Origin of the sequence: Flavobacterium humi, assembly GCF_004745595.1 — a bacterium.
Taxonomy (GTDB): domain Bacteria; phylum Bacteroidota; class Bacteroidia; order Flavobacteriales; family Flavobacteriaceae; genus Flavobacterium; species Flavobacterium humi.
On sequence record NZ_SRLH01000006.1, the window covers coordinates 1 to 115343 of the forward strand.

Consider the following 115343-nt stretch of genomic DNA (forward strand, 5'->3'; position numbering starts at 1 on the left):
AGGATGGGATGGAACCTTCAACAACTTACCTTTACCGGCAACAGATTACTGGTTTATCGTGTATTATACCGAAGAGAACCAAGATAAAGAGTTTAAATCCCATTTCGCTTTAAAAAGATAAATAATGAATTTTAAAAAATTATTGTTACTAAGTGTGCTTTTTGTATCACATTTGTCATTTTCGCAAGAAGGAATTGCAGTATATTCTGATTACCTGTCAGACAATTATTATTTGCTTCACCCATCCATGGCAGGAGCTTCAAGCTGTAATAAAGTTAGATTAACCGCCAGACAGCAATGGTTTGGGAACGACGATGCGCCGGCATTACAGACCTTGAGTTATAACGGAACCATCGGTGAGAGCGGAAAATCAGGAATCGGGATAATCCTTTTCAATGATAAGAACGGTTACCATTCTCAAAAAGGGGCAAAAATAACCTACGCGCACCACATCATGTTTTCCAGAAGTACGACTGATTTGAATCAATTGTCTTTCGGATTAAGCGCAGGACTGGTTCAGAACCAATTGGATGAAACAAGTTTCGACCTGAATGATTTTGATCCTATTATTGCCGGAATCCTTCAAAAAGCATCTTATATCAACGTGGATTTTGGAGCTTCTTATAACCTTCTTGATTTTTACACGCATGTAACGGTTAAGAATGCCCTTTTTCAAAGTAGGGACTTATATACGGATTACGAATCGGATAATTTAAGGAAATATTTGGTGAGCTTCGGATATGTTTTTGGTAATCCGAAGAAATTACTTTGGGAACCGTCTCTTTTATTCCAATTGACAGACAGAACCAAAGAAAAAGCACTTGATGTTAACATGAAAGCCTATAAAACTATGGATTTCGGGAAATTATGGGCCGGTTTGTCTTACAGAAGAAGTTTCGATGGGGCGCAGTACATTGACGGTGTGGCTTTGAAAGACCAGAAATTACAATACATTACGCCGATTTTAGGGGTTAATTATAAAAAGTTCATGTTTGCTTACACGTATTCAAATGTGATGGGAGACATCAAGTTCGATACGGGTGGTTTCCACCAGATCACACTTGGAATTGATTTCGGATGTAAAAAAGAGAGATACGATTGTAATTGCCCTGCGATTAACAATTAATTATAAAATTTGTCCCGATTCTTTCGGGACTATTTTTTTGATATATATATGGTTATTAAAGAAGTAAACGGGAAATTCCCGCAAATTCCTGAGGATTGTTTTGTTGCGGAAAATGCAACAATAGTTGGGGATGTTGTTTTTGGCGCCTCTTGCAGTGTTTGGTTCAATGCGGTAATTCGCGGAGACGTACATTTTATCAAAATAGGGAATAAGGTCAATATCCAGGATGGTGCTATAATCCATTGTACTTATCAGAAACATCCCACGATCATTGGGAATAATGTTTCCATAGGGCATAACGCAATTGTGCATGGCTGTACTGTGCACGATAATGTCCTGATAGGCATGGGCGCAATTGTTATGGATAACTGTGTAATTGAAAGCAATGCTATTGTGGCCGCCGGATCTGTGGTTACGCAAAACACGGTGGTTGAATCCGGGACGATATATGCCGGCATTCCAGCCAGGAAAGTCAAAGATATCAATGCCAGTGATTTTGCTGGGGAAATCGAGCGTATTTCGAATAATTACGTGATGTATTCCAGCTGGTTCAAGTAATATAGTTTGCCTTTAGCCCCGATAGAGCCGGTATCCCTTGTTGCAAACAAGGATTAAGGCGATAGCGGGAACATGGATGGCAGACAATGCCCGGACCTTTACGCTTCCGTTAAAACTCCTTTTCAAATACATTTTCCGAAAAGCCCAAAATACCCTTTAGGACTGCCGGATCGCTATTGGCGTAGAATATTTGGCTGCCTTTGGCTGTAGTATTGTTCAGTAAGTTATTTTTCTCTAAAACGGCTTTGGTTTGCCTGGCTACGGCTTCGCCTGAATCAATGATTTTAACATGCTCCGGGATGATTTTCTTAATGGCGGGAATCAGGTAAGGGTAATGGCTGCAACCCAGGACAAGATAGTCGATATTGGTGTCAATCATAGGTTGGAGGTAGCTTTTGAGCAAGGCGGTCATTTCTTCGGATTCGATCTGGCCGGCTTCTATAAGTTCCACAAGCCCGTGGCCCACCTGTTCTATTATTTTGGTAGTTTGGTAACTTTCCACCTGACGGTTGAATAATTCGCTATTAAGCGTTCCCTGTGTGGCCAAAATGCCTATGGTTTGTGTTTCGGATAAATGGGCGGCAGGTTTTATCGCAGGTTCTATCCCTATAAAAGGCACATCGTATTTAGCGCGGAGTTCCTTGATGGCATTTGTTGTTGCGGTATTGCAGGCCACAACTATGATTTTACAGTTTTGTTCCAAAAGGAAATCGACATTCTTGCAGGATAGATCAATTATTTCCTGTTTGGGACGTTTTCCGTAAGGGGCATTTTTGCTGTCAGCCAGGTATATGGTGTTTTCGTGTGGAAGTAATTGGTGGATTTCTTTCCAGATGGAGGTCCCCCCTACTCCGGAATCAAAAAGGCCTATTGGATTTGTGCTGCTCATAAAACAAATGTAAAAAAAAACTGTCTCGCTTTTTAGAACGAGACAGTTTTTAATTTATTTTGGAAAGATTAGAATTTTAATTCTTTCTTAACATCTTCCATTAAGTTTGGCCCGTCAGCAAGGATTAAACTAGCAGAATCAACCACATATTGGTATCCTTTCGCTTTTCCTACTTTGATGATCGCTGCTTTGGCTTTATCCATGATAGGCTTAACGATTTCCATTTCTTTATCCTGCAATTGTTTTTGAGCAGTATCCCTGAATTGTTGGATACGTTGTCCCATATCTTGCATTTCTTTAGCACGGGTTTCATTTACAGCTTCTGTTTGAGTAGAAGCTTCCCCTTCGTATTTTTTCATTTTCGTTTGGTATTCAGTAACCATGGTAGAATAATCAGCATCGAAAGTTTTGCTTAATTTTTCCAATTGTGCTTTCGCAGAAGTCATTTCAGGCATTTTAGCTAATAACTCATTTACATCGATATGTGCGGTTTTAGTTTGCGCATTCATTTGAGTTGCACCGAAAAATAGTACTGCTGCAATAAATAAATTTTTAATCTGTTTCATCGTTTTTGTATTAGTGTAATTTAATTTTAATTTTTGTTCTCGTTAATTTTTGTTTTTCTCTTCTTTCGCTTTCTTGGCAGCTTCTCTGTCAGCGGCTATTTTCTTCTTTCTTTCCTCGAGTGCTTTTTTGCGGTCCTCGAGTGCTTTTTTGTTATTTTCAATCGCTTTTAAGCGTGCTTCTTCTTTGCTTGCTTTGATAGAATCCAAGGCAGCTTTTTTATCTTCCGCTTTATTGAAGTTTTCCGCTGCTGTCTTATTCGCTGCCGAAGTTGTATCAGTGGCAACGGCAGTGCCGGATTTTTTCGCTTTTTGCTCTTCAATTAGTTTTTTGCGCCTTGCTTCGTAATCTTTCCTTTTTTGTTCTGCAGCCAGTCTTTTTTCTTCTATTGATTTTTCGCGGGCTGCTTTTTTCTCATCCAAAATCCTTTGCCTTTCGGCCAAAGCCGGATTGTCATCTATTTTGTTTTCCTTGTTTTCTTTTTCTTCCTGGGCCTTTAACTGCTTCCTGCTCATTTCCTCTCTTTTTTCAGATCGGGTGATGGTACGCACTACCTGGTCGCTGATGTCAAATTTTTTGGCAGAGAAAAGCATCGTCATATCTGAGGATTTGTCAAAGATAAAATCATAACCTTTGGCTTCCGCAATATCCTGGACAGCTGTGAAAACCTGGTCCTGTACCGGTTTGGTAATAGATGTTTTCTGGACGGAAAGGTCTCCATTAGGGCCGAACCGTTTTTGCTGGTAATCCAGTAATTCATTTTCAAGGAACTTGATTTCCGCTTCACGTTCGTCTATAAGCTCTTTGGTTAGCAAAGCTCTTTCAGACTTAAGGAGGTCTTTCATTTTGGTGATATCGTTTTTCTTAACTTCGATATCCTGTTTCCATTTTTGTGCTTTTTGTTCCAATTGCATGGAAGCTTCTTTATAATCCGGTACATTTTCAAGGATGTAATCCATATCGATATACCCGATTTTCACTCCAATTTTAGACTGAGCATTAGCTAAGGCAGATACAAAAACGATAAGCAATAAAAAACTTTTTCTCATAAGCTTGAAATATTAAGTTCAACTATCATGCCAAATATAGTTAAAATTGTTGACCTATTATAAAATGTGTTTCCCAACCATTTTTAGGGCCGTTCGGAGTAATAGAATCAAAACCATGTCCGAAATCAATTCCCAACAATCCGAATGCCGGCATAAAGATACGCAAACCAACACCTGCAGAACGTTTTAAGGCAAATGGGTTATATTCCTGGAAATCTTTATAGGCCGCTCCTGCTTCCACAAAAGTCAGGGCATAAATCGATGCCGCCTGCTTCAATGTTATTGGATAACGTAATTCCAGTGAGAATTTATTGTATACGGTAGCCCCAATTTGTTCTCCGGCTCTTGAACCTTCAGTAACGATAGGGGTTAAGGAGTTGTTCGGATAACCTCTTAATTGGATGGTTTCCCTTCCGTCCATGGAATAGTTTGCCAATCCGTCCCCGCCAAGATAGAATCTTTCGAAAGGAACAATACCTCTTTCGCTGTTGTAAGCGCCCATGAAACCGAATTCCCCTAAAGAACGCAAAACCAACTGATCCCAGATTTTAGTATACCATTCGGCTTTGAATTTGATTTTGTAATATTCCAGCCAGTTGAATTTCTTCTGGTCCACCTTGCTTTGGTCCGCATCGGCATCTTGGTAGTTGTCTACCTGCATGTAACCGGTCTGGTTGTTGTTATTCGTCCCGAAGGTAAGGTAATCTCCTTCCTGAGCGGTGTACCCGCTGTTGTTAGGAATTGGGGAAATACCTGAATTAGATGTAAATTTCCTTTTGTATTCCTGTTGGTTTGCTAAATTTCCGTAATCTACCCCATTGAATAAAGAGTATGGCAAAGTCATTTTCGCAGAAACGCTGAACTCTGATCCATACATTGGGAAAATAGGGTTTGTTCCTTTATTGTTTCGGCTCAAGCCAATAGTATAAGCTAAGTTTCGTGAAGTACCGTCTCCAAAAGTAAACAATCCCACGTTGTAATTGTTTAAGTCATAATGCTGGTAACTTACGGCATGTGAAAGCACGAAATAGTTGTCCGGAACCTGTAATCTTTTGGCAAGGCCGACAGAAGCCGTAAAAATATTGAAGCTTTTTGAACGGTCTACCTTATTGTTTATGTAATTGTTCGAATATTGTTTACTGTAGGATATCGAGCTTGAAAACTGTATAGGTTTTTTACCTCCGAACCATGGCTCTGAAAAAGAGAAACTATACGTCTGGAAATAAGTGCTTCCCTGCAAACGAAGCGATAATTTCTGGCCGTCACCCATCGGGAGCGGTTTGTAAGAATCTTTTTTGAAGATATTGGCAATGGAGAAATTGTTGAAAGACAATCCAAGGGTTCCGATGAAGCCTCCGCCTCCGTAACCTCCCTGAAGTTCTATCTGGCTGGCTCCTTTTTCAACCAAGTTGTATTTGATGTCTACGGTTCCGGCTGCCGGGTCTACGTTTTCGAAATCCGGTTTGATCGCTTCGGCATCAAAAAAGCCTAACTGACCAATTTCACGGATGGTTCTCACTAACGTCTCTTTACTGTACACATCTCCCGGTTTGGTATGAAGCTCCCTGTAAATTACCTTGTCGTTTGTTTTGTCGTTCCCAACTACGGAAATTTTATTGAAGTAAGCCAAAGGTCCTTCCGTTACACGGATTTCCATGTCGATAGTGTCGTTTACCGTAGAAACTTCAACAGGATTTATGCTCGAGAACAGGTAACCGTTGTTTTGGTATAAGTTCGTCAGGTCTTCACCGTCCGGTTTAGAATTGTCGGCAATTCTTTTCTGAAGCAAAACACCATTGTAGACATCTCCTTTTTTGATGCCCAGGATTTTGCCTAACAGCTGGTCGTTATAAACTGTATTTCCAAGGAATTTAATATCACCGAAATAGTATTTGTCACCTTCTTCGATATTTAATTTTATGACCAAAGCGTTTTTGTCTTTGTTGAAGGAAACCGAATCAGAAGTGACACGGGCATCACGGTAACCGTTTTCTTTGTATTTGTCTACAATGGAAACCAGATCTTCCTTGTATTTTTCCTTGATGTATTTTGAGGCTTTGAAAATGTGCAAAGGGCTTCTTTGCTTGGTGTTTTTCATGGCACGCCTTATTTTCCCATCGGTCATCTGGGTATTGCCTTCGATGATGATTTTCGCGATTTTGACTTTGTCTCCTTTGTCAACATTTACCACCATATTCACATGGTTGGGTTCTGTTGCATCTTCAGAAGTGATAATATTTACTTTCGTATTGAAATAACCGTCTTTTTTGTATTTGTTTTCGATGTAGTATTTGGTAGTCGTAATAAGGTTTTCGTTTACGATCTTTTCGGCGGTAAGCCCATTATCCTTGATAAGTGTCTCAACAGCTGATTTTTTAACGCCTACGAATTTAACTTCCTTAAGCTTAGGAAGTTCGTTGATGTTTAATTCCAATGAAATACTGTCTCCTTCAATGGCGTCCACGTAAAAATTCACGTCATTGAAAAGCCCTAATTTCCAAAGTTTTTTGATGGAATTACTGATTTCTTCACCCGGAACGGTAATTTTCTGGCCTTTTTCCAATCCGGCAAACGTTGTTACGGTTTGCTCGTTATAGCTGATTTTACCAGTTACGCTAACTTTTTTTAAGATGTAGATTTTGCCTTGGTCAAAGGGAAGGCGGTCTTGTGCGATACTCTGTATTGTACTACCTAAAAATAAAAATAACAGTACTAACTTAATACTGTTTGAGATGTTAAATAAATTATTTAATCTGTTCACTTGTTTTTCCAAATCTACGTTCTCTTTTTTGATAGCTAATAATGGCTTCATATAAATTTTCTTCACTAAAATCGGGCCACAAAACATCTATGAAATAAAATTCTGCGTAGGCAATCTGCCATAGGAGAAAATTACTGATGCGGTGTTCGCCACTGGTTCTTATCACTAAATCTACATCGGGTAAATTATGCGTGTAAAGATGATTATTTATTATGGATTCATCAATAGAATCGATTGAAATTATATTATTTTTAACTTTAGTTGTTATTTTTTTAACAGCATTTATGATTTCTTCCCTGGAACCGTAGCTTAAGGCCAGCGTAAGGGTCATGCGTGTGTTGTTTTTGGTCCTTTCTATTACCTCAGAAAGTTCTTTTTGAACCGATTTGGGAAGGCTTTCGAAATTCCCGATTGAATTTAGCCGGATGTTGTTTTTAATCAATGTTTCCAGTTCCTTTTTCAGGGAGTTGATGAGCAGTTTCATCAGCGTATCTACTTCTAATTTGGGCCTGTTCCAGTTTTCCGTTGAAAAAGCATAAAGCGTCAGGTTTTCAATACCCAACTTGGCGCAGGCTTCTACCGTTGTTTTTACGGATTTGGTCCCGTTTTCATGCCCGAAAGCACGCAACATGCCCTGCTGTTTCGCCCAACGGCCGTTCCCGTCCATGATGATGGCCAGGTGTCTGGGTAAATTATCGGTATTTATGGCAGAAAGTAAACTCATGGAAATTATTCTTTACAATAACAAGGTTTGTTGCCAAAAGTATAGGTTAAGGTCACACCGGTAAATACATACCAGTCGTTACTGTTGATATTACCAAATTTTAAACTGTCAAAGTTACCATTTTTAGGCAAACTTCCGTCAATATCATCTGTAAAAGTATACCTGGCGCCAGCTTCAAGCCCTAAAACGAAGTTGTCTGCGATTTTCATCTTCAACCCGCCGATGATAGGAAGTGCCAAATGGCCGCCTTTGCCTTCATTGTAATACTTGCCGCCGATTACGTATAATTTATCGGACGTAAAATAACTTAATCCCGTGTAAATGTATGGAGTGGAGAAAAATCCCGGTTCGTGCAGGTTGAAATCAAAAAAATTGAATTCGAAACCACCTGAAAATTCCGTGATGGTATTCCCGAAACCTAAAGCCCTTTCCTTTCTTGAAATCAAATCGGATTGGGAATCAAAAGCTTTTACTTTAGACATCATGGCCGAAAAACGCCACGAATACCGCGGATTCCTGTTCCATTTGTATAAAATTCCAAAAGCAGGCTGGTTGGGAGCTATATAATTGGTCTTACCTACATCTCCTATGAAATTACTTCCGCCGGCAAAAATACCAAACTCGTGAATTTGGGCATTAGCCATCTGAAACAGAAAGAATAAGGTTAAAATGTACGTTGTTTTTTTCATCAATTTTAAATAGGGTGCAAATATAATAATTCTGGCCACTTTACAAAGTGAAATATTACATCCGGGGTTAATTTATTTTTAAAACGGAAAATAAAGTATTGTAGTATTGGAGCGGGAAATTAATTCCGTTTGTCTTCTCCCCAAAGCAGTTTGTTGCGTAGTGTTTTTAAGAAGGTTTCTTCAGGGATTTCGACCATGTTGATTTTGTAGGGTGTTTTTTTGATGGTCAGTATGGCTTCATTTTTTATGGAAGCTGTCCTGGAATCTAACGAAACAAGGTAATTTTCTTCCCGTCCGGTTACTTTAAGCTTTATCGTGGTGTTGTCAGGGATGACCAATGGCCTCGCGTTCAGGTTATGCGGAGCGATGGGTGTCAGTACCAAACTATGGACATCAGGCGTCAGAATCGGGCCACCACAACTCATTGAATATCCGGTGGAGCCTGTCGGTGTGGAAATAATCAGCCCGTCCGCCCAATAAGAATTGAGGTATTCCCCGTTTAGATAGGTTTCAATGGTAATCATCGAAGTGGTATCTTTCCGGCTGACCGTTATTTCATTCATGGCAAAATTAAGTTCACTCAGGGAATCAACCTTTGGGGAACAGCTAACGCTTAACAAAGTACGTTTGGAGATCGTGTATTTTTTTTCGAGGACCAGTTGCATGAATGTTTCAATGTTGTTTTGCTGTACCGTGGCCAGAAAACCCAACCGCCCGGCATTAATCCCTAAAATGGGAATTCCGGAATTCCGGACTACCGTTGCCGCTCGCAAAAAAGTCCCGTCTCCGCCAACGCTGATCAGCATGTCAAAGCTTTTGTCCAGGTCCTTGTGGCTGCTGAATTTAGGGTAGGTGTCCTGTATCAACCCATTTTCAACCAAAATAGCGGAAAATTTTTCTTCCATTACCGTTTCAATGCCGTGTTCTTTCAAGAAAGAAAACAGGCGTTCGATGATTGGCGAAGTTGTATTTTGATAGAATTGTCCAAAAACAGCTACTTTCATACGCTATATGTTAAGGTATTTGTCCAGGTAATCGGAACGCTCCTGGAGTATTTTCAAATAACTGTCTTCCTGGTGCTCGGAGATAATTTCGTATTCGTACCTGCGGAAAGTCTGGATGATTTCATTCATTCCGCCCACGGCAATTTTTATGGTAATCTGCACGGTTTCATTGGTGATGTCGGAAATAAAAAGGCCTAATAGCCGCCCGTCGTTGCCTTCAATAATCTGCGAAATCTGGCTGAAGGAGTATTCATTCGTGTTTTTTTCGATAATAAGGATGTTTCCGGGCTCTTTCAAAAAAGGGGTTTCATTGAAAAAACGGATGATGTCGTCAATTTCGTAATAACCCAAATAACTATTGTTTTCGTCCAGGACCGGCAAAATATTCGATTGGTTGTGTGCGAATACTTCTAAAACATCAAGCCAGATGGCGTTGTTTTTTGTGAAAAAGCCTTCCAGGGTATATTTGTAATCGCTGATTTTTTTATCAAAATCAAAGGTTTCCACATCTTCACTTGATAAATTTCCAACAAATACACCTTCTTCCAGGACCGGGAAATGTGAAAACGGCACTTCTACGAAAAAATCCTGCACGGCGGCAACACTTTCCTGGACATCAAGCGGTTTGTAATCCTGATTGATATAATCTGATAAAATATTCATAAGCAAAAGGAGTAATTCACTGCAAAATAATTAAAAAATAAGATATTACCCTTATTTAAGTTCGTATTTTTGTGTTTTAGAAATACAAATTTAAGGTTATAATGACTCAAAACCATTGCAAGTTAAGTGTAAATATCAACAAGATTGCCACTTTGCGGAATTCCCGTGGCGGAAATGTCCCTGATTTATTGAAAGTTGCCGCAGATGTCCAGAAATTCGGGGCGCAGGGAATTACCATCCATCCGCGGCCAGATGAAAGGCATATCCGGTATCAGGATGCAAGGGATTTAAAATCGATCGTTTACACAGAATATAATATTGAAGGCAATCCGGAGAAGGATTTTGTAGACTTGGTGCTTGACGTAAAACCTACGCAAGTGACCCTGGTCCCGGATGCTGTAGATGCGCTGACGTCTAATGCGGGTTGGGATACTGTTGCGCACCAGGATTTTTTAAAAGAAGTGATCCAGGAATTCCATCGCAACGGTATCAGGACATCTATTTTTGTTGATCCGGTACTGGCTATGATCGAAGGAGCGAAAGCTACCGGCACCGACAGGATCGAATTGTATACCGAAGCGTTTGCCCACGAATATGGCTTGGGGAACAGGAACGGGATCTTGCCTTATACGGCTTCGGCGGTTTTGGCTAACGAACTTGGCTTGGGGATTAATGCCGGCCATGATTTGAGTTTGGATAATATCCAGTTTTTCAACCAGAATATCCCAAACCTGAAAGAAGTGTCCATCGGGCATGCGCTAATTTCCGAATCATTGTACCTCGGATTGGAAAACGTGGTCAACATGTATCTGCAAAAATTAAAATAATATGCTTTTTTCAAAAATAGAAGGGCAAGGCCAGCCGCTTTTGATTATTCACGGTTTTCTGGGGATGTCGGACAATTGGAAAACCTTGTCCATGCAATATGCCGCCCAGGGTTTTCAGGTACATGCAGTGGACTTGAGGAACCACGGGAAAAGTTTCCATTCGGACGAATTCAGTTACGGTATAATGGTTCAGGATGTTGTTGAATATTGCCAATTTCATCAATTGACGTCTGTTGATGTTATTGGGCATTCCATGGGAGGGAAAGTTGCGATGCTGCTGGCGACCACTTATCCGGAATTGGTCCGTAAACTGATTGTGGCCGATATAGGCCCCAAATATTATGCGCCGCACCATGATACGATCCTTGCATCACTCAACGCGGTTGATTTTTCTAAAAAGCCATCCCGAAGTGAAGCGGAAGAAATTGTTTCGGAGTATATCCATGATTTAGGGACTAGGCAGTTTTTGCTGAAGAATTTATACTGGGCAGCACCGGGGCAATTAGATTTTCGGTTCAATCTGAAAGTATTTAATGAAAAGAAAGAGGTGATAGGAGAGGCTTTGCCTTTTGAAAATCATTTTGATGCGCCTGTTTTGTTTTTGAGGGGCGATCGCTCGGATTATATTTTGGATTCCGATTTTGAAACGATCCTCCATCATTTCCCGAATGCGGAAATCGAGACGGTTTCAGGTGCCGGGCATTGGCTCCATGCCGAAAACCCCAAAGAATTTTTCGAAAAGACAATCTCTTTCCTAAAATAGATTTTGGATAAGGATTAAGATATAGCAAAATAAAAAAGCCCTTTTCATAGTGAAAAGGGCTTTTTTTGTTATGATGGCTAAATAAATTAGTCTCTTACAATTCTTATTGTTTGAACACCTCCGTTATTAGCAGTGGCTTTTAAGAAATATACTCCTGTGTTAAGAGAAGATAAATCTACTTCTACTTCATTGTTTAAAGCAGAAAACGCTTTTGTGAAAACTTGTTTCCCTAATACATCATAAACAGCTACGTTGCTTACAGTGTTTAAAGAAGAAGATAGTTTTACAAGACCGCTTGTTGGGTTTGGATATACGTTAAATTCAGAAGTAGTATTGAAATCAGCAACTCCTAAAGAAGTACCAGTGTATTTGTAAATCCCGCCAACAAAAGAACTTGTAGTAAATCCTCCTGCCCATCCGGTAGTCCCGTTTAGGAAAGAAACGCTGGTTCTTTGAGTTCCGGTATCAATTTGTGTCCAGGTTGTCCCATTGTCATAGCTCACTCCTGAATATTGTATTGTAGCCGGTCCTGTTCCTGTAGATCCTGTTCCTACCAATGTGTTTGTTCCAGGGATGTATGATACAGATCTGTAAGCTGCAGTGTAAGTAGCTCCAGCATCCCATGTAGTACCTCCGTTTGTGGTTTTCCACAATTTGTAAGTAGCGCCAGAATCAAGGGTTCCGATAATGATTCCGTTGTTATTGTTGCTGAAATAAGGCTTTCCATTGATAGCGGCACTTCCAAAATCGTTTAATCCAACCGGGCCGTTAAGTTTTGTCCAGGTAACACCCATGTCTGTTGTGCGGTATAATTTTCCTTTGTTTGTGGTAAACCATAATGTGTTTCCGGCAGCAACAACACCTCCATTGTATCCGTATTCGCCTGCAGCAGGATTTGGGATTGAGGCAGCGGCAGGGGCAGACCATGTAGCTCCTCCGTCTGTTGTTCTGTATACTTCAAATTCGGTTCCTGCAGGGTCACCCATTGTGATTCCGTTATTGGCATTGAAGAAATGAACCATATTGAACCATGAAGAACCGGCTGTAGTATAAGCTGTAGCATTTTGCTGTGTCCAGGTTACACCGCCATCCGTTGTTTTCCATACTCCTCCAAGGCCGTCTGCCTCGTCAAACGCTCCTGCCCATGCAGTTGTGGCGCTTACCGCAGAAATGTTCGTAATTCTCAATATAGGGTTTCCAACATCGATGGCTCCCGGTGTCCAGCTAGTACCACCATTAGTTGTCCGTGTAAACAATTGGTAGTTATCGCCGGCGGCTGAACCATCATAAGCTTTGGCCCATACTGTATTTGCGTCAATGATATCAATCTCATCCACTCCGGTACTGGCTGATGTAAAGCCAGTGGCCTGCTGTGTCCATTGTGAGTATATAGCTCCGTTAGCAGCCAGGAAAATTGATAAGAGTAAAAGTTTTTTCATAATTAGTTTTTTAAGGTTATTTCTACGAAAATAGAAAATATTTTAATTACTTTGCGTATTAACTGCCTACATTGATGAAAAATTAACTATTTTTTAAGTGTTTGGCTCAATTTGATTTTATGAAATTACTTCAAAGATTATTAATTACGATTGTTATTGTACTGGCATTGACCTATTTTATGGGTGGTGTGACCATGACCGCGGAGACTACATTGGGGGCCTTGAAAATTGCCCTGATCGTGTCTGTTGTGCTAGGATTGCTCAATACCTTCTTAAAGCCCATCCTGGTCTTTTTTACTTTTCCAGTGACTGTCTTCACCCTGGGTTTGTTCCTTTTGGTCATCAATGCGGCTATGGTGCTTTTGTGTGCCGAATTAGTAGACGGTTTTAATGTGGCTTCCTTTTGGACGGCATTACTGTTCAGCATCTTGCTTTCCATTTCACAATCAATATTATATCGATTAATCAAAGACTAAAAATAAAGCATTAGGATTCAGTAAAATAAAATTTGTTGGGTGGCGGAAATTATGTAATTTTGCCACCCAATTTTAGTATGTAAATAAAATATCAAAATGAATATTACAAAAACAAACATTGATGCATTAAATGCAGTAATAAAAGTAGAAGTTGCGAAGAAAGACTATTCAGATAATTTAGAAAAAATATTGGTAAACTACCGAAAAACTGCTACCGTTCCTGGATTCAGAAAAGGAGAAGTGCCAATGTCCTTAATCAAGAAACAATACGGTAAAGCCGTTTTGCTGGAAGAAGTGAACAAAACGTTGCAGGCCAATTTGAATAAATTCATTGCCGCTGAGAAACTGGATATTTTAGGGAACCCGCTGCCTAAACCGGCAGAAGAGTTCAATTGGGATGCCGAAGATTTTATTTTCGAATTCGAAATCGGGCTTGCGCCTCAGTTTGACGTAAACCTTGACGCTAAAAGCGACCTTACGTTATACAAAATCATCGCAGACGACAAAATGCTTGACGATCAGGTGAAACGCATCCAAAAGCAGTTCGGTAAAATGATCGCTAAAAACGAAGTAGAAGAAAATGACGATATCAGAGGTGTTTTCACCAATGAGGAAAAAGGGATCAATGCGCCGGCGCAAATTACTTTGGATATTTTCAAAGACAAAGCGGCCGCTAAAAAATTTATCGGTAAAAAAGTCGGGGATGTTGTTACGGTAGGGACTAAAGGCCTTTTTGACGATGACCACAAATTAATGGATTACCTTCAGGTAGGCCATGACGATGTACACGGTTTGGATATCAATGTTGATTTCAAGATCGAAGAAGTTACCACAAGCGAGCCTGCGGAATTGAACCAGGAATTGTTTGATAAATTATTCGGGGAAGGAAACGTTTCTTCTGTAGAAGAAGTGAAAGCCAAAATCAAGGAAGATGCTGAAAAACAATTTGAGCAGCAGGCAGACCAAAAATTCCTAAATGATGCCTCTTCTTTCCTAATCGAGAACAACCAGATCGAATTGCCTTCCGCTTTCCTTAAGAAATGGATCCAGACTGTTGGTGAGAGCCCGCTTTCTCCAGAACAGGCCGAAGTGGAATACGCAAGATCCGAAAACGGGTTGCGTTACCAACTAATCGAAGGGAAAATCATAGCAGACAACAAACTGCAGATTACCTTTGAGGACCTAAAAGCATATGCTTCGGATATCATCAAAAAACAAATGGCACAATTCGGGCAATTGAACCCAACCGCTGAAGAAGTGGAAGGAATCGTGGCAAGGGTTTTGTCTAACCAGGATGAAGTAAAAAGATTGTCAGAGCAGGTAATGAGCGAAAAAATGCTGAACCTGTTCAAGGAAAAAATCAAAGCAAAAACAAAAGAGGTAACATACCAAGATTTTGTTAAAGAAATGTACGGAGAATAAATCTTCCAAAAATTCCTTATATTTGAGCGTCAAATGATTACTTTGGCGCTTTTTTATTAGGAGTTATTCCCCGTTACCTGTTGCAATCTTTTGTTTTTTTAAAGGAAAAGAACAAAAGGATTTCCGCTGTAAACACCTGTGTTTACTGGACATAATCAAATTGCAGTTTTGTGAGGTAATCGGGACTAATTCATAATTTATAATTCAAACTCATAATTTATAAAAGATGAACTACGGTAAAGAATTTAAAAAATTTGCAACAAAAAAACACGGTGTGAACAGCATGTATTACGACAAGATCGTAAGCAGTATGACACCTTATATTATAGAAGAACGTCAGTTAAACATATCACAACTCGATGTATTCTCCCGTTTGATGATGGACAGGATCATCTTTCTGGGAACAGGAGTAGACGATCATGTGGCAAACATTATCCAGGCACAATTGTTATTCCTGGAAAGTGTTGACGCTTCAAAAGACATCCAGATTTATATCAATTCTCCGGGCGGTAGCGTGTATGCCGGCTTGGGGATTTACGATACAATGCAGTATATCAAACCGGACGTAGCGACGATTTGTACCGGAATGGCAGCTTCCATGGGTGCTGTTTTATTATGTGCCGGTGCCGATGGGAAACGTTCCGCACTGCCACATTCAAGGGTAATGATCCACCAGCCGTCGGGAGGAGCACAAGGTGTTGCAACCGATATGGAGATCAACCTGAAAGAAATGCTGAAACTGAAAGATGAATTATACCAGATCATCGCCAAACATTCAAAACAGCCTTTCGACAAAGTATTCAGGGACAGTGAGCGCGATTATTGGATGATTGCCGACGAAGCCAAGGAATATGGAATGATTGATGAAGTTTTAAGAAGATAATTTTACAGATGGGTGTCAGGGGAGAGAGAAATCAGGCCCTGAAATCGGAAAGCGAGAAAAGATGGCAAAAGAAATATTAGAATGTTCTTTCTGCGGAAGGAAAAAACCCGAAACCAATTTACTGATTGCAGGAATCAATTCGCATATTTGCGATAAATGTATTGAGCAGGCGCACGGCATTGTCCTGGAAGAGCTCAAAGCCAGCGGCGGTGTCCGTCAGGTTTCTGATTTGGTACTGCAAAAACCCAAACAGATCAGGGCTTTTCTGGATCAATATGTAATTGGCCAGGACCAAACCAAAAAAGTCATGTCGGTTGCGGTGTACAATCATTACAAACGATTGATGCAGTTGCAGCAGGATGATGAAGTGGAAATCGAAAAAAGCAACATCATTATGGTCGGGCAAACCGGAACGGGGAAAACCCTGGTTGCCAAAACTATTGCCAAGATGCTTGATGTGCCTTTAGCGATTGTCGATGCGACGGTTTTGACTGAAGCGGGTTATGTGGGAGAAGACGTGGAGAGTATTTTGACGCGTTTGTTGCAAGCTGCCGATTATGATGTGACCAAAGCGGAGAGAGGTATTGTTTTTATTGATGAAATAGACAAAATCGCCCGTAAGAGCGACAATCCATCCATTACCCGTGATGTTTCGGGTGAAGGTGTCCAGCAAGCTTTGCTTAAATTGCTTGAAGGAACAGTTGTGAATGTACCGCCAAAAGGAGGAAGGAAACATCCGGACCAGAAGTTCGTTGAAGTAAACACCCAGGATATCCTGTTTATAGCAGGTGGTGCCTTTGACGGGATAGAGCGTATTATCTCTAAGCGATTGAACCGTCAGGCTGTTGGGTACAGTACTTCGAAAAACGCTGAAAATATAGACAAAGACAATTTATTGCAGTACATCATCCCGAAAGACATTAAAGATTTTGGCCTGATCCCGGAAATTATCGGGCGTCTGCCGGTGCTGACACACATGGATCCTTTAGACAGGGATACGTTGCGTTCTATTTTGACAGAGCCTAAAAATGCGCTGATCAAACAGTACAAAAAACTATTTTTAATGGATGAGGTCGATTTTTCAATTACCGGAGAAGCCCTCAATTATATTGTGGACAAAGCTTTGGAATACAAATTGGGAGCCCGAGGATTGCGTTCCTTATGCGAAGCCATCCTGACCGATGCCATGTACGATTTGCCAAGTTCCGAAGACAAAGAACTGCACATAGACAAACATTATGTAGAAGAAGCCTTGACCAAAAACCTGCTCAAGCGTCTCGAAATCGCTTCATAGGTGTAGGCCCGAATATAAAAAAGCCCTGTCTGATCTGATCAACAGGGCTTTTTCTATGGGTAACTTTAGCGCCTTCAATACAAAGGATATAAAAAAAATCCTGATAACTGTATCAGGATTTTTTCATCAACATGAATTAATAATATAAGCTTTGTAAAGTATGTGTCGGATTTCCACTAAAACCCTCAAGGATTTTTAATGATAACGCAGATTCGGGTTTTATATTGGCCTTTCAGCATCAAATAAAAGGCTTTGAAAATGATTCTGCTTTATAATCCTAACGCACCTTTTTGAGTTTTGTCTGGCGTAAAAGTATTGTAATCAAATAATTATGGGTTTATTTTGCGGATGAACTACTGAAATACTCGATAAAGTGCATGATTTGTTTCTAAAATAGAAAAGGAAACTGAGCAAAGAGCCCGGAATGTCTTTTAGGCTTTCTGCAAAAGCAATAACTGCTCCAAATAATCACGGGTATTCGACAGGCGTGGGATTTTGTGCTGCCCTCCTAATTTGTCCTGGTTTTTTAACCAATCGTAAAACAAATTCTCCCGTGCCACATTGATGGTCAGCGGGTTTAAAGTCATATTGTTATAGCGTTTGGCTTCGTAATCAGAATTCAAGGATTGGATGTTCTGGTCTAATAAAGTCTTGAATTCTTCTATGTTTTCAGGATGTTTCCGAAATTCGATCATCCATTCGTGGGCGCCTTTTTCTTTTCCGGTCATAAAAACCGGGGCAACCGTATAATCGATGACTTCAGTGCCGGTCAACCTGCAGGTTTTTGACAGGGCAAGATCGGTATTCTCGACCATCAATTCTTCTCCAAAAACATTAATATGGTGCTTGGTCCTTCCGGTAACCCTTATCCTGTATGGGTTTAGTGATGTAAAACGCACGGTGTCGCCAATCAGGTAACGCCAAAGCCCGGCATTGGTCGTAATGACAACGGCGTAGTTTTTATTCAATTCCACTTCCGCAAGACGGACCGCTTTTTCATTGGGCGTGCCAAAAACATCCATCGGAATAAATTCATAGAAAATGCCGTAATCGAGCATCAGCAATAAATCATTGGAATGGTTCAGGTCCTGGATGGCAAAAAAACCTTCCGAAGCATTGTAGATTTCGTAATATTTAAAATCATTTTTGGGCAGGATCTTTTTGTATTGGTCCCGGTACGGATTGAAGCTTACGCCTCCATGGAAATACACTTCCAGGTTGGGCCAGATGTCAAACAGGTTGTCTTTCCCGGTTTCCTCCAGCAGTTTGTTAAGGAGCACCATCATCCAGGAAGGCACGCCTGCAAAACTGGTTACGTTTTCTATCCGGGTTTCGTTTACAATGGCCAAAAGCTTGGTTTCCCATTCGCTCATCAGGGATGTTTTGTTGCTTGGTGTACTACTGAATTCTGCCCAAAAAGGCATATTGTCTATCAAAATCGCAGATAAATCGCCAAAAAAAGTATTGTTGTCTTCATACAATTGCTTGCTTCCGCCCAAACGCAGGCTTTTTCCGGTAAACAATTGCGAATTCTCATTATTGTTCAGGTACAGGCAAAGTAAATCCTTACTTCCTTTATAATGGCAGTTTTCAAGTGCTTCATTGCTTACAGGGATAAATTTGCTTTTGGCATTGGTCGTCCCGCTAGATTTGGCAAACCATTTGATGGGTTCGTTCCAGAAAACCTGCTGTTCCCCTTTGCGGGTCCTTTCAATAAACGGTTCCAAGTCTTCGTAAGTGGAAATCGGCACGCGTTCCTGGAAAAGGTGGTATGATTTTATGGATTCGAAATCGTATTGCTTTCCAATTATCGTATTTTCAGATGATTTGATAAGGGTCATCAGCAATTCTTCCTGTACTTCATTAGGGTATTTTAAAAACAGCTCAATCTGATGGATGCGCTGTTTCAAAACCCATGAAGCGATAGAATTTATAATTGGTAAAGGCATTTTTAATTTAGGATTTATAACTTTACCAAAAATAATATAATTTTTCAAGAATCCTAAATTCCTTAATCCTAATTCAAGAATGACATACGAAGGCGTGCTTACCAAAATGCAAACAGAAAACGGGAACCCAATCCAGTATTACCTGGTTTTTGAGCATAGTTTTTTAAATATGAACCAATTGCTGGGGAAGAAGTTCGAGATTGTTTTCCAGGGGTACCAATGTTTGAACTGCAATAAGAAAAAAAAGATTTTCCGTCAGGGGTTTTGTTACGATTGTTTTATGAGCAGTGCTGCTGTCGGGGATTGGATCATGAACCCGGAATTAAGCACGGCGCACCTGGATATCGAAGACCGTGACCTGGAATATGAAAAACGCGTACAATTGCAGCCGCATATCGTATACCTGGCTTTGTCCAGTGAAATAAAAGTTGGGGTAACCAGGAAAACGCAAGTGCCCACCCGCTGGATCGATCAAGGCGCCGTAAAAGCCATTCCTATTGTTGAGGTACCGAACCGTTATCTGGCCGGAATTACCGAAGTTGCCCTTAAAAATCATTTTGCCGATAAAACCAACTGGCAGAAAATGCTTAAAAACGAAGTGCCCGAGGAAGACATCGTCAAAGTGCGCCAAAGTTTAAAAGACCTGATTCCTGAAGCTGTCCATGAATTTTATGACCTGGATAAAAACGACCTATTCGAACTGCAATACCCCGTGCTGCAATACCCTAAAAAAGTCAGTAGCCTCAATTTGGATAAATCACCGGATTATACCGGGAAACTGATGGGCATAAAAGGCCAATACCTGATTTTTGAAGACGGTACTGTTTTCAATATCAGGACGTTTGAAGGCTATGTGGTGAAAATCTCTTTACTGTAAAATCCATAAAAAACCCGATATGCTTATAGAAGTACATCGGGTTTTGTTTTTAATCTGATATGTTTTCCGGGTTTATTCTTTCGGTTTTGTCAGGTAATAAACAGGGATTCCGGCGAGCATAATCAAAACACCCCAGCCGCAAGTACTGGTCCTGTCAATTAACAAGGCCACACAGATCGCTGTAGCTACAATGATATATAAAGCAGGAAGGAAAGGATACGCAAATGCTTTATAAGGGCGTTCTGCATCCGGCATTTTCTTTCTCAGGATGAAGATTCCATAAATGGTCAGGATGTAGAAAATAATAACAATGATCATCACAAAATCCAATAAATCACCATATTTTCCCGTCAGGCATAACGCCGAAGCCCAAATGCACTGTATCCACAAACCCCAACCCGGAACACTTGCCTTATTCAGATTAGCGGCTTTTTTAAAGAACAAGCCGTCTTTTGCCATGGTATAATATACTCGGGAACCGGCCATAATCAAACCATTGTTACAGCCAAAAGTCGAAATCATAATCATAACAGCAATAATAATAGTACCCGTAGACCCGAAAATATGCTCGGAAGCCACAACTGCAACCCTGTCGGAAGGGGCAAAAGCGATCTCGTGCAACGGCAAGACAGCCAGGTACATCACATTGGCCAGCACATAGATGATACTTACAATCAGAGTTCCAAGGAACAAACTCAATCCTACATTACGTTCCGGATTTTTGATTTCACCGGAAATGAAAGTCACGCCATTCCAGGCATCACTCGAGAATAATGAACCTACCATCGAAGCTGCAATAGCCGAAAGCAAGGCAAATCCGCCAATTTCGGACCATGTATTGGTGTCTTTGCTGAAAGATTGCGCGGTCCAGGCATTTGTCCAGTTGGCGTCCCAAATATCGCTTTTGGCCGCCAGGATGAATCCGAAAATGATCAATCCGAACAGAGACGCTATTTTAGTAACGGTAAATATTTTTTGGATGATTTTGCCGTTTTTAACCCCGCGGCTGTTGATATACGTCAAGATAATGATTGTAACGATGGAAACCAATTGTGCGGCACTCAATTTGAAAGACCCGGCTTCCAGCAAAAAATTATTTTCACTGAACGCTGGGATAAGATACGCCGCGAACTTTGAAAACGCCACGCCAACCGCTGCAATTGTCCCGGTCTGGATAACGGCAAAAAAACTCCAGCCGTATAAAAAAGCAATCAGCTTGTTGTACGCTTCCTTCAAATAGATATATTGCCCGCCGGCTTGGGGAAACATCGAGCTCAATTCGCCATAACTCACGGCGGCGGTCATGGTTATCAAAGCTGAAACAATCCAAATGGCAATCAGCCATCCGGCACTTCCTACGTTTCTGGTAATATCGGCACTGACAATAAAAATCCCTGAACCTATCATCGAGCCCACCACAAGCATCGTAGCGTCAAATAACCCAAGTTCCCGTTTGAAATTCTGTTTTTCTTCTTGCATAATTTTTTGGTTAGTTTTGATAAAGATATAAAAACATAATTTACACCCAATTTTTTTGTACTTTTAGTCAAAGTAAAACCTAATATTATGGATAAAGCAAGAGAATATTCAAATGGCGAGGTAACTATCGTATGGAAGCAGGACCTGTGCATCCATTCCGGTAACTGTGCCAGAGGTTTGGCAGGCGTTTTCAAACCCAAAGAGAAACCTTGGATCCATCCCGAAGGCGCGACTTCAGAAGAAATCGTAAACCAGGTAAAGAAATGTCCGTCAGGAGCCCTTTCGGTGTATTATAATAAAACAGGAAAAAATGAGTAATAGCTTGGAAAGCAAATTGGTCCTTAACGAAGAAAAAAAACGTTTCGAACTCGAAGTGGAAGGGAAAACCGCATTTATAGAATTCATATTGTCAAACGAAAACATCATGTTCCTGACCCATACCGAAGTCCCGGGGAACCTGGAAGGAAAAGGAGTCGGTTCGGCCATTGTTTCAAAAACACTGGAATACCTCAAGGAAAAAGGGTATACTCTAGCACCGCTTTGCCCTTTTGTGGCGGCTTATGTAAAACGCCATCCGCAATGGAAGGAAATTTTGGCAAAAGGCTACAATGTGTAGCGAGGCACTTTTAGAAACTGCCGGCTTAACACTGCAAACTGAGTACTTTCTTTTATCTTTGCCACATGAATGAACATTTAGACCCGACCAATCGAAATTATAATGCCGAGGAACTTGATTTGGAAAAAAAATTAAGGCCTCTCGCTTTTGATGATTTTACGGGGCAAGACCAGGTTTTGGAAAACCTTAAAATATTTGTGCAGGCCGCCAACCTTAGAGGAGAAGCGCTAGACCATACCTTGTTCCATGGCCCGCCAGGATTAGGGAAAACAACACTGGCTAATATTTTGGCCAACGAATTGGGCGTGGGGATTAAGATCACATCCGGCCCTGTGCTTGACAAACCGGGAGATTTAGCCGGCCTGCTAACCAATCTGGACGAAAGGGATGTCCTATTTATAGATGAAATCCACAGGCTAAGTCCTATTGTAGAAGAATACCTGTATTCCGCCATGGAAGATTTCAAGATCGATATCATGATCGAATCCGGTCCCAATGCCAGGACAGTACAAATCAACCTGAGCCCTTTCACATTGGTCGGAGCCACAACACGTTCGGGATTGTTAACCGCGCCAATGCGGGCTCGTTTCGGGATCCAAAGCAGGCTGCAATATTACAATACGGAACTGCTGACCACCATTGTACAAAGAAGTTCCTCGATCCTAAAAATGCCCATTACCATGGAAGCGGCTATCGAGATCGCGGGAAGAAGCCGGGGAACTCCGCGTATTGCCAATGCGATGCTGCGGCGCGTGAGGGATTTCGCCCAAATAAAAGGAAACGGAAAAATCGATATCGAAATAGCGAAATTCGCCCTAAACGCTTTGAATGTAGATGCCCACGGATTGGATGAAATGGACAATAAAATCCTGACAACCATCATTGATAAATTCAAGGGCGGCCCGGTTGGGCTCTCTACGTTGGCTACCGCCGTTTCGGAAAGCAGCGAAACCATTGAGGAAGTTTACGAGCCGTTCCTGATCCAGGAAGGTTTCATCATGCGCACACCACGCGGGCGCGAAGTAACCGAAAAAGCCTATAAACATCTTGGAAAGGTCCAGACAAATATCCAGGGAGGTTTGTTTTAGGGCATTTCCCTTCGGGCAGTCGGCTCCGCCTCGTGTCCCTTTGGGCCGGGTTTTCCGCTTTATCTTTTTTCGTTCCTCAAAAAGGATGCCGCTCCAACCCCTAATGCAGTATCGTGATCGATAACAAATCAAAATATACAAACCTTATAAAGTCCGAAGCCAAGCGCCTCGGGTTTTTGTCCTGTGGCATATCGCCGGCGGGTTTTCTGGAAGAAGAAGCGCCCCGTTTGGAAAACTGGCTCAACAACCGGATGCACGGCCAGATGTCTTACATGGAAAATCATTTTGATAAGCGCCTAAACCCAACGCTATTGGTGGATGATGCCAAAAGTGTCATTTCATTATTACTGAATTATTATCCGTCGGAAATTCAAAATCCGGAAAGTTATAAGATTTCAAAATATGCCTATGGACAGGATTATCACTTTGTCATCAAGGAAAAACTGAAAGCATTGCTGGATTTTATCCAAACACAAATCGGGGAAGTTTCCGGGCGTGCTTTTGTCGATTCGGCACCCGTCCTGGACAAGGCATGGGCGGCTAAAAGCGGTTTGGGCTGGATTGGGAAAAACAGCAACCTGCTCACCAAGCAAACCGGGTCGTTTTATTTTATTGCCGAATTGATTGTAGACCTCGATCTGGAATATGACCATGCCACCACAGACCATTGCGGAAGCTGTACTGCCTGCCTCGATGCTTGCCCTACAGAGGCAATTGTCGCTCCTTATATTGTAGACGGCAGCAAATGCATTTCTTATTTTACCATCGAACTCAAAGAGAATATCCCTTTGGAAATGCAGGGGAAGTTTGACGACTGGGCTTTTGGGTGCGATGTCTGCCAGGACGTCTGCCCCTGGAATAAATTCTCCAAACCGCACAACGAACCGCTTTTCAATCCTAATCCGGAACTCCTTTCGTTCTCCAGGAAAGATTGGGAAGACATAACAGATGAAACCTTCAGGAAAGTATTTAAAAATTCGGCTGTAAAAAGGACAAAACTCGAAGGATTGAAAAGGAATATCGGGTTCCTGAAAAAATAAAATCAGGCTGTTGAAAAAACAGCCTGATTTTTAGCAGATGACATGCAAAACGATTTTTATTTGTCCAATTGGGTCCCGATTGGCAAAGAAGGTTCGGCAGGAAGGCGGGAACATACTTTTTTGCGGTACGTAACACTTATTACCATTCTGTAAGGACCGTAAGCCGTAACCATAAATCCGTTGATTCTCTGATAACCCGTGATTACATAATCGGATCCAGGCCTCATGCTTACTGCCATTTGTTTCCAACCGTCTATTTGGGTATTTAAAGAACCTGCACTAAAACAACAGTTGCTCAAATCAGCATTGAAAAGCTTGGTTTGGGTTGTGCTGGTCCAGCTGCATCCCGGAGACAAGCTCTCAATCCTGCAGCTGTTTAATAAAGAGACCATTGTAAATTGGTTTTGCAAATCTGTCCCGGTACCGGAAGTGAAGTTGCATCCGTCATTCACAAGGGTTTCAGGGCAGCTTTGCATTGTGAGGGCGCTTCCCGGTGGCTGGAAGTTCAGCTCGCCCGGCGCTTTGGCTGTAATGTTTTCATTCTCGGATGGAACCGCTTCTTCTTTGTTGCAGGAAGCAAAAAATACAACACTGGCGAACAATGCTACAGCGAAGCTTTTCATTACGTTAGTTTTTTTAAATGTTTTCATAATATGTTTTTTAATTTGCCTACTCTTTCCGGGATTTTCGGCTTTCTCCCCGTTGATTGTTTTATGTAAATACGCCGGTTGGGATTTTTGTTACCCTATTTTGTATATTTTATCTTACTTTTTTCAAACCATCAACAGGAGCAAACTTTATGAAAGATTAATCACTAAAAATTTCGTTGTTCCAATGCATATTTTAACTTTGTAAATTCATAGTAATTTTAAAATATGTCAAAAGATAATAAAAGGAGAGAAGCATTACTATACCACGCTAAACCTGCACCAGGCAAAATCCAGGTGGTCCCAACTAAAAAATACGCTACACAGCGTGATTTGTCACTGGCTTATTCGCCGGGAGTGGCTGAACCTTGCCTTGAAATCGCGAAAGATGTCAATAATGTTTATAAATATACTGCCAAAGGAAACCTGGTTGCCGTAATTACCAATGGAACCGCTGTTTTAGGATTAGGCGATATCGGGCCGGAAGCCTCAAAACCGGTAATGGAAGGAAAGGCATTATTGTTTAAGATTTTTTCAGATATTGATGTTTTTGATATTGAAGTCGATGCGACCGATATCGATAAATTTGTAGAAACCGTCAAGGCCATCGCGCCTACTTTCGGGGGAATCAACCTGGAAGATATCAAAGCTCCCGAATCGTTTGAAATTGAAAGGCGTTTGGTAGAAGAATTGGATATCCCGGTCATGCATGACGACCAGCATGGTACGGCCATCATTTCATCGGCAGCTTTGCTAAATGCTTTGGAACTGGCCGGCAAAAAAATTGAAAATGTAAAACTGGTGGTGTCCGGGGCCGGATCTGCGGCTTTGGCCTGTGCTAATTTATATGTACTTTTAGGGGTCAATCCTGAAAATATCATCATGTTCGATAAAGACGGGGTGCTTTCTTCCGAAAGGACAGATCTGTCCGACCTGCAAAAAAGATATTCCAAAGCAAAACCGAATACAAATTTACAACAGGCATTAGTTGGTGCCGATGTGTTTTTAGGGCTTTCCGCCGGGAATATACTTTCGCCTGAAATGCTGTTGGGCATGGCTGATAATCCTATCGTTTTCGCCATGGCAAACCCGATACCGGAAATCGATTACAACCTCGCTGTTTCCACCCGTAAAGACATTATTATGGCAACCGGGCGATCGGATTACCCGAACCAGGTAAACAACGTGTTGGGCTTTCCTTATATTTTCAGAGGAGCGCTCGATGTCCGTGCTACAAAAATAAACGAAGCCATGAAGATGGCTGCTGTAAAGGCATTGGCCTGCCTGGCAAAACAATCGGTTCCGGAACAAGTGAACATTGCCTATGGCGAAACAAAACTATATTTCGGAAAGGATTACATTATCCCAAAACCATTCGATCCGAGGCTAATCGCCGAAGTGGCACCGGCTGTAGCCAAAGCTGCTATGGAAAGCGGTGTCGCCCAAATAGAAATCACAGACTGGGAACGGTACAAAGACGAACTTTTAGAGCGTTTAGGCTCCGATAATAAAATGGTTCGGTTATTGGCCAACAGAGCCAAAACAGATCCAAAAAGAATTGTTTTTGCCGAAGCAGACCATCTCGATGTGCTGAAAGCTGCGCAGATAGTACACGAGGAAGGAATAGGATTCCCAATCTTATTAGGAAACAAAGAAATCATCCTCGAACTCAAAGAAGAATTAGGATTTGACGCCGAAGTGCCTATTTTTGATCCAAAAACCAAGGAGGAAGATGCCAGAAGGCTGCGCTTTGCCGAAATTTACTGGAAAGCCCGCCGCCGCAGGGGAATTACACTCCTTGATGCCCAAAAATGGATGCGCGAACGGAATTATTTCGCCGCCATGATGGTCAATGAAGGAGAAGCTGATGCTTTGGTGACAGGATATTCGAGAAGTTACCCGTCTGTGGTAAAACCAATGATGGAATTGGTAGGGAAAGCACCAGGGGTAACCAGGATGGCGACAGCAAATATGATGATGACGCCACGTGGCCCGATGTTTTTGTCCGATACGGCCATTAATACCAACCCAAGTGCACAGGACCTGGCAAGAATTGCTCTTATGACAGCCAAAACAGTCAAAATGTTCGGTATGCAACCGGTGGTAGCCATGGTGTCGTTTTCGAATTTCGGTTCGTCAAACAATGAAAGTGCGGCCAAAGTACGTGAAGCAGTAGCCTATCTGCATGAAGAACATCCTGACCTGATTGTCGATGGGGAAATCCAGACGGATTTCGCTTTAAACCCGGACATGCTCAAGAGCAAATTCCCTTTTTCAAAACTGGCAGGGCAAAAAGTAAATACATTGGTTTTTCCTAATCTGGAATCCGCCAATATCACCTATAAAATGCTGAAGGAATTATACAAAGTTGATTCTATCGGGCCTATCATGCTGGGTATGGACAAGCCGGTGCATATTTTCCAATTGGGAGCGAGCGTGGAAGAAATGGTAAACATGGCAGCGGTTGCTGTTGTGGATGCCCAGGAGAAAGAAAGACGGAATAAATCGGCCCAAAAATAACAGAATGGTTATTTAATCAATTAATCAGGCAGTTAGACCGAAAAAAGAAGGAAAATTAAAGAAAATTAGTATATTTGGGGGTTTACGGATTCATTTATGATAACACAGATTCAGGGAAAATTAGTTGAAAAATCACCTACGGAAGTTGTAATTGATTGTAATGGAGTGGGTTATCAAATCAATATTTCCCTGCATACTTTCAGTATATTGCCTAATACAGATTTTGTAAAACTGTTCACGCATTTATTGGTTAAGGAAGACAGTCATTCGTTATATGGATTTGTTGAAAAATCGGAGAGGGAAATATTCAAATTGCTGATTTCCGTTTCCGGGATTGGAGCGAACATTGCAAGGACAATGCTTTCATCGTTGGAACCCAAACAAATCATACATGCGATTGCTTCGGGAGATGTGGGCGTCATTCAATCTATAAAAGGGATCGGAGCCAAAACGGCACAGCGGGCTATCCTTGATTTGAAGGATAAAGTGTTAAAAATCTATGATTTGGATGAAGTTTCGATTTCGCAAAGCAATACAAATAAAGATGAAGCGTTATCTGCTTTAGAGGTTTTGGGATTTGTCCGGAAATCATCTGAAAAAGTGGTTGAGAAAATCGTTGCCGCTATGCCTGACGCTACTGTAGAAACAATTATTAAACAAGCCTTAAAAAACTTATAATCGTTGAAGCACTATACTCGTTACAGATCAAGTTCGGTTGTTAAATTCAGTATTTCAGTACTGCTTTTTTTCATTTCCCTTGCTATGGATGCCCAGGTTGTCCCTACGGCCCAGGATACCGTTAAAGGATACAATACTAACAATTTGGAACTTCCTAACCCTAACAGTATTCTTGAAGCGTATACGTATGATCCCGTTACGGACAGGTACATTTATACCAAAACCTTTGAAGGCTTCAATATCGATTACCCGATTGTCCTGACACCGGACGAATACCAGAAACTGATACAAAAGGAATCCATCCGGAATTATTTCCAAAAAAAATCAGACGCGATTGACGGCAAAAAAGAAGCCAGCAAGGATGCCAAAAAGGACCTTTTGCCGCGGTATTATATCAATTCCAGCTTTTTTGAATCCATTTTCGGGAGCAATACCATTGATGTAAAACCGACCGGAACCGTTGAAGTCGATTTAGGGGCGAGGTATTCCAAACAGGATAACCCGGCTTTTTCCCCGCGTAACAGATCGAGTACAACCTTCGATTTCGACCAGCGTATCAGCTTGAGTTTACTCGGGAAAGTAGGGACAAAACTGAAGGTAAATGCCAATTATGATACGGAATCTACTTTTGCTTTCCAAAACCTGATCAAATTAGAATACACACCTACTGAGGATGATATCCTTCAAAAAATTGAAGTCGGGAATGTAAGCATGCCTTTAAACAGTACCCTGATCCGTGGTGCCCAGAGTTTATTTGGTGTGAAGGCCCAGTTCCAGTTTGGTAAAGTGACAGTTACGGGTGTTTTTTCCGAACAGAAATCACAAACGAAAACAGTTACGGCCCAGGGAGGAGGAGCCATCCAGGAATTTAATCTTTTTGGGTTGGATTATGATGCAGACAGGCATTTCTTTATTGCCCAATACTTCAGGAACAAATACAACGAAGCACTGCTTCAATACCCGATTATCGATTCCAGGGTACAGATTACCCGAATGGAAGTTTGGATTACCAACAGGCAAAATAGGGTCACAACAGGACAAGACGGGAATAATCTACGAAACGTTATTGCCATTCAGGATTTAGGGGAAGCGGCCAGTACGGACCCGGAGCATCCTAATTCCGAAATTATAGGCATCAACCCGCCGGCGACATTTTTTAATGCTGTCGATGCGCCGGTAAATAACTCCAATAATAATTTCGACCCGACAAAAATCGGTATCGGGAACAGTAACCTGACTGCCGCTATCAGGGAAATAGCAACTTCCGGACAAGGTTTTACGGGAATTACGCCAGCTCCTTCCGAAGGGACGGATTATGCGAAGCTGGAAAACGCCCGGAAATTAACACCAAACGAATATACCTACCATCCGCAATTAGGGTACATTTCCCTAAACCAGCGATTGACAAATGATGAGGTGCTTGCCGTAGCGTATCAGTATACCATTGGCGACCAGGTGTTCCAGGTGGGGGAATTCGGAACCGATGGGGTAGATGCCACTCAGGTAAATGCAGGTGTGCCAACAACCCAAAGTTTGATCCTTAAAATGCTTAAAGGGAATTTGGCAAGTGTCGATAAACCGGCCTGGAAATTAATGATGAAAAACATCTACCAGATTCCGGGTGCGTATCAATTGGATCCTGCAGATTTCAAATTCAATATCTTATATACTGATCCGTCTCCATTAAACTACATAACGCCAACCACGTTGCCACTTCCGGCAGGTGTTGCGGAAACCCCGTTGTTGAAGGTTTTCAATTTGGATAAATTGAACTTCAATAATGACCCGCAAAATGGCGGTGACGGTTTCTTCGATTTTATTCCCGGAATGACAGTCGATACACAAAACGGGCGCATTATCTTTACCACAACAGAACCTTTCGGAAAACTTTTGTTTGATAAATTGAGCGCAGGCCCGGGAGAAGATTACAACAATATCAATACCTATAACGATAACCAGAAGAAATATGTTTTCAGGAACCTGTACTACAAAACACAGGCCATAGCGTTGCAGGACAGTGATAAGAATAAATTCCAGTTGAAAGGGAAATTCAAATCCAGCGGCGGGGACGGAATCTCCCTGGGAGCGGCGAATGTACCAAGAGGTTCGGTAGTCGTTACAGCCGGAGGAAGGGTTTTGCAGGAAGGAGTGGATTATAGCGTAAACTACCAGGCCGGGCGTGTGCAAATTTTAGATCCGTCGTTAAGGGCATCCGGCATCCCGATTGAAGTTTCCGTAGAAAACAATGCGGTTTTCGGGCAACAGACCAGACGATTTATAGGAGTAAACGTAGACTATAAAATCTCGGATAAATTCCAGGTAGGCGCTACTTTGCTTAAAATGACGGAAAGGCCGTTTACCCAAAAAACAAATTACGGCCAGGAGTCCATCAACAATATGATTTACGGATTTAACGGTAATTTCTCTACCGAAGTCCCGTTTTTCACACGATTGGTAAACAAACTGCCTAATATAGATACTGATGTGCCTTCGAATCTTTCGGTAAGGGGTGAAGTTGCCTTTTTAAAGCCCGGAACCCCAAAAATGGATAAATTTGAAGGAGAAGCCACCGTATATGTTGATGACTTTGAAGGTTCGCAATCTACTATTGATATGAAAGCGCCTTTGGCATGGACATTGTCCAGTGTCCCAAAAGGTTTCGACAATGGAGCTGCGGAAGATGATTTGAGTTATGGTGACAAACGTGCTAAACTTTCCTGGTATTCCATTGATCCTACTTTCTATACCGGGGACAGGCCTGCAGATGTAAACGACAACGAAATTTCCAGTAACAACACCAGGAGGATTTACAGTAAAGAACTTTACCCGAATACGGATATTGCTGCCGGGGAAACCACGGTTGTTACCACGCTGGACATGACCTATTATCCAACCGAAAGAGGACCGTACAATTTCAATCCGCTGTCCGTAAACAATATCCTGCCTAATCCGCAAAGTAATTTTGGAGGGATAATGCGGTCGATAAATGCTACCAATTTTGAGCAGGCCAATGTGGAATATATTCAGTTTTGGATGCTTGATCCTTACTATGGAACGGCAAGTGATACGAATCCGGCCAATATAGGGAAACTGACATTCAACCTTGGGGAAGTTTCCGAAGACGTCTTGAAAGACGGACGTAAATTATATGAAAACGGACTGCCGGCCGGCGGGACAAACCAGAACGTGATCAATACCAACTGGGGTAAGGTTCCTGCCGCACAATCATTAATTTATGCTTTTGATACCAATGAAGGCAACAGGGCGCAACAGGACGTTGGTTTGAACGGTTTGTCTGATGCTGAAGAAAATATAAAATACCCTGCTTTTGCCGGAAATGACCCTGCTCAGGATAACTACCAGTACTTCCTTAGCGTTTCCGGGCCAATTTTGGAAAGATACCGTAATTACAACGGTTTGGAAGGCAACTCACCGGTGAATGTTTCGGATACCAACAGAGGTTCCACAACGACTCCGGATGTGGAAGATATCAACAGGGACAATACCATGAATACCATTGATGCGTATTATAAATTTTCTGTTGAAGTCAAACCGGGTATGGAAGTTGGTGATGAATATGTTTCGGATGTCAGGAAAACAGAAGTTACATTAGCCAATGGAAGTACTACTGAGGCAAGATGGATACAGTTCAAAATTCCGATATTGGAAGCAACGGCCGCGAATATTGAAGGAGGGATTTCAGATTTCAAATCGATTCGTTTCATGCGTATGTTCATGTCCGGGTTCAGCGATAAAGTAACGATTCGTTTGGGTTCCCTGGATTTGGTACGTGGTGAGTGGAGAAGATTCAATGCCTCTTTGCAATTGCCGGCAGGAAACCTTCCTGTGAATGACGATCCTGCGGATGACCCGACAGGTTTTGATGTCCAGGCTGTAAATATCGAAGAGAACGGTAACAAGGAGCCGGTGCGCTACGTAACACCTCCTGGTGTGGAAAGAGAGCAGATGTACAACAACAATTCGGTAATCAATCAAAACGAGCAATCGCTTTTGCTGAAGGTATATGATAAGGCAGATCCTCAAAACGGTACCAAAGGTTTGGAGCAGGGTGATGCGAGAGCAGCGTTCAAGAATGTTGATGTGGACATGCGCCAGTACAACAAGCTTAAAATGTTCCTTCATGCCGAAGCTCTTAATAATGACTACGGTGATATCACTAGAGAATTAAAGAATGATGAGATGCGGGCGTTTATCCGATTCGGTAACGACTTCACTGAAAACTTCTACCAAGTTGAAATCCCTTTAAAAGTAACCCCCAAAGGAGCCGGCAATGCTTCGGATGTTTGGCCGGAAGCGAACGAAATCGATTTGAAGACGAAGTTGCTTACCGCTCTTAAGATCCTCAAATTGCAAGGATCCTTAACACCGGATGCCAATGGTATTTCCTTTTTGGATGAAGACGATCCCCGTTTAGATCCGTCAGCATCCAGTAAATCCAATAAATTGACACTAGGGATCAAAGGAAACCCGAACTTTGGTTTTGTGAGGACTTTAATGGTCGGAGTCAAAAATACGAGAACGGGCCAGGACCAATTTATAAGAGGTGAAGTTTGGTTCAACGAATTGCGTTTGGCCGATGTGGACAACCAAGGCGGTATGGCTGCAATTGCCAGCGTAGATACAAATCTTGCAGATTTTATGACACTTTCCGCAACGGGAAGAATGAATACGATTGGCTTCGGTGCCCTGGAACAAAGCCCTAATGAACGCAGCCGGGAAGATGCGCACCAGTATGATATTGTTACCAACATGAGTTTAGGGAAATTGCTTCCTAAAAAATGGGGAGTAGCGGTGCCGTTCAATTATGCAATAGGGGAAGAGATTATTACTCCTGAATACGATCCGTTTAACCAGGATATCAAGCTGAAGCAATTGATTGATGTGACTTCTGATCCGCAAGAGAAAAAGAACATTAAAAACCGTGCTATTGATTTTACCAAAAGAAAAAGTATCAATTTTATAGGAGTAAAGAAAGAAAGGGCTCCAGAGCAGAAAGAACATTTCTACGATCCTGAAAACCTGACACTGGCCTATTCCTATAACGAAGTGGAGCACCATGATTTTGAAGTGGAAAACCTGTTAGACCAGCAAGTGAGGACTTCGGCGGATTATGCATTTGCATTCAAGCCAAAACCGGTTGAGCCGTTCAAGAATAATAAATTGATGAAAAAAAGCACGTATTGGAAACTTTTGAGTGATTTCAATTTCAATTACCTGCCAACCACCGTCAATTTCAGCTCGACTATCCTGCGTCAATTTAACAAGCAGCAGTTCAGGCAGGTTGAAGTGCAGGGAATCGGCATCGATCCTTTGTACAAGCGTAATTTTATGTTTAATTACAACTATGGATTCAATTACAACCTGACCAAAGCCTTACGATTCAATTACACCGCGACGACAGCTAACCTGGTGCGGAATTACCTGGATGAGAACAACGATCCTATTGATGATTTCACCATTTGGAACGATTACTGGAACATCGGGACGCCAAATCAGCACGCGCAGCAATTGACCCTTAATTATGATTTGCCAATCAATAAGATCCCGGTTTTTGCTTTTATAAAATCGGATTATACCTATACCGGCGACTACAGCTGGCAAAAGGCTTCTTTATTGGCACAGGAATTCAAAGGATATAATTTAGGGAATACCATTCAGAATGCCAATTCACACAAATTGAATACGGCATTTAATATGGAAACATTCTATAAATATATTGGTTTAACCAAAAGGGGAACCAAGAAACCGGCTTCAAAACCTGTAACGGCCCCAAAACCGGGAGAGAAAATCGTGGCCAAGCCAAAAGTTAAAGACGACAAACCAAATATTTGGTTGGACGGCTTGATTGGAGTGGCAACCAGTATTAAAAATATCCAGATTAATTATACCGAGACTAACGGAACGATGCTTCCGGGCTATTTGCCTTCCATAGGGTTTTTGGGTTCATCCAAGCCTTCGCTGGGATTTGTTTTCGGCCTGCAGGACGATGTTCGTTTTGAAGCGGCCAAAAACGGCTGGTTGACCGATTATCCGGAATTCAACCAGAATTTCACACAAGTGAAAAACAAGCAGGTTACGGCAAATGCCAATTTGGAAATATTCCCTGACCTGAAAGTTGACCTGATCGCAGACCGTATGCACGCAGAAAATTTCTCTGAACAGTTTGACGCTGTAGGAGATACTTACAATTCGCACTCGCCTTATAATTTTGGTAATTTCTCCATTTCGACCAATATGATCGGGACGGCATTTTTAAGAAGTGACGAAATAACATCAAATGCGTTCCAGCAATTTAGGGATAACAGGATTATTATCGCCAGAAGGTTGGCCGTTGCCAGAGGGATTGATTTGAATAATGCAGCGAACCTTGATGCTGAAGGGTATCCGATAGGTTTCGGTAAGAATAACCAGGCTGTTTTATTGCCGGCTTTCTTAGCGGCTTATACTTCCGATTTCCGCAATGCGCCGGATGTTCCCCTGAGTTCATTCAGAAGTTTCCCTATTCCTAACTGGACAGTGAAATATACCGGATTGATGCGTTACAAATTCTTTAAGGACAAATTCAAAAGGTTCTCATTGCAGCATAGCTATAAAGCGGCCTATACTATGAATTCCTTCCGTTCTAACTTTGAATATGATAAGGATCCGGAATCGAAAGATGCCAACGGGAATTACCAAAACAAGATCATCATCTCAAATGTGAACCTGACCGAGCAGTTCAGCCCGCTGATGCGATTGGATTTCGAGATGAAGAATTCGATCAAGATTTTGGCCGAGATGAAAAAGGACAGAACGCTTTCATTAAGCTTGGATAATAATTTGCTTACCGAACTTAAAGGTGTGGAATACATCATAGGTCTTGGTTACCGTATTAAGGACGTCCAGATCCGATCCAGGCTGGCAGACAATGCCATGGGGATGATCAAGAGCGATATCAACCTAAGAGGAGACATTTCCTTTAGGAACAACAAGACAATTGTGCGTAACCTGGATTATGACAACAACCAGTTGGCGGGCGGACAGAACATCGTTTCGGCTAAATTGACCGGAGATTATTCTTTCAGTAAAAACCTGACCACATTGTTCTTTTTCGATTATTCGTTCTCGAAAGCGGTGATCTCTACGGCGTATCCGCTGACCAATATCAGGGCTGGTTTTACATTGCGGTACAACTTTGGAAATTAATTTTCAAAAACCCTGATTTTTAAGTTGAATAATTTTACTTTTGCTTGAATTTAATTAATAAAAAAATGAACATACCAACTAACTTAAAGTACACGAAGGACCACGAATGGGTAAGTATAGAAGGCGATATCGCTACAATAGGAATCACTGATTTCGCTCAGAAGGAATTAGGGGATATCGTTTATGTAGAAGTGGAAACCCTGGACCAGACATTAAAGCAAGACGACGTTTTTGGAACGGTTGAAGCGGTAAAGACGGTATCGGATTTATTCCTGCCGCTTTCGGGTGAAATCATCGAGTTCAACGAGCAGCTGGAAGTAACTCCTGAGGTTGTAAACGAAGATCCATATGGAAAGGCCTGGATGATTAAAGTGAAAATTTCCGATGCTTCTGAAATTGAAAACTTACTTTCAAGCGATGACTATAAAAACCTTATTGGCGCCTAATAAAAATGCGATTTGGATTGCGGTATGCTGGACTTTTTTAATTCTTTATTTGAGTTTTAAAAACCCTTCTTCAGAAGAGGAAATGTTTTTCTTTCCCAATGCAGACAAGCTGGTCCATTTTACGTTTTATTTTGTGCTGGTCATTTCCTGGTTCCGATACCTTGCTTTTAAAAGGAAAAATGACCGGAAGATGAAAATCATATTGGTTTCTGCAGCGGTTTTTTTAGGGATCTGTGTCGAAATAGGACAGAGTTGCCTTACCGAAACCCGGCAGGGAGATGCCCTGGATGCTTTGGCCAATTCAGTTGGTGCTATCGTTGGCATCTTGATTTGTTCGAGTTTTTTGGAACCTGAAAAGTAATTACATACTTGTATAGATAAAAGCGGCATTTGCCGCTTTTATTGTTTATGGCTTCCCTTTGTAGCGTTTTTTAGTAATTCTGGTGTGAAAAATGACAGTACAAGAAAAGAAATGGCAAGCTTTTTTATTGAAATGGGGAATTTTCGTATTATTGTCAAGCCATTAAAACGAACGTTATGAGTCATTCTACTCTTTGTCTTAACTGTAACCATCTTGCCTCGGATAAGTTTTGTTCCCACTGCGGGCAAAAAACCGATACGCACCGCATTACCTTAAAGCATTTCCTTTTCCATGATATATTGCATGGCATATGGCATTTTGAAAAAGGAATCTTGTTTACGGTCAAGGAAGCTTTGGTACGTCCCGGAAAAGCAGCCCTGGATTATATAGCAGGCAAACGCATCCGCTATTACAATGTGTTTTACCTGGTGCTTATCCTGATTGGGCTTACTCTTTTTATGTCCCATTATCATGACAGCCTTTCGGAGGTTTATATCGCATCGGAAACAAAAGCGGAAAACAACGCGACAGGGAACAAGATTGCCTCTTTCATGAGCAGTTATGCCAAAGTTATCCTCTTCTCTTTTATTCCCTTGTTTGCCTGTAACAGCCTCATGCTTTTCAGGAGGAAGAAACTCAATATCAGTGAGCATTTTATTGTGGCCGGAATGGTTTTTTTGGGCGTAATGCTGATTACGGTTTTTGGACAGGCCCTGAGTTTCCTTGATTTCACCTATCTTGATGTCGTGTCTGTATTTTTGGACTTTATGACGCCTGTTGCTATTTTGGCGTATACGGTGTATAGTTATTTTTCAGCGTTTAGAAGTGACTATCCGGTTTGGTCTTTTGGCTGGCGGATGGTATTGTTTATAGTACTTATAGGCATCGAATTGATAATTTTTTTCGTTCTTCTGGTAGGTTTTGTAACCCATTGGAAATACGGATCGATCAGTTATCACGGGTAATAGCCGTGACGATATTACATAAAAAAAACCTAATGCCATTTCGGGAATTAGGTTTTTCTTTTTATACTTTGGATTTATATCTTCTTTCGCATCCGGGCTACGGGAATATCCAGGAGCTCACGGTATTTGGCTACGGTCCTGCGGGCAATTGGGTATCCTTTTTCCTTTAGAAGATCGGCGAGCTGGTCGTCTGGATACGGTTTGTTTTTGTCTTCTTCGGCAATGAGGCGCTCGAGTATGTTCTTGATTTCTATGGTGGATACTTCTTCTCCCTGGTCATTTGTCATGGCTTCGGAGAAAAAATCCTTAATCAGTTTCGTGCCGTACGGCGTATCGACATATTTACTGTTGGCCACACGGGAAATAGTCGAAATATCCAATCCGATCATATCAGCGATATCTTTTAGGATCATCGGCTTAAGCTTGCTTTCGTCCCCGTCCAGGAAGTATTCCTGCTGAAAATGCATAATGGCATTCATTGTTACAAAAAGTGTTTCCTGACGTTGTTTTATCGCATCGATGAACCATTTGGCGGAATCCAGTTTCTGCTTGATAAATTGCACAGCGTCTTTCTGCGCAGCCGATTTGTCTTTAGAGGCCTTATAGGACATCATCATGTCCTGGTAATCTTTGGATACATGCAATTCCGGTGCGTTACGGCCGTTCAAAGTTAGTTCCAGCTCATCATCCACAATGCGGATGGCAAAATCAGGCACAACATGTTCTGTTATTTTACTGCTTCCGGTATAAGCGCCGCCCGGTTTTGGATTGAGTTTTTCGATTTCTTCGATGGCTTTCCGAAGCTGTTCTTTGGAAACTAAAAATTTGGCCAGTAATTTCTCGTAATGTTTTTTGGTGAAAGATTCAAACTGCTCTTCAATAATGGCTATGGCCAATGCAACCGATTCTGTTGGTGTTTTGTGTTTCAGCTGAAGCAAAAGGCATTCCTGCAAATCGCGTGCGCCTACACCTGAAGGTTCCATTTCCTGAACAATGCAAAGTACTTTTTCTACGGTTTTCTCATCGGTATAGATGCCTTGGGTAAACGCCATATCGTCTACAATATCCTGAACGCTGCGGCGGATATAGCCCATGTCATCAATGCTGCCTACCAAAAATTCGGCAATATCGCGTTGTTCGTCCGTAAGGATGAAAGTATTGAGCTGGTTGACCAGGTCCTGATGGAAGCTGACCGGAGCCGCCAACGGAGATTCCCGGTCTTCATCATCATCACTGTAATTGCTGGACTGCGTTTTGTAATCCGGAGTTTCGTCGTTGCTTAAGTATTCGTCAATATTAATATCCCCGGAATCAATGCTGTCGTTATCTTCGTATTCGTCATACTGGTCGTTATTGTCAAACTCGTCTTTTTCGTAGATTTCTTCTTCATTACCACCTTCCAAAGCGGGATTTTCGTTCATTTCTTCCAATAGCCGCTGTTCAAAAGCCTGCGTAGGCATTTGGATTAACTTCATCAACTGTATTTGTTGCGGAGATAATTTCTGGGATAATTTAAGATTTAGGAACTGCTTTAACATCTCTGTTTAATCGGTTATTTGTTTATTGAGCGAATCGAAAGCTGTGTCTATTAGAATTCGGCGTTCATCGGTGTTCTTGGGAAAGGAATCACGTCGCGGATATTGGTCATACCCGTTACGAACAATACCAGCCTTTCAAACCCAAGCCCGAAACCTGAGTGGACTGCGCTACCAAAACGGCGGGTATCCAGGTACCACCATAATTCTTCCTCATCAATGCCTAAGGCTTTCATTTTTTCAACCAGTACATCATAACGCTCTTCCCTTTGGGAACCACCCACGATTTCTCCAATTCCAGGGAAAAGGATATCCATGGCGCGGACTGTTTTTCCATCTTCATTCAATCGCATGTAAAACGCCTTGATATTGGCCGGGTAATCAAATAAGATCACCGGGCATTTGAAATGTTTCTCCACTAAATAACGTTCGTGCTCAGACTGCAAGTCAGCGCCCCATTCGTTAATGATATATTGGAATTTCTTCTTTTTGTTTGGAGTCGAATCCCTTAAGATGTCGATAGCTTCGGTATACGAAACACGTTTGAAATTGTTTTCCAGGACGAAATTCAGTTTTTCAAGCAAACTCATTTCACTGCGTTCTGCCTGCGGTTTCGATTTTTCTTCTTCCAACAGCCTTCCTTCCAGGAATTTTAGGTCGTCCTGGCATTTGTCCATCGTGTATTTGATCACGTATTGGATAAAATCCTCAGCCAAATCCATATTGTCATCCAGGTTGTTGAAAGCCACTTCCGGCTCGATCATCCAAAACTCTGCCAGGTGGCGTGATGTATTGGAGTTTTCAGCTCGGAATGTTGGCCCGAAAGTATAGATCTGGCCTAATGCCATAGCAAATGTCTCGCCTTCCAATTGCCCGGAAACGGTTAAGTTTGTATGTTTTCCGAAGAAATCTTTCGAATAGTCAATAGTGCCTTCTTCGTTTTTCGGCAAATTATCCAATGGCAATGAAGTAACCTGGAACATTTCTCCTGCACCTTCTGCATCGGCACCCGTAATTACAGGCGTATTCACATACACAAAACCTCTCTCCTGGAAATAGTTGTGCACTGCAAAAGACAATACCGAGCGCACTCTCATAATGGCACCGAATGCATTTGTCCTTACTCGTAAATGCGCATTGGCACGTAAAAATTCAAGGGAGTGCTTTTTGGGCTGCATCGGGAATTTTTCCGCATCGGAATCACCAAGGATTTCCAATTTCTTCACCTGGATTTCGAATTTCTGCCCGGCGCCTTTGCTTTCCACCAATTCGCCTGTTACCGAAACGGCAGCTCCGGTGGTAATTCTTTTCAACGTTTCTTCCGGCGTGTTTTCAAAATCGACCACGCACTGGATATTATGGATTGTCGAACCATCGTTCAACGCTATGAATTGATTGTTTCTAAAAGTCCTGACCCAGCCTTTTGCATTTACTTCATGAAGTGTTTTGGTACTGTTTAGTAAGTCTTTAACCTTTGTATGTTTCATCTTGATAGGTAATTATTATAATTGCAAATATAATTGATTTGTATAATTTTTTGAAGCTATTTCCTGCTATTCGCTTTAATCTTTTTTGTTTTTAAAGGAAAAGCAAAAAAGGATTTCCGCTGCTATCAGGGCTATTTCTTAATGGTTCATCCCATTTTGTATTTCAGGATTAAAAATAACAATAATTTGAAAGACAGTAATCCCAGCAGGCATCAATACTTGAGACATAAATGTACTTATGCTGCTAAAAGTGCCATAAGCGTCACTTTCATATAAATCCGGATTGCTTTTTTTTATCCTTAAATCCATAATAAACCTGTTCAGTTGTGCCATGTACTTCATTATTATTATAGACAGGCTGAATATAAATAACAAGAAAAAGGCCTTATTGGGCAACATTCCTTCTACTGTGAAAATGCAATGGAAAAGAACCAAAAAAAGTAAACAGGAGCCAACTACGGCCAGCTGCTTTTTGTTTTTTGCAAATCCGATTTTTAAAGAAGCATAAATAGTATAGTTCAAATACAGAAAGAAAAGGATATAGGCTATTGTTAAAATCATGGATTTGTTTTTTTTCGTTCCACTTGATCGACTTCTTCGTCAGACGGTTCAAGGATGTCAATGATAGGTTCCACATATTCCTGTTTGCCCACCAGCGTTTTGTTCAGCGAAAGCACCAAAGAAGGCAGCAGTACTAAATTGGACAGCATCCCGAAGAATAAAGTCAGTGCCACCAGTCCGCCTAAAGCCACTGTTCCCCCAAAACTGGAGAGCATGAACACCGAAAACCCGAAAAACAATACGATCGAAGTATAGAACATGCTAATCCCGGCATCATCAAAAGTGGCAAATACCGATTTTTTGATCTTCCATTCATTGCGGCTCAATTCCAGGCGGTATTGGGCCAAAAACCGTAAAGTATCATCTACGGACATCCCGAAAGCGATCCCGAAAACCAAAATCGTAGAAGGTTTCAGCGGAATGCCTAAAAAGCCCATCAAGCCGGCCGTTAACAGCAGTGGCAATAAATTAGGGATAATCGAAACCAAAACCATTTTGAAAGAACGGAACATAATGGCCACCAAACCTCCGGTCAGGGCAAAGGCAAACAATAAGGAAGACAGTAAGTTATCCAGTAAATATTTGGTACCCTTTTGGAACACGGATGCTTTTCCGGTAATAATCACATTGTATCGTGACGCTGGGAACACTTTATTCGCCTTAGCACGCAACTGGGCTTCTATGGCATCCATTTTTTCGCCGTTCTCATCTTTGATAAAGGTCGTAATCCGGGCAAATTGGCCTGTAGAATCCACATAGCTTTTCAAAAGGTTTTCTTTCGAATTTTGCGAGGCGTTCTTGGCATAGGACAAGATAAAAGCCTGTTCCTGTGCAGTCGGCAATTCGTAATATTCAGGATTTCCGTTGTAATAGGCCTGTTTCGAATATTTTACCAGATTGACTATAGAAAGGGGTTTCGATAATTCCGGGATTTCCAGGATTGTTTCTTCGAGTTCTTCCATCCGCTTCAGCGTTACCAGTTTCATGACCCCTTTTTTGTGTTTGGTATCAATCATGATCTCAAGCGGCATAACGCCGTCAAATTCTTTTTCGAAGAAACGGATATCGTCAAAAAAAGTTGTTTTTTTCGGCATGTCTTCAATGATACTACCGGAAATCTTAATTTCATAAATCCCGATAATCCCGATAACAAGCAGTATGACCGAGCTGATATATACTCCAATACGGTTGTATTTTACAGTGCGTACGATCCAATTCATGAACGACGTCAGGTATTCGCGCTCCAAATGCCCCAAATGCCTTGGGATCGGAGGCGGAATATAACTGAAGAAAATAGGGATTATCAATAAAGACAATACATACAATGCGATAATATTGATGGAAGTGACCACGCCGAATTCTGTCAGCAGGACATTATTGGTCGCGATAAAGGTGGCAAAACCAACGGCTGTGGTAATGTTGGTCATTAAGGTTGCCGTCCCGGTTTTAGTGATGACCCTCTGCAATGCTTTGGCTTTGTTGGCATGCACCTGGTATTCCTGGTGGTATTTGTTGATGAAGAAAATGCAGTTCGGTATACCGATCACAATCACCAATGCCGGAACAAGAGCGGTCAATACCGTAATTTCGTAGCCTAATAACCCCAGTAATCCGAAAGACCACATCACACCTATAATCACGATGACAAGCGAAATCATAGTAGCCCTGAACGATCTGAAGAAAAAGAAAAAGATCAAGCCCGTAATTAGCAATGCCGCACCAATAAACAAACCGATTTCATCGATAATTGTTTTGGCGTTCAGCGTCCTGATATAAGGCATCCCGGAAGTATGGAGGTCTATGCCGGTTTTGTTTTCAAAGGTTTCAATGGCCGGGATCAGTTTTTTCAGGATGAATTCTTTCCTGGCTTTGGTATTGATGATTTTTTTGTCCAGGTACACCGCAGAGCGGATAGCGCCCGATTTTTTATTGAAAAGCAACCCTTGGTAAAAAGGCAGTTTGTTGATCAATTCGGATTTTACCTGGTTTAGATATTCCTGGCTTTTGGTTTTTTTAGGATTGACCAAAGGTGTCAATTCAAAGGTTTCCAGGGAATCGTTCTTGGTCAGTTTTTTCAGGTTCGTGATCGAAATGACCAAATCGACTTCTTTGTTTGACTGGATGCTGGTCATCAGCTCGTCCCAGGCTTTATAGGCTCCGGGTGTAAATAATTTAGGATCTTTGGTGGCGATAACCACAAGGTTTCCTTCTTCTCCAAAATTTTTCAGGAAAGAATTATAATCCAGGTTTATCTTGTCATCGGCAGGAATCAGGTTGGCTTCGGTTTGGGTAAACTTGATGTTTTTCCATTGGAGCGCCAGCAGAATCGTAATGGAAACAACTCCGGCTAAAATAATTATTCTATTTCTCAGGATTACTCGGGCGATAAATTCCCAAAACCCTATGCTTAGCATCTTTTTCATATAACTAGAAATGGGACGCAAAGGTAAGTAAAACCTATAATATTAAGTTGTTTAAACCAAAACTTTTAGCAGTAAAACTTAAGTGGGTTTAAATTTATGTGATTAATTTCCGGAATGTTTTTATTTGAATAGTTATTTCGTCATCTTTGTAAGTGAATTGGTCTATTTTCTTATGAAAAAAATAAAAAACGCATTGTTTTATTTTACCGTTACCGGAGGTTTTACGGCTTTAATGTATTGGATTGTCGGACAAGGGAAAAACCTGGAAATAGGCAGGAAAATAGTCAGCCCTTCGACAAAGCACACACAGTGGAACCAGTTCCTGGAATCCCTTTTTCATAACCTGGAACATCCTCTGGCCATTTTGCTGGCCCAGATCATCACCATCATTATCGTGGCCCGTTTTTTCGGATGGATTTTTAAAAAAATAGGACAACCTTCTGTAATCGGCGAAATCATTGCCGGTATTTTCCTTGGCCCTTCCCTGGTGGGGATGTATTTCCCCGAATTTTCATCGGCACTATTCCCGGTGGAATCATTAGGGAACCTGCAATTCTTAAGCCAGATCGGATTGATCCTCTTTATGTTCATCATCGGCATGGAACTGGACCTGAAGGTGCTCAAAAACAAAGCCAATGAAGCCGTTGTAATAAGCCATGCCAGTATTGTTTTCCCGTTTACTTTAGGGATCATCCTGGCGTATTACGTATACCATAAATTCGCGCCGGAAGGAGTTGAATTCCTGTCTTTCAGTTTGTTTATGGGGATTGCGATGAGTATCACCGCTTTTCCGGTCCTGGCAAGGATAGTGCAGGAAAGGGGCATCCATAAAACAAGATTGGGTACTATTGTCATTACTTGTGCCGCTGCAGATGATATTACTGCGTGGTGCTTGCTGGCGGCGGTTATCGCTATCGTAAAAGCAGGTTCGTTTGTGAGTTCCCTTTACATTATCGGTTTGGCAGCTTTGTATGTTGCAGCGATGTTGTATTTGGTAAAACCGTTCCTCAAACGCATCGGGGATTTGTATTCCAACAATGACAACCTGAGCAAACCGGTTGCGGCTATTTTCTTCCTGATGCTGATCATGTCGTCCTATGCAACTGAAATCATTGGTATCCATGCGCTTTTTGGTGCTTTTATGGCGGGTGCGATTATGCCGGACATTACAAAATTCAGGAATGTTTTTATCGAAAAAGTAGAAGACGTATCGGTTATCTTATTGCTTCCGCTCTTTTTCGTATTTACAGGACTACGTACCGAAATTGGCCTGATCAACGATCCTTACCTCTGGAAGATAACAGGATGTATCATTCTTGTGGCCGTAGTCGGAAAGTTTGTCGGGAGTGCGCTGGCTGCAAAATTTGTAGGCCAAAGCTGGAAAGACAGCTTGACCATCGGTGCTTTAATGAACACACGCGGGCTGATGGAGCTGGTAGTGCTGAATATCGGGTATGACTTAGGCGTCCTGACCTCGGAGGTTTTCACTATGATGGTTATTATGGCGCTGATTACTACTTTTATGACTGGCCCGGCCATCGACCTGATCAATCATGTCTTTCATTCCAAGGCGACGTTTTTGCCGGAAGATATCGAATCGGCCCCGAAATACAAGATCCTTATTTCGTTCGGGAATTATGAGAAAGGGAAATCCCTGCTTCGCCTGGCCAATAGTTTAGTCAAGAAACAAAAGGACGTTTCGAGCATCACCGCCATGCATTTGTCGGTTAGTGATGAAATGCACGCCTATAATCTCGAAGAATATGAGAAAGAGACTTTTATCCCGATCATTGAAGAATCCGAAATACTGAACCAGGAAATTAAAACGATTTTCAAGGCTACGGTTGATATAGAAAACGATATTGCAGAAGTAGCCAATCAGGGAGAATATGATTTGCTATTGGTTGGTTTGGGGAAATCCATATTTGAAGGGACGCTGCTGGGCAAGGTTTTAGGGTTCACCACCAGGATCATCAATCCGGACAGGCTTCTGGATAAGATAACCGGTAAGGAAGGCCTGTTCGTCAATTCTATTTTTGATGAAAGGACCCGCCAGATCATTGCTAAAAACAAAACACCGCTTGGTATCCTGGTAGATAACGACCTGCACAATACCGATAAGGTTTTTGTTCCTTTTTTTACGGCCGAAGATGCTTTCCTGGTTGATTATATTCAAAAATTCGTGTTCAACAATAATTCGAAAATCAATATCATCGATGTAAACCATCACTTTGAAGGCAACTTCCTGATCAAAAACGCGATCCATGCCCTGCAGAAGGAGTATCCGGACAACATCACGCTGGTTCATGAAAATACGGTTCAAAAATCGTTCCTGATCAAACAGGACCTGATGGTTGTCAGTTTGGACAGCTGGAAAAAACTGGTCGATTCGCAAAGTGTCTGGCTGAGCAACCTGCCTTCGGTACTAATCATTAAGCCGTAACCTGGATTTTTTAGTTGTTAAAACCTAAATCTATCTTGACACTGAGTTTTAGCGCGATGTTGTCTTCAAAATGAGGCATATGGTTCGGTCCGTACCGGTAAAAAGCGACAAATCCTAGCCCTTTGTAGATTTGGTTCAGCTCAAATCCGGATTCCATATAGCCTTTTTCAAGGGTTTTAAATGCGATGCTCTTGTGTTGGGAAGCATTGTCCAACGCTCCAATCCCATATTTGGTCGCTAGCGAAAATACCGGTTTTATTTTCTGGCTGATGATCCATTTCGGGAATTGATGCTCTAATTCGAGAAAAGCATATTTGTTCGAGAAAAACTCGTTGAAGTACATGGTTTCGAAACTGTCTTTCCCCGCAAAAGTAATCCGCTGCAGGATTTTATCCTTGGTCAGGTTGTTGGGCGAATGGTTGTAAACGTGTGTAATCGGGATATCGCCAAAGGCATAACCGCCTTCAAAAAGGAACGATAATTTATGGTTGGAATTGAATTTCTTCTGATAATCGAAACGAACATCCACCTTTCCAAAATCAAAGCTGTTTTTCCAGAGCGCCGGTAGGGTTTTTGAAAATTGGAACGTAAATTTCGGGAATTTTTTATCAATTTCGATTTTCCCGTTCGGAGTCTGCATGTACTGGCTGAAAGGGTTCCATTGCAATGAAGCCGTCACGATAGTAGCCCTGAAATCGGTATACAATTGGCCTTGATGCTCAAACTGGTAATTGAATTTCGGGATGATATTACTTTGGGTGATCTGCCAGATGCTTTCGGTTTTGGGAATGATTTTGGTTTCCACAAAACCCCGCCAGGTAACATGGTTGTAAAAAGTGCTGATGTTGAAAGGCCTTGGGTCATAAATCTTAAAAGACCGTTTGTCAATCTCAAAGTTGGCATTTGCAATTTCGGCCACATCATCGCGGTAGGAAACGCCAAGCCATGTTTCCGTATGGTTGTTAAGCCGCAGCGCGTTGGAGATATAGCCTTTAAAAATACCGTCTTTTGTCCCATAGGCGTAATACCCTTCCATCTTGAAAATTTTGGAAAGTTTGTCATTCGTAATCCCGCCAAGGCCCAGCCTGAAACCTTCATAATTGTTGTACCGCAGCAGGTACCGCAGGTCTACATCAAAAAAACCGATAGGGTAGTAGCCTTTTATAACCTTTCGGCCAATGCGGATTTTGTTTTCTATCTTTCTTTTTTCCACCAGGCTGTCCAGGGAAACATACGTCGGGTTGCTTCTTACGTCTGTAGAATCGTTAAAATATGTGTACCAAAGATTCTCTTTCTTGGCAATGGCCGTTTCGTTTATTTCTATGGCAATGTCCGGGTGTTTTAGTTTGAAATACGAATTGAACCTTGGCTCGTAATATTTCGAATCCGATTGTATTTCGATAAAATCGGAGGCGAATTTTTTACCCTCGGGGTTCAGTTTTGGGTTTGTGCCTTCAAAAGTGATGGTTTCGCCAAAAATTTTAATTGGTGTGGTGCTGTTCCCTTTTTTAATCAGTAAACTGGCCTGGGAAGGGAACCAGTTTTTCAGGATAGGATCGAATTTGAAATCATGGTTGGATTTGATCCGCAATAAGCCGTTGACTTTCAATTCAGCCTTTGCGATGCTCAGTTTTTCGGAATCGAGATATAAAATACCTTCCAATTTACCGGTTTTGGTTTTCTTTTTTGGCGCAAATGTGATTTTGTGCACCAGGCGGTTTTCCAGCCAAACCGTTCCCGCATACGTATAGTTGTACTGCCGGTACCCCTTTTGCGAAATAGGGCTGGGATATTCTTTTTCAACTAATGAATACGTGTCGTCATATAAGGAAAAAGGCTGTAACTGCAGTGAGAAATATTCAAAGATCGGTTCCTTGAATCCTGCCATCCGGGTAGCGAGAATGGTTTCTTTGAGGATTTGTCCGGAATGCCGGAATTTTGAGATTTTTTCCGTTACGTACAAATGCTGTTTGGAAATGATTTTTTTGAAAACGCAATCGGACGAATCGATTCTTGAAAATATTTTCCTGCTCCTTTTGGTCACAAAGACAGAATCGATGTTTCCTTCGATCAGGTCCGGATCTGCGGTTATGATAAGTTTGTTATAGGCGGTAAATTCAAAAGCCGGAGGATTGTTTACGGTTTTGTTGTAAATCGTCCTTCTGATGATGCTGTCTGTGGAAATGGTTTGCACCTGCGCTATGGCATGGGTTGCTATGAGCGAAAAAATGAATAAGGGCAGAAAGAATAGTTTTTTTAAAACCATTGGTTAGCAATCTGTTTGGAAAAGAATACTACAAATATAGACGTATTCAACAAAAAATCCGCCAAGTTTTGCGAACAAGGCGGATTTTAATATTTTTTTATGATAATGGTGCTACACTTTCATAATTTCAGCTTCTTTTACAGCCAAGTGGTCTTCAATTTTTTTGATGTAACTATCCGTTAATTTCTGTACGCTCTCTTCAGCTGTTTTGCAGATGTCTTCCGAAGTCCCTTCTTTTTCCAGCTTTTTAATTTCGGTATTGGCATCTTTACGGGAATTCCTGATTCCGATTTTAGCATCTTCCGCTTCCGATTTAGCTTGTTTTACCAGGTCTTTCCTGCGTTCTTCCGTCAATGGCGGAACACTGATGATGATTAAATCGCCATTGTTCATTGGGTTAAACCCGATATTGGCAATCATAATCGCTTTTTCTATAGGCTGCAACATGCTTTTTTCGTACGGCTGGATGGTAATGGTCCTCGCGTCCGGAACGTTTACGTTAGCTACTTGCGATATAGGGGTTTGCGAGCCGTAATAATCTACAAAAACACCACCAATCATTTGAGGCGATGCTTTTCCGGCACGGATATTTAAAAATTCTTTTTCTAAATGGGCAATAGAACCGTCCATAGATTCTTTTGTGCTGTCCAATATAAAATTAATTTCTTCAGTCATTGTTTACATTGTTAGAGTTTAGATGTCCAGGCTTTACGAGGCTATCGCCAAAGGCCCGAAGTTCTAAAATTATATATTAACTACTGTTCCTACGTTTTCTCCTTTGCAAATCTTAAGCAGGTTTCCTTCCTTGTTCATGTCGAAAACAATGATAGGCAATTTGTTTTCCTGGCTTAAGGTAAAAGCGGTGGTGTCCATGACGTTTAAGCCTTTTCTTAAAACATCTTCAAACGAAATATAATCAAATTTTACCGCATCCTTGTTTTTTTCCGGATCGGCATTGTAGATACCGTCAACGCGGGTGCCTTTTAGGATTACGTCGGCATTCACTTCAACTCCTCTCAAAACAGCTGCTGTGTCGGTTGTAAAATAAGGATTTCCGGTTCCGGCTCCAAAAATTACAATCCTGTTTTTTTCCAAATGCCTTACGGCTCTTCGTTTAATGTAAGGTTCTGCAATGGCTTCGATTTTCAAGGCGGTCTGCAGCCTGGTTAACATTCCTTTTTCTTCCAAAGCTCCTTGCAATGCCATACCGTTGATTACAGTTGCCAGCATTCCCATATAATCGCCCTGTACTCGGTCCATCCCGTTACTGGCACCGGCAACACCTCTGAAAATGTTCCCGCCTCCGATAACAATGGCGATCTCAACACCTAATTCGTGAATTTGTTTTATTTCCTCTGCATATTCGCCTAACCTTTTTGGGTCGATACCATATTGACGGTCACCCATTAGCGCTTCACCACTTAATTTTAAAAGAATTCTTTTGTACTTCATTAGGAGTTTTGTTGTTTTTTTGCACTGCAAATATAGAGATATTCTCCGATTATTGAAAAGAGCAATTTTAATTTTCTAAAATTTCAATTTCGTAAAATCCCATCTCAGCGTATTGAAAACAACCAGTTCGTTTTCCAAAGAAGGCAATCCTATAATAAGCTTCAGTGTTTCATGGCCCATCATGGTTCCGATAATCCCGGGGAGTGTTCCCAGCACACCGTTCAGGCTACAGTTAGGGACATCTTCCGGATTGGGCGGCTCGGGAAATAGAGCACGCAGGTTTTTGGAACCATTATGGTTGAAAACAGCCATTTGACCTTCAAATGTAAGGATGCTCCCATACACAAGGGTTTTTTGCAAGGCGAGGCAGGTATCGTTTACTAAATAACGGGTGGCAAAATTATCGGAACCATCAATAATGATATCGAAATCCTGCAGGATGTGGTTTGCATTTTCAGGAGTTAGTTTTTCTTCAAAAGCAAGGCAGTTGATCAGCGGGTTCAGAAGCGATATAACAGACCGGGCAATCGTTGCTTTGGCCTGGCCGATATGTTGTTCCGTGTACAGGATTTGCCTGTGAAGGTTGTGCAGTTCAATAACGTCAAAATCAACAATGCCGATGGTCCCCACTCCTGCGGTGGCCAGGTATTGCAAAATAGGGCAGCCCAATCCGCCGGCGCCAATGACCAGGACTTTGGCATTTTTGAGTTTTTCCTGCCCGGTTTCAGTTATTTCAGGCAGCATCATCTGGCGGCTGTATCGTAAAAAATCTGGTATGGTAATCATTTATGTAAAGCTAAAAATGGCATCCCAATCTTTCCAGACCGGCTGGTAACCGGCCCCTGAAATAATGGCCGATATTTCTGAAGGGGAACGTTCATCACTGGTTTCAAATTGTTCTAAAGAATCCGTATCGACTGTATAGCCGCCCGGGTTTGTTTTGGAACCGGCACTCATCGAGGTCACGCCAATTGGGATAATATGGTTTCTGAATTTTTCGTTTTCCCTTGTCGATATGGAAATCTCCAGGTCTTCGTTCCAAAGGCGGTAGGCACAAATCAATTGCAGCAAATCAGTATCGTCCATGATGAAATTAGGTTCGATAATACCTTCCGCAGGACGCAAACGCGGAAATGAAACGGAGTATTTGCTCTGCCAATAGGTTTTTTGCAGGTAATCCAGGTGCAAGGCATTGAAAAAACTATCGGTGCGCCAATCTTCCAGACCAAGCAAGATACCCAATCCTATTTTATGGATTCCTGCCGCCCCAACCCTGTCAGGGGTTTGTAGCCGGAAATCAAAATTGGATTTTTTTCCTTTGGGGTGGTATTTTTTGTATACTTCCCGATGATAGGTTTCCTGATAGACCAAAACCGAATACACTCCGGCTTTGTGTAATTGCGCATATTCTTCTTCGGAAAGCGGCTGGACTTCGACAGAAATGTTTGCGAAATATTTTTTAATCTGATCAATGGCTTTTAGGAAATAATCGATGTTAACTGTATAATTGGCCTCGCCCGTTACTAATAAAACATGTCCGAAACCCAGGGATTTCAATGCTTCCGATTCCTGCGTGATTTCAATTTCGGAAAGTGTTTTCCGCCGGATTTTATTATCGAGGCTAAAACCACAGTACGTGCAAATGTTCTGGCATTCGTTGCTAAGGTACAGGGGAGCATACATTTGGATGGTTTTCCCGAAACGTTTTTTGGTCAGATGATGGCTCATTTGTGCCATTTGTTCCAGATAGGATTGTGCTGCCGGCGAAATCAGTGCCAAGAAATCATCAAGGTTGCGCTTGTTTTTGGATAATGCCTTTTCTACCTCAAGGGCAGTGGTTCGGTATATTTTGGCCTGGATATCGTCCCAATCATAGGTGTCAAAAACGGATGTGAAGCTGCTCATGTAATTCTTTTAGGAAAGTTACTCGTATAAAAAAGCGGTCAAAGGACTGGAAGCTACTGCCGTATGGGTTGCGGTTGCCAATTGCGCTTCAAAGGCCTTCCTTCCGGCGATGACTGCTTCCCTGAAAGCTTCGGCCATCGTTTTAGGATTTCCGGCGGCGGCGATGGCAGTATTGACCAAAACCGCGTCAGCTCCGAGTTCCATTGCTTTGGCAGCATCTGATGGCGCACCAATCCCTGCATCGACAATAACAGGGACTTTGCTCTGTTCGATAATTATTTCCAGGAAATCGATGGTTTTTAATCCTTTATTGCTCCCGATAGGAGAACCCAAAGGCATGACGGCTGCTGTTCCGGCATTTTCAAGATGCTTGCATAAAACCGGATCTGCATGGATGTAAGGTAGAATGACAAAACCCAATTTCGCCAGTTCTTCTGTGGCTTTCAAGGTTTCTATGGCATCGGGCATCAGGTATTTGGGGTCCGGATGGATTTCGAGCTTGAGCCAATTGGTTTCCAAAGCTTCCCTAGCCAATTGTGCTGCAAAAATGGCTTCTTTCGCATTCCTGGCCCCGGAAGTATTGGGCAGTAAATGAATGTGCGGATGTTGCAGGTGGGACAAAATAGCATCGGTTTCGGTTTCGAAATCCACACGTTTTAGGGCCACTGTGACTAATTCACTTCCAGAAGCCAAAATAGCAGCTTCCATTTGCACATCGGAGCCAAATTTGCCGGTTCCTAAAAATAAGCGGGAATGGAAAACCGTATCGGCAATTTTAAATGTTGACATATAATTTTTCGTTGAGTTGTGTAATCAGTTTATGTTGGTGATGATGCTTGGTGATCAGCCCTGAAACGGCAACTCCGTAGACGCCGCAATCCATAAGGCCTTTTATGTCTTCCAATACGATGCCGCCAATGGCATATACCGGTAGTGTAATATGGTGTTGCTGCATTTTCTGCAGGATATCCTGATAACCTTCCAATCCTAAGACAGGGCTTAATTTATCCTTGGTTTCGGTAAACCGGAATGGGCCCAGCCCGATGTAATCACAGGCTTCCCTGGAACGCCTTACGACATTTTCAAAAGTATTGGCCGTACCGCCGATGATTTTGGTATCTCCCAAAAGATAACGGGCTTCTTCTATACTCATATCGCTTAGCCCCAAATGCACTCCGTCGGCGACTAATTGTTGGGCCAGGTAAACATTGTCATTGATGATAAATGTTGCCAGGTATTCTTCGCAAAGCATTTTTACGGCTTCTGCCAAAGTGAATAGTTCAGATGCGCTACTGTCTTTGAACCGCAACTGGATCCAGTCGCAGCCATTGTCCAGCGCCTGATGGATGTTGTATAGTTGTTCCTCTACAGTATTTCCCTGCGAGATGTATTGTAATTTAGTATACATGATGGTAGCCTATTAAAGATAAATTAGAGTTTAGGTACTTTTCTACATATGTTTTGGCCTTTTTGCAAGAAGTTTCAAAAGAATGGCCAAGTGCAATATTAGCAGTAATGGCAGCAGACAGTACGCAACCCGAACCGTGCTTTCCAAAGACGCCTGTACAGCCCGGAAGCAATTGCGTTTTTTCAGTGCGGGAGTATAGATAATCAGTGCCGGGTTCTGTTGTATTGTGGCCGCCTTTGAGCAAGACATCACAATATCCGGAAAGCCTGGTTGCGATTTGTTCTGCGGAATTCTCTAACGGGCTCAACTGCAAAATTTCCTCGTAATTGGGCGTAATCAAATGGACTTGATTCAGTATTTCGATTAAATCCAGCTGGTTTTCCACAGCAAGAAAAGAGAATTCAGTACTTGATTTTAAAACCGTATCCCAAATGATTTTTGTTCCTGGAGAAAATGATTGTATGGCCCAAAGGATATTTTTCAGATAATCCAAAGAAGGGACGATACCTATTTTGACAGCTTCAATAGTATAATTCAGGAACAGTGTTTCGATGGAACGCAGGACAAAATCCAAAGCCGTCCATTGCATTTCATAAAACACATTTTCCGTCTGGAGTGTATTGCCGGTGTTAATGGCCAAACCTTGTACACGGTGCTGTTCAAATGTTTTTACATCTGCAAGGATACCTGCGCCTCCCGAAGGATCAAAGCCGGCTATAGTAAGTACGAAAGGGCGGTTTGCTGGCATAATCTGAATTGGTTTACCGGATTGTCGTTTTCCCAGATTGTACCCAAAAGGGCCACATCGTCAAAACCGAAAGAAAGGGCCTGCTCCATGTTTTCCGGCTGGATGCCGCCCAATGCTATCAGTTTTGTTTTTTGGTTCATCCTTTTTTGTATGGCTATTGGAAAATCCAATTTGGAAACATAACCTTTTTTGGAAATACTCGAAAAAACAGGACTCAAAAAAGCATATTCAAAGGAATCGTCCAACGCATTGAAATCTTCCATAGAATGCGTAGAGGTTGACCATATGCTTTTCTTATAATGGAAAAAGCCTGAGCGTTTTTTTATCCTGTCCGTTTCTGAAAAATGCAGGCGGCAAATCTTGAACGCGTCGGCTAGATGATGATGGCTATGCAAAACCAAACGGTCCCTGAACTGCGGCTTGATTTGCGAGAGGAACAGTTTCATTTGGCTTTCAGTATATTCGGGTTTGCGGATGTGCAGCAATGACAGCCCTTCCGAAAAAAGCGAATGGATAATGGCAATTTCATTGGCTACAGGTGCCGGATGCGTGATAATGATCATCAGTAGTGTTTTAAGAATAGATTTCTTTTCCCGATTCGATAAATTCTTCTGACTTTATTTTCATCCCTTTCTCCGCTTCCGCCACATCACGGATTTCCTGCGAGATTTTCATCGAACAGAATTTAGGGCCGCACATCGAACAGAAATGCGCCACCTTTGCCCCGTCGGCCGGTAAGGTTTCATCATGGAATTCCCTCGCCGTGTCAGGATCAAGGGCCAGATTAAACTGATCTTCCCAACGGAATTCAAAACGGGCTTTGCTTAAGGCATTGTCCCGGTATTGGGCTCCCGGATGGCCTTTGGCCAAATCTGCGGCATGAGCGGCAATTTTATAGGTGATCACCCCGTCTTTTACATCTTTTTTGTTCGGCAGGCCCAAATGCTCTTTAGGTGTCACATAACATAACATCGCACAGCCGTACCATCCTATCATTGCAGCTCCGATGGCTGAAGTGATATGGTCGTAACCTGGAGCAATATCGGTTGTCAAAGGCCCTAAAGTATAAAAAGGCGCTTCATCACAATGTTCCAGTTGTTTTTCCATGTTTTCCTTGATCATATGCATCGGTACATGGCCGGGTCCTTCGATAAATACCTGGACATCATGCTTCCAGGCAATTTTGGTCAGTTCGCCTAGAGTTTCCAATTCGGCAAATTGGGCGGCATCGTTGGCATCGGCAATAGAACCCGGGCGCAAACCGTCACCCAGCGAAAAAGCAACATCATATTGTTTCATGATCTCGCAGATTTCTTCAAAATGAGTATATAAAAAGTTTTCCTTATGATGGAAGAGGCACCATTTGGCCATTATCGAACCGCCTCGGGAAACAATTCCTGTCACACGCTGGGCAGTCAAATGGATGTAACGCAGTAAAACCCCGGCGTGGATCGTAAAATAGGAAACTCCCTGTTCTGCCTGCTCAATTAAAGTATCCCGGAAAATTTCCCAGGTCAGGTCTTCGGCAATGCCTTTTACTTTTTCCAGCGCCTGGTAAATAGGCACAGTCCCGATTGGTACAGGAGAGTTCCGGATGATCCACTCACGGGTTTCGTGTATGTTCTTGCCGGTAGACAAATCCATAATCGTGTCGGCTCCCCAGCGGCAGGCCCAAACGGCTTTTTCCACTTCTTCTTCAATTGAGGAAGTCACGGCACTGTTCCCGATATTGGCATTGATTTTGACCAAAAAATTACGGCCTACAATCATGGGTTCGCTTTCCGGATGGTTAATGTTATTAGGGATGATGGCGCGGCCCATGGCGACTTCATTGCGTACAAATTCAGGAGTGATTTTGCTTTTGGGCGTATTGGCACCGAAACTGTTTCCCTGGTGCTGGCACTGCATAGCCTGGGTAACAGTGTTAAGCTGCTCGATACGCTGGTTTTCACGAATGGCAATGTATTCCATTTCAGGAGTGATGATGCCTTTTTTGGCATAATGCAATTGGGTTACATTGGCTCCTTTTTTAGCTCGCTTCGGTTGGTGGAGGTATTCAAAACGAAGGTGGTCCAGTTTCGGGTCGTACAACCTTTTTTTGCCATATTCCGAAGTGATTTCGGCAAGTTCTTCTACGTCATTCCGCTCAGTAATCCATTGTTCGCGTATTCTTGGCAGCCCTTTCCTAACATCAATTTCTACATCGGTATCCGTATAAGGACCGGATGTGTCATATACCGTTACCGGCGGGTTGTTTTCCGTTCTGCCATTTGATAATTTGGTGTCGCTCAAGGTAATTTCGCGCATGGCTACTTTTATCGGATGGATGTCGCCGTCCACATAAATCTTTTTGGAATTGGGGAACGGTTTGCGGGATATTTTTTCTTCGTGGTTCATAATCGGTTTCTAGGTTTTCTTTCTTCTTGTCTCTTGTCTCTTGGTTCTTTGTTCTTTTCATCCGCCCTGCGTGGCAGAAATGATCAGGATGTCATCCGTTTCATAGAGGGAATGCGTCTCCCAGTCGGATTTTGGGATAATCCTTTGGTTAACGGCTACGGCAATACCGTTTTGCCTGTTGGGGGTTTCCAAATCGAGTAAAGCCTGAACAGTAAGGCTGTCAGGGGCAAATGATTTGATCCGGTTGTTGATGTTGAGTTCCATTCCTTTTAAATTAGTATATACATACTTTAGGAATGGCTGCAAGAGGTACGTATGGCGTACAATGAAGTCATCTCACTTTTCCCTACGCTAGTATGAACTAGATCAGGTTCAGAGGGTAAAATCTCAGCCTGCTTATCGCAGACACCCCTAAAGTGAGACAAATGTAAGAATTATTTTAAACCGGTACGGTATTTTTTTTAATGTTCTTCATGCAAATATTTCTCAATCAGGTAATGACCGAGATAAATCAGCGGTGTCAGGGCAACAGCCAGTATCAGCTTGAAGGTATAGCCGGTTATTGACATGTTCAGGTATTGGCTGGTGGTTATTTTGCCTGTAGCCCAAAAAGCAATCCCCGAAACAATAAAGCTGTCTATTAGCTGTGAAATGATAGTAGAGCCGGTACTTCTGAGCCAGATCATTTTCTTTCCGGTCTTATTCCTTAAAAACCAAAAGATGCTTACATCTATAATCTGGGAAACCAAAAAAGCAATGATACTCGCGACCATAATAAACAAGCCCTGCCCGAAAACAGCATGGAATTGCTCATCATTAACAGTATTCCCGGTTACAAAAGCAGGTATTTTGGTCCCGATAAAAAGGATCAGGATGCAATAAGCGATCAGTCCCGCTGTAATAAACGACAGTTTTTTTACACCTTCACGGCCAAAATGCTCATTGATGATATCAGTAGTCAGGAAAACCACCGGCCATGGCAAAATACCGATACTCATAATAAAAGGGCCTATCTGGATGAGTTTCCCGCCTGTAAGTTCCGCTACAATGGCATTGGCAATAAAAATTCCCGCCAGGATAATATAAACCGTATCTTTTTTGGTCTTAAACATAGTGCTGTAATTTCAAAAAAATAATTTCAAATGTAAGTTATTTGAGCCAAAATAAAAGAAGCAGGCACAATAAATCATAGCTGCAAGTTACATAAGCAAACCTGAGCCTGGAATCCCGTTAACATTTTTTGGTTATATTTGAGTATCAAAAACAAACCTTTTTGAAGGTAAAACAAATCAATATGAAAAAAATAATAACCCTTTTTATTATGAGTTCAGCCTTTATAACCGGCAATGCGCAAACAGGATCTCAAAATCCGTTGCTGCAAAAATGGTCGGGCCCCTATGGTGGTGTGCCGGCGTTCAATGCGTATAAAGTTTCAGATGTCAAGGAAGCTGTTGAGGTTTCCATTGCAGAAAAACTAAAGGAAACAGATGCCATTGCCAACAATCCCAAAGCCCCCACATTTGCCAATACTATTGCGGCGCTGGAACTTACAGGTAAGGATTTTGCCAGGGTTTATGCCGTATACGGTATTTTCAGTTCCAATATGAACAGCCCTGAATTCGGGCCGGTAGAAACCGAGATGAGCCCTAAAATTTCAGAACTCAATGACAAGATTTTCCAAAACAAGAAACTTTTTGCCAGGATAGAAAAAGTATACCAATCCCCGGAAATGAAAAAGCTCAACAGTGAACAGCAGCGATTGGTGTGGTGGTATTATACCAATTTCGTCCGGGAAGGTGCCAAGCTCAATGAAGACAGCAAAACCAAAGTAGGGAAGATCAACCAGGACCTGGCGGGGCTTTTCACTAAATTCAGCCAGAACCTTTTGGCCGAAGAACACAACCAATACGTAGCCTTAACTACCGAAAAAGACTTCGATGGCCTGCCTGCCGAGCTTAAAAATGCCGCGATGGCTGAAGCCAAAGAAAGAAAACTCGATGCCCTGGGCTGCATTGCCAATACCCGTTCCTCCATCGAGCCGTTCCTGACGTTTTCCAACCGCAGGGACCTTAGGGAAAAAGCCTGGACAATCTTTGTAAAGCGAGGCGATAACGGCAATGCCAATGACAACAATGCCACACTTGTAGAAATACTGAAACTCCGTACCGAAAAAGCAAAATTACTGGGATTCCCTTCTTTTGCCCACTGGAGCCTTTCGAACACCATGGCCAAAAGCCCCGAAAAAACACTCGAACTAATGGAATCCGTTTGGAAACCTGCAGTGGAAAAAGTGCATCAGGACGTAGCTGAAATGCAAAAAATAGTAGATGCCGAAGGAGGCAATTTTAAAATATCCCCTTGGGATTATCGTTATTACGCCGAAAAAGTCCGCAAGGCCAAATACGATTTAGACCAGAATGAAGTCAAACAATACCTGCAATTAGAGAAACTGCGCGAAGGAATGTTCTGGGTAGCCGGAGAATTATTCAATCTAAGCTTCAAGCAAGTAACCGATGTGCCTGTCTATCATCCTGATGTAAGAGTTTGGGTCGTGTCTAATAAAGTAACAGGAAAAGCAGTAGGGCTTTGGTATTTCGATCCGTACGCGCGTGCCGGCAAACGTTCCGGAGCCTGGATGAACTCCTACCGTGACCAGCAAAAACTAGATGGTAATGTCATCACGATTGTTTCCAACAACTGTAATTTCATCAAAGGAAACCAAAACGAACCGGTACTTATCTCGTGGGAAGATGCCAGTACATTGTTTCACGAATTCGGGCACGCCCTACACGGTTTGTGCTCCAATGTAACCTACCCGAGTTTGTCCGGGACATCCGTAGCCAGGGATTATGTCGAATTTCCATCACAAATCCTGGAACGCTGGCTGTCAACGCCCGAAGTCCTGAATAAATTCGCCCTGCATTACCAAACCGGCAAACCGCTGCCACAATCTTTAGTGCAGCGCATCGAGCAGGCCGCTAATTTCAGCGAAGGCTTCTCTACCGTAGAAACCATTTCAAGTTCCCTGGTAGACATGAGGCTACATTTAACTACCGATGTAGTAGAACCGCATGCCTTCGAAAAAGAAACCCTGGCCAAACTGAACATGCCTTCCGAAATTGTCATGCGCCACCGCATCCCGCAATTCGGGCATTTGTTCTCCAGTGACGGTTACGCCGCAGGATATTACAGTTATTTATGGGCCGATGTAATCTGTGCCGATGCCTATGAAGCCTTCACAGAAGCAAAAGGGCCATACGATAAGGCCGTAGCCAAAAGACTTTATGATTATGTATTCAGCGTAGGGAACACCATCGACCAGGAAAAAGCCTATAAGAAATTCAGGGGCAGGAACGCCACATCCGATGCCCTGATGCGCTCCAGGAACTTCCCGATTGTAAAGAAGAAGTAAGAAGCAAGAGTCAAGAGCAAAGAACATAAAAGAAGTAAAGACTACAACCGTAAAAAGTTGTAGTTTTTTGTTTTTAAAGAAGGAGAGAGACATGCACACTCCAATATTCGAAACAAAGATTCCTCCTTCGTCGGAATGACAAACGTTGCGTAATCTTGTCATCCCGACGAAGGAGGGATCTCCCCAATCTCCCCAAGCCCTCCATTCCGCCCTTAAAAAGAAAAACATAAAAAACAACGCAGAAGCAAAGCGGCACCGTTCCGCATAGTCGAGGAGGAACGACGAGCGGCGCTTCGAGGTAGTTTTTGCGCTTTTGTTTTTGCAGGCTTGATCTTTGGTACTTTAGCTCACCGCAAATTTATTTTCATCGGTGTTCACTGAACCTCATACTTTGGTTTGTATCAAGACAAAGTACAAGAAGAAAAACTAACAAAGATGTTTCCTTCGTCAACATGACAAGATTACGGATAGCTTTACTTTATGCACAATATTTCACTAGAACGTTTGTCATCCCGACGAAGGAGGGATCTCCCCAATCTTACCACGCCATCCATGGCCCCCTCACAGCATAATCCGTAGAAAACAACAAATCATGAAGCGGCAGCGTTCCGCGTAGCCGAGGAAGCATGACGAGCGGCTCGGAACGCGGAGCGGCGCTTCGAGGTAGTTTTTACGCTTTTGTTTTTGCAGGCTTGATCTTTGGTACTTTAGCTCACCGCAAATTTATTTTCATCGGTGTTCACTGAACCTCATACTTTGGTTTGTATCAAGACAAAGTACAAGAAGAAAAACTAACAAAGATGTTTCCTTCGTCAACATGACAAGATTGCGGATAGCTTTACTTATGCACGATATTTCACCTTAACGTTTGTCATCCCGACGAAGGAGGGATCTCCCCAATCTTACCACGCCATCCATCGCGCCCTCACAGCATAATCCGTAGAAAACAACAAATCATGAAACGGCAGCGTTCCGCGTAGTCGAGGAAGCATGACGAGCGGCTCGGGACGCGGAGTGGAATGATTTGGTAGTTTTCAGGATTCTGATGTGCAGGCTTGATTTTTTGTTTCTTTTGCATCAAGGCAAAAGAAAAGAAAGAAATTGTATCATGACAAAAGTAAAAAGACATAAAAAAAGCGGCTATTTGCCGCTTTAACTATAAACACAATACATTAACTCAAATCCTCTACAACAGCTTCCGGCGCATTGCTCTTAACAGATTCAATCCCGTTATCACGTCCGGCAGCACTTTCGTACATTTCGCTGCTTCCTATAACCTGGCCGTTTGAGGCTTTAAGGCTGAAATAATATTTATCATTCGATGAGGTTTTTTTCTCAAACCGGGCATCTTCCTGGGAGTTTTTCCTAACCGATTCGATTCCGTTTTCACAATTGGCCTTGGTCGAATACCCTTCGCTGGCAAGGATTGTCTGCCCGTTGCCTGCTTTTAAATTGAATTGGAATTCCCCGTCTTTTCTTTTGGTAATTACAAATTTCCCCATAGGTTTTTAAATTAAGTTAGAAAACTAATATAAAAATTAATCTGATATGTTTTACAATTGAGGAAAAAAAGAAGCAAGAGTCAAGAGCAAAGAGAATAGAACAAAGAGAATAGAACAAAGAGAATAGAACAAAGAGAATAGAACAAAGAGAATAGAACAAAGAGAATAGAACAAAGAGAATAGAACAAAGAGAATAGAACAAAGAACAAAGAATCAAGAAATCAGCTTTAGAGATTATTTCGTCAGTTCGCTACGCTCGTGTCTTCCTTCGTCGGAATGACAAACGTTGCGTAATCTTGTCATCCCGACGAAGGAGGGATCACCCCGATCTTTCCAAGCTCTCCACTTCGCCCTTTTGTGTAAAAACAAATAGGCTTGATTTTTGGTACTTTGTATCAAGACAAAGTACAAGAAGAAAAACTAACGAAGATGTTTCCTTCGTCAACATGACAAGATTGCGGATAGCTTTATTTATGCATGATATTTCATCTTAACGGTTGTCATCCCGACGAAGGAGGGATCTCTATAATCTTACCACGCCCTTAAAAAGAAAAGCATAAAAAACAACGCAGAAGCAAAGCGGCACCGTTCCGCATAGTCGAGGAGGAACGACGAGCGGCTCGGAACGCGGAGCGGCGCTTCGAGGTAGTTTTTACGCTTTTGTTTTTGCAGGCTTGATTTTTGGTACTTTGTATCAAGACAAAGTACAAGAAGAAAAACTAACGAAGATGTTTCCTTCGTCAACATGACAAGATTGCGGATAGCTTTATTTATGCATGATATTTCATCTTAACGGTTGTCATCCCGACGAAGGAGGGATCTCTATAATCTTACCACGCCCTTAAAAAGAAAAGCATAAAAAACAACGCAGAAGCAAAGCGGCACCGTTCCGCATAGTCGAGGAGGAACGACGAGCGGCGCTTCGAGGTAGTTTTTACGCTTTTGTTTTTGCAGGCTTGATTTTTGGTACTTTGTATCAAGACAAAGTACAAGAAGAAAAACTAACAAAGATGTTTCCTTCGTCAACATGACAAGATTGCGGATAGCTTTACTTATGCACGATATTTCATCTTAACGGTTGTCATCCCGACGAAGGAGGGATCTCCCCAATCTTACCACGCCATCCATGGCCCCCTCACAGCATAATCCGTAGAAAACAACAAATCATGAAGCGGCAGCGTTCCGCGAAGACGAGGAAGCATGACGAGCGGCTCGGAACGCGGAGCGGCGCTTCGAGGTAGTTTTTACGCTTTTGTTTTTGCAGGCTTGATTTTTGGTACTTTGTATCAAGACAAAGTACAAGAAGAAAAACTAACAAAGATGTTTCCTTCGTCAACATGACAAGATTGCGGATAGCTTTACTTATGCACGATATTTCATCTTAACGGTTGTCATCCCGACGAAGGAGGGATCTCCCCAATCTTACCACGCCATCCATGGCCCCCTCACAGCATAATCCGTAGAAAACAACAAATCATGAAGCGGCAGCGTTCCGCGAAGACGAGGAAGCATGACGAGCGGTTCGGAACGCGGAGCGGTGCTTCGAGGTAGTTTTTGCGCTTTTCTTTTTGCAGGCTTGATTTTTGGTACTTTGCATCAAGACAAAGTACAAGAAGAAAAACTAACAAAGATGTTTCCTTCGTCAACATGACAAGATTACGATAGCTTTACTTTATGCACAATATTTCACCTTAACGTTTGTCATCCCGACGAAGGAGGGATCTCTATAATCTTACCAAGCCTTCCACTTTGCCCTTTTGTAAAAAACAATCAGGCTTGATTTTTTGTTTCTTTTAGTTCACCGTAATTTATTTTCATCGGTGTTCATTGAACCTCATGCTTCGGTTTGCATTAAAGCAAAAGAAAAGAAGAAAAGAAAAACCCCCCAATAGCTCTAACTAAATCTCCCTCTACACCCCTCATTGCTTTTCCCCAAAATGCAATAATGTAAGAATTTATATATGATTTTAAATTACATTGCACCCCATTAATTATAAAAAAAGTAAAAAAATGAATGCAAATGTAACTGTGCAAAGCACAAAAAAGAAACGATCAATGAGTGAAACCGGCCATGCCAAGAACGTTGCCAATTTTCAAGATCTAATTTCCTTTTGCGAAGGATACGGATCCACCTACAATCCTTCCAAAGAAAATTTAAAGATTGTTAGTATGCTTAATCAATACCAAAGATCACTAGACAGGTTGTACCAGGTCAAAACAGATAAAACCGGTTTTGATATCGCTACAAACAACCGCCGCAACGAATTCGACGACCTGAAAAGATTATCTACCAAAGTGTTGAGTGCTTTTATGGTGTCCGGAGCCGATAAATTGGCCATTGACGATGTAAATTCGATACAGAAAAAGATACAGGGGCGCAGTAGCAAAAAAATTAAAGAAGAAGCAACAGGGGAAGACATTAAAAGAATTTCCACTGCACAGCAATCCTTCGATCGTTTTATAGATCATTTCGCAAATTTATTGCAAGTGTTGGAACAGAATCCGGTGTATAACCCTAATGAAATGGAATTAAAATTGACATCACTGCGGATGAAGTTTGAAAGTATGAAAAGGGTAAACAAAGACTTAACAGATGCTTATACCCAATATAGCAATGCCATGATCCGTAGAAACCATGCACTTTATGATGCCTCTACAGGATTAGTGCAAACAGCCAAAGAGGTGAAATTATACATAAGAAGTATTTTTGGAGCCACCAGTCCACAGTTTCGTCAGGTCAATTGTATTGAATTCAGGATGATGAAAGAATAAGTACTGCAATTTATTTGAATTAGAGGCTGCATTGTTTGAACAAGCATCTGCAACGTTTGAATCCGAGCCTGCATTGTTTGAATAAGCACCTGCAGCGTAAAAAGAAGCGTCTGCAATGTTTGAATTAGAGGTTGCAGTGCTTGAATAAGCACCTGCAGCGTAAAAAGAAGCGTCTACAACGTTTGAATTCGAGCCTGCATTGTTTGAATGAGCACCTGCAGCATAAAAAGAAGCGTTTGCAATGTTTGAATTCGGGACTGCACTGTTTGATGAAGCACCTGTTACAATACAGACAAGCCCCAAAACAAAAAATCCCGGGCAATACCCGGGATTTTTTTATGATATGAAAAAGGAATATTATCCTAATGCAACTCTTTTGAAACCTGTAACAGTCAAACCACCATCGATAGTTTTGATGTAACCGGCAACGCTCATAGAACCGTCTTTGATATAATCCTGGTTTACCAAAGTATTGTCTTTGTAAAAACGTTGGATTTTCCCTTTAGCGATATTGTCTAACATAGCTTCAGGTTTACCTTCCTGACGCAATTGGTCTTTAGCGATTTCAACTTCTTTCTCGATGATAGAAGCATCAACTCCAGCCTCGTCCAAAGCGATTGGGTTCATAGCAGCAGCTTGCATAGCAACGTTTCTTGCCGCTTCTTCTCCACCTGCAACGTTAGCTGACAAAGCAGTCAAAGTAGCGATTTTGTTTCCAGCGTGGATGTAAGACCCGATGAAAGGACCTTCCAATCTTTCGAAAGAACCGATCTCGATTTTCTCTCCGATAACTCCTGTTTGCTCGATTAATTTCTCAGCCACAGTAATTCCGTTGAAATCAGAAGCCAATAATTCTTCTTTAGTAGTATAGTTTAACGCCTGGTTAGCCAAGTCTGTAGCTAATTTCACGAAACCTTCATTTTTACCTACGAAGTCAGTCTCACAGTTTAATGTGATAACCACACCAGCTGTTTTGTCTGCGTTTACAACAGCAATAGCAGCTCCTTCAGTAGATTCTCTGTCTGAACGGTTAGCAGCTACTTTTTGTCCTTTTTTACGAAGGTTCTCAATTGCCAAATCGAAATCCCCATCAGCTTCAACTAATGCTTTTTTGCAATCCATCATACCGGCACCGGTGATGGTTCTTAATTTGTTTACGTCTGCAGCAGTGATATTTGCCATTTTGTATAAGTTTAAATTTTAATCCTGATTTTAAAAAAAATCCAAATCAAATATCTCAATATCCAAAAGTGTTGATTTTTTGGAGCAAGAAATAAATGATTTGGAAATTATGATTTACTCTTCAGTTGCAGGAGTTGCAGCTTCAACTGCTGGTGCAGCTGTTTCTTCAACCTGAGCAACTGTTTCGTCACCTTTACCTTCTTCTTTATCGGAAGTTCTGTTTGCAAGACCTTCGATAACAGCAGCAGTTACAAGTGATAAAACTTTATCGATTGATTTAGAAGCATCATCGTTTGCAGGGATTACATACTCTACCTGACGTGGGTCAGAGTTCGTATCAACCATTGCGAAAACTGGAATGTTTAATTTTTGAGCTTCTTTAATTGCGATGTGTTCAGCTTTGATGTCCACTACGAATAATGCAGCAGGCAATCTTGACATATCAGCGATAGAACCTAAGTTCTTCTCTAATTTTGCACGTAAACGATCAACTTGTAAACGTTCTTTTTTAGACAAAGTCATGAAAGTACCGTCTTTTTTCATTCTGTCGATAGAAGCCATTTTCTTAACGGCTTTACGGATAGTAACGAAATTTGTCAACATACCACCTGGCCATCTTTCAGTGATGTAAGGCATGTTAGCGGCAGCAGCTTTTTCAGCTACGATGTCTTTTGCTTGTTTTTTGGTAGCTACGAAAAGTATTTTTCTACCGGATGCAGCGATTTTTTTCAAAGCTTCATTAGCTTCTTCGATTTTAGCTGCAGTTTTATATAGATTGATAATGTGAATACCATTACGCTCCATATAGATGTAAGGGGCCATGTTTGGATCCCATTTTCTAGTCATGTGTCCGAAGTGAACACCTGCTTCTAGTAAGTCTTTAACTTCTACTTTATTTGCCATTTTGTAATAGTTTACGTTCTGTTGAATTAGCAATGATTAAGTAGCGATTGGAAATCAGGTCTTAACCATTTAGATGCTAAACTAATTCCTACCTCGGTAGGAGAGCAACAATAACTTGAGTTTTTTAATAATAAATAAATATTAACGTTTAGAGAATTGGAATCTCTTACGAGCTTTTTTCTGACCGAATTTCTTACGTTCAACCATTCTTGGGTCTCTCGTTAATAATCCTTCAGGTTTTAAGATTGCTCTGTTTCCTTCTCCAACTTCACACATTGCTCTTGCGATAGCCATACGAACAGCCTCAGCTTGTCCTGTTGAACCACCACCGTATACGTTTACTTTTACATCAAAATTCTCAACATTTTCTGTCAATGTCATTGGTTGTAAAACTTTGTACTGTAAAGTTGCTGTAGGGAAATAAGTTGCAAATGCTTTTTTGTTTACAGTGATAGTTCCAGTTCCTTCTGAAACGTATACACGGGCAACTGCGGTTTTTCTTCTACCGATTTTGTGAATAACTGCCATTATTTTAGATCGTTTAGGTTAACTGTTCTTGGTTTTTGAGCGCCTTGTTTGTGCTCTGAACCAACAACAACATTTAGATTTCTGAAAAGTTCAGCTCCTAATTTGTTTTTAGGCAACATTCCTTTTACCGCTTTTTCTACTAATAATGCAGGGTTTTTCTGTTGCATTACTTTAGCAGTCAAGCTTCTTTGTCCTCCTGGGTAACCTGTGTGACGGATGTACGTTTTCTCGTCAAGTTTGTTACCTGTAAGGTTGATTTTTTCTGCATTGATAACAATTACGTTATCTCCACAGTCCACGTGCGGTGTATAACTCGGCTTGTATTTACCTCTTAAAATCATAGCGACTTTTGAAGATAAACGCCCTAAGTTATGACCTTCAGCATCTACAACAATCCACTCTTTAGTAACAGTAGATTTGTTTGCTGACATTGTCTTGTAGCTTAATGTGTTCACAATAATTATTTTTAATTAAACATTCCATTCCCAATAAAGGGAGTGCAAAAGTACAAATAAATATTTATTATACAAATAGCGATTGGATTATTTTGTGTATTGATTGTCAAGCGGATACTAAATTTGCGTAAATCGATTTACTCTTTGGTAAAAAGATATTCGGCTCCGCCCTGTTTTAAGGTCATGTTCTTCCCGTTAAAAATCAATTTTATACTGGCCGGGTCAAAAACGAATTCCGTAGCACTGATCGGGTTTAACGTGAAGGAACCCTGGCCGGTAGCCTGAGCAGTCAATTCCCCTTTTTCGACCTTAATGGTGATTTTCATCGGAAGCTGCGGCGAAGCATATATTCCCTGGTAACTGCTGAGTGTTTCCGGTTTTACATTGAAAGTGACTAAATTAGGGAATTGGTAAGGCATCTTATAATAAATGCTCAAAATACCGATCATAATGTCGTTTCGGTTGTAATTATCACCGTTTACAATTAAGGAAACCCCTACTTTATCGGAAGGATAATAGCCCACGACCGAACGGAAACCTTCAATCCCTCCGGTATGGCCATAGTATTTGCGTTCCCCAAAAGGGAAAGTCATCAGCCCTTTTCCATACGACTGTTCCAGTTTGGTCATTTGGTCGAGTGTTGATTTCTTGAGCAGCGTTTCATTAAAAAGGGCATTCATAAATAAGGTCAGGTCCGATGCTGTCGAAGAAATATGCCCTGCACCAAAAGCCTGTGACATATTCCATTCCGGGATTAGATTCCATTTGTTGTCGGAAAAAATATACGAATGGCTTTCATTCCTGGCCAGGTCCGCCTTGTCAGAAACAACGGTATTCCGGAGCTGCGCCTTTTTGATGATGCGTTCCGATAGGTTGGTGGCATAATCTTCTTTGGTTACATCTTCCAAAATCCTTCCCAACAAATAATAATTCGAATTGCTGTATTCAAATTTGGAATTCGGTTCAAACAAAGGTTCGTAAGCGGCAATTTTAGCGATCATTTGTTCTTTGCTTACTTCTTCAAGCATATTGACAGTGCTGTCGCCGTTCAGGAAATCGATGATTCCGGTCCGGTGGTGCAACAGGTCGTGGATGGTTATTTTGTCTGCATTTTTTATTTGAGGGTAAAATTTGGAAAGCTTGGTGTCCAACTTCAGTTTTTTCGCCTCCACCAACTGCATGATCATCACTGCAGTGAAAGTTTTAGTGATCGAGCCTATTTTGTATTTTGTCTTTGCATTGGCCGTTAGGTTGTTTTCCACATCGGCATAGCCATAGGCTTTTTCAAAAACCGTATTCCCGCCTTCGCGGATGCTAACCTGGCCCATAAATTTATTGTTGGCACTCAGGAAGGTAAGCAAGCTGTCTATTTTGTTGAAACGGGTCTTTTGCTGGGCAGAAACCGTAACGGATAACGCAAAAATGAATAATAAGATGGATTTTTTCATGGTTGTTTATAATGTTGGGTTTGTAAAGTTGCGTGTTTTACTGATTTTATAAATATAATTGATTTCCTTAAAAACGGTTTTTTCCAGAATACATTTTGCCGCAAGCCCGTTTTTTTCCGCGATAGCAAAAATAACATCTGTTTTGCAATCTTCCGAAAGAATCATATACACTTCATTCTTTTGGGTGGTAAAATCAGGAAGCTGGGCGAAGAGTTTTTCAAAATATTCGAAATGCTCGCCGCAAAACCAGGCTTTTTCCGCTACCGAATCCGGGTTTTTGGGGTAATAAGGAGGATTGATGACAATACAATCGAAGGACTTGTGTTGTAAACCATCAAACAGGTCCGAATACAGGATTTCTATCTGGGTCTCATTGTCTTTTGCATTTTTCCGCAAGGCTTCCAAAGCAATCATGTTAATGTCTGAAGCAGTGGTTTTTGCTCCTTTTTTGGCCGCCAGGATAGAAATGATGCCACATCCGCACCCTAATTCCAAAAAAGTTTTCTTTTCCAGGGAAAGTGTTTCCAGGAATTCCAGGAGCAGTTTTGTACTGATGGTTATAAAAGGTGGGAAAACGGAAGGTTCTACCCAAACACAAAGATCTTTATATTTGTATTTCCTTGGTCTGGACAAGTAAAGGGTACTTGTTTTCTTCAGGAAAGGACTAATTATTTTCTGAACCAGTTTTCTCATTTATTCCGAATAAAATCCTTCAATTTCCGGTTGGCGGTATTTCCATATTTTGTGCAAAGCCTTGATTTCATAAGGATAATGATAAAAATTGGTTTTATACCGGAATCCGGAAACCACTTGAAGCAACTGCTTTTTGTAACCGCGTATCCTGAAATCGGAAACAGTTGGGTAATAGCCGTTAAGGACTGTTTCGAAATTTTTAATGGTATCGATCATATAAGGTTTCAGCCAAGGCGTGAGCGGATTTTTCCTCAGGTCGAAATTTTCCCAGGAAGGCGAAATCCATTCTTCGAGTGTTTCGGGAAACGAAAAACCGGCATCGAGTATTTGTTTGTATAAATCGGAACCTTCGGTAGGAACCGGACTGAAAAGGTAAATGATGATTTCCGCATCAGGATTGATCGTTTTTATCTCCTTGATAAAATTGATGTCCCAGAGGATTTGGTCGTATACTTCTTTTTCGGTTTTGGCCGGCATGCCTAAAACAAAAGACAGTTCGGGTATGATGTCGGCATTCTTCATCCGGAGCACAAAATCCTTAATCATCTGGCCAGATTGCGTACCGCCTTTGTTCATTTGTTTCAACACGGCATCGTTACCGGTTTCGGCACCCAGGAAAATCATCTTGCAACCGGCTTTGCGCATCAGTTTCAAATCATCATCGCTGTACATGTTGATGGTGTCAATGCGGCCTTCGCCCCAATAACTGATGTTGTCGTCCATGATTAAGTGTGAAAATTCCAGGACTCTTTTCTTGGAAGTGAAAAAATTATTATCGTGGAATTCTATGGCGTCGATATTGAAATTTTCTTTAAAATATTTCACATCCTCATAAATCCTTGCCGCAGACATCCCTTTCCATTTGGCATTGAAAATAGGGACCACAGCGCAAAAAGAACACGAAAAAGGACAGCCCATGCTGGAATGGTAGGAAAGGGTTTTGCTCCCCATAAAAGTCTTGGCCAGGTAATTCCTGACGGGATAAAATGAATTTAGGTAATCATACGGGAAACGTGGCAATGTATCCTGGTCGAGCAGGGCTTCGACTGCGGTTTTTATGATGTCCCCTTTTTTGTTTTTGAAAATAAGGTTTTTTATCGTTTCCAATTGTTCGTCCCGGCCATTTTCCAATGCGTGTATCAACTGCGGGAAAGTCGTGTCGCCGGGGCCGTTGATGATATAATCCACATAACCCGAATGAAGGGCAACCTTATATTGATTGGAGGCAAAATAACCACCCCAAACAGTTACAATGCCTGGAAAATCTTCTTTTATTTTTTTGGTGAAAGGAATCGCCTGGCGCAATTGCGGCCCGGGCATGACTGTAGAACCAAAGTATTTGAATTCTCCTGTTTTTAAATAGTTCCGGATTGTTTCCCAGGGATCGTTTTCCAGGTTGCCATCCACAAAGACATAACTGTATTTGCCATGGATGGAAGCGCCCACCTGTAAAATGGAATTGGGGATGCGATGCTTTCCATTGGCACTTCTTGGATTGAATATGATGGTTTTGTTTTGGGACAACTCTTATTTGATTACGTTAATTTTCAGATACATCAAAAACGATTTAAAACCGGAATAGCAAAAAAACATGGATTGGAAACTCAACCGGTAATTTTCCTTTGCCTGCCGGTATTCTTTTTGCCTGTGATAAATGTAAGCAATTTTGGAGTACATTTTGCTGCTCAAGCCGGCATGTTTTACAGAAGAAATAATTCCGCGTTTTTTTAGTTTGCCAATGCTTTTGAAATAATCATCATAATGATCCATATTCCTTTTTTTTGAAATATTCTGATCGTGTTTCCTTATGAATGCCAGTTTTTTTGCCGAATAATAAAAAGGAACCTTTGAAGCGGCCCTTAAATATAAATCAAGTTTGCCGTCAATCATGGATTCATCCAAAAAACCAATTTCTGCAAGTGTTTCTTTTTTAATGGTATACGTTGATAAGGCAAGGATTTTTTCTTGTAGTAACTCTGGTAACGCATTTCCCGAAAAACCTGTTTTATAGTTAAAAAAAACAATATCCGAAGTATCGCTTTTAGGGAAAGCGGCAGCGTCATGAATAACAAAACCGATAGCCGGATTTTTAGTTACAATAGTGTTTATGGTTTCCAGCTTGTCCTTTGCCCAGATATCATCAGAATCCAGGACACTAATAAAATCACCTCCGGCAAGATGGAGGCCGCGATTGGTAACAGCACTCCTGTTCTTGCGTTTTTCATATTTGTAATACCGGAGCCGGCTGTCATTGAATTGCTTTACAACAGCTTCCGTATTGTCTGTAGACCCGTCATCAATAATAATATGCTCAAAATCCGTATGGGTTTGGTCCAGGACACTTTGGATGGTTTCCGCAATCAAATGGGCCCTGTTATGGGTTATGGTGACAATACTAAACTTCATGTAAACTTCCTTTTTGCAATTGATATACGGTGTCGCAATAGCCCAAGGTTTTGGTATCGTGCGAAATAAGAATTACCGTCAGTTTTTCTTTTTTGGACAGCTCCTGTATGTAATTCAGGATTTTGATTTCGTTTTCCTCATCGAGCTGATTTGTAGCTTCATCCAGGATCAAAATTTGCGGATTCGTATACAAAGCCCTGATAATGGCCAGTTTCTGTTTTTGCCCTCCCGATAATTTTTGCCCGTTATTGCCCGTCGGAGAGTAAATACCTTCTGGGGAATTTTGAATGATCTTATCAAAAAAGACCGCCTTTGTAAGGGTTTCAATTCTTTTAAAATCGATTTCGCTTTCTTTTTGGCCGATGGCAATATTCTCCAAAATGGTCCCATTGAAAATATAAGGTTCCTGGGTCACATAGCCAATCAGGTTTAAATACGCATTTTTGTTTTCCGGGGTTATTTTCCTGGCGTCTAGGGTAATGGTGCCGGATTCAGCATCGATAAGTTGCAGCAAAATATGCAGCAATGTGGTTTTCCCTGTTCCGGACCTTCCGGTAATGCCAATGATTTCTCCCTTGCTTATTTGGAGGTTGATGTTTGAAATCAGTTTGTTTTCAGCCGAATAACTGAAAGATAGGCTGTCAATTTCCAATTGGTTCTCAAAATTGATTTTTAAGGTATCGGAAACTGATTTTGCATCCGTTGCGGTATTTTTCAGTATAGATTCGATGGTATAATCATAAGATTTAAGGCTGGAACCGGCAATAATCAATTTGTTCAGCGAAGGAATCACCTTAAAAAAAACCGATGCCATAAAGGAAACCAGCAGGACATTCCTGGAGTTTTCATCCGGATTGTGAACCAGGTAGAAAACCAAAAAGCTCAAGACGATTATAATGGTAATTTCGAGGTATTTTGCGTTTGAATTCTTTAGGGTAGTCAGGAAAGCATAGGTTTTGTTCAGTTTTTTGTTAGAAGAATTGAATTTATCCAAAAAAGCATCTTCCTGCGCCGCACTTTTAATTTCAAAAAAACCATTGATCAGGTCCAGCAGGAAATTTACATTGTTCCTGTAATCGGAGGAAAGGCTTTTCTGTACTTTCTTTAATTTCCGGAAGGCATAAAAAACAAGGAATGCAACAATAAACAACAGTAGGGCAAATGTTGTAATCTTTGGAAATAAAAAGAATCCCGCTCCCAAAACGAAGACGATAATAATGCCTTCGGAAATAATAGTGTTTAAGGAAAGCAATACATTATTGGCAAAATTATTGGGGACTTCAATCGTATTTTTGATGATGTCGCCCTTGTCCTGATCTTGGTAAAAAAGATAATTGCCATGAATAAAAAGCTCGGTGTATTTTTTTGAAATTTCCGAAGAAATAGCATAAATCAACCGGTTTTGGTAATTTATAAACAGAATGCTGACCATATTCTTCGCCATAAAAAAAACAATCAGCAAGGTTATGCTTAAAACCAGGTGTTCTTTCTGAAACAGGAATTGCAGGTATTTGTTCCCGAATTTGGACTGCGTATCGATGGCGAGCATCAGAAAAGGAAGCAGATACGCTACAGATACTAAATCCAGGAGGACATTGCTGAGCGAAAATCCGAAAAAAGGCAAGAGTTTCTTTCGGTATTTGTCAGGTACACAGCTGATTATTGCTTTTATTTTACTTTTAGTGATCATATATGTCCTGATAGTGTTGTACCGTTTTTTCTAGTAAAAAAGTATTTTTCCCGGCTTCAGAAAAGGATCCCGAAAGCAATTTGCGGCAGGCTTCAGCCATTTCATTTTTGGTATGGGCTATGATCCAGTTTGGAGATTCAGCGGCACTGCCCACCTTTTTGGACACGATCATCGTTTTGCTTTGCAGCGCTTCGGCAAAAATCATCCCAAAACCTTCAAACTCGCTGGGATGCAATAAAATTTTGGATTGGGCCAGGTAATGCATGGTTTGCTTATAACTCAATTTCCCTTTCAGTAAAATAATATCATTCAAATGAAGCAACTGTATTTTTTCCTGCAATTCGTTGTGTAAAACCCCATCACCAATGATAATGGCTTTGATTGGTTTTTCCTTGGCTATTTCGGCAATGATTTCAATAAAAAGCATGTAGTTCTTTAAGGGAATCAGGGAGCCAATGCCGATAATATCAATGGTTTTGCTTTCCGACGGGCTAAAATCATCCGGATTGATCCCGAAGGGGATAATAGCTGTCCGGGCGTTGTAATTTTTGTGGAAAACACCTTGATGGAATGGCGAAAGCGTAATGAGTTCCATCTTCTTCAAAGGTAATATCCCGACATATTTATTTCCTTTCAAAGCATCCTGGCCCATTAAGGTTACGATATGTTTTGTCTTATTTTTTACCGAAAACCAATGCCCGACCAAAGCACACTCGCCCAGCCAGAAACTGTGTAAGGCAGTAATCGGTTTCTCACGGTTGAGCTGTTTTAAAAACCGGTAGGCCTTATGCCAAAGCATTATTTTAGAAATAAAAGGGCTGCTTCCCAAAGTGTACACCTGGATGCCATTCCAGGTATAAGCTGATTTTTTCTTCGGATAATGAAAGGAAACAACAGTAATTTCATATCCGGTATAATCAAGTAAAGCTTTTGCATAGAGGTGCAATGCCGGAATACAGCTGGTATCGGCTTCACTTTCAGGAAAACCCGGCGTCAGGATTACGATATGGTTATTTTTTTTTGACAATACGGTACAAATTGAAATCCCCGGGAAGGTTTTGCAGTTTTTCTAATTGGTAGTCCTTTTTTGCGGTTTCCCAATTAAGCCACGGATTCTTCCCTTTCCATTGCTTTTTAAGTTGTTTTTCGTTGACTAAAAGTAAGGCATTTTTTTCAAAATCGAGAAGTTTTTCCTTCCATAAGCTTTTGTACCTAAAATCCAGTTTCCTGTTTTTCAAAGCAATGTCAATATCAAAGGAATATAGCGTGTTTCCTTCGAATGGCCTGATTTCATTTGCAATGTTTTTTTCCAATGTGTTCCTTTCGTAAAAAGGCCTTCCGTAATAAAACCCTAGGGAAAGCTGTAACAGCAGGACAAGATAAAAGACGGTTTTCTGGTTTTTTACAATCGCAAACAACTCTTTCAATAATGGGAAAAGAAAAACAATGATTAACGGGAAAGACAATATCAGGAAGCGTTTGTTTTGAAAGGGAATACCACCCAGGAAAAAAGCATATAGTAGGATGGAGGCCAGCAGTATTTTTTGGTATTTATGGAATTTCAGGCTACCGTGTTTAAATAAAACGATGGGCAGTAAAACCCCAAAAAACAAGAAGGATGGATGGAAAAAGTTGAAAAAGGCATATACCAGGTTGCTATAACGGTTGTGCATTTCACCATCGATTGTACTGAAATCGCTTCGGAACAGGTTTAGAAAAGACCAGGACCGCAACCACTGATGGGACAGGAACTGCAAGCTGTTTTGGGAACGGATGGCAATATGCGGCAGGGCAACCCAACCGGCTGCCAACATCGAAAATAAAAGAGAAAGATATCCTTTATTCCTAATCAGCTGGACAAACGCGGCCAGGCAAAAGGGGATCAAGATTACGCCGGCAGCATAACGTGTGAGCAGTGCCAAAACACTCAAAACAGAGCCGAAGATAAAATTCCTATTGTTGTTTTTTTCCATAAAAAGCAAAAAGGAATAAACGCCAAGGGTCGTAAAACAACAGGCCAACAGGTCAGACATGGCCAACAAGCCATGGATAAGGATTATGGGTGACAGCGTAAAACACAAGAAAGGAATAGGGCCGTTCGTGTTTTCGGGGTAAACCAATCGGATGGTTTTTTCGAGGTAAACCGAAGTAATCCCAAGTGAAAGGATCGAAACCAGCTGCAAGGCAATGCTTGTATTGGGAATGATGAAACTCAAAAGACTACCGAAAACCGGATAATAAACACCCCAAAAATAATCTCCGGGCGCTTTTCCTGTTTCCATAAAAGTTTTCAAGGCTTCAGTATACCTTAGGTATTCATAGGAATCCTGCCCGTACAGCCCATCGAATGAAAATCCGTAATAGAGTGCCATCCAAAGCAAAACCGGAGAGAAATAACGAAGATACTGTAATTTGATTTCCAAAATCTTACCTATTGATTAGCATTAAAGAACTGGCCAAAACGGATTTGATTTTCAGTTTCAGCATTTTTGCAATATCCGGACGGTGTTTTTTCTTCCATTCCCGATGGAATTCCACTTCGTTAACCACTTTGGAAACCGCATAATCATAGTATTTCCGGGTGTAGTTTCTCTTAAAATCAATTTCCCTGTCGGTTGAAGTTTCCCAATCAGGTTTATTGGTAATTTGATTTTCAATTTCAGTATACAGGGAAGTCCCTTTTATAGGATACGCAATGGTGATGGTATAATGAGTAGGATCGGCTTCCTTGAGATATTGTATCGTTTGGAGTATGTCCGTTTCCTTTTCCCCCGGATAGCCTACCATGATAAAGGTTCCGGTTTCAATTCCCAGTGCGTTAGTGTTCTGGATCATTTTTTTGACATGGTTTATATCCACGCGCCGGTCCATGGCATCAATGATCTTTTGCGAACCGCTTTCGGCACCAATCCAAATACGGAAACAACCGGCTTCCTTGAGCAAGCGCAGGATTTCATCATTTAAGCGTTCAGCACGGGTAATGCACTCAAAACGGATTTGGGCGCCCTGTCGGACTACTTCTTCATGGAAAGCGGTCAGCCATTTGTGGCTTATGGTAAAAACATCGTCTACAAACCAAATGGCGTCCGGATTGTATTTATCCTTGAGCATTTTCATTTCCTGCGCGACCAAGTGCGGTGGCCGTCGCCTGTAACTCTGGCCGTATACTGCGGTGCTGCACCATTTGCAGGTGTAAGGGCAGCCGCGTTGCGTAGAAATAGTCATGGAACTTTCCCCATGGTTGTTTTTCCAGGTTTCCAGGTATTTCTCGTTTGGGATAGCATCGCGGTTGGGCAACGGAAGCTCATCGAGTTCCTTAAATTTAGTCCTTTCGGGGTTTTTTACCACGATTCCGTTTTCCAGGTAAGCAATTCCGGCTACTGCCGAAAAATCACCATTGGCCATAATGGCCGTGTACAGCTCGTGTGTGGTTTCTTCGCCCTCGCCAATAATCAGGAAATCGGCACCGGTTTTCAGGTAATTTTCCAGGTTGAAGGTCACGTCGGGCCCACCCAGGATTATTTTAGGGAAGCCGTAGGTTTGCGTTTTTAATTTTTTGATCAGTTTGACGACTTCTATTTTGGTCATCAAATTGGTGTAAATAGAAATGACTTTCGGTTTTTTTTCCAGGATGAAATCCAATTGCATCGATTGGGAATAAAAAGTGCTGTCGAAAACATCATTGGGGATATCCTTGCTTAGCAGATAGGCCGAAACATACAACAAACCCAATGGCGGATAGGGTTTCATTATTTTTTGTTCCTTCGGGTCATCGGACAAATAATAAGCATGTGTAAACAGGATACTCATTTTTTTTGCAGTGTTATCAGATAATGATCGGCATATTTTGATAAAAACGAATGTTTTCCGGCGGTATTTTCCAGCGAATGCAAAACCGAAACCAGTTTGGGCCTGCTCCTGAAAAAAGGTTCCAGATAGGACGGCGGTATGAAAAAGCCGATCGGCTTCAACAGTCTGATCCTGAAATCGGCCGAAGCCAAATGGGTAACTTCCTTCGGATTGAAATAATTGGTTTTTATATTTTCGCCATCAACATTGGCTACGACATTTTCTTTTTTCCTTCGGAAAACGGATTTGAAATCGGCTTTCGCCAAAAAATAAAGCTGTTCCCATAGGGTGTTTTTCGGCATGATGACCAAAACCAATTGCCCGTTTTGGGTAAGCAGGCCGGATGCGTTTTTTAAAAATTGCCCCAATTCTGTTTTTGTAAGGCAGTTGAGCCCACCGAAATTTGAAAAAATCAAATCGAATTTTTCATCCGGGAACGGTTGGGGCAGCCGGTTTATATCTACTTGCCTGAAGTTGAGGTTTTCCAGGTTGGTTTTTTTCTCGGCAACAGCAACCATCAAAGGGGAAATGTCGGTTGCCGTTACCGTATAGTTTTGTTTGGCCAGCCAAATGGCATCTTCGCCCGTGCCGCAATTGATTTCCAGGATGTTTTGTATCCGGTTTTCCTCCAAGATACCCCTCAAGTGACGGTACACCAGGTTCCGCTGTAATTTCCCGATTACCGTGTGGGTAAAAGAGTTGTCATAGTTGGCAGCCGCTATGTCAAAACTAGCGTTCATGGGCTTGTTTTTTTAAATACAAAGAATCGGCAAAAGCGCTTGGGATATAATACGCTAATTTGGCAATGGATTTGATTTTCCGGAAAGACAAGTGCATCGGGTTCCTGGCAATCGTTTTTAAGTTTACGAAACCCTGGCTTTTGCGGTATTCCTTATGGACGAACCGCTGCAGTTTCCGGTAATAATCGGATTTGAAAGTCCCTCTGAACATCATTTCCAGGTCATCTGAATCTTTCCAGTTCGATTTTTCCTTTAGGTCATTTTTGACTTTTTCATAAAACAAAGTCCCGGGCAACGGATAGGAAACCGAAATACCGATATTGTCCGGCATCAGCTCTTTTACCATGGCGATGGTTTTTTGTATATCGGACTGGTTCTCTGTAAGGTAGCCAAATTGCAGGAAGAAGGCGACGCGGATATTTTTGGCTTTCAACATTTTGGTAGCCTCATAAATCTGTGCTACTTTCGTGCCTTTGTCCATAGCATCGAGTATTTTTTGGGAAGCACTTTCGGCACCGACCCAAACCTCTTCCAATCCTGATTTTGCCAGCACATCGATGGTGTCTTCTTTTAAGAGCAGGTCAACCCGGCTTTGGATGTAATACCGTATCTTCAGGTTTTGCTGCTGTAATTCGGAATAGAATTCCTGTACCCAATTTGGTTTTAACCCAAAAATATCGTCACACATCCAAAAACGATCTACCCCGAACGTGTCTTTCAGATAGCGGATGTGGTCTGCTATGTATTTCGGCGAATGCGCATGGTAACGGTTCCCATAAATAGGCTTGGCGCACCAATTGCATTTGTAAGGGCACCCCCGTGTGGTGGCGATGTTTAAGGTAAAATCCTGACGGCTTTGTTTCCAGATATTTTTATAATCTTCCATGGCAACCAGGTCCCAGGCCGGCAAGGGCAACTGGTCCAAATCCTGGAGGACGCTGCGTTTCGGGTGGACTTTGACCTGGTTTTCCTCCGAATGCACAATTCCGGGGATAAGGGCTACCGATTCGTTTTTTTCAAGGGAATTTATAAGTTCCAAAAGCGTCATTTCTCCTTCGCCCTGAATGATAAAATCGGCACCTTTTTCCAAATATTTCCCATAATGGTCCGTAGCATCGGAACTGCAGACAATCACGGTGCAATTTTGTTCCTTGCCCAGGCAGATCATTTCAAAACAGGCTTCCCGCATGTTGGTCAGGCACATTTTAGTCAGATAATTGAAGCCATCGTCATAAATGACCAGGTATTTGGGCTTTTTCTCTTGTATCACAAACCGGATTTCGGAAGGGCCGTTAAGCAGGTTGGTGTCGAATAAATCAACCTCATATCTGTTTTCCCGCAGTAAAGAAGCAGCATATAGTGTCCCTAAAGGTGGAAAAGGTGTTTTGTTCTTCCATTGTTTCGGGTCAAGCCTGTAATAATACGAATGTGAAAAAAGGATATCAAGCATGTTCTTCCGGTAAGATGATGTTGAAGTTGCTTCTGACTTCTTCAATTTTACTGTTTAAGGCCAAAATGACTTTCTTCTGAAAATGAGAAGGATGGTGTTTCGAGATATTTTTGGTCGATTTGAGCGCTATTTTAAAATCTTCCTCTTTCATAAAATGGAATTTGGATTTCCATTTGCGGAAGGTGATTTTTTTAAACAGGGCATCTGCAAATCCTCCAATAGGATTGTCAAGTGCAAATTCAATTGCTTTGGTGAAAGCCGGTTTGCCCGTATTTTGAATGGTGGACATATCCGCTTCGAATTTTGAAAAATAATCTGTGACCCAAAGGTTTTTACGGTAAAATTCTTCAAAAACGGTTTTTCCCTGCATTGGGATCAAGGTTTTGAGCTCGGTGGCGGTAAACCTGTTCTTTTCCTCAATTTCAAGGTTGGATGTGGCAATGAAATAATTGATGCAGAAATATTTGCGGGAATTCAGCAGGAATATTTTTTTATACAGCATCAGTAGTGTCCGGCAGAGCCACAATTTGTCCGGCTTTGTGATGACAAAAAAATCAATATCGCTCTTTTGGTCATAATACCCTTTGGACAGCGATCCTGAAATGCCAACGGCTTCAACGTAAGGGAATTGTGCTATAAAAGAAGCTTTTTTACGTGCTTTTTCCATTATTTTCCCTGCTTCGATATTTCCTTTGAGCCTTTTGGTCACGCTGGCCAGGTCGTGTGCGTATATATAGAATTCATCTACCTTGACCAGGATTCTTTCCTCAATCAAATGATGCAGTTCCTTCTCCGTGTCACACAGCTCCGCATAGTTTGTATAGCTGTGGATTTCCTCTATTTTTAAAGGATACCTGAAAATAGAAAAGTATAATATGGTTTTTAGGGCTTCCAAATGAATTCATTTACTGCCTAAATATACTAAAAAATGTTTTCCTAGTGCGCTTCGAGCCAATCTTTTCCTAATCCCAGGTCTACTTCCAACGGAACGTTCAACGTGAAGGCATTTTCCATCTCGTGCTTAATCATAGGTTGTATTTTTTCGAGTTCACTGTTGTGGACGTCAAACACAAGCTCATCATGTACCTGAAGCAGCATTTTTGATTTCCAGTTTTCAGCAACCAGCTTTTTATGGATGTTGATCATCGCGATTTTAATGATATCTGCGGCACTTCCCTGGATAGGTGCATTTACCGCATTTCGTTCGGCAGCACCACGGACTACTGCATTGGCAGAATTGATATCCTTTAAATAACGGCGGCGTCCCGAAACGGTTTGCACATAACCCCTATCACGGGCAAATTCAATCTGTTCCTGTATGTATTGCCTTAAACGGGGATAGGTTTTGTAATAAGCATCGATCAGGGCAGCACTTTCGCTTCTTGAGAGATTGGTCTGATTGCTCAATCCGAAAGCGGAAACACCGTAGATAATCCCGAAATTTACGGTTTTGGCATGGCTACGTTGTTCTTTGGTTACTTCTTCCAAAGGAACATTAAACACTTTTGCGGCGGTACTCCTGTGGATATCTTCACCGTCCTGGAAGGCCTTGATCATGTTTTCTTCACCACTCACAGCTGCAATGACACGCAGTTCGATTTGCGAGTAATCGGCAGAAAGAAGCGTATAGTCTTCATCTTTGGCAACAAAGGCTTTTCGGATCAGGCGTCCTCTTTCCGTTCGGATCGGGATATTCTGTAAGTTCGGATTGTTGGAACTCAAACGCCCGGTCGCGGCTACCGTCTGCATATAATCGGTATGGACCCGTAGCGTTTTGGCATCGACCTGCTCCGGCAAAGCCAGGATATAAGTGCTCTGTAATTTGACCATTTGGCGCCAGTCGAGTATTTGCCTTACGATTTCATGTTCGTTTGCCAGGTAACTCAAAATTTCTTCTCCGGTAGCATATTGCCCGGTTTTGGTTTTCTTTTGTTTGGCTCCGCCGATTTTCATTTTTTCGAAAAGGATCTCACCCAATTGTTTTGGGGAAGCCAGGTTGAATTTCTCGCCGGCGGTTTCGTATATTTTCTGCTCCAGGCCTTTTATTTCAACGTCCATATCTTTTGACATCGATTTCAAAAAACCCACATCCAGGCGTATTCCTTCGCGTTCCATGGCGGCCAGGACTTCAATCAGCGGGATTTCGATTTCCTCGAAGAGTTTCCTGGTCCCGGTGTTGTCCAATTTCTCGACAAAAACTTCTTTCAGCTGTAAAGTGATGTCTGCATCTTCTGCCGCATATTCCTTGATTTCTTCCAAGGGAACATCGCGCATTGATTTTTGGTTTTTGCCTTTTTTCCCGATTAAGGTTTCGATGGATTTTGGCGAATATTTCAGGTACGTTTCCGCCAAAACATCCATATTGTGGCGCATGTCCGGATTGATCAGGTAATGGGCGATCATGGTATCGAATACCTTTCCTTTAACCGAAACACCATAATTGGCGAGTATTTTTAAATCGTATTTGATGTTCTGGCCTATTTTCTCGATGTTTTCATTTTCGAAAAAAGGCACGAATTTTTCTAATAGTGCTTTGGTTTCTTCCTGGTTTTCCGGGAACGGGATGTAATAGGCTTTTCCTTTTTCGAACGAAAAGGACATTCCTACCAACTCCGCATTCAAGGCATCAATCCCGGTGGTTTCAGTGTCAAAACAAACCGAAGGTTGCTGCAGTAAGGTTTGCAGGAACAATTGGATGCCCAGGTTCCCCTGAACGATCTCGTAATGGTGGTTGGTGTTTTCCAAAGTATTGTAATAACTGCTGTGCCTGTCAGGGACTTCACTGTCACCACTGTCGAAAAGCGAAAATTGGTCTTCGTTTTTTACCGCCTTTTTCGATGAGGAAGAGCTTCCGTTTTCCGTGTTGATTTCATCATACTCTTTCCCGGTACCGAATAACTTGTCAAATTGTGTCTTGAGTTGGCGGAATTCCAGTTCCATAAAAAGCGCATCTGTTTTTTCCACATCCGGTTTGGAGAGTTCGTAGGCTTCGGCATTAAACGTAACAGGGCAGTCGAGTAGGATAGTGGCCAGTTTTTTGGATAGGATCCCTTGTTCTTTATTGGCTTCGATTTTTTCTTTCAGGGCACCTTTAAGCTTGTCGGTATTCGCCAATAAATTTTCCATAGAACCGAACTCCGCCAATAATTTCTTGGCTGTTTTTTCCCCTACGCCAGGAAGCCCAGGTATGTTGTCTACAGCATCGCCCATCATACCAAGGAAATCAATAACCTGAAGAGGATGTTCGACTTCAAATTTCGCCTGTATTTCCGGGATGCCCCAAATTTCAATATCATTGCCTAGACGGGCCGGGCGGTACATAAAAATATTTTCGGAAACCAATTGCCCAAAATCCTTGTCAGGAGTAACCATAAATACCTGGTAATCTTCTTTTTCAGCCTGTTTTGCCAAAGTCCCAATCAAGTCATCCGCTTCGCATCCTGCCACTTCAACGATAGGAATGTGCATGGCACGCAATATTTCCTGGATGTACGGAACGGCTATTTTGATGGCTTCCGGAGTGGCATCTCGGTTGGCTTTGTATTCCGGGTACATTTCAGAACGTACGGCACTTCCGCCTTTGTCGAATGCCACAGCCAGATGATCCGGTTTCTCACGCTTGATCACATCAATCAGCGAATTCATAAAACCCAAAACCGCTGAAGTATCGACCCCTTTGGAATTGATTCGTGGGTTTTTGATAAAAGCGTAGTATCCGCGGAAGATTAAAGCGTAGGCATCTAAAAGAAAAAGACGTTTTTGTGACATGATCTGAAAAATTAGGACGTAAAAATAAGCAATCGCATTTTAAAGTTTGTACGGAAGTTAAATTTTAATTAATTAAAATCAAAATGGAGATCATTCTTTGTTACTTTGAGTATGTTTTTTCGGAAATCAAAAATAAAATATGAACATCCTAATTGTTGAAGACCACCGGGAACTGGGCTCAGAGATAGCAGATTATCTTGTCGGGGCGGGTTATATCTGCAAATGGGTGGATACTTGCGAGATGGCTTTGGAAGAGCTGCACAGCAATGATTTTGATGCCATGCTTTTGGACGTAGGGCTTCCCGACGGCAGTGGTTTCGATGTCCTGAAGGCCGTAAGGAAGCAAAAATCCAAAATAGCCGTCATCGTCATTACCGCCCGCGGCGAATTGAATGACAAAATAGACGGATTGCAGCTCGGGGCCGATGATTACCTTACCAAGCCTTTTGCCCTGACAGAACTGGGCGCGCGGCTTTATGCCATCATCAGGAGGATTCATGGTTTTTCGGCAAATGAGTTGGAAATACATGGGTTCACCATTCAATTGCAGGATTATAAAGTGAGCTACGATTCGGAAATTATAAGCCTCACCAAAAAGGAATTTGACATTTTCCAATACCTGGCCTTGAATAAAAACCGTGTCATTACAAGGCTGCAGCTTACCGAACATATTTGGGGCGATATACTCGAAGTGAATTCGGATTCCAATTTTATAGATGTGCATGTGCGGAATTTGCGTAAAAAATTGGACAAGCATGCTCCTCTGGATTGGTTTGAAACGGTCCGCAATGTAGGGTACCGCATTAATGTAGAGCCATGAAAATCAAACACCAGCTTACGATCTTCAGCGTTATCAACAAATTGATCATCATTTTGGTCTTATGGTTCCTGCTGCCGTTGCTGGCCGAAAAAGTAGTGTATTCCCATATTGACAAAAGCCTCCTGGAGAAAAAGCAGAAATTTGTCCAGCATCTGGATAAAGAAGAAATCAATGATTTTTTAATCCGCAAGGATACCACCGAAACCTATGCCAGTTTTTCTACGCTGCATAGCGAGTTCCTGCAATTGTACCAGATCGGGCAAGGCACCGGCAGCCCTAAATCCTTTTATAAAAACGAGACCCGCATTATCGAAGAGGAAGAAAGCAATTACCGGATATTGTATTTTGATTTTGCCTATGAAAACTGCTATTACAGGCTCGAGATCGGGAACAGCCTAAGCGAGATGGAAGACCTGATGTATGTGATCAGGATTTTTATTTTCATTGTCCTGATTGCCTCCATTGTGGTTACTTTTTTTTCCGAGGCTGTTTTTATCGAATATCTGCTGCGCCCTTTCCATAAAATCATCCATACAAAAATCAAACATATCAACGATCCTGAATCTTTTGATTTCACTGCCGTGGAAACCCATTCGGACGAGTTTAAAGAGCTGGACCAGGGGCTTCATTTGATGATGGGCCGGATCCGTGAGGTTTTTAACAAGGAAAAACAATTCATTGCCAATGTTTCCCACGAATTGCTCACGCCGATTGCCTTGCTGAAAAACCGTTTTGAAAACCTGATCCAAAACCAAAGCCTTGACGATCAGGCGGTCGATAAAGTAGTCAGTTCTTTAAAAACGCTAGACGTCCTAAAAAAGATCATCAATAATTTACTGCTCGTTTCCAAAATCGAAAATAATCAATACCATGCCAATGAAACAGTCAATCTCACGGAATTACTGCTGGAACTGATTGAGGAGTTTGACGACCGCATCCGGAATAAAAATATCAGTATTGATTTCAATATGGCGGAAAGTGTTGCCGTAAAAGGAAACAAAGCCTTGCTGCATGTCATGTTTTTCAACATCATCGGCAATGCCATAAAATACAATGTTGCAAACGGAACGATAATCCTCTCCGACGGGTATGCAAATGACCAATACACCATAACTATCGCCGATACCGGGCCCGGCATGACACCAGAGCAAATCGGGCAGGTTTTTGACCGCTTTACCAGGATGGACCTGAACCAGGAAGGCCAGGGTTTGGGGCTGGCCATTACCAAGAGTATCGCGCAATTCCATCATATTGCCATTGACACCACTTCTGAAGTTGGCAAAGGAAGTTCCTTTCGCTTGCTTTTCCCCACCGAGGCAAAAACCTAAATAAAAGTTAAATTACCAGGCTTGGGGATTTCTTCATCTCATCTTCATTTTCGGATTCTAATTTTGACCTGTAAATCATAACAAATAACAATTTAAATCTTAGAAATCATGAAAAAATTATTGATGTTAGCCGTTTTAGCTTTAGGAACAACTGCCATGGTAAATGCTCAAACAGAGCCAGCCAAAAAAGCTCCGGCCAAAGAAGTAAAAATGAAAAAAAGCAAAATGCACCACAAAGCTGAAAAAACAGAAGCCAAAACAGAAGACACAAAAGCTAAAAAATAAGTAGTTGCACTTTTACTTAATTTATTGAGGGAGATTGAGAAAAAGGCTTTTTTTGGTGGCCGGCATTTTTTGCCGGCTTTTTTTAATTGCATCGGCGTTAAATTTTTAATAAATACGAAATTTCCAAGGTGAATATTCGTTATTTTGCTTAAAATTTTTGGAACTAATGATTTTACGAGTTGCTATTTTAATAGGGATACTGTTATTGATTGAATTTTACGCTTTTCAGGCTTTCAGGACGATTGTCAAAACCAAATGGATGCTGCAGGTTTATATGGCGGCCAGTGTTTTAATCGCGGTATACATAACCTATTCTATTTTCCAGTTTGACCGACACGTGGGCCAGACCCAAAAAACATTGTTCACGATGGGGCTGTTTTTGCTGGTATACCTGCCAAAAATAGTCATTTCGGTAGTATTGCTTGGGGAAGATATTATCCGCCTTTTAGCAGGGACCGCCAGTTATTTCATCGAAAATGACAATAGCGAATCGTTCTTGCCCGCCCGAAGGAAATTTGTGAGCCAGATGGCATTAGGCTTGGCCGCAGTCCCGTTTTTATCCCTGATTTACGGTGTGACCAAAGGCAAATATAATTTCAAAGTGTTCAAACAGGATATCTTTTTCCCGGATTTGCCGGACGCCTTCGACGGATTTACCATTACCCAGATTTCAGATATCCACAGCGGCAGTTTCGATGACCCGGAGAAAATCGCCCATGCTGTCAACATGATCAATGAACAGCCTTCGGACATCCTATTGTTTACCGGAGATATCGTCAATGCTAAAGCAGAAGAAATGCATCCGTGGATAGACATTTTCAACACGCTAAAAAAACCGGAATTCGGTAAGTTTTCCATCCTTGGAAACCATGATTACGGCGCTTACCTGGACTGGAATTCGGAAGAGGAAAAAGCCAAGAACTTCCTTGATATCAAAGACCTGCACCGCCAGATTGATTTCAAGCTGATGCTCAATGAACACATAAGGATTAAAAAGGGAGACGACCAGATTGCCTTGATCGGAGTGGAAAACTGGGGGAAACATTTCGGGCAGAAAGGAAACCTGGACAAAGCTTCCGAAGGTGTTTCGCCGGAAGAATTCAAAGTCTTAATGAGCCATGACCCCAGCCATTGGGAAGAAATTGTAAAGAAACACGACAAGAATATCCAGCTCACCCTTAGCGGGCATACACACGGAATGCAGTTCGGTATTGAAATCCCGGGTTATTTCAAATGGAGCCTGGCGCAGTATATGTACAAGCAATGGGCCGGTTTATACGAGGAAATGGGAAGATATGTCTATGTGAACAGAGGCTTTGGGTTCCATGCTTATCCGGGACGTGTGGGCATAATGCCGGAAATAACGGTGATACGCTTAAAAAAGGGAGAAAAATTAGCATAATTGGGTAAAAACACTATATTTGTATAACAAAGTTTAATAAAATATTATACTATGTCAAAATTTGGAGAACTTATAAATACCCAAGTGCCGGTTTTAATCGATTTTTACACCGATTGGAATGAATCGTCACAATCGATGCATCCCGTGATAAAAGATGTTGCGGCAGCGTTGGGAGATAAAGCCAAAGTGATTAAGATTGATGTAGACAAGAATCAGGAACTGGCTGAAGCACTTCGTATAAAAGGATTGCCTACCTTAATGATTTATAAGGAAGGCCAGATGATGTGGCGCCAGTCAGGCGAATTGGATGCCAATACGATCATCAACCTGGTCCAGGAACAGCTCTAACCGATCACATCGAAAACAAACCCCTTTTCCTTTAGCATTTTTATGGTTTCCGGTAAGGCGTACCGTGTATTTTTAAAAGTCTTTATACTGTCGTGAAAAACAATGATACTTCCCGGAGTTACTTTTTGCGTTGCATTTTCCAGGCATTTTTCCGGTGAAACGTTTCGGTCAAAATCTGCCGTAAGTACATCCCACATGATTATTTTATACCCCAAACCTTGTAATTTCCTGGATTGCGCTGGTTTTATCTTCCCATAAGGAGGCCGGAACAGTTTTTCTCTTTGCGTGCTATTTCCGTTAGCCGGACTTATTTTTGCACTGATTCTTTCCTCACACCGCGCAATATTCTCCAGGTAGTCTTTTGTACGCGTTTTCCAGCCTTGCAGATGATTGAAAGTATGGTTGCCTATAGCGTGGCCTTCCGCAATGATTTTATCGAATATTTCGGGATGTTTCTCAATGTTGTGGCCAATGCAGAAAAAAGTAGCCAATACGCCGTTCTCTTTCAAGGTGTCCAAAATCCATTGTGTGGCTTCAGGCGTTGGGCCGTCATCAAAAGTAAGGTAGATCTTATTACATGTATTGGGAATATCCCAAACCTGATTGCTAAACAATCGCTTGATAATGCCGGGCGTTTTTATCCAGTAGAAATCCATGCTGTAAAAATAAGGCTTTCAAAGTAAAACCCTGAAAGCCTGTTGTGTGTTCCTGCTATTCCATTTCGGCGCCAAAACGCTCGAATCGTTTGTTATAGCTATTGAATATAACTTTTTGCTCGTTATAGAAAGCATCGTCCTTATTGTCTTTCATGATGTGGAGCAAGCCGCGGTACCTTTCAATGCTGGTAAAGATATCAACACCCATATCGTTTTGGTCGCTGGCAGCTATTCCGCTGAAATATTTAAGGTTGTCCTGGTATTTTGCGGCCAGTTGTTTAAGCAACTGACGTGCTTTTTCCTTTTCTCCCAGTTTGTAATAACCGTCTGCGAAAGGATCGACCATGCTGTAGAAATCATAATAATCCAGCGGCATTTTGGCCAGGGCCAGTTCAATTATCTTTTTGGCTTTGTCATTCTTGCCTTCTTCTATCAGCTTGTTCATCAGTCGGGTCAGGTTCGTCCTGTACGAAATACAGTCCTTACGGGTTTGCGGATCGTGGTAAATATCTTTACTGTCCCCGTTGCCCCATGTCCATTTCATGACATTGTTGTACATGATATCCGAATCGATCTTGCCCATGTCAAACCCGTAGGCATCTTTAGGAAGCGGTGTCCTGATCGGAACCAGTCGGTAGACCATTCCGTCCAATTGCAGGTAATCTTTCATCCAGATATAATCTTCATCTGCGAAAGCGCCCGGAGAGAAATAAATAGGCCTTTTCCAATGGTTGTTCCTAACAATGTCAAGCATCATCAGCCTGTTTTTATACAAAGCATCGCCTTTGATATCCACATCAATATAAGGGACAATAGAATCCTGGTATTTCGCATTTACAACCTTGTTTTTCAAAACGGTGTTTTTGTCTACAGGGATCCGGATTTTATTGGATGGATAGAAATGGATGCTTTGCCCGTTTTTCATTTCGATTAATGTCCTCGGATCATCGCTGGATACAAAATCAAAGAATTTGTTCACATCGAGCCTGTCTTCTGTTGTTTTGTCAAAAATCAAATAGTCACGGGTCCCGGCCACATAATCCTTATGCGTAAACGAGATAGGCACCGGATCGGAATCATACGCTTTGGCTTTCATCTGGTCGATATACCAGTCTGTCATCAGGAGGCTGGTGTTCACGATACGCACATCGGTACGGTAGCCTTCAATTTCCTGAAGGTACCACAATGGGAAAGTATCGTTGTCTCCAATGGTAAATAGGATAGCGTTTTTCTCGCACGAATCAAGATAAGCCCTAGCTCCCGAAGTTGCCGTATATTTTCCGGAACGGTCATGGTCGTCCCAGTTTTGGGAAGCCATCAGTATCGGTGCTGCAAAAAGGCAGGCCGTAATGGCTACCGGTGCGGCAATTTTTGGCGTGATATAGGATTTTAGGAAATCGTAAATCGCGTAAACACCTATGCCAATCCAAATGGCAAATACATAAAAGGAACCCACAAGGGCATAATCCCTTTCCCTTGGCTCAAAAGGCCTTTCGTTCAGGTAGATTTTCAAGGCAAGCCCTGTAAATAGGAATAAAGCCAGCACAACATAAAAACTCTTGATGTCTTTTTTGGCATGGAAGAAAAACCCGATAAGGCCAATGATAAATGGCAAAAAGAAATACGTGTTCCTACCCTTGTTGTTTTTCCAGTCTGCCGGAAGGTTTTTCTGGGACGGCAGGCGCATTTCGTCAATAAAACTGATTCCGCTAATCCAATTCCCGTCTTTTAGATCGTATTCACCCTGGTTGTCGTTTTGCCTTCCGGTGAAATTCCACATCAGGTACCTCCAGTACATGTATCCGAACTGGTATTGGAACATAAACGTGAAATTGTCCAGAGTCGTCGGTTTTTCCACATCCAGGTAACTTCCGTAGGTTTTAAGGAATTTTTCATAATCTTCCACATCCAGTTTTCCGGATTGGTAGGCTGCCCTGAATTCGGAAACGATTTGCAGCAATTCCTGTTCTTCGGCATATTCGGCCTTGACCCTGAAAGTCAGGACATTGGTAAATTTCATATAATTGGCAGCATGTTCGGTGCTCCACATACGCGGCAGCAGTGCCTTCTGTTTGTCATCGGTATTCTGGCCGGCATTTTTATAATTGTTTACAATTACATATTCTCCTTTTTTGTAATCCCTTTCATAGTTGGGTTTTTCGTCTACATACGGGTTGTTTTCATCCAAACCGGCATACGCATCAGAAAATTGCGGCCCGTAGAATAATTTCTGCTCACCGTATTGCTCCCTGTTGTAGTACGCTAAAACTTCTCGGGCATCAGACGGGTTGTTTTCGTTGATAGGCGTTTTTGCATTGGCACGGATAGGCAGCATCATCCATGTTGAGAAACCGATGAAGATGAATAATATGCAAAGGATTAAAGTATTGTACAGCACTTTCCCTTTTTCGCGGGTGTATTTCAAACCGAAATAAAAGAAAGTAACCAGTACGATTGTGGCAAAGATTGTCCCGGAATCAAAAGGCAAGCCCAGGCTGTTTACCATAAACACTTCGGTGGCACCAAAGAAAGTCATGGTCCACGGCAATAATAATTTGAAGATGAAAAGCAACACGGCTACTACCACGATATTGGCAATAATGAAACTTTTGATCGTAATGTTTCTGTAGTTTTTAAAATAATACAGGAATCCTATAGAAGGAATCGTTAGCAAGGCCATAAAATGCACCCCGAACGAAAGGCCTACCACAAGGGAAATCACCAACAGCCACTTGTTGCCGCGAGGCGTGTGCATGTCGGCTTCCCAGCGCAATCCCAGCCAGAACAGCAAGGCAATAAGTAAAGTAGCCATGGCGTATACTTCCGCTTCAACGGCATTAAACCAGAAACTGTCTGAAAAAGTAAAGGCCAAAGAACCCACAAAGGCACTTCCTAAAATGGCAATAGCACTGTTTTTGCTGATTTCCTTCGGCTGACCGGCATCCTGATCTGTAAAGGAAGCAATGATTTTCCTGAGCAGGATAGTCGAGGACCAAAACATAAATAAGATGGTAAAGGCACTTGAGAAAACAGACATCATGTTGACCATCAGGGCAATGTGCTCTTTATTGGTCGCAAACATGGCGAAAAACGCACCGATCATCTGGAACAAAGGAGCTCCCGGCGGATGCCCAACCTCCAGTTTTGCAGCAGTTGCAATGTACTCACCGCAATCCCAAAAACTCATAGTAGGCTCTACTGTAAGCGAATATACAGCAAGCGCTATAAAAAAAGTGATCCATCCCAGAACAGTGTTCCATTTATTAAAGTTGAAAGACATGTGAAATTTTCGGTTTATGTTTTACAATACAAAGAAACTATTTTTTTGGCTAAACAAAAGGGTAAAATAAATTTTTAATTTTTTTCTCGTAAAAACTTGCAAGAATTAAAATTTGTGGTAAATTTGCACTCGCAATAAGGAATTATTGGTCTATGGTGTAATGGTAACACAGCTGTTTTTGGTGCAGCCTTTCTAGGTTCGAGTCCTAGTAGACCAACAAAAAAGCTCTCAGTAATGGGAGCTTTTTTTGTTTTTGGCAAGTCCCTGGGGATCCTGGTTTTAGCTTATGGATTTGAGGGTGTTTAGGAGGCGGTGTCTCGGTTGCATTTTAATCATCATCAATTTGCAGCACAGTTAAAATTTTATCCATTCGGTTTATTGAAAATCCGCATAGGTAACTTGATAAGTGAAATGGACTTAAATCATTGTATTTCCAATCCGCAGGAAGTAATTGATAAAATTCATGTGAGTTTGTTTTTACTTCTTCAAAATCATTTTTTACTTTTCCAATGAACTCATAGTATTTGATTTCTCGTTCTGGGATATCATAGTCTGATAACATTTCGGTCGCCAATTCCTCAAACTCCTCAACGGATATCTTTTTATAATCTTCCATTTCCAACAGATCGATTGGGTATGGCCCAAAATCATAAATTTTAAATACCTTTCTTTGTCCAAATTCGTTTATGTGGTCATTTGTATACCCGCCAACATATTTTCTGGCAAAATCAAAATCTTCCGGGAAATTAATAAATGCATGAATAATCTCTTTTCCGTTTTCCGTCATATTTCCGTCAACTTCAAAGTTAATGGCGCTAAAAGCTATGGCTCCTTGCCCTAAAACGTAATAATGTTTGGATTTTTCCTTGAAAGTCATACTCGTTCTTGTTTTTAACATTCCGCTGTTTAGCTCAGCAGTGGCTTTGTTATTGCTTATTTTCCGACTAAGATAATTTCCCAACTCAAAACCGACAACGGAAAAAGCAATTGAGTTATTGCGTCAAACTACGGTTAATGCTAGTGTTGTTAACCTTGCCGTGCTTTTACACTTTTTGTTTTTTTGTCCCAATATAACTTGTCACTATTTTTGTCATACCAATCTCGCCATGCTTTAAGGATTTCTTTTGGTGGAAAGATCGGCATATCAAAATCTTTTTCTAATTCATATTTTATCCCAGTTGTTTTTAACAGAAAACTCCTTGCCTCATATAAAGTATTTAGATCAATGGATTCATTTTCATCATTTGAAACTTTTTCAAGTACGGCAAGATTTTCGAGAAAAATCTTTTGAGCGTTTTCTGTTTTTTGAGCAGTAACGGAAAGGGTTGAAAATATAAATAAAATTAAAAGACTTTTCATATTGTATAAGGTTGTTAAATATTTCCGCTAATGTTACAGGGCTTTGCATTAGAAAAAATTAGCGCCATTTTGTATCCCAGATTGTAGCAAAGATAGTTTTTTTATAAATCTGAAACACATCCCAAAAACCACACATTTTCTCATAATTACACCTCTCCAAAAAAACATACCACAACCCCCAAATTATTTTCTCTAGAGTGCACTTAGAGTGCACTTAGAGTGCAGTTAGAGTGCAGCTAGAGTGCAGTACCATTGCAGCCTGCTTTGGGGCAACTACCAAATATCACCCTAAAACCATGTTCAATACTGCTAATATTATCAGCGTTGAACACCTTTGCAGCATGACAGGAATGCCTAAAAAACCAATAAAAAAGCTCCCGTTTTCGAGAGCTTCTGTGGTTTTTATCGGATTGGTTTCTTCGGTATGTAGTTGTGTTATAATCAGATAGGGTTATCCGGGTATCTTAGCGAAATTCTTAGCCAGGAAGGTAAAAACCAAATCGAAATGTTCTAAAGGTGCCGAATGCGTGCCTTTTATGGCGATGTGTTTGTATGCATATTTGAATTTTTTGCTTTTCAACCGGTCGGCCATCTTTTCAGACATGGGCGTAGAAGGGCATATTTCATCTTCCGTCGCAGACATCAGAAGAATCGGGCCTTTGCAGTTTTCCACTTTAATCAATGCTTTTTCTTCGGCAATACTGTCTTTGAGCATGGTTTCAAATGTCTTGCGCAATTCTCCTTTTAGCAATGCCGGGACCGCTTCTTCCGTTAACGGCACAAAAGGAAGTTCCTTGTTTTGATACGTCCAGCAGGAAGTCGAAAAGTGATTGGTATGCCCGGGAAACGAAACATGGCTCGGTACAAGGGCCACGACACATTTTATATCAGGGTAATGGCTGGCCAGGAGCAATGCCAGGTCACCGCCTCTCGAACCGCCGACAATCGCTATCTTATGCTTGCTGACCTGGATGTTTTTTGCCGCTTCGAGTATGGCATTGTGGACATCTTCGAGTGCAATCTTATTTAAAGTATCAGGAGTCCCTTTGCATCCGAAGTATCCCAGGGCCAGGAAGGCATATCCTTTTTCAATAAACTGGTCCCTTGTCTTTTTCCAATGGTCGGATGCCCATGCATTGCCGCCTTCAGAACCGCCAAGGCCTACCACAAGCGGCTGGTTTGCGCCTTTGCCAAGATAGAGCCGGCTTTCAATGTTTGGAGTGTTTAAAAGGGTCTGGCAAAAGGTTTGTGAGGTAATAATCAGGAAGATGCCCACGAACAAGGTCTTTACAATTGGAAGTTTTTTCATTGCTTTGTTTTTTTTGACAAAGTTGAAGGATTAAACGTTCCTAATTTTTGACCTATATCAAAAACTATCTTTCCGCCCGGATCCGGCTTAATGTTTCTTGTGTAATGCCTAAATAGGAAGCGATCATTCCCAACGGGATCCGATGGTAAATATCATGGTATGTATGGCAAAAATGCTCGTATTTCTCTTTTGCCGTAGTAAAGCGCATAGAAGTAATCCGTTCTAAAAAATGACCGAAAACAGTATTCATGGACAATCTTGCATAACGTTCCATTTCCGGGAAATGATCAAAAAGGAAGACCAGGTCCTGTACTTTAAGGGTAAAGACTTCTGTGGTTTCAAGGGCTTCAATATAATAAATATCCGTTGTCCTTTGGGTGAAGCTGCGGGGCGAATTGACCCATTCGCCCTCACTGCTGAAATATTCGGTTATTTCCTTACCGTCTTTTAAAAAGTACAAACGCGTCAGCCCCTGGAAAATAAAATGGCTTTCCGTACAGACTTTGCCGGCATTATGGATTTCCTGGCCTTTTTTGAAAGTACTGAAAGCAATCCTGTCTTCCAATTCCTTTTTCAGGGAATCGCTAAGCGGGATATAGCTTTCAAAATGCCGGAATAATTGTTCTTTTGTTTCGACAGGCAAAATACTAAGATTGATACGGTATGGTTTTACTTGGCCATGAATTCTTCCGCTTTTTCCACCATGTTAAGGCTTCCGCAGAAGAAAGGAACGCGTTGGTGCAGTTCGGTCGGCTTGATTTCCATAATACGGTTGTATCCGTCCGAAGCCTTTCCGCCGGCCTGTTCTGCAATAAACGCCATAGGATTGCATTCGTAAAGCAAACGGAGTTTCCCTTTTGGTGCTTTCGAGCTCGTCGGGTAAATGTAAATCCCACCTTTGATCATATTCCTATGGAAATCCGATACCAAACTTCCGATATACCTTGAGGTGTACGGGCGGTCGCCTTCCTCAGACTGGCAATATTTGATATAATCTTTTACACCCTGTGGGAAGTGTATATAGTTCCCTTCGTTTACCGAATAAATGCTTCCGTCTTTGGCATATTGCATATTTGGGTGCGAAAGATAGAAAGTCCCGATGGCAGGATTCAGTGTAAAACCGTTCACACCATGGCCTGTAGTATACACCAGCATGGTCGAAGTCCCGTAAATGACATAACCCGCCGCTACCTGATTGACACCCGGTTGCAGGAAGTCTTCTAATGTAACAGGGGTTCCCATAGGTGTCACTCTCCTAAAAACAGAGAAGATAGTACCTACCGAAACATTCACATCGATGTTGGAAGAACCGTCCAGTGGGTCCATCAAAACTACATATTTGTTGTTATGGCTGTTGTCTGAACCGGCAACGGTAATAAAGTCGTCGTTTTCCTCAGAAGCGATCCCGCAAACGATTTCACGGTTTATCAGTGTCTGGATAAAAACCTCATTGGCATACACGTCCAGTTTTTGCTGGTCTTCGCCCTGGATGTTCTGGTCTCCCGCAGCTCCGATGATATCTACCAAACCGGCTTTGTTCACTTTATAGTTTACCACTTTTGCCGCCAACCTGATGGAGTTGATGATCCTGGATAATTCACCCGAAGAGTATTGAAAATCAGATTGTTTCTCAATGATAAATTCCCCTAAGGTCTTGTTGCGTTCTTCCATTTTGTAATCGTTGTAGTTATTTTTGCAAATATCATCATTTTATTTTGAATAATGAACACTCGCCACCATGGTTATTTCATAAGTCCGGCTGTGATTATGACAATGTTATTTCACAAAAAAATAGAAAATATTGATTTTTTTTGCCCTGTCGCATCAACTAAATCAAATGAACTTATTTTATCTTTGTTCTTCACAAAAAAGTAAAAATTATGAAAAGAAAATCATTGTTGTCAGCTGCATTATTTGTTTTGTTCGGTTTTCCGATGGCCAACGCCCAGGTCAATTTAGGCGAAAAGGCTATGGGAGCACTGCAGAAAGGAGTGACAGGATTTACATTTAGTGATGAAGATGCCGCGAGTTTATCGAAAGAAGCGGTTGTCAAAATGGACGCCGAAAATAAAATAGCCGGCCCAAAAGACCCGTATACCGTACGATTGAATAAGATTTTTGGCAAGCACAGCAATGAAAACGGGCTAAAATTGAATTATAAAGTCTACCTGACCAAAGACGTCAATGCTTTTGCTACCGCAGACGGAAGTGTCCGTGTTTTTTCCGGATTGATGGATATTATGGACGATAACGAGCTGTTGGCGGTCATAGGACATGAAATAGGCCATGTGGCCAATCATGATTCCAGGGATGCAGTCAAGGCGGCCTATAAAAAAGAAGCCCTGCTGGACGCCGTAGCTTCACAATCCGATAAAGTAGCGAAACTGACCCAAAGCCAGCTTGGTCAAATCGGCAATGCCATGATAGACAGCCGCCACAGCCGTCAGCAGGAAACCGAAGCCGATACGTATTCCTACGATTTTATGAAACGCCACGGCTACAATGTCAATGCGGTGGAATCGGCATTCACAATCCTGGCCAAACTCAATGAAGGCGCCGAATCTTCCTTTTTTACCAGGATGTTAAGTTCCCATCCGGAACCTAAACAAAGAGCGGAAGACGCAAAAAACAAAGCCATTGCAGACAAATTATACAAACCGTATGTCAAAGCAGTGAAAAAAACAGCAGCAAAAACAACTAAAAAGAAGAAATAATAAAATGAATATACGAGTTGGGACCAGGGAAGACATGCCTTCTGTACTGGAATTAATCAAAGAACTGGCTGTTTTTGAAAAGGAACCGGAAGCCGTAGTAGTAACTGTGGAAGACCTTATCCGTGACGGATTTGGCGAAAAACCGCTCTTCCATACCTTTGTGGCAGAAGTCAATGCTAAAATCGTTGGGATGGCCCTGTATTACTATCGTTATTCCACCTGGAAAGGAAGGACCATCCACCTGGAGGACCTGATCGTAAAAGAAGAAATGCGGGGCACCGGCATAGGCCTTGACCTGTATTCGGAAATCATCAGGCAGGGAGAAAAGGACAATGTCCGCCGCATCGAATGGAATGTACTGGCCTGGAATAAACCGGCTGTCGATTTTTACATCAAATCCGGCGCCAGGATCCTGGATGACTGGCAAGTGGTCCAAATGGACGAAAAAGGAATACATAATTTTTTACAACAATTATAATAAAATGAGAGTTTTCAAATTTGGTGGAGCTTCTGTAAAAGATGCTGAAAGTGTCAAAAACGTATTTGACGTTTTACAAAAAGTTGGGTATGAAGAAGTGTTGCTTGTGGTTTCGGCCATGGGAAAAACAACCAACGCCCTGGAAGTGGTCATTAAGGACTATTTTGAAAAATCAGCCAACCTCAATGCATCCATCCAAGAAGTAAAAAAATACCATAACCAGATTTTACTGGATTTGTTCGATGATGAAAAGCATGAGGTTTTCTGGGCGGTAAATGAACATTTTGCAGATTTGGAATATTTTGTCAGAAGCAATAAATCACCGAATTACAATTTTGTATACGATCAGATAGTGAGTTACGGCGAGATCATTTCCACTACGATTTTATGCCATTTTATGAAGTATAGCGGGATCGAGGCACAATGGCTGGACGTCCGGAATTATATCAAGACAGACAATACCTATCGTGATGCCGAAGTAAACTGGGAAATCACCCAAAAGAACATCGCCAAGATCGCCAAGAAAAAATCACTGTTCATCACCCAGGGCTTTGTAGGTTCTGACGAAAACGGGTTTACCACAACATTGGGAAGGGAAGGTTCCGATTATACGGCGGCCATCTTCGCTTATTGCCTAAACGCGGAAAGCGTAACGATCTGGAAAGACGTGCCTGGCGTTATGAATGCCGATCCGAGATATTTTGAAAACGCCACGTTATTAAACCAGATTTCCTACCGCGAAGCGATCGAGCTGGCTTTTTACGGAGCGAGCGTTATCCACCCAAAAACGCTTCAACCTTTACAGAAAAAGGAAATCCCATTGTTTGTCAAGTCATTTGTAAATCCTTTGCTCCCTGGCACAAGTGTTTCCAAAGGCCAGGATTTGGAACCGAAACTACCTTGTTTCATCCTCAAAAAAAACCAATTGCTGCTGTCGCTTTCGTCCATAGATTTCTCTTTTATCATGGAAGAAAACATCAGCGAGATCTTCAGCCTGTTGCATCAGTTCAAGATACGGGTCAGCCTTATCCAGAATTCTGCCATCAGTTTTTCGGTTTGTATTGAAGATAAATTCGGGAATTTCAATGACTTGAAAAAAGTCCTGTCCAAAAAATTCAAGGTATCTTATAACGAAAACGTGTCGCTGTATACCATCCGCCATTTTGATGCGAAGGCTTCTGAAATGGTCGAAAAGAACAAAACGGTCCTCTTAAAGCAATTAAGCCGGGAAACGATGCAGATTGTCGCCAAAGAGTAATTTATCGATAAAATCATAACAATTACCGGTAAACAGCATAAACTATTCTGATGTAAGTATATTATTAGTCGTAATTTTATGTGGTAAAATATTTAAAACCAAATAATTATGAAAAAATTACTTACATCAAAATGGTTTGTTGTTTTCTTTTTTCTTGTTCAGGTTACACTATATGCACAGGAAGGCAAGATAAAAATTTACGAAAGCAATTCCGGAGACGGATCTTGCGTAATTGTTTTCCCGAATAGCCCTGAACCGTTAATGGTTTTGACCGGAAACGGAGCATGTACCGTTTTGAAAACCATGGCCATGGACGACTGGCACGAAATGTCTGCTACTACAGTAGTTACGACCAGCGTGGTCGAACCAACGGGCCATACCATTACTTCGCCCAGGGATGCCGCTTCCGGGATGGCTACCGGCAAAAGGCAGCATAAACCATTTCTTTTGAGTGATCTTACCCTTAATTCCTTGGGAAGTGAAGACCAGTCGTATGCCTTTTCCTGGAACATAAAATCCAACACAGGTGCCAAAACCGCTGCTTCCAGGTCCAGTTCACGAACCGTTTCGAACAGCTGTTGCGCAGACGGGGTTTGTACCGTTTTGGTTTCGGTAAGCCGAAAACATACAAAATCAGGACATGTCACTTTGATGAAATAAATCCATGCTTTTTTGAGCCTGGGTTTTGACTCCAAAACATAAAATAGCTTTTTTTTATTTATTACAATATCTTTGGTGTTTTGGAGTTTTTTTCTTTATGCTTGGAAAACAGTATCTTTTACCATTATTCTTATTCTTCTCGCTGAGTATCTTGGCTCAGGAAACTGATTCTCCGTACCGCTCAAAAAAGATTACCGTTTCCCGCGATTCCGTCCGGATCGACAGTGTGAGCATCAATGCCAGTTTCTTTAAGTTGCTTGACGCCAAAGGACAAGCCATTGATACTGCTTTTTATAAAGTTGATTTTTCGAAAGCAATAGTAGTGTTTGGCAAAAATTACCAATCTTCAGATACGTTAACCGTCAGGTATTTGAAATTCCCCGATTATTTAACCAAAGAATATACGATTTATGACAAAAGCAGAGTCGTAAGCAACAACAGCGGTTTGGGGAATTTATACAAAGTGACCCGGGAAAGTGCTAAAAAATTCACTCCTTTTGACGGTTTGACCACTTCCGGAAGCATTTCCAGGGGCATATCTATAGGAAATAACCAAAATACTTCTGTAAACTCTAATCTGGACCTTCAGATTACCGGGAAATTATCCGATAAGGTCAGTTTGAGGGCTTCTCTCCAGGATAGCAATATTCCGCTGCAGGAAGGCGGCTATTCTCAGAAACTGGATGAATTTGACCAGATTTTCATCGAATTGTTCAGTGATAGGTGGAGCGTGCGTGCCGGCGATCTTTTTTTGGAAAACAGGAAATCACGCTTTTTGAATTTCAATAAAAAAGTACAGGGACTGGCTACGCAGTTTACTTTCGGGACACCGGAAAAAAAAACCGAAGTATATGCTTCGGCGGCTTTGGTACGCGGGCAATATGCAAAAAGCAGTTTTGTGGGCCAGGAAGGCAACCAGGGGCCTTATAAATTACGAGGGCCTAACGGAGAGCTTTTCATCCTGGTTATTTCAGGTTCCGAAAGGGTTTTCGTAAACGGGATCCTGCTCAGTCGTGGGGAAAACAACCAATACGTGATTGATTACAATGCTGGGGAAGTCACCTTTACCTCGCTGTATCCCATAACTTCAGAAATGCGTATTACCATAGAATACCAATTTTCGGACAGGAACTATACCCGTTTTGTAACCTATGGAGGTGTTAATCATGAGCAGGAGAAATGGAGCCTGGGGGGCTATCTTTATTCTGAAAACGATGTGAAAAACCAGCCACTGCAGCAAAACCTTTCTCCGGAACAGGCTCAGATACTGGTTGCGGCGGGTGATGATCCGAATTTGATGAATGCGCAATCTGCGGTAGCGGATACGTATTCGGACAACAAGATTTTATACAAAAAAGTCATGATCAGCGGAGTGGAGGCTTTTGAATATTCTACCAATCCGACAGATGTTTTGTTTAGTGTCAAATTCAGTTTTGTGGGGAATAACCTAGGGAATTATATCGTTTCCAATACCATAACTAACGGTCGTGTTTTCAAATATACCGAGCCCATTGCCGGTGTGCCACAAGGAAGTTACGAACCGATCATTAAATTAGTCGCCCCAACCAAACTCCAGATTGCCACCGTTCTCGGAAAGTATAATCCAAGCGAAAAAACCAGCCTCGATTTTGAACTGGGCATCAGCAATAATGACAAAAACCTGTTTTCAGGCATTGATGACAATAACAATCAAGGCCTGGCAGGGAAACTAAATATTAAACAACGGTTGCTTTCTAAAAAATGGAATGTGGATGTTTTTGGGAATTACCAATTCGCACAGGAAAATTTCAAAACGATAGAAAGATTGTTCACCATCGAATTTGACCGGGACTGGAACCTTGTTGATCCGTTAGGGAACCAAAGTTTCATTACCGCCGGTTTGGCATTCGACCTTCCGGGGAAATCCAATTGGAGGTATCAGTTCGAGAAATTGGATTTCTCAAAAAGTTTTTCAGGAAGCCGCCAGGTGGTTTCGGGGTATTTTAAAAATAAAAACTGGGTTTTTTCCAATGACGGAAGTTTCCTGGACAGCAACAGTAGCCTTTCGACTTCGGCATTTTTGAGGAACCGGTCACAAGCGAAATACCATTTTAAAAAGAATTGGATCGGCGGGAGTTTCCGCCATGAAAACAACCAGGAAAAAAGCAAGGCAACGGGGCAGTTATCATCATTGAGCCAGCGTTTTTCAGAATTCGGGGCTTTTTTGGGCAGGGGCGATTCGACCAAAGTGTTCGTGGAACTGGGGTATCTCAACCGGGTAAACGATAGTTTGCAATCCGGGCAATTGGCACGGGTCAATACATCGCAATCGTATTACCTGAAATCGAAATTGATCCAGACCGAGAAAAGCGACCTGTCCGTTTTTGTCAATTACAGGAACCTGAAGTTTAAAGACGCTTTGCGCGGCAACGAACCTTCCTTGAATTCGAGGCTGCTGTACAATGACCGTTTCTTCAACCAGCTGATCCAGTCTACTACAGCGTATGAAACCACTTCGGGAACCATCCCGCAGCAGGAATTCAGTTTCCTCGAAGTGGAAGCAGGGCAGGGCGTATATGCCTGGAATGATTACAATGGCAACGGTATTCAGGAATTGCAGGAATTTGAGATCGCACCCTTTCCGGACCAGGCCCGGTATGTGAAAATTTTCCTTCCGAACCAGATTTTTATCAAAACACATCAGAATAAATTTTCACAATCCCTGACGTTAAGCCCTATCCAGTGGCAAAGCGAAACAGGTTTTAAGAAAGTCCTGTCGCATTTTTACAACCAGTCCTCGTATTTGATCGAGCGGAAAATCAGAAGGGAGCAGGATAATTTCGACCTGAACCCGTTTGCGACCAATGACAAAGATTTGCTGGGGCTGAACTCAAGTGTCCGGAACAGTTTGTTTTTCAACCGCGGAAAGCAAAACCATTCGGTTACCTATACTTTTATTGCAAACCGGTTAAAAAGCCTGCAGTCTTCCGGGGCACAGGAAAGTAAAAGCGGATCGCACCAGTTGCAGTATGCGCATTTGTACAAACGGTTTTGGCTGTTTTCCATGTCTGGGAAAGTATTCAGTTCGAGTATTACTTCTGAAAATTATGCCAGCCGTAATTTCGACATTGACGGGCAGCAATTAGAACCAAAAATATCATACCTGTTCACTAAAAATGCAAGCTTGGATATTTTTTATGAAAGGCAGCAGAAAGGCAACAGGCTCGGTAACAGGGAATCGCTGCAGCAAAACAGGTTTGGAACGTCTTTTAGTTTTGCCAGCGAGAAAAAACTAACCTTAAATGGCGAATTTTCTTTTTATGACAATGCTTTTTCCGGGAATGAATTTTCACCGGTGGCTTTCCAGATGCTTGAAGGGTTGCAGGCCGGCAAAAATATGATTTGGCGGTTGTTGGTCCAGAAAAATTTGACACAATACCTCGATATCAATATCAATTACCAGGGGAGGAAAAGCGAAACCAGCCAGACCGTACACACCGGCAATATACAATTGAGAGCATATTTTTAGCCTTCGTGCTGTTTTTTGTGTAAAAAAATTAGTAATTTTAACAGATACCAAAATCATTAAAACTGTATTAATTATGAAAAAATTACTATTATTATGCTTAGTATTTGTTTTTTCAAATAGCTACTATGCACAAGAAACAGAAACTAAAAAAACAACCAAAACAGCCGCTGAAAAAGTAGACAAAGCCAAAGCAGACGCTAAAAAAGAAAAAGAAAAAGCCAAGGAAAAAGAAGCCAAAGCCAAAGCGAAAGAAAAAGAAGCCAAGGAAAAGGCCAAAGAGAAAGAAGCAAAAGCCAAAGCAGACGCTAAAAAAGACAAGGAAAAAGCCGAAGCCAAAGCCGAAAAGGAAACAAAAACAGCAGTCACTAAAGCCAAAACAGCCAGCAACAAAGCCGATGCCAAAGTAAAAGAAGAGAAAGCGGTGGCCAAAGCCAAAGTGGATGCCAAAAAAGATAAAGCAGTTGCGGAAGAAAAAGCGGCTAAAGCCAAAGCCAAGGCAACGGAAACCAAAGCCAAAACGACTGTTAAAAAAGAAAGGGTTTCCAACGAAAAAGCAAATCCGAACACTACCGACAAAGTAACCGGGGAATACAAAGGAAGAAAAGTGTACACAGGCCCGCGCGGTGGTAAATACTATATCAACAAAAATGGGAATAAAACCTATATAGATGAAGGTCAGGTAGAATAATTTTTCCTGCTTATGAATGAAAAAGCCTTGCATTTGCAGGGCTTTTTGTTATCCGGAAAGTTTGAATTTAAATAAATGGGTTTGGTTATTTAATCGTATTTTTGGAAAAAATAAAAAGCAATATTTTGTTTCCATAACACGCATGAAAAAAATAGTTCTATTCGCACTTATATTGATTGCCTTTTTTGGCTGTAAAAAAGAGAAAGCCGTCAGCCAGCAAGGCAAAATTAAAAATGACATCCAGCCGGTTACCGCTGCTTTAATGGAAAATGCGGTACTATACGAAGCCAATATCCGCCAATATTCGCCTGAAGGGACTTTCAATGCCTTTACATCAGACATCCCAAAGCTGAAGAAAATGAACGTGAAGATCCTTTGGCTGATGCCCGTCCATGAAATTGGAGTCAAGAACCGCAAGGCGAAAGAAGATCTGTCAGTTGAACAAATAACCGATAGCCTTGAAAAAGCAAAATACCTGGGCAATCCTTACGCCGTCAAGAATTACCGTAGCCTGAACAAGGATTTCGGGACTCCGGAAGATTTTAAAAAACTAATAAAAACGGCACACCAAAACGGTATTTATGTAATCCTGGATTGGGTTGCCAACCATACGGCCTGGGACCATCCCTGGATTACGCAGCACCCGGATTTTTACCGTCATGATGCCAAAGGCCAGATGGTTTCGCCTTTTGACTGGACGGATGTTGCTGAACTCGATTACAGCAACCCCAATCTCCGCAAAGCGATGCTGGAAGAAATGAAATACTGGCTCACCACCTACAATATTGATGGTTTCAGGTGTGATGTAGCGGCCGAAGTGCCTACGGATTTCTGGAACAGTGCCAGGGCGGAACTCAACAAAATCAAGCCGGTATTTTTATTGGCTGAAGCCGAAAAAGAAGAATTGTCCCAAAAAGCCTTCGACGTGCAATACGGCTGGGAAGCGCATTATATTTTCAATGGGATTGCCCAAGGGAAAAAAACAGTAAAAGACTGGGACAAATATGCCTTCAAAAGAGACAGCCTGCACTTGGGGAATGCCGTCAGGATGAATTTCACATCCAACCATGCCGAGAATTCCTGGAACGGTACCGAATACGAGCGCATGGGTGATGCGGTAGAAGTTTTCGCCGCCATGACGTACATGGTTCCCGGGATGCCGCTTATTTACAACGGACAGGAATACGATTCGGATAAAAGGCTGAAACTTTTCGAAAAAGACACCATTGCCCATTCCTTGTCAAAAATGTTTAGTGTGTATGAGAAACTCGGCAAGCTTAAAATGCAAAACGAGGCTTTGAACGGCGGTAAAAAACCGGGCGCTTACAAACGCCTGGCAACTTCTTCTGATGATAAGATACTGGCTTTTGAAAGAACGAAAAACAATAAGAAAATCATTTTCGTAGCAAACCTAAACAAGGAAAACAGCTCTTTTACGGTAGAAACCGAAGGAACCTTTACAGATTACATGACCCAACAGGAAATCACATTGGCACAAGGAGAGACATTGCATTTCAAACCTTGGGAATATAAAATATGGATCGCGAAATAATTTTTTGATGGTACAGAAGATAGGACACCGCGGGGCGAAAGGGCATTTGGCCGAAAACACACTCGAATCCTTTCAAACGGCTTTGGATTTAGGCGTGGATGCAGTCGAGCTGGATGTGCATGTATGTGCATCGGGTGAATTGGTTGTTTTTCATGATTTTACGGTGGACAGAATGACAAACGGTACCGGTGAAGTTCATAAATTAACGCTCACAGAATTAAAAACCTTGCAAGTAGCCGGTCAATTTAGTATTCCAACGTTGGTTGAGGTCCTGGATTTTATCGATCGGAAATGCTGGGTAAATGTAGAACTTAAAGGACACGGGACAGCGCAGCCGGCCACAGCGTTACTGGAGCAGTACGTCCGGGAAAAAGGCTGGCTTTACGATGACTTTGTGGTTTCGAGTTTCCAGAAGGAAGAACTCGAAAAAGTGTGTGCTTCGAATCCGGAAATCAATTTAGGGGTCCTCACACAAGCCAGTGTCGAACAGGCTTTGGAATGGGGCATGCAGTTATCGGCGAAAGCCATTCACCCGCATTTTTCTTTATTGACGGAGGAAAACTGCAAGGAGGCCGTTCAAAAGGGATTTAAGGTTTTTACCTGGACAGTGAACCACCAAGAGGATATTCATCGGTTACAGGAGTATGATATAAATGGGATTATTTCCGATTTTCCGGATAGATTATGAATTCAAAATACGATATAATTATTGTTGGCGGCGGTGCTGCAGGTTTTTTTTCGGCTATAAACATTGTGGAGAACGATCCGAAACTCCGTGTCGCTATTTTAGAAAGAGGCAAGGAAGTGTTGGGCAAAGTCCGGATTTCCGGAGGTGGCCGCTGTAATGTGACCCACGCCTGTTTTGTGCCGGATGACCTGGTTAAATTTTATCCCAGAGGCGAAAAAGAACTCCGGGGCCCGTTCCATCAGTTTTGTTCGGGCGATACAATAGAATGGTTTGAAAGGAATGGCGTAGCGCTTAAAATTGAAGACGACGGAAGAATGTTCCCGGTGTCCAACTCTTCGCAAACCATTATAGATTGCTTTATGGCTTCGGTAAAAAAACTCGGAATCGATGTGCTGACCGGGCAAAGCGTACAAAATATATTCAAAAGCGAAACGTATTGGAAAGTAGAAACCAGCCATGAAACATTTGCCTGCAAGAAATTGGTCATGACCACAGGGAGCAATCCCAAAATCTGGGAAATGCTTCGCGATTTGGGCCATTCGATCATAGATCCGGTGCCTTCGTTGTTTACGTTTAATATAAAAGATGCCAGGATCAAAGATTTAATGGGAGTTTCAGCTTTGGCTTCGGTGAAGGTGAAAAATTCAAAATTGGAGGCTTCCGGGCCTTTACTAATCACGCATTGGGGAATGAGCGGGCCTGGAATCCTGCGGCTTTCAGCTTGGGGCGCCCGGGAATTATCGGATAAAAAATACCACTTTGCCATTCAGGTCAATTGGCTGCATGATAAAACACAGGAAGAAACTTTAAGCCTGCTTAAGGAATTGAAAATCGAACATTCCAGAAAAGCGGTTTCCAAGAAATCACCGTTCGAATTCCCCAACCGTTTATGGGAAAGCATTGTTTTGGCATCGGGCATTACAGCCGAAACAAAATGGGCGGACCTGACTAAAAACCAATTAACTGATTTGGCCAGTCAACTTACCAATGCTGAATTTCAGGTGAACGGGAAAAGTACTTTTAAAGAAGAATTTGTGACTGCCGGCGGTATCGATTTAAGGGAAATCAATTTCAAAACCATGGAAAGCAAAATTTTGCCATCACTTTATTTAGCTGGTGAAATTGTCAATATTGATGCCATTACAGGCGGGTTTAATTTCCAGAATGCCTGGACAAGCGGGTTTATTGTAGCCAATAGCATAGCAATTGGAAAATAGCTGCTGTTCCTTCTTTTTTTCAGGCCTATGTTTTTTCGGTAAAGCCGGCGTGGGAAATCCATCCCAAAAAAGCTACGGTTCGTCCCTATGCACTATTTTAAAAAGCTAAGAGTTTTAAAGTTAATCACTTTTTTGTAGGTGTTTTGTCACAAATTTTGTTTTTCATTCTTTTTTGATATTGGTCTGTTTTAGTTTCGTAAGACTAATCTTAAAAAATAATAACATGAAAAAAACAGTTTATGGAATTGCATTCCTTGCTTTAATGGGCATTACATTTGTTTCCTGCGAGAAAGAGTCTTTAGTACAAAATACTGAGGAAAAAAATGTGGTTGCACAAAATACGAACAAGGCGCTTACTTTTAATTATGCCTTGGGTGCCGAAACCCTGAACCAGGAATTGTTAAGGAAGAAATACGATTTCAATACGGCTTTATTCACTTCAGGGACTTCATTCAATAATCATTTATATCATGGTGTGGGCGCCTACGATGATGATTTGGCAACTTTGGAAAAAGTAGGGACAACACAATCTTGGGTCTACTATGAATCAGGTAGTTTAGGATCTACTGCTGGGCCTATAAAATATGGAGGCAACGATATTATAATGGATGAGATCGAGCTGTTGGATGACGATATCAACAAACTATTTGCGCTTCGCGGAGGCAGTATCTACAAATTGACATACAATGCAGGGAATTTTAATGCTACTTTGCTGTATACTTACCCAACGACGCCTACAGCACCAAGAAGATTTACGATTGCGCCACTGGCCACCGGCAATTCTTTCATTCGTTTGTATACGGCACTTTCTGTGGCATCTCAATTTCCGAACCCACCGGCGATGACAGCTTTAACGTATGTTGATTTAGATACGGCAAGCCCACTGATAACTGCACCGACAAATACGACAACTTTAATCCCCGGATTAGGAAATTTAAGCTCTTTTACAGCAAAAGACTATTTTAACGCACCTCCGATGACATCAAAATATTATGTGGTTGTAGATAAAAACATTTACGATCTGAATACGCCGACAACATTGGTTTTGGTAAGTAGTTTTGCCAACTCTGTAAGAGACTGTAGCTTTTACCATTATTAATCTTTAGGATTTGAATTTTCAAGAGCTGTTCGTTACCGGCGGATGGCTCTTTTTTTATGGATTAACGTACAATAGTAACTTAGCTGGTGGAATTGTCAATATTGATGGCATTACAGGCGGGTTTGATTTCCAGAATGCCTGGACAAGCGGGTTTATTGTGGTGAATTCGGTAACCGGAGAGTAAGTACTGATTTGGGGGGAAATAAGTAGGTTACAGTTTTTTTAGCAATTCAGCCACCAGATGGCGCCGTTAAGGACAGCCGAAAAACTGGCCCAAGCCAATTGGGGAAGTAATAATCTTGCGGCATAACGGTCTATGACATAGAATGCTTTTATGGTTTCAAAAATGAACAGCCAAAGCAATAGGATTTCGATTAACGCTAAAAAGGGATTGCACAGCGCGAAAAAAATATATGTCCATAAAAAATTGAGTGCCAATTGTATACCGAAAATAATCATGGCATTATTCACTATTTTTTTACTTCTGGGGCTTACCGGTTCCCGGCTCCAGATCTGGGCAAAAGAATAGCCCATCAAAACGTGCAAAATGATCCAGACGGGTATGAAAGTCCAGTGCGGCGGGTTAAAAAATGGCTTCTCGATGTTTGAAAACCAGATGGTTACGGAAGACTGGGTAATATAGCCGGATACTACCCCAATCAAGGAGCAGACAGCCATCGATATTATAGTTCTAGAATAGTTAATTTTCTTCAAGATGTTGAATTTTAAGATTATACCTACAACAAATAAATAATAAACTAATTAAAAAACCAACGAATTATCAAAAAAAAGTATCTTTGCGCAAATTTTTTTAAATGATTTGTTCCACTAATTTATATGCCTGTGCCTGAAAATAATTTTATCGCTTCACATTATACCGCTTCGGTTGAAAATGGAATTTTTGAATGGTCAGCACCCAGTAATATTGCCCTGGTGAAATATTGGGGGAAAAAAGACAAACAAATTCCAGCCAACCCATCCATCAGTTTTACGCTCAATAACTGCAAAACGGTTACCAGGCTGGCATTTGCCAAAAAAGCAAACGATGGGGATTTTTCATTCGATTTGCTTTTTGAAGGGAAACCAAAAGAGGATTTTAAGCCGAAAATACAAAAGTTCCTGGAACGCATTTTTGACTATTGCCCTTACCTAAAGGATTTTCATTTTACAATCGACACCCAAAATACATTCCCGCACAGTTCCGGTATTGCTTCTTCTGCTTCCGGGATGGCTGCCTTGGCGATGAATATAATGAGTTTGGAAAAAACACTGGATCCGTCAATTTCGGAGGAATATTTTTACCGGAAAGCTTCTTTTCTGGCCCGTTTGGGTTCGGGAAGTGCTTGCCGGAGCGTTAAAGGAAAGGTGGTCGTTTGGGGGAAACATGATGAAATTGAACGTAGTTCAGACTTGTTCGGGGTTGAATTTCCTTCCGTCCACGCTCATTTTCAAAATTACCAGGATACCATTTTATTGGTTGACAAGGGGGAAAAACAAGTGTCGAGCACGGTTGGCCATGACCTGATGTTTGGGCATCCGTTTGCCGAACAGCGTTTTCTCCAGGCACACGATAATCTATCAGCCATGAAGCGCATCCTGGAAAATGGCGATATTGACGGTTTTGTTAAGATTACCGAAAGCGAAGCCCTGACCCTGCATGCCATGATGATGACATCGATGCCATACTTCATCCTAATGAAACCGAACACCCTGGAAATCATCAACCGCATCTGGAAATTCAGGAACCAGACACAAATACCGGTTTGTTTTACCCTTGACGCCGGCGCGAATGTGCATGTCCTTTACCCCGAAAATGTAAAAGAAAAAGTTTTGCAATTTATTCAGGACGAATTAGTTGGCTATTGTCAAAATGGTCAGTACATTTGCGATGTAATTGGAGTGGGCGCCCAATCAATATAATTTGTATATTTATCGTCTCAAATCTGTAATACACATGAAAGGACCTCTTTTTTACTCTAAAATTTTACTCTTCGGGGAATACGGGATTATTCGTGATTCTAAAGGGTTGTCTATTCCTTATAATTTTTATAACGGTGCCCTGAAAGTGGATGGGAACCTATCGGATGAGGCGGTAAAATCGAATGCAAGCCTGAAAAGATTTGCTTCCTATTTGGAGAAATTGCAACAAGAGCAACCGGAATTGGTCACTTTCAATAGTACGGCATTACAAACAGATGTCGAACGGGGTATGTACTTTGATTCCAGTATCCCGCAAGGCTACGGCGTAGGAAGCAGCGGTGCTTTGGTGGCCGCTATTTACGATAAATATGCCCATAATAAAATTACGGTTTTAGAGAATTTAACACGAGAAAAATTATTGCAGCTCAAGGCTATTTTTGCTACAATGGAATCGTTTTTCCATGGCAAAAGCTCCGGGTTGGATCCTTTAAACAGTTACCTGAGTATTCCGATCCTGATCAATTCGAAAGACAATATAGAAGCTACGGGAATCCCGACACAAAGTGCTAATGGCAAAGGTGCTGTCTTCCTGCTTGATTCCGGTATTGTTGGGGAAACCGCCCCGATGGTAGGTATTTTTATGGAAAAACTAAAGGAGGAAGGATTCCGGAAAATGCTGAAATCCCAATTCATCAAATATACGGATGCCTGCGTGGAGAATTTCCTTCACGGCGATGTGAAATCCCTTTTTGCCAATACCAAGAAGCTTTCAAAAGTGGTCCTGAACAACTTCAAGCCTATGATTCCTGAAAAATTCCACCAGGTCTGGCAGCGTGGCATCGATACAAACGATTATTACTTAAAACTTTGCGGATCGGGCGGTGGCGGCTACATCCTGGGCTTTACACAAGACCTGGAAAAGGCCAGGGCTTCACTAAAAGAGTACAAATTAGAAGTAGTCTATCAGTTTTAACACAATTTTATAGCATCATGACTGCGAGATTATCTAAGAGTTATATACTTTTAAATGCTTATAATTTTTAGACATCCAATAGAATGCTAACACGAAAATCCAAATTACTTTTAATGAAGGTCCTCAGTCTTTTTTCTGTGGTCCGGGGTTATAATATTTTCATTATCGTTTTAGCGCAATACCTGTCTTCCATATTTATTTTGGCACCTGAGAAAAGGGCTTTGGACGTCATCCTGGACTGGAGGTTGTTTATCATCGTTTTTGTTTCCACACTGACCATTGCCTCGGGTTATATCATCAATAATTTTTACGATTCGGAAAAAGACCTGATCAACCGGCCAAACAAATCGATGTTGGATCGGCTGGTCAGCCAGAAAACCAAACTCAAGGTGTATTTCGGGCTGAATTTCCTGGCTACTGCTTTGGCGTATATCATCTCATGGCGCGCCGCACTTTTTTTCGCGGCTTACATATTTATGATCTGGTTTTATTCCCATAAACTCAAAAAATACCCTATTGTCGGGAACCTGACGGCTTCTTTGCTGGCTGTCCTGCCTTTTTTTGGTATTTTGTTGTACTTCAAGAATTTTTACCATGTTATTTTTGCCCATGCCAGTTTTTTGCTGCTGCTGATTTTAATCCGGGAAATGATCAAGGACTTGCAGAATATCAAAGGGGATATTGCCAATGATTACCAAACGATTCCGGTGCGTTTCGGGGAAAAAACATCCAAACGGATTATTACCCTCTTAACAATTTCCACTATAATCCCTGTGTATATCTTAATTGAAAAATACGACGTAGGCTATATGGATATTTACTTTTACATCAGCCTGATCGTTTTGGTTTTATTTTTGCTGAAGCTCTGGAAATCCCAAACCCAGGAAGAATACCTGCAATTGCATAACATCCTTAAATCCCTTATTGTGGCCGGGGTTTTTTGTATTTTGCTGATCGATCCGTCCGTTTTGCTCAACGGAAGGGCCTTGTTGAAAATTTAAATTTCCAAAAGCAAATCCTAATTCATTACCTTTGCATAAATAAATGAAGTTATGAATAATTCAGGAGGCAATAAAAGAGGTGGTTCAAGACCTAACAGCTCAAGGCCAGGTTCTAATAAGCCGAAACCTGCCATGCCGAAACGGGCCCAAGGGGCAAAAAAAGCGAAACCGGCTGCAAAAGCTGATGATAAGGTAACGGATAAAGTGGCCAAGAAGCCCAATCCGACAGCAAAAAGACCTAAAAACGATGGAGAAATCCGTCTGAACAAATACATTTCCAATTCAGGGGCATGTTCCCGCCGTGATGCGGATATTTACATCCAATCCGGCAATGTCAAGGTAAACGGCGTTCCTGTGACCGAAATGGGTTATATGGTAAAGCAAGGAGATGTGGTCAATTTTGACGGCGTTACTCTAATACCTGAGCGTAAGGAATACCTGCTGCTCAACAAACCGAAAAATTTTACGACTTCGTTTGATGAAAACGATATGCACCGAAATGTTGCAGAATTGGTTCGCGGTGCCACCAATGCCAAAATCCAGGCAGTAGGCCGAATGGACAAAAACACAACCGGTTTGCTGTTGTTTACCAACGATACGGACATGATCCGTAAATTCAGCCTGCCAAATCAGAAATCCTCCAAAATCTATCAGGTTTCCTTGGATAAGAATTTAAAGTTCGAAGACCTGGAAAAAATATCCCATGGCGTAACGCTTGACGGGCACAGGTTGTTTGTGGAAGAAATCAGTTATATCGAAAACGAGCCTAAAACAGAAATCGGATTGAAACTACGCACGGCAAATGTAAAAGTGGTGCGTGCCATTTTTGAAAATTTCAAGTATGATGTGATCAAAATCGACAGGGTTGCTTTTGCCGGCCTGACCAAAAAGAACTTGCCACGCGGCAATTGGCGTTTTCTTACGGAACAGGAAATAATTAATTTGAAAAACATCTAGTTTTCCCTATAAACTTTTAATACCATTCAAATTCCTGCTCCTTTTAAAGTGGGAATTTCTTTTTACAGATATGATGACACCAGAACAATTACAATCGATAGCTTTCCGCTGGTTCGAAGCTTTCAATACGAAAGAATTGGAAAAATTATTATCGCTTTACGATGATGAAGCCCAGCATTTCAGCCCGAAGCTTAAAATCCGCCAGCCGCAAACCAACGGCCTTGTGGTCGGAAAAGATGCCATGCGGGCCTGGTGGCAGGATGCTTTTGACAGGTTGCCGAGCCTGCATTACAAAGTAACTTCGCTTACCGCGAATTCGGATCGTGTTTTTATGGAATACATCCGTCAGGTGGATAACGAAGAAGACATGCTTGTGGCCGAAGTCCTAGAAGTAAAGAACGGCAAGATCATTTTCTCAAGGGTGTACCACGGATAATTTCTGTTGCATTCCTTCAACAATCTAAACCATTAAACCTAACAAAATGTTAAGTTTAATGGTTTTTTCATTTGCAAACCGCTCAATTTTATTAGATTTACTGTTCCAACTAGTAGAAACCATTTAAATTATGAAGAAAATAGTAATTCTCTCACTGGCCTTGTCGTCATTGCTTTTTGTCAATTGTAAAAAAGAAGAAAGTATGCAGGATTTCAAATCATTAACCGAAAATTATTTCAAAGAGAAAAACGCGTTAAACCCGCTCGATGCCACTTTGAATGGCTTTAATGACTATAATGACCAATTGCAACTGGAAATGACTGATGCTTACAGGAAAAAACAGGGCGAATTTTTTGATAAATACGAAAAAGAACTTTCTACCATTGACAAGGATAATTTATCCCCGGAAGAGAAAATAAGCTACGAAATCATCAAATGGGAAACCGCTATCGGTAAAGATTTGCTCAAACAGGAAACCAACCTAATGCCTGTCCAGCAGTTTTGGGGAACACACCTGACTATGTCTCAATTTGCCAGCGGAACGGCAGCACAGCCTTTCAAAACGGAAAAAGATTACCGCAATTTCCTCAAAAGAATAGATACGTACGGCATTTGGCTGGATTCTGCCATGGTGTACATGAAAAAAGGAATCCAAAAAGGAATGGTATTGCCAAAAGCCTTGACGGAAAAAGTAATTCCGCAATTCCAGGACCAGATCACACCTAAAGTGGAAGACAACCTGTTCTATTCTTCCATTAAAAACATGCCAGCCGATTTTTCTCCGGAAGTAAAAAGTGCCTTAACCAAAGAATACGCTATGGAGATCAATGAAAAACTGATGCCGCGTTATCAAAAAATGGCAGCATTCTTAAAGAACGAATATTTACCGGCTTCCAGGACGACAAGCGGAATAGGAAGCTTGCCTAACGGAGCGGCCTTATACGCAACGTATGTAAAGCAGTGGACCACTACAGATATGAAACCGGAAGAGATCCATGAACTGGGATTGAAAGAAGTGGCCAGGCTAAAAGCCGAAATGGAAAAAGTAAAAGAACAAGTGGGTTTCAAAGGGACAATTGTGGCATTTTTTGATCATGTCCGCAACCGTAAAGAGCTAATGCCTTTCAAAAAACCGGAAGAAGTAATCGCGAATTTTGAAGCCATCCATAAAAAAATAGAGCCAAGCGTCAATAAATTATTTTCATTACAGCCTAAAACCCCTTTCGAGATAAGGAGAACGGAAGAATTCAGGGAAAAAACAGCCAGTGCCGAATATGTACAGGGAACTGCAGACGGAACCCGTCCTGGGATTTTTTATGTTCCGATCCCGGATGTGGCGAAATACAATTATTACGGAGACGAAGATTTGTTCCTGCATGAAGCCATTCCAGGGCATCATTTCCAGATTTCCCTGCAACAGGAAAACAAGGAATTGCCGGATTTTAGAAGATTCAACTGGTTTGGTGCTTATGGCGAAGGCTGGGCTTTGTATACCGAAAGTTTAGGGAAAGAATTGGGATTGTATTCTGATCCATACCAGTATTTCGGGATGCTGGGGAATGAAATGCACAGGGCGATCCGCTTGGTGGTAGACACCGGCTTGCACAGCAAAGGCTGGACGCGTGAACAAGCCATCCGTTATTCATTGGAAAACGAAGCGGAAAGCGAAGCCAGCATTATTTCCGAAGTGGAGCGATACATGGCCATTCCGGGCCAGGCACTTTCCTATAAAATCGGGCAATTGAAGATTATGGAATTGCGCCAGAAAGCAAAAGATAAAATGAAAGATAAATTCGACATCAAAGTATTCCATCAAAAAGTGCTGGAATCGGGTGTCATGCCTTTGGCCTTATTGGAGAAAAAAATCAACGACTGGATAGAAACGGGCAAATAAAATTACTAAAACGGGAAATCATTTTCCCGTTTTTTTATGCATTTCAATCCCGGGTAATTGCCATGGTATTGTTTTTGTGGGGAGAAATTTGTTAAAATCCATAATTGTGTTTTATTTTTGTAGTATGAAAAGCGGTTTTAAGAATATAGTCCTCAAGGTTTTGAAAATTTCAGGGATTTCAATAGGTGTTATCCTGTTGGCCCTGTTCCTGATTCCTATTGCTTTTCCCGGTCAAATTGCCGAGAAAGTGAAAGATTTTGCCAATAAAAAATTAGAGGGCGAGCTTAATTTCAAGGAAGCGAACCTTTCGTTTTTCAATCATTTCCCGTCGCTTACCGTTACGTTGAATGATTTTTCGCTCAAAGGATCGGCTCCTTATAAAAACGAAACACTTATAAAATCTGATGAAGTCGCTTTTGGCATCAATGTGATGAGCCTGATTTTCGACAATTCCATCAAAATCGATAAGATCTTTGTGTCCAATGCCGAAATGAATGTTTTGGTAAACGAAAAAGGGGAAGCCAACTACAATGTGTACATTTCCGATAAAAATGCTCCTAAGGATTCTTCGGGAACTTCGCTGCGCCTGGAAAAAATCGCCATAGAAAACAGCCACCTGGTCTATAATGATAAATCCGCCAAAATACTTATTGATGCCAAAGGGTTTAATTATGTCGGGAACGGAGGCCTGGACAAAGCTATTTTCGATTTGTATACCGAAGCTAAAATTGATTCTTTCGATTTCAGTTTTGCCGGAGAAGAATACCTGAAAAACAAAAAAATAGACGCGGACCTGATTACACAAATCAATACCAATTCCCTTGCTTTTGTGTTTCGCCAGAACAACTTGATCGTCAACAAGCTTCCGGTGGAGTTTTTAGGGAAATTGGATTTCCTGAAGAACGGTTACGATATCGATTTCAGTGCAAAATCCGATGACAGCAACCTTAATGACCTGTTTACGGCATTGCCGCCGCAATATGTCGAATGGCTCGAAAAGACTAAAGTTAAAGGCCGGACAGACCTTATGCTTACTTTTAAAGGACGATATAGCGCCGCCACGAATTCCAAACCGGACCTGGCCTTT

General features: G+C 41.7%; 99 protein-coding genes, 1 tRNA gene and 1 riboswitch (1 of these 101 running past the window's edge). Of the genes, 47 read left to right on the forward strand and 53 right to left on the reverse strand.

What is annotated here, in order from left to right; all coding sequences use genetic code 11:
* The 3 genes from E4635_RS15925 to E4635_RS11470 all read left to right on the forward strand — a co-directional run.
* Positions 1-121 (forward strand): T9SS type B sorting domain-containing protein (locus E4635_RS15925; RefSeq protein ID WP_135526838.1); only part of this gene is annotated, 121 nt, incomplete at its 5' end.
* 3 nt (positions 122-124) lie between these two features.
* Positions 125-1126, forward strand: a complete 1002-nt coding sequence (locus E4635_RS11465; RefSeq protein ID WP_135526839.1) for a PorP/SprF family type IX secretion system membrane protein — start codon at positions 125-127, stop codon at positions 1124-1126.
* 48 nt (positions 1127-1174) lie between these two features.
* The gene (locus E4635_RS11470; protein WP_135526840.1) at positions 1175-1684 is read left to right on the forward strand and encodes a gamma carbonic anhydrase family protein; all 510 of its coding nucleotides are present in this window, start codon (positions 1175-1177) and stop codon (positions 1682-1684) included.
* Positions 1685-1793: 109 nt separating this feature from the next.
* On the opposite strand, the gene murI is transcribed toward E4635_RS11470, so the two are convergent.
* From murI to E4635_RS11510, 8 genes are all read right to left on the reverse strand, one after another.
* A complete protein-coding gene (murI, locus tag E4635_RS11475; protein ID WP_135526841.1) occupies positions 1794-2573 on the reverse strand; it encodes a glutamate racemase in 780 nt (259 codons plus the stop codon).
* Between the two features lie 68 nt (positions 2574-2641).
* The gene (locus E4635_RS11480; RefSeq protein ID WP_135526842.1) at positions 2642-3139 is read right to left on the reverse strand and encodes an OmpH family outer membrane protein; all 498 of its coding nucleotides are present in this window, start codon (positions 3137-3139) and stop codon (positions 2642-2644) included.
* A gap of 42 nt (positions 3140-3181) precedes the next feature.
* Positions 3182-4186: an OmpH family outer membrane protein gene (locus tag E4635_RS11485; protein WP_135526843.1), complete on the reverse strand. Its 1005-nt coding sequence runs from the start codon at positions 4184-4186 to the stop codon at positions 3182-3184.
* Positions 4187-4226: 40 nt separating this feature from the next.
* Positions 4227-6998, reverse strand: a complete 2772-nt coding sequence (locus E4635_RS11490) for a BamA/OMP85 family outer membrane protein (protein WP_135526844.1) — start codon at positions 6996-6998, stop codon at positions 4227-4229.
* The gene (locus tag E4635_RS11495; protein WP_135526845.1) at positions 6931-7671 is read right to left on the reverse strand and encodes an isoprenyl transferase; all 741 of its coding nucleotides are present in this window, start codon (positions 7669-7671) and stop codon (positions 6931-6933) included. Before E4635_RS11495 ends, E4635_RS11490 begins: the two co-directional genes overlap by 68 nt.
* 5 nt (positions 7672-7676) lie before the next feature.
* Positions 7677-8360 carry a type IX secretion system protein PorG gene (porG, locus tag E4635_RS11500; RefSeq protein WP_135526846.1) on the reverse strand — a complete coding sequence of 228 codons (684 nt, stop codon included), beginning with the start codon at positions 8358-8360 and terminating at the stop codon, positions 7677-7679.
* Positions 8361-8479: 119 nt separating this feature from the next.
* Positions 8480-9364: an NAD kinase gene (locus E4635_RS11505; RefSeq protein ID WP_135526847.1), complete on the reverse strand. Its 885-nt coding sequence runs from the start codon at positions 9362-9364 to the stop codon at positions 8480-8482.
* Between the two features lie 3 nt (positions 9365-9367).
* A complete protein-coding gene (locus tag E4635_RS11510) occupies positions 9368-10027 on the reverse strand; it encodes a CBS domain-containing protein (protein ID WP_135526848.1) in 660 nt (219 codons plus the stop codon).
* Between the two features lie 101 nt (positions 10028-10128).
* Here E4635_RS11510 and E4635_RS11515 point away from each other — a divergent pair, with 101 nt between their 5' ends.
* Both E4635_RS11515 and E4635_RS11520 read left to right on the forward strand, forming a co-directional pair.
* A complete protein-coding gene (locus E4635_RS11515; protein ID WP_135526849.1) occupies positions 10129-10854 on the forward strand; it encodes a pyridoxine 5'-phosphate synthase in 726 nt (241 codons plus the stop codon).
* 1 nt (position 10855) lies between these two features.
* Positions 10856-11617 (forward strand): alpha/beta fold hydrolase, encoded by a 762-nt coding sequence (locus tag E4635_RS11520; RefSeq protein WP_135526850.1) that lies wholly within the window; start codon positions 10856-10858, stop codon positions 11615-11617.
* A gap of 86 nt (positions 11618-11703) precedes the next feature.
* Here the strand turns inward: E4635_RS11520 and E4635_RS11525 are convergent, their stop codons facing one another.
* Positions 11704-13056, reverse strand: coding sequence for a T9SS type A sorting domain-containing protein (locus E4635_RS11525; RefSeq protein WP_135526851.1), 1353 nt, complete (start codon positions 13054-13056; stop codon positions 11704-11706).
* A gap of 119 nt (positions 13057-13175) precedes the next feature.
* On the opposite strand from E4635_RS11525, the gene E4635_RS11530 reads away from it, so the two are divergent.
* The 4 genes from E4635_RS11530 to clpX all read left to right on the forward strand — a co-directional run bounded on the left by E4635_RS11530 (position 13176) and on the right by clpX (position 17131).
* Positions 13176-13532, forward strand: coding sequence for a phage holin family protein (locus E4635_RS11530; protein WP_135526852.1), 357 nt, complete (start codon positions 13176-13178; stop codon positions 13530-13532).
* Between the two features lie 96 nt (positions 13533-13628).
* A complete protein-coding gene (gene tig, locus E4635_RS11535; protein ID WP_135526853.1) occupies positions 13629-14954 on the forward strand; it encodes a trigger factor in 1326 nt (441 codons plus the stop codon).
* 226 nt (positions 14955-15180) lie between these two features.
* Positions 15181-15837: an ATP-dependent Clp endopeptidase proteolytic subunit ClpP gene (gene clpP, locus E4635_RS11540; RefSeq protein WP_135526854.1), complete on the forward strand. Its 657-nt coding sequence runs from the start codon at positions 15181-15183 to the stop codon at positions 15835-15837.
* Positions 15838-15898: 61 nt separating this feature from the next.
* A complete protein-coding gene (gene clpX / locus E4635_RS11545) occupies positions 15899-17131 on the forward strand; it encodes an ATP-dependent Clp protease ATP-binding subunit ClpX (RefSeq protein WP_135526855.1) in 1233 nt (410 codons plus the stop codon).
* A gap of 431 nt (positions 17132-17562) precedes the next feature.
* On the opposite strand, the gene E4635_RS11550 is transcribed toward clpX, so the two are convergent.
* Entirely contained in the window at positions 17563-19080 is a 1518-nt protein-coding gene (locus tag E4635_RS11550; protein WP_135526856.1) for a GH3 auxin-responsive promoter family protein, read from the reverse strand.
* Positions 19081-19159: 79 nt separating this feature from the next.
* Between E4635_RS11550 and E4635_RS11555 the strand changes: the two genes are divergently transcribed.
* Positions 19160-19957 (forward strand): DUF2797 domain-containing protein, encoded by a 798-nt coding sequence (locus E4635_RS11555; protein WP_135526857.1) that lies wholly within the window; start codon positions 19160-19162, stop codon positions 19955-19957.
* A 72-nt stretch (positions 19958-20029) separates the two neighbouring features.
* Here E4635_RS11555 and E4635_RS11560 read toward each other — a convergent pair whose 3' ends face one another.
* A complete protein-coding gene (locus E4635_RS11560) occupies positions 20030-21436 on the reverse strand; it encodes an APC family permease (protein ID WP_135526858.1) in 1407 nt (468 codons plus the stop codon).
* An 87-nt stretch (positions 21437-21523) separates the two neighbouring features.
* Between E4635_RS11560 and E4635_RS11565 the strand changes: the two genes are divergently transcribed.
* From E4635_RS11565 to queG, 4 genes are all read left to right on the forward strand, one after another.
* On the forward strand, positions 21524-21754 hold the full coding sequence (locus E4635_RS11565; protein ID WP_135526859.1) for a (4Fe-4S)-binding protein: 231 nt from the start codon (positions 21524-21526) through the stop codon (positions 21752-21754).
* The gene (locus tag E4635_RS11570) at positions 21747-22052 is read left to right on the forward strand and encodes a GNAT family N-acetyltransferase (protein WP_135526860.1); all 306 of its coding nucleotides are present in this window, start codon (positions 21747-21749) and stop codon (positions 22050-22052) included. Before E4635_RS11565 ends, E4635_RS11570 begins: the two co-directional genes overlap by 8 nt.
* Positions 22053-22117: 65 nt before the next feature.
* The gene (gene ruvB, locus E4635_RS11575; RefSeq protein ID WP_135526861.1) at positions 22118-23140 is read left to right on the forward strand and encodes a Holliday junction branch migration DNA helicase RuvB; all 1023 of its coding nucleotides are present in this window, start codon (positions 22118-22120) and stop codon (positions 23138-23140) included.
* 113 nt (positions 23141-23253) lie between these two features.
* Positions 23254-24180: a tRNA epoxyqueuosine(34) reductase QueG gene (queG, locus tag E4635_RS11580; RefSeq protein WP_135526862.1), complete on the forward strand. Its 927-nt coding sequence runs from the start codon at positions 23254-23256 to the stop codon at positions 24178-24180.
* Between the two features lie 56 nt (positions 24181-24236).
* Here queG and E4635_RS11585 read toward each other — a convergent pair whose 3' ends face one another.
* Positions 24237-24830 carry a hypothetical protein gene (locus tag E4635_RS11585; RefSeq protein ID WP_135526863.1) on the reverse strand — a complete coding sequence of 198 codons (594 nt, stop codon included), beginning with the start codon at positions 24828-24830 and terminating at the stop codon, positions 24237-24239.
* Positions 24831-25055: 225 nt separating this feature from the next.
* Here E4635_RS11585 and E4635_RS11590 point away from each other — a divergent pair, with 225 nt between their 5' ends.
* The 6 genes from E4635_RS11590 to E4635_RS11615 all read left to right on the forward strand — a co-directional run bounded on the left by E4635_RS11590 (position 25056) and on the right by E4635_RS11615 (position 37003).
* Positions 25056-27347, forward strand: coding sequence for an NADP-dependent malic enzyme (locus tag E4635_RS11590; protein WP_135526864.1), 2292 nt, complete (start codon positions 25056-25058; stop codon positions 27345-27347).
* A gap of 96 nt (positions 27348-27443) precedes the next feature.
* Positions 27444-28025, forward strand: a complete 582-nt coding sequence (gene ruvA / locus E4635_RS11595) for a Holliday junction branch migration protein RuvA (RefSeq protein ID WP_135526865.1) — start codon at positions 27444-27446, stop codon at positions 28023-28025.
* An 84-nt stretch (positions 28026-28109) separates the two neighbouring features.
* The gene (gene sov, locus E4635_RS11600; protein ID WP_169630263.1) at positions 28110-35231 is read left to right on the forward strand and encodes a T9SS outer membrane translocon Sov/SprA; all 7122 of its coding nucleotides are present in this window, start codon (positions 28110-28112) and stop codon (positions 35229-35231) included.
* A 65-nt stretch (positions 35232-35296) separates the two neighbouring features.
* A complete protein-coding gene (gene gcvH, locus E4635_RS11605) occupies positions 35297-35677 on the forward strand; it encodes a glycine cleavage system protein GcvH (protein ID WP_135526867.1) in 381 nt (126 codons plus the stop codon).
* Positions 35649-36038: a VanZ family protein gene (locus tag E4635_RS11610; protein WP_135526868.1), complete on the forward strand. Its 390-nt coding sequence runs from the start codon at positions 35649-35651 to the stop codon at positions 36036-36038. Before gcvH ends, E4635_RS11610 begins: the two co-directional genes overlap by 29 nt.
* Positions 36039-36214: 176 nt before the next feature.
* Entirely contained in the window at positions 36215-37003 is a 789-nt protein-coding gene (locus tag E4635_RS11615) for a DUF3667 domain-containing protein (RefSeq protein WP_135526869.1), read from the forward strand.
* 74 nt (positions 37004-37077) lie between these two features.
* On the opposite strand, the gene rpoN is transcribed toward E4635_RS11615, so the two are convergent.
* From rpoN to E4635_RS11635, 4 genes are all read right to left on the reverse strand, one after another.
* Positions 37078-38541, reverse strand: a complete 1464-nt coding sequence (rpoN, locus tag E4635_RS11620) for an RNA polymerase factor sigma-54 (RefSeq protein WP_135526870.1) — start codon at positions 38539-38541, stop codon at positions 37078-37080.
* Positions 38542-38591: 50 nt separating this feature from the next.
* Positions 38592-40025 (reverse strand): asparagine--tRNA ligase, encoded by a 1434-nt coding sequence (gene asnS / locus E4635_RS11625; protein WP_135526871.1) that lies wholly within the window; start codon positions 40023-40025, stop codon positions 38592-38594.
* A gap of 138 nt (positions 40026-40163) precedes the next feature.
* Positions 40164-40586, reverse strand: a complete 423-nt coding sequence (locus E4635_RS11630) for a hypothetical protein (protein ID WP_135526872.1) — start codon at positions 40584-40586, stop codon at positions 40164-40166.
* Complete coding sequence (locus E4635_RS11635) at positions 40583-43009, reverse strand: efflux RND transporter permease subunit (protein WP_135526873.1); 2427 nt, start codon at positions 43007-43009, stop codon at positions 40583-40585. The genes E4635_RS11630 and E4635_RS11635 overlap by 4 nt, the downstream gene beginning before the upstream one ends.
* A 172-nt stretch (positions 43010-43181) precedes the next feature.
* Here E4635_RS11635 and E4635_RS11640 point away from each other — a divergent pair, with 172 nt between their 5' ends.
* Entirely contained in the window at positions 43182-45452 is a 2271-nt protein-coding gene (locus E4635_RS11640) for a cation:proton antiporter (protein WP_135526874.1), read from the forward strand.
* 10 nt (positions 45453-45462) lie between these two features.
* Here the strand turns inward: E4635_RS11640 and E4635_RS11645 are convergent, their stop codons facing one another.
* The 12 genes from E4635_RS11645 to E4635_RS11700 all read right to left on the reverse strand — a co-directional run bounded on the left by E4635_RS11645 (position 45463) and on the right by E4635_RS11700 (position 56740).
* The gene (locus E4635_RS11645; protein ID WP_135526875.1) at positions 45463-47718 is read right to left on the reverse strand and encodes a DUF5686 family protein; all 2256 of its coding nucleotides are present in this window, start codon (positions 47716-47718) and stop codon (positions 45463-45465) included.
* A gap of 111 nt (positions 47719-47829) precedes the next feature.
* Positions 47830-48393 carry a ribosome recycling factor gene (gene frr, locus E4635_RS11650; protein ID WP_135526876.1) on the reverse strand — a complete coding sequence of 188 codons (564 nt, stop codon included), beginning with the start codon at positions 48391-48393 and terminating at the stop codon, positions 47830-47832.
* A 69-nt stretch (positions 48394-48462) separates the two neighbouring features.
* Entirely contained in the window at positions 48463-49170 is a 708-nt protein-coding gene (gene pyrH / locus E4635_RS11655; RefSeq protein WP_135526877.1) for a UMP kinase, read from the reverse strand.
* A 75-nt stretch (positions 49171-49245) separates the two neighbouring features.
* A complete protein-coding gene (locus E4635_RS11660; RefSeq protein ID WP_135526878.1) occupies positions 49246-49956 on the reverse strand; it encodes a HesA/MoeB/ThiF family protein in 711 nt (236 codons plus the stop codon).
* A complete protein-coding gene (gene thiH / locus E4635_RS11665; protein ID WP_135526879.1) occupies positions 49957-51075 on the reverse strand; it encodes a 2-iminoacetate synthase ThiH in 1119 nt (372 codons plus the stop codon). It lies immediately after the preceding gene.
* A gap of 18 nt (positions 51076-51093) precedes the next feature.
* The gene (locus E4635_RS11670; protein WP_135526880.1) at positions 51094-51864 is read right to left on the reverse strand and encodes a thiazole synthase; all 771 of its coding nucleotides are present in this window, start codon (positions 51862-51864) and stop codon (positions 51094-51096) included.
* Positions 51851-52483, reverse strand: a complete 633-nt coding sequence (locus E4635_RS11675; RefSeq protein WP_135526881.1) for a thiamine phosphate synthase — start codon at positions 52481-52483, stop codon at positions 51851-51853. The genes E4635_RS11670 and E4635_RS11675 overlap by 14 nt, the downstream gene beginning before the upstream one ends.
* Entirely contained in the window at positions 52473-53231 is a 759-nt protein-coding gene (locus E4635_RS11680; protein WP_135526882.1) for a hydroxymethylpyrimidine/phosphomethylpyrimidine kinase, read from the reverse strand. The genes E4635_RS11675 and E4635_RS11680 overlap by 11 nt, the downstream gene beginning before the upstream one ends.
* The gene (locus E4635_RS11685; RefSeq protein WP_135526883.1) at positions 53198-53794 is read right to left on the reverse strand and encodes a thiamine phosphate synthase; all 597 of its coding nucleotides are present in this window, start codon (positions 53792-53794) and stop codon (positions 53198-53200) included. The genes E4635_RS11680 and E4635_RS11685 overlap by 34 nt, the downstream gene beginning before the upstream one ends.
* Before the next feature lie 10 nt (positions 53795-53804).
* A complete protein-coding gene (thiC, locus tag E4635_RS11690; protein WP_135526884.1) occupies positions 53805-55628 on the reverse strand; it encodes a phosphomethylpyrimidine synthase ThiC in 1824 nt (607 codons plus the stop codon).
* A 57-nt stretch (positions 55629-55685) separates the two neighbouring features.
* Positions 55686-55892, reverse strand: a complete 207-nt coding sequence (gene thiS, locus E4635_RS11695; protein WP_135526885.1) for a sulfur carrier protein ThiS — start codon at positions 55890-55892, stop codon at positions 55686-55688.
* A 62-nt stretch (positions 55893-55954) separates the two neighbouring features.
* A riboswitch (TPP riboswitch) is annotated at positions 55955-56051 on the reverse strand.
* Between the two features lie 38 nt (positions 56052-56089).
* The gene (locus E4635_RS11700; protein ID WP_135526886.1) at positions 56090-56740 is read right to left on the reverse strand and encodes a queuosine precursor transporter; all 651 of its coding nucleotides are present in this window, start codon (positions 56738-56740) and stop codon (positions 56090-56092) included.
* A 182-nt stretch (positions 56741-56922) separates the two neighbouring features.
* Between E4635_RS11700 and E4635_RS11705 the strand changes: the two genes are divergently transcribed.
* Entirely contained in the window at positions 56923-59040 is a 2118-nt protein-coding gene (locus E4635_RS11705) for a M3 family metallopeptidase (protein WP_135526887.1), read from the forward strand.
* A gap of 1172 nt (positions 59041-60212) precedes the next feature.
* Here the strand turns inward: E4635_RS11705 and E4635_RS11710 are convergent.
* Entirely contained in the window at positions 60213-60542 is a 330-nt protein-coding gene (locus E4635_RS11710; RefSeq protein ID WP_135526888.1) for a YegP family protein, read from the reverse strand.
* Positions 60543-62597: 2055 nt separating this feature from the next.
* Between E4635_RS11710 and E4635_RS11715 the strand changes: the two genes are divergently transcribed.
* Complete coding sequence (locus E4635_RS11715) at positions 62598-63314, forward strand: hypothetical protein (protein ID WP_135526889.1); 717 nt, start codon at positions 62598-62600, stop codon at positions 63312-63314.
* Positions 63315-63671: 357 nt separating this feature from the next.
* On the opposite strand, the gene tsf is transcribed toward E4635_RS11715, so the two are convergent.
* The 16 genes from tsf to polA all read right to left on the reverse strand — a co-directional run bounded on the left by tsf (position 63672) and on the right by polA (position 82426).
* Positions 63672-64496, reverse strand: coding sequence for a translation elongation factor Ts (tsf, locus tag E4635_RS11720; protein WP_135526890.1), 825 nt, complete (start codon positions 64494-64496; stop codon positions 63672-63674).
* Between the two features lie 114 nt (positions 64497-64610).
* Entirely contained in the window at positions 64611-65399 is a 789-nt protein-coding gene (gene rpsB / locus E4635_RS11725) for a 30S ribosomal protein S2 (RefSeq protein WP_135526891.1), read from the reverse strand.
* Between the two features lie 141 nt (positions 65400-65540).
* Positions 65541-65927, reverse strand: coding sequence for a 30S ribosomal protein S9 (gene rpsI, locus E4635_RS11730; protein ID WP_135526892.1), 387 nt, complete (start codon positions 65925-65927; stop codon positions 65541-65543).
* Positions 65927-66382, reverse strand: a complete 456-nt coding sequence (gene rplM, locus E4635_RS11735; protein WP_135526893.1) for a 50S ribosomal protein L13 — start codon at positions 66380-66382, stop codon at positions 65927-65929. Before rplM ends, rpsI begins: the two co-directional genes overlap by 1 nt.
* Before the next feature lie 137 nt (positions 66383-66519).
* Positions 66520-67830, reverse strand: coding sequence for a serine hydrolase domain-containing protein (locus E4635_RS11740; protein ID WP_135526894.1), 1311 nt, complete (start codon positions 67828-67830; stop codon positions 66520-66522).
* Between the two features lie 6 nt (positions 67831-67836).
* On the reverse strand, positions 67837-68523 hold the full coding sequence (locus E4635_RS11745; RefSeq protein WP_135526895.1) for a methyltransferase: 687 nt from the start codon (positions 68521-68523) through the stop codon (positions 67837-67839).
* The gene (locus tag E4635_RS11750) at positions 68524-70047 is read right to left on the reverse strand and encodes a B12-binding domain-containing radical SAM protein (RefSeq protein WP_135526896.1); all 1524 of its coding nucleotides are present in this window, start codon (positions 70045-70047) and stop codon (positions 68524-68526) included.
* 3 nt (positions 70048-70050) lie between these two features.
* Positions 70051-70929: a glycosyltransferase family 2 protein gene (locus tag E4635_RS11755; protein ID WP_135526897.1), complete on the reverse strand. Its 879-nt coding sequence runs from the start codon at positions 70927-70929 to the stop codon at positions 70051-70053.
* Positions 70919-72619, reverse strand: a complete 1701-nt coding sequence (locus E4635_RS11760; protein ID WP_135526898.1) for an ATP-binding cassette domain-containing protein — start codon at positions 72617-72619, stop codon at positions 70919-70921. Before E4635_RS11760 ends, E4635_RS11755 begins: the two co-directional genes overlap by 11 nt.
* On the reverse strand, positions 72609-73646 hold the full coding sequence (locus tag E4635_RS11765; protein ID WP_135526899.1) for a glycosyltransferase family 4 protein: 1038 nt from the start codon (positions 73644-73646) through the stop codon (positions 72609-72611). The genes E4635_RS11760 and E4635_RS11765 overlap by 11 nt, the downstream gene beginning before the upstream one ends.
* Positions 73630-75042, reverse strand: a complete 1413-nt coding sequence (locus E4635_RS11770; RefSeq protein WP_135526900.1) for a glycosyltransferase family 39 protein — start codon at positions 75040-75042, stop codon at positions 73630-73632. Before E4635_RS11770 ends, E4635_RS11765 begins: the two co-directional genes overlap by 17 nt.
* A 4-nt stretch (positions 75043-75046) precedes the next feature.
* Complete coding sequence (locus E4635_RS11775; protein ID WP_135526901.1) at positions 75047-76429, reverse strand: B12-binding domain-containing radical SAM protein; 1383 nt, start codon at positions 76427-76429, stop codon at positions 75047-75049.
* Entirely contained in the window at positions 76426-77208 is a 783-nt protein-coding gene (locus tag E4635_RS11780) for a class I SAM-dependent methyltransferase (RefSeq protein WP_135526902.1), read from the reverse strand. Before E4635_RS11780 ends, E4635_RS11775 begins: the two co-directional genes overlap by 4 nt.
* Entirely contained in the window at positions 77198-78703 is a 1506-nt protein-coding gene (locus tag E4635_RS11785; protein WP_246020762.1) for a B12-binding domain-containing radical SAM protein, read from the reverse strand. Before E4635_RS11785 ends, E4635_RS11780 begins: the two co-directional genes overlap by 11 nt.
* Positions 78651-79553 carry a nucleotidyltransferase domain-containing protein gene (locus tag E4635_RS11790; RefSeq protein WP_135526903.1) on the reverse strand — a complete coding sequence of 301 codons (903 nt, stop codon included), beginning with the start codon at positions 79551-79553 and terminating at the stop codon, positions 78651-78653. The genes E4635_RS11785 and E4635_RS11790 overlap by 53 nt, the downstream gene beginning before the upstream one ends.
* A gap of 41 nt (positions 79554-79594) precedes the next feature.
* Complete coding sequence (gene polA / locus E4635_RS11795) at positions 79595-82426, reverse strand: DNA polymerase I (protein ID WP_135526904.1); 2832 nt, start codon at positions 82424-82426, stop codon at positions 79595-79597.
* 139 nt (positions 82427-82565) lie between these two features.
* On the opposite strand from polA, the gene E4635_RS11800 reads away from it, so the two are divergent.
* The 5 genes from E4635_RS11800 (at position 82566) to E4635_RS11815 (ending at position 86609) form a co-directional block, all read left to right on the forward strand.
* Positions 82566-83246, forward strand: coding sequence for a response regulator transcription factor (locus E4635_RS11800; protein WP_135526905.1), 681 nt, complete (start codon positions 82566-82568; stop codon positions 83244-83246).
* Positions 83243-84574, forward strand: coding sequence for a sensor histidine kinase (locus E4635_RS11805; RefSeq protein ID WP_246020763.1), 1332 nt, complete (start codon positions 83243-83245; stop codon positions 84572-84574). Before E4635_RS11800 ends, E4635_RS11805 begins: the two co-directional genes overlap by 4 nt.
* Before the next feature lie 108 nt (positions 84575-84682).
* Positions 84683-84859 carry a hypothetical protein gene (locus E4635_RS15760; RefSeq protein WP_169630258.1) on the forward strand — a complete coding sequence of 59 codons (177 nt, stop codon included), beginning with the start codon at positions 84683-84685 and terminating at the stop codon, positions 84857-84859.
* A gap of 166 nt (positions 84860-85025) precedes the next feature.
* Positions 85026-86261 (forward strand): metallophosphoesterase, encoded by a 1236-nt coding sequence (locus E4635_RS11810; protein ID WP_135526906.1) that lies wholly within the window; start codon positions 85026-85028, stop codon positions 86259-86261.
* A 51-nt stretch (positions 86262-86312) separates the two neighbouring features.
* Positions 86313-86609 (forward strand): thioredoxin family protein, encoded by a 297-nt coding sequence (locus E4635_RS11815; protein ID WP_135526907.1) that lies wholly within the window; start codon positions 86313-86315, stop codon positions 86607-86609.
* Here E4635_RS11815 and E4635_RS11820 read toward each other — a convergent pair.
* Together E4635_RS11820 and E4635_RS11825 are read right to left on the reverse strand one after the other, a co-directional pair.
* The gene (locus E4635_RS11820) at positions 86606-87265 is read right to left on the reverse strand and encodes a polysaccharide deacetylase family protein (protein ID WP_135526908.1); all 660 of its coding nucleotides are present in this window, start codon (positions 87263-87265) and stop codon (positions 86606-86608) included. The genes E4635_RS11815 and E4635_RS11820 overlap by 4 nt on opposite strands.
* A 55-nt stretch (positions 87266-87320) precedes the next feature.
* Complete coding sequence (locus E4635_RS11825) at positions 87321-90545, reverse strand: DUF2723 domain-containing protein (RefSeq protein ID WP_135526909.1); 3225 nt, start codon at positions 90543-90545, stop codon at positions 87321-87323.
* Positions 90546-90691: 146 nt separating this feature from the next.
* Between E4635_RS11825 and E4635_RS11830 the strand changes: the two genes are divergently transcribed.
* Positions 90692-90762: transfer RNA gene (locus tag E4635_RS11830), tRNA-Gln, on the forward strand.
* A 111-nt stretch (positions 90763-90873) separates the two neighbouring features.
* Here the strand turns inward: E4635_RS11830 and E4635_RS11835 are convergent.
* The 5 genes from E4635_RS11835 to fbp all read right to left on the reverse strand — a co-directional run bounded on the left by E4635_RS11835 (position 90874) and on the right by fbp (position 94884).
* On the reverse strand, positions 90874-91422 hold the full coding sequence (locus E4635_RS11835) for a hypothetical protein (protein WP_135526910.1): 549 nt from the start codon (positions 91420-91422) through the stop codon (positions 90874-90876).
* 149 nt (positions 91423-91571) lie between these two features.
* Positions 91572-91904 carry a hypothetical protein gene (locus E4635_RS11840; protein WP_135526911.1) on the reverse strand — a complete coding sequence of 111 codons (333 nt, stop codon included), beginning with the start codon at positions 91902-91904 and terminating at the stop codon, positions 91572-91574.
* Between the two features lie 451 nt (positions 91905-92355).
* Complete coding sequence (locus E4635_RS11845) at positions 92356-93213, reverse strand: alpha/beta fold hydrolase (protein ID WP_135526912.1); 858 nt, start codon at positions 93211-93213, stop codon at positions 92356-92358.
* A 64-nt stretch (positions 93214-93277) separates the two neighbouring features.
* Positions 93278-93856: a Crp/Fnr family transcriptional regulator gene (locus E4635_RS11850; protein ID WP_169630259.1), complete on the reverse strand. Its 579-nt coding sequence runs from the start codon at positions 93854-93856 to the stop codon at positions 93278-93280.
* 26 nt (positions 93857-93882) lie between these two features.
* A complete protein-coding gene (fbp, locus tag E4635_RS11855; RefSeq protein ID WP_135526914.1) occupies positions 93883-94884 on the reverse strand; it encodes a class 1 fructose-bisphosphatase in 1002 nt (333 codons plus the stop codon).
* 209 nt (positions 94885-95093) lie between these two features.
* On the opposite strand from fbp, the gene E4635_RS11860 reads away from it, so the two are divergent.
* The 11 genes from E4635_RS11860 (at position 95094) to E4635_RS15855 (ending at position 107259) form a co-directional block, all read left to right on the forward strand.
* Positions 95094-95927, forward strand: coding sequence for a M48 family metallopeptidase (locus E4635_RS11860; RefSeq protein ID WP_135526915.1), 834 nt, complete (start codon positions 95094-95096; stop codon positions 95925-95927).
* Between the two features lie 4 nt (positions 95928-95931).
* Positions 95932-96405, forward strand: coding sequence for a GNAT family N-acetyltransferase (locus E4635_RS11865; RefSeq protein WP_135526916.1), 474 nt, complete (start codon positions 95932-95934; stop codon positions 96403-96405).
* Positions 96406-96409: 4 nt separating this feature from the next.
* Positions 96410-97663: an aspartate kinase gene (locus E4635_RS11870; RefSeq protein WP_135526917.1), complete on the forward strand. Its 1254-nt coding sequence runs from the start codon at positions 96410-96412 to the stop codon at positions 97661-97663.
* A 108-nt stretch (positions 97664-97771) separates the two neighbouring features.
* Positions 97772-98323, forward strand: a complete 552-nt coding sequence (locus E4635_RS11875) for a hypothetical protein (RefSeq protein WP_135526918.1) — start codon at positions 97772-97774, stop codon at positions 98321-98323.
* A 97-nt stretch (positions 98324-98420) separates the two neighbouring features.
* Complete coding sequence (locus tag E4635_RS11880; RefSeq protein ID WP_135526919.1) at positions 98421-101831, forward strand: hypothetical protein; 3411 nt, start codon at positions 98421-98423, stop codon at positions 101829-101831.
* A gap of 73 nt (positions 101832-101904) precedes the next feature.
* Positions 101905-102519 carry a hypothetical protein gene (locus E4635_RS11885; RefSeq protein ID WP_135526920.1) on the forward strand — a complete coding sequence of 205 codons (615 nt, stop codon included), beginning with the start codon at positions 101905-101907 and terminating at the stop codon, positions 102517-102519.
* 142 nt (positions 102520-102661) lie between these two features.
* Positions 102662-104071: an alpha-amylase family glycosyl hydrolase gene (locus E4635_RS11890; RefSeq protein ID WP_135526921.1), complete on the forward strand. Its 1410-nt coding sequence runs from the start codon at positions 102662-102664 to the stop codon at positions 104069-104071.
* A gap of 7 nt (positions 104072-104078) precedes the next feature.
* The gene (locus E4635_RS11895) at positions 104079-104759 is read left to right on the forward strand and encodes a glycerophosphodiester phosphodiesterase (protein ID WP_135526922.1); all 681 of its coding nucleotides are present in this window, start codon (positions 104079-104081) and stop codon (positions 104757-104759) included.
* The gene (locus E4635_RS11900) at positions 104756-105976 is read left to right on the forward strand and encodes a BaiN/RdsA family NAD(P)/FAD-dependent oxidoreductase (protein WP_135526923.1); all 1221 of its coding nucleotides are present in this window, start codon (positions 104756-104758) and stop codon (positions 105974-105976) included. The genes E4635_RS11895 and E4635_RS11900 overlap by 4 nt, the downstream gene beginning before the upstream one ends.
* A gap of 223 nt (positions 105977-106199) precedes the next feature.
* Positions 106200-107075 carry a hypothetical protein gene (locus tag E4635_RS11905; protein WP_135526924.1) on the forward strand — a complete coding sequence of 292 codons (876 nt, stop codon included), beginning with the start codon at positions 106200-106202 and terminating at the stop codon, positions 107073-107075.
* Between the two features lie 10 nt (positions 107076-107085).
* Complete coding sequence (locus E4635_RS15855) at positions 107086-107259, forward strand: NAD(P)/FAD-dependent oxidoreductase (RefSeq protein ID WP_246020764.1); 174 nt, start codon at positions 107086-107088, stop codon at positions 107257-107259.
* Positions 107260-107297: 38 nt separating this feature from the next.
* Here the strand turns inward: E4635_RS15855 and E4635_RS11915 are convergent, their stop codons facing one another.
* Positions 107298-107789 (reverse strand): TspO/MBR family protein, encoded by a 492-nt coding sequence (locus E4635_RS11915; protein ID WP_135526925.1) that lies wholly within the window; start codon positions 107787-107789, stop codon positions 107298-107300.
* Positions 107790-107912: 123 nt separating this feature from the next.
* On the opposite strand from E4635_RS11915, the gene mvaD reads away from it, so the two are divergent.
* The 7 genes from mvaD to E4635_RS11950 form a co-directional block, all read left to right on the forward strand.
* Positions 107913-108995: a diphosphomevalonate decarboxylase gene (gene mvaD, locus E4635_RS11920; RefSeq protein WP_135526926.1), complete on the forward strand. Its 1083-nt coding sequence runs from the start codon at positions 107913-107915 to the stop codon at positions 108993-108995.
* Between the two features lie 34 nt (positions 108996-109029).
* Positions 109030-109968, forward strand: a complete 939-nt coding sequence (locus E4635_RS11925; protein ID WP_135526927.1) for a mevalonate kinase family protein — start codon at positions 109030-109032, stop codon at positions 109966-109968.
* Positions 109969-110051: 83 nt separating this feature from the next.
* Positions 110052-110969, forward strand: coding sequence for a geranylgeranylglycerol-phosphate geranylgeranyltransferase (locus E4635_RS11930; RefSeq protein WP_135526928.1), 918 nt, complete (start codon positions 110052-110054; stop codon positions 110967-110969).
* 51 nt (positions 110970-111020) lie between these two features.
* A complete protein-coding gene (locus E4635_RS11935; RefSeq protein WP_135526929.1) occupies positions 111021-111926 on the forward strand; it encodes a pseudouridine synthase in 906 nt (301 codons plus the stop codon).
* 70 nt (positions 111927-111996) lie between these two features.
* Entirely contained in the window at positions 111997-112362 is a 366-nt protein-coding gene (locus E4635_RS11940; RefSeq protein ID WP_246020767.1) for a nuclear transport factor 2 family protein, read from the forward strand.
* A gap of 130 nt (positions 112363-112492) precedes the next feature.
* Positions 112493-114256 (forward strand): DUF885 domain-containing protein, encoded by a 1764-nt coding sequence (locus E4635_RS11945; RefSeq protein ID WP_135526930.1) that lies wholly within the window; start codon positions 112493-112495, stop codon positions 114254-114256.
* 124 nt (positions 114257-114380) lie between these two features.
* Positions 114381-115343, forward strand: partial view of an AsmA family protein gene (locus tag E4635_RS11950; protein WP_135526931.1) — the beginning only. It continues 1842 nt past the right edge of the window; only the first 963 of its 2805 coding nucleotides appear in the window; the start codon lies at positions 114381-114383; its stop codon lies off the right edge, out of view.

Bases quoted from the DNA above. Each gene is read 5' to 3' on its own strand.
- E4635_RS11825 (WP_135526909.1), bottom strand. From the start codon at position 90,545: ATGTCTTTCAACTTTAATAAATGGAACACTGTTCTGGGATGGATCACT.
- E4635_RS11470 (WP_135526840.1), top strand. From the start codon at position 1,175: ATGGTTATTAAAGAAGTAAACGGGAAATTCCCGCAAATTCCTGAGGAT.
- E4635_RS11885 (WP_135526920.1), top strand. From the start codon at position 101,905: ATGAAAAAATTACTATTATTATGCTTAGTATTTGTTTTTTCAAATAGC.
- E4635_RS11870 (WP_135526917.1), top strand. From the start codon at position 96,410: ATGAGAGTTTTCAAATTTGGTGGAGCTTCTGTAAAAGATGCTGAAAGT.
- rpoN (WP_135526870.1), bottom strand. From the start codon at position 38,541: ATGTTAAAGCAGTTCCTAAATCTTAAATTATCCCAGAAATTATCTCCG.
- E4635_RS11800 (WP_135526905.1), top strand. From the start codon at position 82,566: ATGAACATCCTAATTGTTGAAGACCACCGGGAACTGGGCTCAGAGATA.
- E4635_RS11740 (WP_135526894.1), bottom strand. From the start codon at position 67,830: ATGAAAAAATCCATCTTATTATTCATTTTTGCGTTATCCGTTACGGTT.
- E4635_RS11805 (WP_246020763.1), top strand. From the start codon at position 83,243: ATGAAAATCAAACACCAGCTTACGATCTTCAGCGTTATCAACAAATTG.
- rpsI (WP_135526892.1), bottom strand. From the start codon at position 65,927: ATGGCAGTTATTCACAAAATCGGTAGAAGAAAAACCGCAGTTGCCCGT.
- E4635_RS11635 (WP_135526873.1), bottom strand. From the start codon at position 43,009: ATGAAAAAGATGCTAAGCATAGGGTTTTGGGAATTTATCGCCCGAGTA.
- E4635_RS11935 (WP_135526929.1), top strand. From the start codon at position 111,021: ATGAATAATTCAGGAGGCAATAAAAGAGGTGGTTCAAGACCTAACAGC.
- E4635_RS11760 (WP_135526898.1), bottom strand. From the start codon at position 72,619: ATGATCACTAAAAGTAAAATAAAAGCAATAATCAGCTGTGTACCTGAC.
- E4635_RS11715 (WP_135526889.1), top strand. From the start codon at position 62,598: ATGAGTGAAACCGGCCATGCCAAGAACGTTGCCAATTTTCAAGATCTA.
- gcvH (WP_135526867.1), top strand. From the start codon at position 35,297: ATGAACATACCAACTAACTTAAAGTACACGAAGGACCACGAATGGGTA.
- E4635_RS11610 (WP_135526868.1), top strand. From the start codon at position 35,649: ATGACTATAAAAACCTTATTGGCGCCTAATAAAAATGCGATTTGGATT.
- rpsB (WP_135526891.1), bottom strand. From the start codon at position 65,399: ATGGCAAATAAAGTAGAAGTTAAAGACTTACTAGAAGCAGGTGTTCAC.
- sov (WP_169630263.1), top strand. From the start codon at position 28,110: ATGGATGCCCAGGTTGTCCCTACGGCCCAGGATACCGTTAAAGGATAC.
- E4635_RS11835 (WP_135526910.1), bottom strand. From the start codon at position 91,422: ATGACTTTCAAGGAAAAATCCAAACATTATTACGTTTTAGGGCAAGGA.
- E4635_RS11675 (WP_135526881.1), bottom strand. From the start codon at position 52,483: ATGTATACTAAATTACAATACATCTCGCAGGGAAATACTGTAGAGGAA.
- murI (WP_135526841.1), bottom strand. From the start codon at position 2,573: ATGAGCAGCACAAATCCAATAGGCCTTTTTGATTCCGGAGTAGGGGGG.
- E4635_RS11815 (WP_135526907.1), top strand. From the start codon at position 86,313: ATGTCAAAATTTGGAGAACTTATAAATACCCAAGTGCCGGTTTTAATC.
- E4635_RS11590 (WP_135526864.1), top strand. From the start codon at position 25,056: ATGTCAAAAGATAATAAAAGGAGAGAAGCATTACTATACCACGCTAAA.
- E4635_RS11640 (WP_135526874.1), top strand. From the start codon at position 43,182: ATGAAAAAAATAAAAAACGCATTGTTTTATTTTACCGTTACCGGAGGT.
- E4635_RS11930 (WP_135526928.1), top strand. From the start codon at position 110,052: ATGCTAACACGAAAATCCAAATTACTTTTAATGAAGGTCCTCAGTCTT.
- thiS (WP_135526885.1), bottom strand. From the start codon at position 55,892: ATGGAACTCAACATCAACAACCGGATCAAATCATTTGCCCCTGACAGC.
- E4635_RS11860 (WP_135526915.1), top strand. From the start codon at position 95,094: ATGAAAAGAAAATCATTGTTGTCAGCTGCATTATTTGTTTTGTTCGGT.
- fbp (WP_135526914.1), bottom strand. From the start codon at position 94,884: ATGGAAGAACGCAACAAGACCTTAGGGGAATTTATCATTGAGAAACAA.
- E4635_RS11755 (WP_135526897.1), bottom strand. From the start codon at position 70,929: ATGAAGTTTAGTATTGTCACCATAACCCATAACAGGGCCCATTTGATT.
- E4635_RS11465 (WP_135526839.1), top strand. From the start codon at position 125: ATGAATTTTAAAAAATTATTGTTACTAAGTGTGCTTTTTGTATCACAT.
- E4635_RS11840 (WP_135526911.1), bottom strand. From the start codon at position 91,904: ATGAAAAGTCTTTTAATTTTATTTATATTTTCAACCCTTTCCGTTACT.
- E4635_RS11895 (WP_135526922.1), top strand. From the start codon at position 104,079: ATGGTACAGAAGATAGGACACCGCGGGGCGAAAGGGCATTTGGCCGAA.
- tsf (WP_135526890.1), bottom strand. From the start codon at position 64,496: ATGGCAAATATCACTGCTGCAGACGTAAACAAATTAAGAACCATCACC.
- E4635_RS11700 (WP_135526886.1), bottom strand. From the start codon at position 56,740: ATGTTTAAGACCAAAAAAGATACGGTTTATATTATCCTGGCGGGAATT.
- E4635_RS11505 (WP_135526847.1), bottom strand. From the start codon at position 9,364: ATGAAAGTAGCTGTTTTTGGACAATTCTATCAAAATACAACTTCGCCA.
- E4635_RS11645 (WP_135526875.1), bottom strand. From the start codon at position 47,718: ATGGTTTTAAAAAAACTATTCTTTCTGCCCTTATTCATTTTTTCGCTC.
- asnS (WP_135526871.1), bottom strand. From the start codon at position 40,025: ATGAAACATACAAAGGTTAAAGACTTACTAAACAGTACCAAAACACTT.
- E4635_RS11670 (WP_135526880.1), bottom strand. From the start codon at position 51,864: ATGTCAACATTTAAAATTGCCGATACGGTTTTCCATTCCCGCTTATTT.
- E4635_RS11560 (WP_135526858.1), bottom strand. From the start codon at position 21,436: ATGCAAGAAGAAAAACAGAATTTCAAACGGGAACTTGGGTTATTTGAC.
- E4635_RS11490 (WP_135526844.1), bottom strand. From the start codon at position 6,998: ATGAAGCCATTATTAGCTATCAAAAAAGAGAACGTAGATTTGGAAAAA.
- E4635_RS11510 (WP_135526848.1), bottom strand. From the start codon at position 10,027: ATGAATATTTTATCAGATTATATCAATCAGGATTACAAACCGCTTGAT.
- E4635_RS11865 (WP_135526916.1), top strand. From the start codon at position 95,932: ATGAATATACGAGTTGGGACCAGGGAAGACATGCCTTCTGTACTGGAA.
- E4635_RS11710 (WP_135526888.1), bottom strand. From the start codon at position 60,542: ATGGGGAAATTTGTAATTACCAAAAGAAAAGACGGGGAATTCCAATTC.
- ruvA (WP_135526865.1), top strand. From the start codon at position 27,444: ATGATAACACAGATTCAGGGAAAATTAGTTGAAAAATCACCTACGGAA.
- E4635_RS15760 (WP_169630258.1), top strand. From the start codon at position 84,683: ATGAAAAAATTATTGATGTTAGCCGTTTTAGCTTTAGGAACAACTGCC.
- E4635_RS11780 (WP_135526902.1), bottom strand. From the start codon at position 77,208: ATGAACGCTAGTTTTGACATAGCGGCTGCCAACTATGACAACTCTTTT.
- E4635_RS11890 (WP_135526921.1), top strand. From the start codon at position 102,662: ATGAAAAAAATAGTTCTATTCGCACTTATATTGATTGCCTTTTTTGGC.
- E4635_RS11550 (WP_135526856.1), bottom strand. From the start codon at position 19,080: ATGCCTTTACCAATTATAAATTCTATCGCTTCATGGGTTTTGAAACAG.
- E4635_RS11745 (WP_135526895.1), bottom strand. From the start codon at position 68,523: ATGAGAAAACTGGTTCAGAAAATAATTAGTCCTTTCCTGAAGAAAACA.
- E4635_RS11615 (WP_135526869.1), top strand. From the start codon at position 36,215: ATGAGTCATTCTACTCTTTGTCTTAACTGTAACCATCTTGCCTCGGAT.
- porG (WP_135526846.1), bottom strand. From the start codon at position 8,360: ATGAAAAAAACAACGTACATTTTAACCTTATTCTTTCTGTTTCAGATG.
- pyrH (WP_135526877.1), bottom strand. From the start codon at position 49,170: ATGAAGTACAAAAGAATTCTTTTAAAATTAAGTGGTGAAGCGCTAATG.
- clpX (WP_135526855.1), top strand. From the start codon at position 15,899: ATGGCAAAAGAAATATTAGAATGTTCTTTCTGCGGAAGGAAAAAACCC.
- E4635_RS11520 (WP_135526850.1), top strand. From the start codon at position 10,856: ATGCTTTTTTCAAAAATAGAAGGGCAAGGCCAGCCGCTTTTGATTATT.
- E4635_RS11940 (WP_246020767.1), top strand. From the start codon at position 111,997: ATGATGACACCAGAACAATTACAATCGATAGCTTTCCGCTGGTTCGAA.
- E4635_RS11925 (WP_135526927.1), top strand. From the start codon at position 109,030: ATGAAAGGACCTCTTTTTTACTCTAAAATTTTACTCTTCGGGGAATAC.
- frr (WP_135526876.1), bottom strand. From the start codon at position 48,393: ATGACTGAAGAAATTAATTTTATATTGGACAGCACAAAAGAATCTATG.
- E4635_RS11685 (WP_135526883.1), bottom strand. From the start codon at position 53,794: ATGATCATTATCACGCATCCGGCACCTGTAGCCAATGAAATTGCCATT.
- E4635_RS11945 (WP_135526930.1), top strand. From the start codon at position 112,493: ATGAAGAAAATAGTAATTCTCTCACTGGCCTTGTCGTCATTGCTTTTT.
- E4635_RS11565 (WP_135526859.1), top strand. From the start codon at position 21,524: ATGGATAAAGCAAGAGAATATTCAAATGGCGAGGTAACTATCGTATGG.
- E4635_RS11530 (WP_135526852.1), top strand. From the start codon at position 13,176: ATGAAATTACTTCAAAGATTATTAATTACGATTGTTATTGTACTGGCA.
- E4635_RS11705 (WP_135526887.1), top strand. From the start codon at position 56,923: ATGAAAAAAATAATAACCCTTTTTATTATGAGTTCAGCCTTTATAACC.
- E4635_RS11495 (WP_135526845.1), bottom strand. From the start codon at position 7,671: ATGAGTTTACTTTCTGCCATAAATACCGATAATTTACCCAGACACCTG.
- thiH (WP_135526879.1), bottom strand. From the start codon at position 51,075: ATGAGCAGCTTCACATCCGTTTTTGACACCTATGATTGGGACGATATC.
- tig (WP_135526853.1), top strand. From the start codon at position 13,629: ATGAATATTACAAAAACAAACATTGATGCATTAAATGCAGTAATAAAA.
- E4635_RS11880 (WP_135526919.1), top strand. From the start codon at position 98,421: ATGCTTGGAAAACAGTATCTTTTACCATTATTCTTATTCTTCTCGCTG.
- E4635_RS11660 (WP_135526878.1), bottom strand. From the start codon at position 49,956: ATGATTACCATACCAGATTTTTTACGATACAGCCGCCAGATGATGCTG.
- E4635_RS11525 (WP_135526851.1), bottom strand. From the start codon at position 13,056: ATGAAAAAACTTTTACTCTTATCAATTTTCCTGGCTGCTAACGGAGCT.
- ruvB (WP_135526861.1), top strand. From the start codon at position 22,118: ATGAATGAACATTTAGACCCGACCAATCGAAATTATAATGCCGAGGAA.
- polA (WP_135526904.1), bottom strand. From the start codon at position 82,426: ATGTCACAAAAACGTCTTTTTCTTTTAGATGCCTACGCTTTAATCTTC.
- E4635_RS11900 (WP_135526923.1), top strand. From the start codon at position 104,756: ATGAATTCAAAATACGATATAATTATTGTTGGCGGCGGTGCTGCAGGT.
- E4635_RS11875 (WP_135526918.1), top strand. From the start codon at position 97,772: ATGAAAAAATTACTTACATCAAAATGGTTTGTTGTTTTCTTTTTTCTT.
- E4635_RS11820 (WP_135526908.1), bottom strand. From the start codon at position 87,265: ATGGATTTCTACTGGATAAAAACGCCCGGCATTATCAAGCGATTGTTT.
- thiC (WP_135526884.1), bottom strand. From the start codon at position 55,628: ATGAACCACGAAGAAAAAATATCCCGCAAACCGTTCCCCAATTCCAAA.
- E4635_RS11630 (WP_135526872.1), bottom strand. From the start codon at position 40,586: ATGATTTTAACAATAGCCTATATCCTTTTCTTTCTGTATTTGAACTAT.
- clpP (WP_135526854.1), top strand. From the start codon at position 15,181: ATGAACTACGGTAAAGAATTTAAAAAATTTGCAACAAAAAAACACGGT.
- E4635_RS11845 (WP_135526912.1), bottom strand. From the start codon at position 93,213: ATGAAAAAACTTCCAATTGTAAAGACCTTGTTCGTGGGCATCTTCCTG.
- mvaD (WP_135526926.1), top strand. From the start codon at position 107,913: ATGCCTGTGCCTGAAAATAATTTTATCGCTTCACATTATACCGCTTCG.
- E4635_RS11810 (WP_135526906.1), top strand. From the start codon at position 85,026: ATGATTTTACGAGTTGCTATTTTAATAGGGATACTGTTATTGATTGAA.
- E4635_RS11485 (WP_135526843.1), bottom strand. From the start codon at position 4,186: ATGAGAAAAAGTTTTTTATTGCTTATCGTTTTTGTATCTGCCTTAGCT.
- E4635_RS11570 (WP_135526860.1), top strand. From the start codon at position 21,747: ATGAGTAATAGCTTGGAAAGCAAATTGGTCCTTAACGAAGAAAAAAAA.
- E4635_RS11555 (WP_135526857.1), top strand. From the start codon at position 19,160: ATGACATACGAAGGCGTGCTTACCAAAATGCAAACAGAAAACGGGAAC.
- E4635_RS11480 (WP_135526842.1), bottom strand. From the start codon at position 3,139: ATGAAACAGATTAAAAATTTATTTATTGCAGCAGTACTATTTTTCGGT.
- E4635_RS11585 (WP_135526863.1), bottom strand. From the start codon at position 24,830: ATGAAAACATTTAAAAAAACTAACGTAATGAAAAGCTTCGCTGTAGCA.
- E4635_RS11775 (WP_135526901.1), bottom strand. From the start codon at position 76,429: ATGAGTATCCTGTTTACACATGCTTATTATTTGTCCGATGACCCGAAG.
- E4635_RS11680 (WP_135526882.1), bottom strand. From the start codon at position 53,231: ATGCCAGCAAACCGCCCTTTCGTACTTACTATAGCCGGCTTTGATCCT.
- E4635_RS11905 (WP_135526924.1), top strand. From the start codon at position 106,200: ATGAAAAAAACAGTTTATGGAATTGCATTCCTTGCTTTAATGGGCATT.
- E4635_RS11515 (WP_135526849.1), top strand. From the start codon at position 10,129: ATGACTCAAAACCATTGCAAGTTAAGTGTAAATATCAACAAGATTGCC.